The following is a 115,343-nucleotide window of genomic DNA, read 5'->3' as shown; positions in this document are numbered from 1 at the left end:
TTCGCCCTCCGGCGGTGGGTTCCGTGGCTCTGTGCCTATACCGGGGCGCGGGTCGGGGAGATGGTCCAGCTACGCAAGCAGGATGTCCGGCAGGAAGCTGGGCAATGGGTGATCTCCATCACGCCTGAGGCCGTCACGGTGAAGGGCGGTCAAATGCGAACCGTCCCGCTGCATCCGCACCTCGTGGAGCTTGGTTTCGTGGAGTTCGTCCAGTCGGCGCCGGCCGGCTTCCTGTTCATGTGGTCCGGCACCGAGCGAGCTTCGTGGCGCTACGCCAAAAAGATCATCACCGAGGAAGTGCGCAAGGTCGTGACAGACCCGAACGTCCAGCCCAATCACGGCTGGCGCCACACCTTCAAGGCGCTGGGTGGCGATGCCGGCATTGAGCAGCGGACGCTGGACGCCATACAGGGCCACGCACCCCGCACGGAAGGCGAGACCTATGGCGGCGTGACGATCAAGGCCATGGCGGCGGCGCTGGAGCGGTTCCCCTGGTTCGTCACCAAACTGCCGGAGCGTCACTCCCGCTTGACGGAATAGTATTCCCCGCGAACGCGCCCTGCTGGCGCCTCTTCGAATTCGCAGCAGCTTACCGCTTCATAAATTGCTATAGTGGGCAAAGCGGAATTCATTCCGTCGACTGACCGCGTCCAACGGGCCTGCCTGTGGGGATATCCATGCGTCTAATATAAAATATTATAGCACGATAGTTTTATAAATAAAAATATTCATCAATATTTACAATATAATTCACCACGAATCTTAAATATTTGACGCAACATCAAACTCATGACATCAAAAATGATCAAAAAACCGGTAAACATTTCCGATCATTTCGAGCAGTTGCGACCTGCAATAATACGGTCTACCGGATCCACTCCGTCGGAGCGTTACCTAGCAAAATTATCAGATAGAACCTTCTTGAATCTATGGTCTTATCCAAATCCATTTCGAGCGCAAAAACTATCTGGAAATGGCGAAGGTAAAGAGCTGTGCGATCTTCTTGTTGTATGTGAACCACACATTATTGTGTTTTCCGAGAAAAATATAACTTGGCCAAATGCAAATCTCAATGTTGCGTGGCCACGGTGGTTTCGAAAGGCTGTATTAGCGGCAGCATCTCAGCTAAAGGGCGCCGAACGATGGATCAAAGATTTTCCAGATCGTATATTTCTTGATCGTGAGTGCAAAGAAAAATTTCCACTTAATCTTCCATCTCTGGAAAATCGCCGCTTTCACCGAGTCGTCGTTGCACGAGGAGCTGCCGAAGCCTGTCGTGGCTTTTTTGAAGGCGGCCTTGGGACGCTTATTATTGATCCGTCCATCAAAGGAGAGGATCATTGTCGACCCGAGTCACAGACCTACTCTCCCTTTACCGTGGGAGATATTGACCCTAGTGGCGATTTTGTGCATGTTTTTGACGAAACTGCACTTGATATTGTAATGAATGAACTTGATACAATTTCCGACTTCACTGAATATTTAGATAAGCGATCAGCTTTCATACGATCCGGGCACCTTGGATTGGCTCATGGAGAAGAAGACTTACTCGCCTATTATGCAGTTCGAATGAACGAAAATGGCGAGCACGACTTCACCCCACCAAATGGCCCCATATGGAAAGACGGTGACATTCTAGCCATAGGGCCAGGGCACTATCAGTCCTACATATCGAGCCCCGAGTACTCGGCACGATCTAAAGCAAATGAAAATTCATATGTTTGGGATCGTTTGATTGAGACCTTCACAAATCATATGTTGGGAGGAACATCTATTGTTCTTCCTGGATTTGAATACTCTCTAACCGAAAGCGAGATTGCTGTCAGACATATGGCTTTACAGAATCGCTTTCTCCGGCGAAGCCATAGTGAAGCGATACTTGGTGCCTTAGAGAGAGGCCGTCATGGCGACTCATTCTTTCGAGCTATGATATCCCCGGAAGGCTCGCCCCGCCACGAGACGGGGTTCTTCTTCCTTACACTTAAATACAAAGACTGGATGGATGAGACAGGCGGGTATGAAAAATATAGGCTGATGCGGACGCATTACCTTAAGACATATGCCCAGTCATTTCTGATGAAGTACCCAAGCATGCAGAGAATTATCGGCATAGCAATGGAACCTCCAGGTCAAGGGCGGGGAGCTTCGGAGGACATAATATATGGAATACAATCGGAATGGACGGAAATTGACCGCCAGAACGCCCAAAGAGACTGCGAGGAACTTGGCATTATGAGAAATGTCCAAGAAAAGAACCATCACAGCGCGGAATTCCCCCTAACCTCGCCCACCAAAACACGAGCTAATCAAGGATTTTATGGGAATCGCAAGCAGCGCAGGGCACAGGCAGCACGTGAACGAAAGAATCGCTAGTTTCTCCGTGAGTGCATTCTTCTAAGCGCAGAATATCATAGCGCACTAGACCGTTCCAGCACCCGCTTAACCTGCATGGCCGTCCATTGGCCGCCGCGCGATGTCGCCACCTGCATGTCATTGAGCGTCCCGGCGATGCTGGCGAGGGTCTGGCCTGACTGGCGCAGGGGACCAACGATCTGCATGACCTTCCGGGCCTCCGCCGCCGCCTTCTCCTGAATGGCCGCGTTGCGCTTCATGGTGGCGTCCCGGAGACCTCCAAGCTGCCTCCCCTTCTCCTTAGCGATGGCGAGAGCGGCCTTGGTGCGCTTGGAGATGAAGTCGCGCTCCTGTTCCGCCAGCGCCGCGTAGATATGAAGCTGGAAGTTATCCGCGAAAGGCATGGAGGCCACCCGGAGCCGCACCCGCTTGTCGTCCATGATGCTGGCGATGAAGGAGACCTTGCGGCTCAAGCGGTCCAGCTTGGCGATGAGAAGCTCCGCGCCAGTCTCCCGCACCAGCTTCAGGGCAGTGGCCAATTGCGGGCGGTCATCGCTCTTGCCTGAGAGTATGTCCTGAAATTCCCCGATGACCTCCCAAGGCTCCTCCGAGAAGTTGGCGAGGAAGATGTCTATGTCTCTACGTTGCGCCTCCAGCCCGAGGCCGCTCTTTCCTTGATCCTCGGTGCTCACTCGCGTGTAGATGACATAGCGTTTCACGTCGCGGCTTCCCTTCATGTGCCCTGCCGATGATTCTCCTTCGTCAATTATCTAATGTCAACGTTGGTTGTGGGTGTTATTTCGCGCCAAGGAAACGCCGAGGGGGCCCCGGCAGGCAGGCCAGCGGGCGGAAGCCTCACGCAAAGACCACGGGCACCCTCCACCCACCCACCTGGGGGAAAGCTGCCAATTGCCACGTATGTTCGAGAATTCGCTTGAGGCACCCGTGGGGCAATCCGGGATGCCGAAATGCGCGGCTCTGGAGGCGGCTGGGTCAGTAGTCGAGCTGCACCACGATCCGAATGGGTGGCTCCTCGCCCTCGACAACATCGCGACCGTGGTTCGGGTGATAGCCGGCGGCGATCTCCGCCACCTCACGCGCCCTGACAGCCTCCTCCTCGGTGTCGAACCGACCAAGGTGCAGCCTTACGCCCTCCACGGTGATCCCTGCCCGAAAGCGGCCTCTGGCGCGGGGCCGGTCAACTCCCAACGGCAGAAGGCGACCATTGCGGCGACGCCCCAAGTTCTGCCGGTTTTCCGAGGACGTGACAGGACGAAGGTTTTTCCATCGGTTGTCATCGCGGCGGTGGTTGATGTGGTCCAGTTCTGTCGTGGGCCATGCCCCCTTCTGGATCAGCCACGCGAGGCGGTGCTCGGGGTAGCGGCGCCCGAATATGCGAACTCCCCGGTAACCCGTGTCCGATTTCAGCGTACCGGCCTGCCTCCCGGCGTACCTGCTGTTCCAACTCCGATGCTCGGCGTCAGACGTGAACCACTTTCGGGCTCGCACCTGCCAAAGCATGACGCCCGTCTCCGGGTTATACGCAAGGAACTCACGGGCAATCTCGGCGGTAACCTCGTGGGAGACCTGAGGGTTTCTTTCGTTCATTGATCCTTGATCCTTCATAGGAGACCGGAGGAGCTTCATGGCTTCCTTCCGGGTTGTGTGCGGTTTCGGCATCTCTTCCGGAGACCGCCGGGCTGCGTGATGCTGACGGCACGCGCGGCCCCGATGCTCCACCGCATGGGCGCACTTACAGGCACCGCGAGGCGGGCGCCTGAGGCGGAGACCCATTGGCGGCGATGGGAGAATGCGGCGGGAGAGCGCGAGGCCGGCATGGTGGCGGTGCTGGAGGGGGCCGAAGGCGGGGCGGCGATGGCGGGGAGCCCGATGGGATGGGCCGGCCTGTAGTCGAGAGGGTGACTGAGAGGAGGAACTTGGGGTGGAGGGGGATATTCATCCGCTCTCCCTCCCGCTCAAGGAGGACACACAGAGTTATCCGGTATCTACTCAGTGACCTTGAGCACTATAGGCCGGGACACCTCTCGCCCCCTCTAGGTGCAATAAGAGGTCGATGATGGTCGAAGACCAGACCTCCACCTTGTTACCTAAAGCCCCCACCTAGAGCCTCCTTCCCCCATTAGTGGCCGGTTAGCAGAAAAATCCCGAGGCGATGGCATTTTAACTTGTAGGTCTGCGATTCTGTCGAGTATAATGCTTCACGCCTGATGATTGCAGCCGCGATGGTCCGGCCTTCAAGCTACAGCCAAATGGGAAGGGTCAGACGGGGCAAACGTCTGGCCCTTTTCCATGTCCTCCATCACGCCGCGCCAACAGCGGGCCGCCTTACGGCCTTCTCCCGCACGGGGAGCGCCTGCCCAAGTTCCCGCGCCGATACGACCTGCATGACCTCCATGGCCTCCTCTCGATCGGATATGCGGACCTGAAGGCCATCGTGGAGCCCTTGGGCCGAAACGCCCCGCCGCTCCAATTCGAGGAGCACCGCCATAAGCAGCCGGCTCTCATCGGCCATAAGCTCCACCCCGATATCCGTCCCAAAGCAGCCCGCAATGGCAGGATGCCGCCGGGCCATCGCCTCATGCAAACGCTGGGCATTCCACCCCTCAGGCAGCGCGGCCTTAAGCTCCGGCGCCAGCCGGCGCATCTCGGTGGAGCGCGAGAGGAGCGAGAGGAGCCCCAGCTTGGCGCCTTGGCGGTGCTCCTCCAGTCCGGGGATGTCATAGGCGTCGCTATTGGGGATGCTGCCAGTGACCCTGAGATACGCCAGCATGGCAAAGCAGGAGCTATAATCGAGGTCCGCGATGGGCTCCCCCGCGATGGCGATGCGGTGCCGCTCGGTAGACTTCAGGTTCTGCCACCAGCCTCCAACCAAGCGGCCATTGAGGTTGAACGCGGGGGCGTCTTGAGGAGAGCGGAGGAGGAACGTCCGCCGGAGGGCCACCGGCACTTGAGGCTCCCCGTCGAACGTCATGGCGGAGTCGTTGAGGAAGGCATTGAGCCGCTGGACCTCGGAGCGGAGGCGCATGGTCTCCTCCGTGTCGCTGTACGGCATCAGCGCCTTGGGCATGGGGTTGCTCCCAAAGGGAGCCTCCCCGGTGCGGGCATTGAGCCATACCGCCTCGCCACCCAGTTCCCGGCCGATGTCCCGGAGGCGGACACCATGACGCTCCAAGTCTGCCTTGAACGCCTCCGTGGGCTCCACCGTGGTGGCGAACTGCTTGTAGAGATATGGGTACCGTTTCAGGACTCCCATCGTCTCCAATGCCGCGAGGGTCTCCGCAAGGATGCGCCTCGGGTAATCCGCGCGGTCATATCTCGTGGCCTTGATCTTGGCGGTGGATACTCCTAGGCGGGTGGAGGGCGCGGCGTGGGGGCTGAGAGCGACGGCGGCAAGATTCGCCACAAGGCTAGAGACGGCAAGCTCCTTCCGGGCCAGTGCATCGCGGCGGGCGGCGCGGGTGCCGGGAGAACGGGGCGCGGCGGCTGAGAGGCGGGACATGATGGTATCTGTGAGCGTCTTCAGCGTATCGCCCTGACAGGTGAGCCAAGGATCTATGAAGACCGACGTGAAGTCGCCTCGGCGCTCCTCCCCTGCCCCGCCAGCCGGTCGGCTTGGGGGGTAAATGGTCATGGGTGATCCTGCCTGAAAAATTGCATAGGGGTTGCTCCGGGTTGTCGGATTGGGAATGCGGAGGAGGCGCCGAACGGCTCCCCCCGGCATGGCCGCTAATTGGGCCGCAAGGCGTCCAGTATCTTTTGACCGCCGGGTTGCTGCGTCTGCCGCCGCTCCTGGTTCTTCTGATGGGCACCCATGGCAGGCAGAAAGGGGAGAAGCTTCGTGGTGATAGGGGTGCGGGCGGATGCGCCCCGCCGACGTCAACGGCCGCTAGTGAGCAGCCCGAAAGGACAAAGTTGGCAGCGGCTTAGCCATAGTGGCCGCTTCCGTATGGGTCTCGCACGGGTGCCGTGGATGGTCGACAGGGTGCCTTGGAGTGGCCGCGCGAGGTGCATCGGGGGACCGGGTGACGGCACTGATTCAGTGTCTCGCGGGCATCACCCAATGTCGCCGCATCGGGGCTCCTGCATGAGGCCAGCGTTATGCTGATTTCAAGAAGGAGGCTATTTATCTGCAACTGCGTTGTGTCATGCGAAAAAGTATTGCGCCGTAGAGACTTGAGGAGAGATCGACCTTCGGCAATGCGGGCGGCCATGGCGGACGGCCCGGCCTCCCCACATGGATACCGGAGGAGCACCACCATGGAGCAGAAGGAGCAGCCCCCCGTGGTCGCCGCAGGGAGCAGGGCCATGGAACAGCATCAGCCCTCCGCGCCACAGGTCATTGCTGAATCCCAGCCGAGGCGGTTTGGGCGCTTACTTCCTTTCAATACGTACCGGGCCACTTAAGTCCTTGATTTAATTTGATCAGACTTCGCCCGTGGCTTTAGGTTCGGTAGCGGGTTCGCCGTGTCCACAGCATTCAGCCGGGCAATGCAATCGTTCAACGGTGTGCCTATGGGTAGACGGCACAGGTCCGCCATTAGGCCAATCTGGGCCTCGCTCATGACCCCGCAGGGTATTTCATCGGCCCGAAAGGGGCGGCAAGTAATCCCCCTGCCGGCCCGCCCCGATTTCCGCCTTCGTAGGTAGAGAACGTGGGTGTCAAAGTGTGCCCGGCAGTATCCCCTCTTGAAGACCGCCTCCCCGCACAAGCCCCCTTCAGTCGCCGGAGTATCCCTATAGGGCGTGGATCGCCCCTCGGTCGGCATAATGAGCGCGGAGCAACGGCCCTCTTTTACTGCCCTTTTGATTGCAGGGGCGAGACGCTCCTCCAGTGCCTTCTCCTGCTGCCGCTTGGCAAAGAGGTGGCGTCGAGTCAGAGGGCTAATATCGCTACCTCGATGGCTGGCCCTGATTTTCTTGTAGTGCATATGATTCCATGCAGGTTCGCCCAGCAACTGCCGGCATAACGGTCGGCGCATCGCAACTGGAAAAAGCGGCTGGCCGGGTTCAAGAGGACGCCTAACTTCTAGCCGGTCCCGATTCCCCTACGCCTCGGCGTCTGCTTGCGGGAGCCATGCGGCCATGTTCCGGCGTTCGCGCCAATCGGCCAAGAAGGTGGCGACCTCCCATCCCTCCACATGTCGGAGCGCGAAGTCGATGGCCTCGGCGTCGTTCGTCGGGAGGGAGGGAGCAGCGGCGGCGCTGGGCGATGTGCTGGCGGTTTTCATGCGCAATCTCCTGTTCGCATTGCGCCCGCCATTATGGTGACGCCGGGTTGCGCCGCAACAGCTTTAAACTCTGCATATGCGTAGCGTCGGCAGAGAAGGCGAGAAGCCGCTGCGCTACAGATATGTGTAACAATCGCTGGACGGGCCTGCCTGAAAGCCTTATCCTTCAAAGCTTCTCGTGCGTCGCCGCTCGGTCCTCTCCTGGGCACCAATTGACCGTCCAAGACGGTCCTGAGACTACCGAAAAGCCGCTGAAACCAAAGGGTTTCGGCGTTTTTTCGTTTTGAAAGGTCCCGCGCTCTCTGCCGGATAGGACGGTTTGTCGGCATCGGGGTGCCTGCGCCAGCGGGCGACGGCGCAGGCGGAGAGCGACGCGGGCCGCCGCCCCCGGCCGGGCGCCGGGCTTCGGCTCAGTGGAAGGCGTTTTCGCGCGCCTGCTCGAACAGCTTCACGTTGTCGCGGTAATCCACATGCACGCCGATGATCACCGGGCCAGGGGTCTCGAACGCCTTGCGCAGAACGGGGAGGATGTCATCGGCCGAGGTGATCATCACCCCCGTCGCCCCGAAAGCCTCGGCATATCGGACATAGTCGACCGGCCCGAATTGGACGCCCGAGCCGCGCCCGTATTTCAGCTCTTCCTGCACCTTCACCATGTCGTAGGCGCCGTCGATCCAGACCATGTGGACGATGTTGGTGCCAAGACGCACCGCCGTCTCCAGTTCCATCGCCGAGAACAGGAAACCGCCATCGCCGGAAATGGAGAGCACCTTCTCGCTCGGCCGCACCAGCGAGGCGGCGATCGCCCAAGGCAGCGCGACGCCGAGCGTCTGCTGGCCGTTGGTGATCAGGATCTGGCGCGGGCGGAAACTGTACATGTAGCGCGCGATCCACAGATGGAACGAGCCCATGTCGAGGCAGACGGTGACGTCGTCGCTGAGGAACTGCTGCAGGTCATGCACAAGCCGCAGCGGATGGATCGGCACGCCGCCGCGCCTGGCGGCACCTTCCGCGAGCAGGCGCCGCTCAGTGTCGATCCGGTGCAGCATCGCCGCCGAGAGGGCCGGCTTGCCGTGACGGGCGAGGCCGGCGGTCAGCGCCTGCAACGTCAGCGCGATGTCACCGACAAGTTCGACATAAGGCTGGTAGTCGGCATCGAGCGTCGCAGGCAGCACGTCGACATGGACGATCCGGCGCGTCTTGCCGCGGTTCCATTCCGGCGGCCAGTATTCAACCGGATCATAGCCGATGGTGATGATGAGATCGGCGGCGTCGAGCAGTTCGTCGCCCGGCTGGTTGTGCAACTGGCCGACCCGGCCGCCGAAATTCTCGAACAGCGAGGCGCCGACCGCGCCGGCTGCCTGGAACGTGCCGACCACGGGCAGATTGCCCTTGGTCAGGAAAGGTTGCAGCGCGGCGGCGGCATCCGGCCGGCTGGCCAGCATACCGAGCAGGACCACCGGATTGGCGGCGGCATTGATCAGCCGCGCTGCCTCGGCGATGCCGGCCGGGTCAGCCGGGCCGGGGCCGGAAAAGCGCGGCGGCGCGACCGGCGACTGCGGAGCGGGGGCCCTCATCACATCCATCGGCAAATTCACATAGCTCGCCCCGGCCCGCCCGCTCTCCGCCGCGCGGAACGCATTGCCCATGACTTCGGCGATCTGCTCGGTGGCGCCGACGCTGATCGCGTATTTCGTCACCGGCTTCAGGATCGCGATGGCATCCATGGACTGGTGGATGTGCTTGTCCGCCTCCGCCACCGCCACTGCGCCGCCAAGAGCGATCACGGGGTCGCCCTCGCTATTGGCGGTGGCGAGCCCCGTCACCAGATTGGACACGCCGGGACCCGACGTGGCGATGCAGATGCCGGCCTTGCCGGTCATGCGGCCAATGCCGCCGGCGATGAAGGCTGCGTTCTGCTCGTGGCGGCAGACCACCGTCTCGATGCTGGAGGATTCCAGCGCGTTGAACACCGCGTCGATCTTCGCGCCGGGAATGCCGAACACATGCGTCACCCCCCGCTCTTCCAGCGCGCGCACGACGAGTTCGGCGCCGATCTGAGCCGGTTTCGTTTCATCGGACATGATATTCCCCGGAGTGTGTCAGTGGCCGCGCTCGGCGGCGTTGAGCTCCGCCGCGATGTCCCTGTGGAGATTAGCTTTCAGATAGGCCTCGGTTTCCGGCAGGACGAGGCGGTAGTCGGAGAGCGCCTCGATGGCGAAGGCGAGCGTGTCCGCCCGCACGTCGAGCACATGACCGCCATGCTGCCGGTCGTCGGAAATGAAGTGGAAATGGTAGCCCTCGACGCTGAAGGCACTGGCAAAGCTGGGCGACCAGATGCCGACCAGCGTGCCTTCGACATCCTCAAACACGAATTCGCTCTGCGATTTCGCCGCCTCGGCCAGCGCGGTACCCGGCGCCGGCGGGTTCACCACGCGGGCCTTGACGTAGGGGAAGTGGCCATGCAGGCGCAGCGCGTAGAAAATGTTGTCGGAGTTGCGAAGGGCGTCGCACTTGGCTTCGAGATCCGCGAAGCTGATGACACTGGGCAGGCTGCCCGTGGCGTCGGGGGAAAAAGCAGTGATGACGGCGAAGGGCGCGCCCGCCTCCGCGGTCGCCTCCGTCACCTTGCCGGAACCCTGCGCCTGATAGGCGCGCCCGTCCAGCACCACCATCTCGCCATCGAGACCGGCGAAAGTGCCGAGGCCGAAGTTGCCATGCTCGAGCAGCGTTGCGACGGTTACTTCCTTGTCATACACGCCGGCGACCAGAGCGCCGGAGGTGGAAACCTGAAACACGGTGTGGACGCTCAAATCCACATGGTCGGAGAGGATGGATAAAATCAACCAGTCGCGGCTGATCTTCTTGCGCGCGGCCTCTTCATCAAGCGCCTTCTTCAACGACACGGGGATATCCAAGGTTGTTCTGGCCATTAACCGATCCCTTGATGGTAAACCACTTCCCGTAACGACGTTTTCTGTACCATAGTGCGGAATGCCGCTCAACGCGCAGCTTGCCGAAACGCCGGCTCGGCACAGGCGCGTTGCAGGAAGTCGAGTACCGGCGGGGTCGTCTGGGTGACGTTGAACCGCAAGAAATCGGACGCCGCCAGGCTGACGCTGAAGACGTTGCCCGGCGCCAGCACGATACCCTGCTGCAGGGCGCGCTGCGCGACCTCGGAAGCGTCCCGCCCGTCCGGCAGCCGACACCAGAGATAAAAACCGCCACGCGGCAGCGTCCAGGCCTGCAGGCCGCAGCGGGCGAGTTCCGCACCAACCTCGCGCCGCCGCCGCGCCAGCCGGCCGCGCAGGGAGCCGAGGTGACGGTAATAGCCGCCCTCGCTCAGGGTGCGGAAGACGAGTTCCGCGGCGAGCGGGCTCGGGCCGCCGAAGCCGGTGGCGAGTTGCAGGTCCACCAGCGCCTCCGCCAGTTCCGGCCGCGCGGCGATGTAGCCGCAGCGAATCGACGCCGAGAGCGTCTTGGAGAAGCTGCCAATGCGGATCACCCGGTTCAGCCCGTCGAGCGCGGCGAGGCGCACAGAGCGTTCCGGCTCGAAATCGGCGAAGATCTCGTCCTCGACAATGATGAGATCCTGCGCCGCCGCAGCCGCCAGCAGGCGATGGGCGGTGTGGGGCGAAAGTGTCGCGCCGGTCGGATTATGCAGCGCGGAATTGGTGAGGTAGAGGCGCGGCCGGTGTGCCGCCAGTGCCGCCTCGAACGCCGCGACATCGGGGCCAGCGGGCGTATAGGGCACCCCGACGATCCGCACCGCATGCGCTTGCAGCAGCGCGCGGAAATTGAAATAGCAGGGATCGTCGACCAGCACCGTGTCGCCGGGACGCACAACATGGCGGCAGATCAGGTCGATCGCCTGGGTGCCGGAACTGGTCAGCAGCAGGTTCTCGGGGCCCGCCGCGATCCCCTCGCCGGCGAGGCCGCGCACCAGCAGCCGGCGCAGCGCCAGCGAGCCGCGGGTCGAGCCATATTCCAGCAGCGTCGCCTCATCGGTCTTCGCCGCCGCCCGCAGGGCGCGGCGGATAGCGGCGAGCGGCATCCAGTCCGGCGGCAGCCAGCCGCAGCCGGGCCGCAGCGTCCCGCGCGCAGCGTCGAGCGACTGGCGCGACACCCAGAAGGGATCGACGGCGCGCGTCGTCGGCGCCGAAACCTCGCTGACCGCCGGCGGAAGCGCCGCCGCGACATAGAAGCCCGCACCCGGCCGGGGGCGGATCAGCCCTTCGGCGGCGAGCCGATCATAGGCTTCCGCGACGGTCGAGGGTGAAACCGCCCGCTCGCGCGCCAGCTGACGGATGGACGGCAGCTTGTCGCCGGGCAGCAGCGCCTGGCTGGCGATGAGGCGTCGTATCGCCAGCCGCACGCCATCGGTGCGCCCCGGAGGCGGCGCTGGGTCAGGCTCGCGCGCGGTCAACTGTATGGCTCCGTATGGCCTCACTGTTCGGCGCCACCCTACGCAACCGTCCCTGTTCCCGCCAGTCCCAGGCGCCTAAGCCAAGGCGCAACAGGGGAGAATGCGATGGCAAAGGGCTGGTGGAGCGGCCTGATCGGCGTGATCATCTTCAGCGGCTCGCTGCCGGCGACACGGGTGGCGGTCGCCGGCTTCACGCCGCTGTTCCTCACCTCGGCGCGGGCGGTCATCGCCGCGCTTCTGGGAGCGGGGCTGCTGTTCCTGCTGCCGCAGCAACGCCCGGCGCGGGCGGATGCCGGTCCCCTCGCCGTGGTCGCGGGCGGGGTGGTGGTCGGCTTTCCCCTGCTCACGGCACTGGCGCTGCAGCACATCACAGCCGCGCGCTCCATCGTCTTCATCGGGTTGCTGCCGCTCGCCACCGCCCTGTTCGGCGTGCTGCACGGCGGCGAGCGGCCGAAGCCCGCCTTCTGGCTGTTCTCGGTGGTCGGCGCCGCCACCGTTGCCGGCTTCGCCGCCGGCAATGGCGTGCCGAGTTCGGTGACGGGTGATCTGCTGATGGTCGGCGCGGTGCTGCTCTGCGGGCTCGGCTATGCCGAGGGAGCGCGGCTGTCGCGCCACCTCGGTGGCTGGCAGGTGATTTCCTGGGCGCTGCTGCTCGCCCTGCCGCCGATGCTGGCTCTCGCGGTGGCGACGCGGCCGGACACGCTGGCGCCGGTCAGTGCCGGCGCCTGGGCCGGCCTCGCCTATGTCTCGGTGTTCAGCATGCTGGTCGGCTTCGTCTTCTGGTATCGCGGCCTCGCGCTGGGCGGCATCGCGGCGGTGGGCCAGCTACAATTGCTTCAGCCTTTCCTCGGGCTGGCATTGGCGGGGCTTCTGGTGGGCGAGCAGGTGTCGTGGACGATGATTGCCGCCACCGCTCTCGTCGTGCTGTGCGTGGCGGGCGCGCGGCGCTTCGCCTAAGGCGGCAATGCCTAACGCCTTGCCCCTACTCCAATTTCTCGCCGGGATAGACGCCCCAGAGGCGCACCTGCTCAATGAAACCGTCGAAGCCATTGTCGTAAAAGCGGCACCATTTGCCGTCGCAATGCTCGACTTTTCCGAGCACTCCCGCTTCCAGGCGGGCGCGCACCGCCGATGTGGTGGACGGTTCGGCGTATAGCGAGACTTCCTCGCCCGCCTTCCACGGGGTGACGAGGGCGGTGCGCCGGCCCGACAGCATGGAATGGTACACCCAGCCCTCGGCCCCGTCAGCGTCGCGAATGCGCCGCCAGTTCTCAAATTCAGCAGTGATTTCAACGGGAAGCCCAGCTCGGGTGAACACCCAGGCGACGCCATGGTCGCGGGTGGGGCCCGAGCGCACATTCACCTTGTCGGCCTTGAGGCTGACGAAGCGGGGCACGGGCAGGCCACTGGTACGCCCCACCGGCCCCGACGCATCGGCCGGCGCGGCTTCCTGGGCCATGGCCGGAGAGTGCAGTGAGGTGGACAGTGAGGCCAGTGACGCCAGACAGGCCAGCACGGCAGTCGTCATCCGCAGCTTCGTTCGGCCTCGAAGCTTGTTGTCACGCATCGTCTCAATAATCCTTCGCCATCGGGCGGTGCCGTCCGCAGCGCGGTGGGCCTCACACGCCTGCACCGCGAATCGGTGCCTTTTTGTGTTTCGCCAACCCGTCTGCTAAGGAACGCCTCGCCCGGTTTGGCGCGAGTGTGGGGCCCGTAGCGTTAACGGGAGCTTGACCGCACGGTGATTTGTACGGGGAGCAACATGGCCCGCAGGAAGCCGCTGGTCGTCGTGACGCGAAAGCTGCCCGACAAGATCGAAACCCGCATGCGCGAATTGTTCGATGCGCGGCTCAATGTCGACGACGTGCCGATGACCCCGGCCGCTCTGGCCGAGGCGGTGGCCACCGCCGATGTGCTGGTGCCGGCCATTTGCGACCGCATCGACGCCCGCGTCATCGAGGCGGCGGGGCCGAACCTCAAGCTGATCGCCAATTTCGGCAATGGCGTCGACCATATTGATGTCACCGCCGCCACGAATCGCGGCATCACCATCACCAACACGCCCGGCGTCCTCACCGAGGACACGGCCGACATGACCATGGCGCTGATTCTCGCCGTGCCGCGCCGGCTCACCGAAGGTGCGGCGCTCATCACCAGCGATGACGGCGCCTGGCCCGGCTGGTCGCCCACCTGGATGCTCGGCCACCGCATCTGGGGCAAGCGGCTCGGCATCATCGGCATGGGGCGCATCGGCCAGGCGGTGGCGCGCCGCGCCCGCGCCTTCGGCCTGCAGATCCATTATCACAACCGCCGGCCGCTCCCCGCGCAGATCGAGGAAGATCTGGAAGCCACCTATTGGGACAGCCTCGACCAGATGCTGGCGCGGATGGACATTCTCTCCATCAACTGCCCGCACACGCCGGCCACTTTCCACCTGCTCTCCGCCCGCCGGCTGAAGCTGGTGCGGCGCGACGCCTATATCGTCAACACCGCGCGCGGCGAGGTGATCGACGAGCATGCGCTGATCCGCATGATCGAACAGGGGGAGATCGCCGGCGCCGGGCTCGACGTGTTCGAGCGCGAGCCGGCGGTGAGCCCGAAGCTGCTCAAGCTCGCCCGCGCCGGCAAGGTGGTGCTGCTGCCGCATATGGGCTCGGCCACGGTGGAGGCCCGCGTGGACACCGGCGAGAAGGTGATCGTGAACATCAAGGCGTTCATGGACGGCCACCGCCCGCCCGACCGGGTTCTGCCGGCGATGCTCTGAAGCGGGCCGGCAGAAGACAGGCGCCTGCGCGCTTCAAGGCGCGCCGCGCGCGCATCTCGGCATGAGGTGGGCCTTTGTCCGGTGGCAGGACCCAGGCACGATGACAATCGGAGCGCGGGGCCTGCGGGCTCATTGGAGTGGATCGGTCGCGCCCAGTACCAGCGCGAGGCGGATGGGCTGGAGTGGGTTGGCTGCCGTGGCGTCGGACCCCATCGCCGATGGCAAACCTGCGCTGCCAGCCGTTCAGCGCGTCACGGTGCATTCTCGTTAACGCAATCGGTCAGGCGAATGATCGCCTTTTGCGTGTCGCGGAGGTTCCACTTGAGCTCGCGATTGCCGATCCAGACTTCGATGGTGCGGGCTGTCTCGAAAAGCTGCGACATGTCCCAGCTCATCGTCATCCAGGCGCGGTCCCGATCGGACGAGAAGCGGAAATATTCCGGCTGTTCGTCATTGAAGCCGACGGTCACGTCGTCGCCGTTCCTGTGACCCTGGGCCGGGACCGAGAGGCTGAAATCCGGCCCCTTGCCGTTATGGGCGACCCGCAGCACCTTGCCGTTCTGGTTGGTCTCGATGATGCAGCGGTTGAAACTGTTGTCATTGTTGCGGTTCAAAATCACGCGCCAGCCGCCGATTGTGGCCAGTACGCGCTCGCCCGCCAGGGATGGTGTGGGCGCCATGTGAAGACTGAAAGCGGCAAGCGCCAGCAGCAAAAGGGCAGGTCTGTTCATGATCTCTCCCGCAGGAAGGGGCGCGCGTAAAAAGGGCGGTCGTTCAAAATAGCTTTTCTCAACTATTGACTACTATATTACCGCAGACAAGGCCATGGTCAAGCGGTTCCGGGCGCCCGGAGCCTCACGGGAACAGCGCATCGCCGCCCTATCGCCGACCCCACGCTCCTGCGTCGACATGTGGCGTGGATTCCCAGCAGAACCGCCCTTGAACGGTATCAGGGAACGTGCATGATCGCGGCTCCGTGCCCCCGTAGCCGAAGCCGACGACAGATCCGTCCCCGTTCGGGTCGGCGACGTCGAGCGATGCCCAGGCCGCGTCGGAAGGCCGCCCACGCACGCTCCCTCTCTCCCCTTTGCCCGGTCGCTCCATGAACACTCGCCTGGTCAACATCCTTCTTGCTATGGTTGCTCTTGTGGCCGCTGCTGGATCAGCGCGGGCGGAAGGCGAACTTCTCTACAAATGCGGCGGCGATCTCGGCCTTGTCGTCGAGACCCATCCCGAGAACAGCAGTGGCAACTTTCATGGCACCTTCAGCGCGCCGCTCGTGCCCGATGGCAAGGGCGCCTGGGTGAATCCCGGCCGCGAACTGCAGTTCTGGCCGGAAGGCGACGGGCCGAAGCTTTTCATTGGCGTCGAGGAGTTCTCCTGCGAGCCCGTCGCCGACGAGCCCGGCATGAATGCCGGCGCCGAGCCGGCGGACCCTGCCTCCCAGACGACAGCCGATCTGGAGATGGTGCCCTATGGCTCCACGCGCGGATGGGAGGTCGTCTCGCTGATTGCGGGGCCGGATTTTGTCGGCTGCGCCGGGTCGATCAGCCATCCCGCCGGCTTCCTTATCCTTCAAAAGAAGACGCATGGCTGGGAACTGCGCGTCCCTGCGGACCAAACGGAAGGATTTGAGGGCGGCATCATCACGCTCGACGGACGCCGCGTGGATGCCCAGTTCGGCTTCACCCCTGAAGGCGCGGGCGAAGCGGGGCTGGACGATCGCTTCGTCGCGGCCCTCAGGAACGGCAAATTGCTGACCACCCAGATCAACGGCGCGAGGCCGGTCAAATGGCAGCTAACAGGTTCGGCGGCCGTGGTGACCAAGATCGAAGAATGCTTCAAGCGCCAGGGCCTGCTTCCCTGACCGCCATCAGCCTAGAGCGTTTTCGAGCGAAGTGGATACCGGTTCGCGTGAAGAAAACGCGACAAAAGAAAGAGTTAGAGCATTTCACTGTTTCCATGAAACAGTGAAATGCTCTAACTGATCTCGCTCATCGAACGCGATCGGGCGCTGCTTGCTCCGCGTTGAGTGCCTGCGTCGGGATTGTGGAACCTCATGCCGCTTCCCTCGCGAAGAGGGATGCGATCCCGGCTCTCGCTGCGCTCGGCCGGGATGACGCCCCTTGAGGCGACGCAGAAATAGCCGCCCGTCAGCCCGCGTGCCGCGACAGATCCGTGATCGTCGGGCTCTCGCCGGTCAGCGGGTTGTCCGGGTCCCAGCCATAGCTCAGCGTCTCGAAGCGCATGGTAAGGGTGTCGATCATCAGCAGCCGCCCGACCAGCCCCTCGCCGAAGCCGACCACGGCGCGCGCCGCTTCCAGCGCCACCAGCGTGCCGGCCACCCCGGCCACCGCGCCGAGAATGCCGGCCTCGGCGCAGCTTGGCACCAGCCCGGCCGGCGGCGGTTCCGGGAACAGGCAGCGATAGGTCGGGTTCGGGGTGCCGTCCGGCCCCTTCTCATGCGGGCGCAGCGTCGTCACCGTGGCATCAAACCGCCCCAGCGCGGCGGAGACGAGCGGCCGGCCCGCCAGCGCGCAGGCATCCGAGACGAGATAGCGGGTGGAAAAATTGTCCGAACCGTCGATCACCACATCGGCCCCGCCCACCAGCGCCAGCGCATTCGCCGCCGTCAGCCGCGCCGTGATCCCCTCAAATTCCACATGCGGGTTGAGCGCGGCGACGAAATCGCCCGCGCTCTCGGTCTTGCGCCGGCCGATGGCGGCGGTGGTGTGGATCACCTGCCGCTGCAAATTCGACAGCGACACCTCGTCATCGTCGATGACGGTGAGATGGCCGACCCCGGCGGCGGCGAGATACATCAGCGCCGGGGCGCCGAGCCCGCCCGCGCCCACCACCAGCATCCGCGCCTTTTTCAGCTTCTGCTGGCCCGGCCCACCGATTTCGGCGAGCACGAGATGGCGCGCATAGCGCTCCACCTCCTCGGGGGAGAACAGCGGCGCGCGCGGCGGCGGGGCAGAGGCGGCGGGTGTGTCTGTCATGGCTGAGCTATATAACAACCCGCCGCCGGCTCGCCACACTCCGCGTGGCAAGGCCGCATTGGCCGCGCGGCGATTAGCGGCTATCTCGGTGCCATGACCGGGGATCACGCAACGCTCTTCACCGCCGCTGCCCGCCATGCCGACACGCTGACGCGCGCGCGGCTGGTTCTCTATGCCGGTGCCAATCTTCCCTCCCCCGAGGTGCTCGCCGCCTATAGCCCCGGGCTCGGCGCCATGCCCTCGATGGGACCGAGCTTCGACAAGGAGCAGCCGGGCACGGAGCTGGTCTCGCAGTTCGAAGTGGCGGTGCGGCAGGAGGCCTGCGCCCTGTTCGGCGCCGCCTGGGCCGAGCCGCGCCTGCCGAGCGCGACCCTATGCAATCTCGCCGTGTTCCACGCCTTCGCCCGCCCCGGCGAGCTGATGCTGGCGCCGGACAAGGCGCAGGGCGGGCATCTGAGCCAGCGGCGCGGCGGCACGCCGGATCTCGCCGGGCTCGCCTGCGAGGAACTGCCTTTTGATGCCGCCGGCCTGTGCCTCGATGCGACCGGCGCCGCCCGGATGGTGGAACAGCGGCGCCCGCGCCTCGTCATGCTCGGGCGCAGTGTCATGGTCCGCGCGGACGACATCGCCCCCGTGGTGGCGGCGGCGCGGGCGGTGGACGCCACCACCGTGTTCGACGCCTCGCATGTCGCCGGGCTGATCGCGGGGGGCACCTACCCCAACCCGCTGGAGGCGGGGGTCGATGTGCTGGTCACCTCGACCTACAAGACCCTGCCCGGCCTGCCGCACGGGCTGATCCTCGGCCGCGATCCGGCGCAGGGCGAGGCGCTGGCGCGGCTGCTCGATGCGCGCTTTCTCGCCAATTACAATGCCGCCCTTCTGCCGCCGCTGCTGCGCCTGCTCACCGATATGCGCCGCGACGCCAGCCTTTATGCGGCGCGTATCGGGCGCAACACGGCGACGCTCGCCCGCGCCTGCCGCGCGCGCGGCCTGCCGGTGATCGCCCCCGAGCACGGCCATACGCATCAGATGCTGATCCCCATCGCCGACAGCGAGGCCCCGCGCGCGCTGGTCGCCGCGCTGGCGGAGAGCGGCGTGATCATCGGCCTCTGCCCCGATATCACCCGGGCGCAGGGCGCGGCGCTGCGGGTCGGCACGCAGTTTCTGGCCACGCTCGGCCTCGACGCGCCGGCGATGGAGCCGGTGGCCGACCTCCTCGCCGCTTTGCTGACCGGGCCCATGGGCGTCCGCCTGCGCCCCGACCGTCCGGCGGCCCTGCCCCCGGCGATCAGGACGCTGCTCGCCGACTGACCTGAGACGCGGATCCTCCCCCCGCTCGGGAGACCGAGGGTCGAATCCTTGGCTCGGCTCGATTGACAGCCCGGAACGCGCCGCCATTATTGCGCTGCGGTAGAGCCGGAGCCTGTCCGGGCGGGGAATGTCAGGTCGATGTCGGACGCGGAGAGTCGTTTCGCTCTGAGGCTGCGCTCCTGGCGCCGGCTGAACGGCATCAAGCAATCCGCCCTGGCGGATATGCTGGGCGTCTCCCAGGCGGCGGTATCCTATTGGGAGACCGGGCGCGACAAGCCCTCGCCTGAACTGATGAAACGGATCACCGACCTGCTCTCCGGCTCCGAGCTGGACGAGATCGTGCTGGAACGTGTGTTCACCGAACGCCAGCCGGGCGTCATGGCGCTCCATGATCTCGACGGCATCCGCTTGCTGGCGGTTTCGCGGGGCTACCGCGCCCTGTGGCCGGGCATGTCCCTCCTGCAGGGCAAGGCGTTCGAGAAACATCTCGTGAACGAGTCAGGGCAGCTTCAGGCGAGCGAGGCTCTCTGGCGCGACATCGAGTCCGGTCATCTGGCCCTCATCAGCGGCGTAAGCGAACGCCACACCGATATCATCATCGACGCCGCCGTCCGCCATGAGTGGACCTTCCGTATCCGGCGCTTTGGCGCCAAGATCCTGCTGTCCGCTTCCTATGATCCCTGCGCCGAGACGGTCCCGGTCGGCATCACCGAAGTGAAGCTGTTCTCCGATCTGAAATAGGCGCCTTCTCGCGGGCGGAATGATCTCGCGGCGCGCTTCCCTCTGCTGCCAGAGACTCCGGCGGCGGCTGCGATCCGCCATGCGCCGCGAACGATGATTCTTGCACCCTCTCAACATGTGCTCGAAGTTATAAAATATAACTTCCTCTCTTGGGACAAGAACACGTAAGAATACTTTGTTACCGCATTAATACGCCTCCGATCACCGCCCGCCCAGATCAATGCCGGCGATTATTTGATGATGAATACGTTCGACAGGGTGGCGAACTCCGTCGTGAGCCCACCTGCACGGCCCCTCCAGGTGCCCTTCGGGCAGGCCGGAATGTTGTCGCAGGGTTCCACGTTCAGGCGGCTGGCGATGCGGCGGGCCGCAGCCGGTGTGCGCCGATGACGGGGCGCCAAGAAACGTCGCCGGCCCGTCGCCATCGCCGCGGAGAGGTCGTGAACGCCCTGTTTAACCGCAACCGGCAGGCCCTCATCGGCGTCGGGGCGTTCAGCGGCGTCACCAATGTCCTGATGCTCACCGGCCCGCTGTTCATGCTGCAGGTCTATGACCGGGTGCTGGTCAGCCGGTCGCTGTCCACCCTGTGGGTGCTCGGCCTCATTGCGACGGCGCTGTACGTCGCCTTCGCCATGATCGACTATGCCCGCAACCGGGTTCTGGCGCGGCTCGGCGACCGGCTGGAGGCGCAGTTTTCCGGCCCCGCCTTTCGCAGCGAGATCGCCGATGCGTTCAGCGGGCGGGCCGAGGGGCGGGCTACCACCGATCTCGCCACGATCCGCCGCTTTCTCGGCGGCCCCGCGCCGCTGGCGCTGGTCGACCTGCCATGGGTTCCGCTCTATCTGGTGGTGCTGGGCCTTCTGCACTGGTCGCTCGGGCTCATCGGCGTCCTGGGCGTGGCGGTGGTGGTGGTTCTTGCCGTCCTCAACGATCACCTGACGCGCGCGCCCCTCGCCCGGGCGGCCAGCGAGGCGAGCCAGGCCAGCACGACGCTGGAAGCCGCCCGCCGTTCGGCCGAGGCGGTCACGGCTCTGGGCATGCGGCCCCATGTGGCCGGCCTGTGGGGCGGGACGCTCGCCAGCGCGCGGGCGACCGAACGCGGCGGCGGCGACGCGGCCGCCCGCATTGCCGCGATCTCCCGCGGCTTCCGCCTGTTCCTGCAGTCGGCGACGCTGGCAACCGGAGCCGTCCTCGTCATCGAGCAGGCGGCAACCGGCGGCATCATGATCGCCTCGTCGATCCTGCTGGGCCGGGCGCTCGCGCCCATTGATCAGATTGTCGCCCAGTGGAAGGCCATGGCCGGCGCCCGTGCCGCCCTTGCCCGGCTGGAGAACCGGCTTGCCCATGACGCCGGCGCCGCGCCGAAAATGGATCTGCCATCACCTGTTGGCCTCCTCTCCGTCGCCGGCCTGGTGGCCGCGCCGCCCGGCATTCGCCGCCCGGTAGTGGAGGGCATTGGCTTCCAGCTCGCACCCGGCGAGGGTCTTGGCATCCTCGGGCCCAGCGCCTCGGGCAAGTCCACCCTAGCCCGCGTCATCGTCGGCCTGTGGCGCCCGATGAGCGGCAGCGTCCGGCTGGACGGCGCCACGCTGGAGCAGTGGGACGCCGACAAGCTCGGCCGGCATATCGGCTATCTCCCGCAGGATGTGGAACTGATCGGCGGCACCGTGCGCGACGCCGTCAGCCGTCACCAGCCCGGCGCGAAGGACGAGGATATCCTTCGCGCCGCCCAGGCTGCGGCGGCCCATGCCATGATCCTGAAACTGCCCGACGGCTACATGACCCGCCTCGGGCCGGGCGGGGCGGCGCTTTCCGGCGGTCAGCGTCAGCGCATCGCCCTGGCGCGGGCGCTCTATGGCGACCCCTGCCTGATCGTGCTCGACGAACCGAATGCCAGCCTCGACCAGGAGGGCGATGCGGCGCTGACGGCCGCGCTTCTGGCCGCCCGCAAGCGCGGCGCGGCCGTGATCGTCATCACCCACCGGGCCAGCGGCCTTGCCGCCTGCGACCGGGCGCTGGTGCTGATGGAGGGGCGTATCGCCGCGCTCGGCCCCAAGGAGGTGGTGCTGCGCGACCTGATGAAGCCGGCCGCCGCCGCTCCGACAAGGCCGCCTGTGGCGGGGGGGGTCGCGACGTGAGCGCCACGCCCATGGGTCCAGGCCCCGGCCATGCGTCCGCAACCGCTTGCGCGACGCCGAAGCGCCGCTCCGGGCGTGCGCTCCTGCCGCGGTGGCAAGGGGTCACGGCCCGCCCTCGCGCGCCCCACGACCCGACCGATCCCGCCCGCCATCTGCGCTTCGGAACGATGGTGTGCGCCGGCATCGCCCTCAGCTTCGGCCTCTGGTCCGCCCTCGCCCCGCTGCAAAGCGCGGTGGTGTCCTCCGGCATCGTGGTCACGGAGGGAAAGACCCGTGCCGTCCAGCATCTCGATGGCGGCATCATCGGCGCGCTTGCGGTGCGTGACGGCGCCGAGGTGAAGGCCGGCGACCTGCTGATCCGCCTCGACGCCACCCGTCACGCCGCCGAGCGGGCGATCATCGAGAACCGGCTCTATGAAGCCCTCGCCCGGCAGGCCCGACTGAAGGCCGAGCGTGACGACGCCCCGGTGATGACTCGGCCGGCGATGCTCGATGCCATGGTGGCGGCAGACCGGCAATGGGCGAATGCCGTGCCGGCCGACGGCATCGCACCACCCGAGACGGGCGCGGAGATCGCCGACCGTGTGTTCACCGGGCAGGAGCGGCTGTTTCAGGCCCGACGCGAGACGCTGAAGGCCCAGGTGGCCCGCCTTGAGGCCGGCATTGCCCAAAGCCGGGAACAGATCGGCGGCCTGGAAGCCCAGCGGGCGGCAGCGCTACGCCAGCACGTCCTCATCGACAAGGAGTTGGAGGCGGCGCGCGCGCTCGCCGCCAAGGGCCTGATGCCGGCGACCCGCCTTCTCGCCCTGGAGCGCCAGCAAGCGGAGAAGGACGGCGCCATCGCCGGGCACATCGCCGACAAGGCCGCCATCGAGCAGGGCATCGGCCAGTTGCAATTGCAGATATTGGAACTCGAGCGCGACACCCGTGAAAAGGTCCTGACCGAGCTGCGCGAGGCGGACGCGAATGTGCAGGAACTGACCGAACAGCGCATCGAGGCCATGGACAAGCTGAACCGCACGGATATTCGCGCCCCGGTGAGCGGACGGGTGAACGGCCTCGCTTTCAACACCCTCGGCGGCGTCGTGAAACCGGGCGACATCGTGATGGAAATCGTGCCGGACAACGAGACCCTGGTCGTGGAAGCGCGGGCCGACCCCGCCTCGGTCGACCGGATCCGCGCCGGGCAGCCCGCCCGCATCCGCCTTGCCGCCTTCGACCAGCATTCCACACCGGAACTGGACGGCACGCTTCTCGTCGTCTCGCCCGACCGACTGGTCGATCCCCAGACGGGCGCGCCCTATTACGCGCTCAAGGTGGGGATTGATGCCGGCCAGTTGGCACGGCTGGGCCCGGACAAGACTCTCGTGCCCGGCATGCCGGCGGATGTGTTCGTCGTGACCGGCGTGCGCACGCCTCTCAGCTATCTGACGAAGCCACTGACAGACCAGATGGCGCGGGCGCTCCGGGAGGATTGAGATGTGCGGCGGGCCCGCCGCGCCGGCTTTGGCGCGATACGGGCTCAGGTCAACAGATGCTCTGAAGAATACACCACGCTTGCGCACCGGCGCTTAGCCGGCGCGTTCTTTCAATGACGCCGCGCTTATAAATTATAAGCCAGCAATGAATGGTCACAGTCACGTTAACTTGACAGAATAAATCAACAAACAAGAGACGTTGGACAGGATCGCCCGGAGTGATGAGGCGCGATAGCGCTCGAACTTGCCTGAGACTCAGTTTTTTGACCGATGAACTAAATTAAGGGGCTGACATGACTTCTTCCGGAACCACAACGGCGATCACCTGGAAGTGGGGTACCGATACGGTGCTTTCCTTCGACCCGGCCACGGACGTTCTCGACTTCGGCTGGTTTTCCTCGACCAATTTCACCATTTCGGAAGTGGGCGGCTCGGTCGTCATCTCCATTCCCTCCAATAACCAGACCTACCGGCTGGAGGGTGTCCAGCTTTCCGAGCTGAGCCTCGACAACATCACCGCCCGCGACGCCTCGGCCCTTGTGGCCTGGCAGACCGCGCTCGATGCCGTGGGCAGCGGCAATGGCGATACCGGCGGCAATGGCGACACCGGCGGCGATGGCGGCACGGATGATAGCGGCACGGATGATGGCGGCTCGCCCGGCTCCACCGATGGCGACACGGATAATGTCGCCTATGCGGCGGCCTGGTCGGCCAGCGACATCTATACCGGCGGCGACCGCGTCAGCATCGGCAATCTGGTGTATCAGGCCGGATGGTGGACGCAGGGCGACGACCCCTCCAGCGGCAATTCGGTCTGGACGTTCGTCGGCTACATGGACACCACGCCCGTCGTGCCCGACGCGCCCGAGGATCTTTATGCCGCCGGCACCTCCGCCACCACCACCGTGCTGGTGTGGGACGCGGCCGAGGTGAACGGCGTCGGCACCGTCAGCGGCTATCAGATCTATCAGGACGGCGTGCTGATCGCGACCACCTCCTCCGCCTATTACAAGGTCACGGGGCTGGAGCCTTCCACCGCCTACGCCTTCACCATCGTGGCCCTCGACGAGGCCGGGGCCTCCGCCGCCTCCGACGTGCTCAGCGTGAACACTGCCGTCGAGGGGACGGGCGGGGGCGACAAGACCTTCTCGCCCTATATCGACATGTCGCTGAGCAGCAGCCAGAACCTCGTCGAGATCGTCAATGCCGCCGGACTGAGCGCCGTCACTTTGGCCTTCGTCCTGTCCTCCGGCTCCGACACGCTCGGCTGGGGCGGCACTGGCACGATCGCCGAGGACACGCAGCCCAACGGCACCTCCATCCTGTCGCAGATCCAGACGCTGCAGGCGCAGGGCGTCGATGTCACCATCTCGCTCGGCGGCGCCAACGGCCAGGAGGGAGCGCTCACCTTCTCCAGCGCCGAGGCTCTCGCCGCCGCCTATCAGGAGATCATCGACCGCTATCACGTCACCAAGCTCGATTTCGACATCGAGGGATCGGCGATCGCCAATGACGCCGCGAACGCGCTGCGCAACGAGGCGCTCGTGCTGCTGCAGGAAGCGAACCCCGAACTCGAGGTGTCGTTCACCCTGCCGGTGCTGACCACCGGTCTGACCCAGGACGGCATCGACCTTCTGGCCGCGGCGATGGACGCCGGGGTGGACATTTCCACCGTCAACATCATGGCGATGGACTATGGCGCCTATTACGACACGGGCGACATGGGCAATGACGCCATTTCCGCCGCGCTGGCGACCCTCGCGCAGATGGAGGCGATCGGTCTCGACAGCCAGATCGTCATCACGGTGATGGTCGGCATCAACGATGTCACCACCGAGGTGTTCACGCTGGAGGATGCCCAGCAACTCGTCGATTTCGCGCAGGCGAACGACGCCGTGGCCGGCATCTCCATGTGGTCCCTGAGCCGCGACAATGGTTCGACCACCGGCTATGTCTCGCCGGTCGGCAGCGGCATTGATCAGGACACCTATGCCTTCTCGGAAATCTTCAAGACGGTGAGTGACGGCGACACCGACAGCGGCGGCGATACCGACAGCGGCGGCGACACCGATACCGGAGGCGACACCGATACCGGAGGCGACACCGACACCGGAGGCGACACCGATACCGGAGGCGACACCGACACCGGAGGCGGCACCGACACCGGAGGCGACACCGACACCGGAGGCGACACCGACACCGGAGGCGACACCGACACCGGAGGCGACACCGACACCGGAGGCGACACCGACACCGGAGGCGACACCGACACCGGAGGCGGCACCGACACCGGAGGCGACACCGACACCGGAGGCGACACCGACACCGGAGGCGACACGGGCACGACCACGGCGATTACCTGGGCATGGGGCAGCGACACCGTCCTGTCCTTCGACCCGGCCACGGACACGCTCGATTTCGGCTGGATGTCGGCCCAGAGCTTCTCGGTCGCGGAAGTCGGCGGCTCCGTCGTCATCGACATTGACGGCAACAACCAGAGCTACACGCTTGAGGGCGTGACGCTGGCCGACATGTCGATCGACGACATCACGGCCAAGGATGCGTCGGCGCTGGCCGAATGGCAGGCGCTGCTCGATGCCGCCGATGACGCCGCGGCAGAAACGCTGTCGGTCGCCAGCACCCTGCATGCATCGGACGGCCTCGTCTGAGCCGCCCATCGACCACGCCGCAGGCAGCCTTGCGCAGCCTGCGGCACGCCCGTCAGGCCGACCGAAAGCGGGCGGCTCCACGGCCTGTGAGCAGCGTCACTGGCGGCGCTGCGCGTTCAGCACATCCGCCCTCCCGCCTCGCGGCAGGGCGCGCAGGGGCGGCTGCGCCGGCAGCAGGGCGGGCCGTTGTCGCGATTCCAGCGGGGGCGCGCCTTCGCGCTGCCGGGTGGCACTGACATCGGCCTGTCCCGCGGCGAGGAGGCGCGCCGCCCGCTCCCGCTTGAATTGATCGACCGCACCGCTCGCGATCTCGATGGCGGCCCGTAACGCGGGATCGGCCATCGCGCGATCGGCGACACGCGTGATCACTTCGCGGATGCGAGCGGGAGGATCCGTGCCGAGATTGGCGAGGATGACGAGGTCGTGCCCGGCGAGGAGTGCGCGATGGACCACCTCGTCGAGCGGATAGCCGCCCATGGCCCCCATGGTGATGTCATCGCTCACAACCAGCCCCTTGAAGCCGAGCTGTCGGCGAAGCGTCGCGACAGTGCCGCCCGAAAAGGTCGCCGGCAGGGGGGAGGCCTGTCCCAGCGCAGGCGAGCGCACCACAATGTGGCTGGTCATCACCATAGCCGGCCGGTCGGCGGCGATCACCATGCGGAAGGGCTCCATCTCGCGCGGCGACCAGGAGCGGGAGGCGTCGACGGCCGTCTGATGTGGATCGACGCGGGTGGAGCCGTGACCGGGGAAGTGCTTGAGTACCGTCGCCACACCGTAGACGTCGTGCGCCCGTACGAAGGCTCCCGCATAGGCGGCGACAGTGGCGGGGTCATTGCCGTAGCTCCGGCGCGGACCGCCGACCACCGGATTGGCGCGCTCGAGATCGAGGTCCACCACCGGGCCGAAGTTCACGTCGAAGCCGAGCCGGGCGAGGCTGCCGGCCAATGTGGCATAGGTGTTGAAAGCGTTTTCCAGGCTGCCGGCGCTCACCGTGGCAGCCGCAGGGGTGGCGGGAACCTCGCGCAGCCGCCGCAGCCGGCGTACCGCGCCGCCCTCTTCGTCAACCGCCGCCAGTTGGCGCTCGGGAAGCGCGCGCTCGATCTGCCCGATCAGCCCGGACAGGCGCGCCGCGTCGCGCACGTTGCGGTCGAACACCACGATTCCGCCGAGGGGATAGCGCCCCAGCATCGTGATGAAGCGCAGCGTATCGGGCGTGTCCGGCGCGTCACCATTGAAGCCCACCAAGAGCGTCCGGGAGACCTTTTCCTCAATGTCGTAGCGGAGTTGTTCGGGCGTCCGCGCGGGGGCCGGCTGGGCCCGAGCGCCGCCGTTTGCGGCAGGCAACAGGCAGGAAGCGAGAAGGACGACCAGGACGGCGCTGCGCCACTTCATGTCCCTGTTCCGGAAAGCCATTCAATCCAAGAGTGCATTCGGCATCTCGCGGATGACACGCGGCTTGGTGCCAGGCTCGCCCCGCGTGGCGACCAGCGAGTGCCAGACGCCCAATAGGCGGAACAGCTCACGCAGGTGAATCGCCGCTATTACGCATTTACCATCTTGCTGACTGTAAATGTGTGCTGCATTCTACCTTGACGCGAATATTAACGCATTCATGTCGGGGCGGCCATGCGGAAACTCGCAGTGACTGGACTGTGCCTTTGTCTTTTGCTGCCAGTGATGGCAACAGGCGCCCGTGCCGATAGCCGCAGCGTGGCGGCAGGCATCGCCATAGGCATCGGCGTGGGCGCCATTACCGGCGCCATCATCCGGGAACAGCAACGGCAGCCGCGTTATCCCGCTCCGGCGCCGAAGAGCCGGGCGACCGCGCCGCGGGCGCCATCGGCAGAGGAGATCGCTGCCCGGCAGGCCGAGAGCGAAAGGATCGCGATGGAGCAGGCGAGGGTGAAGGACATTCAGGCCCGCCTGAACATGCTCAACTTCGATGCCGGCACTCCTGACGGCAAGGCCGGCGAGCGGACACGCGGTGCCGTACGCGCCTTCCAGGCCAGCATCGGCGTGCCGGCAACCGGCGATCTGTCCGCCGACCAGTACGCCATGCTAAGGTCGTCCACGAGCGGGCAGCCCCAGTCGCCATCGGTAGCAGAGGCGCAGCCGGCGCTGACACCGCTCCGGGAACAGCCGTCCGAAGCCATCCCGCCGCTCGTCGTGGCGCCCAACGCCGGACCGCCCGCGACAACTCCGCGCCCCGCGCTGCCCGATGTGGCGATCTTTGGCGTAAAGCCTCTCGACCGTCCCGATGACATCAAGGCCAAGCTCGCGGATGCCGGCCTTTCCGTCTGCCGCGAGAAGCGGTCCTCCATCGTCTGCTCGAACCACACCGACGCGCTCTCGGACATCGTCACGGTTGGCCTCTCAGACGCAACCGAGCAGCGCGCCTATGTGGTCCTGCGCGAGACGCGCTTCAAGGAACCGCGTCCGCGCGCGCAGGTCGAGGAGAGGCTGCGCGGCTCCTATGCCGCGCTGCTCGACCGCGACGGCTCAACGCTGTCCTCCGGCGAACTGTGCAGTCAGCAGTTTCAGGCATTGCAGGGGAACGACGGCCTGGAGGCCTTCCGCGCGGCCGTGGTGGATGGCCGGAACATGACACAGGTGTCGGCGCTGGGCATGGCCTGCGATTATTACTACGCGGTGAACCTGCCGGCTGGAGAGAACATCGGCAGCCTTTCGATCGGTCTCTTCGCCGGCGCTCCGTTGCGCACGGGTCCGAATGACGGCGTCGCGGCTGGCATGGCGGCGGCGGGTGATGACCTGCGGTTCTGACCGTGCGGCCGCCGCAAGCCCCGGAGCAGACGCTGTGCCGATATCCCAGGAAAGGCGCCCGCGCTCGTGGTTGGCGTTTGCCGATGCCGCTAGCTTGGAAGCGGCCGGCGGGCGAGCTGGGCGCACCATGCGAGACTATGCGCAGGGCTCGGACTACGAGGCCCGCCGAATCATGCGGGCCGCCGACCTGATCCGCATGCCGCTCGTCTCCCCCTACAGCGGGATCGGCGAGGCCTCCTGTCCGGCTTCGGCCCGACGGGAGGCTGTCGAGGCCCCCTCCTTCGTGGCCTGCAACAACAAGTCGAGCGCTGCGGCCCGCGAGACCGCCGCCGCCATCAGACGGCCGAAACCGGCAACCAGCGTGTCGGTTCGCGTCCTGGCAGCAACCACGTTGCGCCAGCGCGCCGAGGAGGTGCGGCGCCTGGGTCATGAAAACATCATGTCTTTCGCGCCGGACCTGATGGATCCGCAAGGCGACGAGCCTCCGCCTGCCGAGGTTTGGGGACATTTCGTGCCGGGCGGGTCATGATCGGCATAGGGGCAGGCGAAGGTCGCCGGGGGGCGGGGCGAAGATGAATGGCCGTCACGTCAACATACTGACCTCAACCGTCCTGGCCGAGGACGGCGCGGCCACTTATCACGGCCGGTTGGTGCTGGAGTCGTTCCCGCTTCTGTACCGCTCGGTCGAGAAGCAGGCGGGAACGGACGCCGCCGGCCTCTTCGCCATCCCGGAGGCAGCCTACAGCAAGACGCGGCAGGCCACCGTGGTCACCTGGTACAGTGACCGTCCAGGCTCGTTCCGCTCCCTCGACGCGCTGTCGCAGGAAGAACTGGCGGCTGCCGAAACCCAGCTTGCCGCGCGGCTGCACGACCTCGTCGTCCATGCGGATCCGGCCACTCGGGAACTCCTGGCCTGCGCGCTCAACGTGCCGGCACCGGAGGACATTCATTTCAACGGCGAGAACATCGTTCTCACCCGCTGGGGATGTCTTGACGGCGGGGATGTCGGCGGTGCGCTCAGGCCCTATCTGCCGGCCGACTTCCAACTGCTGCGCAATCTCAGCGAGCGAGTGGAGGCGCCGCCAGCGGCGGCGGGACTCTCGCCTTCCGCCCCCTCCTTGCTGGGCATGGAAGCGGAGCCGGCAGCGCCCACGGCTTCCGGGCAGGCAACGGTTCTGCCGGCGGCGCCGGTTCCCGCCGCGCCCGAGCCGCAGCCCGCGGCGTCGCGCGCCGACTGGCCGTTGCTGATGCCGCAGATCGCCGCCATCGCTGCGCTCGTCCTGTTCCTGGTCTATATCCTGTGGCCTGGCAACCTCGTCTATCCGCCCGCTCCGGCAGGCCCGGTCGGCGAGGCGGCGGCATTGGATGCGCTGCGGGCGTCCAACGACGCCACGGCCGAGAATATCCGTCGCCTGCAGACGGCGCTCCAGGCGGATATCTGTGCAGCGGAGGACACGGCGCTCGATCGCATTGTCGGGCTGCCGGACATGGCGGCCATCCCCGGCCCTGGCGGGAGGGCGGCGCCGGATGCGGCGGCGCCTCCCGGCCCGTTACCGGCCCTCGGCTCCCCAGAGCCGTCCAAGCCTGCGGCGCCGTCGACGGCGCCGGGGTCGGAGCGCTCCCTGCTGCACCGGCTCGATCAGGGCACTGTCTTCGTTATCGGCGAGACCCCGGACGGCGTGGCGATGGGCAGCGGCTTTCTGGTCACGCCCGAGCACGTGCTCACCAACTATCATGTGGTGGAGGAGGTGCAGGGCAACCTCAACATCACCAGCCAGTCCAGCGGCGGCCTGGTCGGGGCCCAGGTGGTGGCGCGCTCGCCCAACTCAGACGTCACCAACAGCGATTTCGCCCTGCTGCGCCTCTCACACCCGCTCGACCTTCCGCGCCTGCCGCTGAACACCGGGATAGAGCGGCTCGACAGCGTGGTCGCCTCCGGCTACCCGTCCTTTGTCATTTCCAGCGATCCGAGTTTCCTGGCTGCTTTCCGGGACGACGATTTCAGCCGTCTCGCCAATCTCCAGCTAGCCGTCACGCGAGGCGAGATCACCGCCAAGCAGCCTGGCCCGACCGGCACGACGCTGCTGGCCCATTCCGCGACCATCTCCTCCGGCAATAGCGGCGGGCCGCTGGTGGATGCCTGCGGCCGGGTCGTCGGCGTCAACACCTACACGCGGACCGATGCGGAGAACTCGCTGCGCCTTAACTTCGCCCTCAGCGCCCAGGACGCTATCGCGTTCCTCAGGCAGAACGGCGTCGAACCGTCGGTCGATCCCGCACCCTGCGCCGCCGGCTCGCCCGGGCCTCCGGTCGCCGCCAACACGCCGCCACCTGTCGAAGGCGCCCCCCCTGCGCCCGCCGCCTCGCCCGCGCCGCCTCCCGCGCAAGGCGCTGCGTCCCAGCCGGCTCCGCGCCCGCCCGCGGCTCCCGCCGTGCCGGGATCGGACACCGGCAGCCTGCCGGTTCCCACGCCGGGAAACAGCGTCCCATGAGCATCTTCATCACCAGCACTCCCCTTGCGCAGATGCGCCCGCTTGGCAGCGAGGGCGAGCGCTCCCATGCGCGTGTCACCTCGCTTCTGGTGCGCTATCTGTCGCCCGAGCACGCTGCCATCCTCGCCGACCCGGTGCTGCTGCGCGACGGCAGCGGCGTGGACTGGTATGTCGACGACGAAGGCGAGACGGTGCCGCTCGCGGTCCTGCCGTATGGCGAAGCGCAGGCGGTGCGCGTGCAACTCGCCACCCTGCTGCGTGACATCCGCGCCAAGGCCGACGAAATAGAGGCCGGACCCGGCAATCGGCAGTCGGCTGCCGCCGCGCTGCGCAACGCGACGTTATTCCCGGGGGAGGACTGCATCTATGCGCTGCGCAGCGCCAGCGGCCTGCGGCCGCTGATCGTCGGCTGGGGCTATGAAGGGCATGAGCAGGCCGCCCGCCAGCCCTTCGACGTCTCGACCTTCGCCGCGCCCCGCGGCGGCGGCGGCGGGGTGCGCGCCGCGCCGCCGCCGCCCTCCATCGGTGCGGCGGCGATCGGCCCATCTCCAGCGACAGCCACGCTTGACGGGAGCGCCGGCGCGGCCGGCGCGGCGCCGGCTGGACGTTTCCGCATGCTTCTGCCGCTGCTGCTGACCGGGCTTCTGTCGCTGCTGGTGTTCGGTCTCATCATCGCCTTCCTGCTGCCGGCCTGCGGGCTCCGCACGCCGTTCGGCGTGGTGCTCTTCGGCCTGCCCCCAGGAACCGGCTGCCTTGCAGCGGCGCCAGCCGGTGGCACCGCCAGTCTTCTGGATGATGCGCGCACGCTTGAGCGCGAACTCGCGGTGTTGCAGCAGCAGTACCGGGACCGGCGCCTTGCCTGCCGGCCCGCCGCCGCGCGCCCGCCTGCGCCGCCGCCGGCCCAGCCGGATCGCTTCGACGAGCGAATCGACCGGCGCGGCGCGACCCAGATCACGCTGATCTGGGACAGCAAGGACGATCTCGACCTGTCGATGACCTGCCCGAGCGGTCCCATCATCTACTTCGCCAGAGCCCATAGGAGCCATTGCGGAGGTCTGCTGGACGAGGACCGCAACGCCGATAGCGTCAGCCCCAGCCCGGTGGAGAACATCACCTTCGAGGGCGGCCTGCTGGAGAACGGCCCGCACCGTATTCGCGTCAACCTCTACAACAAGCGCGACGGCAACTACCCGATCCCCTTCACGGTGCGGATCCGCCAGGGCGACAGCACGCGCGAGATTCCCGGCGCGATCACCGGGCCGGGTCAACCCATAATCGTCGGCGAGGTCGCGCCGTAATTCGGCGGGTGCATGAAAGGTTTGGAATCGTGCTCAACAGACTGATGGATGTCGGCGATGCGATCACGCTTGTTCCGCAGAGCGGCATCCAGTTCGTGGAATATGGCTTCACGCTCGCCGGCACGAGCCAGTTTTCCCGCAGCTTCATCGAGCGCATGACGAGGAACGCGCCCGGCGAGCAGGCGGAATACCGGTTGATACCGAACTGGGACGACCAGAATCCCGGTGCCGAGCTGCCGCACGAGGCCGGGGTGGAGGACGACGAGTACCAGATATCGAAGACCCGTGCCCTGGATGTCTTCCTTGGTCGCTGGGTCCCCGTTCCCTTCCTGCGCATCAAGCCCGGCCGCGATGTCCTCGGCAACGAGATGTTCGAGGACGGTCCGACCGATTGGGTCCGCGTTCGTGTTTTCGAGACCCGCAACGCTCATGGCGACGAAGAGGCGAGCCACCGCGTGGTCTTCGCCTTCGACACCACCCTTGTGGAGGAGCGAGCCGGGCGGGCTTATCTCGGCATCAGCAAGTCGGATGCCGAGCAGCGGGAATCCTTCCGCTTTGTGCACCGTCTGCGCGATATTGCCAGCTTCATCTCCAACAAGATGGCGGCACCTGGCGGCGGCGCGCCTGTCGACAGCCAGGCCTGGCTTTCCGCCTGGCTGGAGGCGATGTTCCGCGACGCCAAGAAGAAGCAATACCCGAATCGGGACCTGCGGCCGGACGACTTCCAGCACAAGCTGGAGCACATCGCACTCTACATCACCTTCCTCGGCTTCCTTGCGCAGGTCATCCGCCCGGCCAAGGTCACGCTTATAGACACGGTCAGCAAGGAGCCGCGCGTCACGCCGATTGACGTCGACCTGATGCTGGACATCGGAAACAGCCGCACCTGTGGCCTGCTGATCCAGGCCTTTCCAAACGACCAGAGCGTCGACCTCAACCGCTCGCTGGTGCTGGAGTTGCGCGACCTCGGGAATCCCGTTCTCACCTATCGCGAACCGTTCGAAAGCCGCCTGGAGCTGGTGCATGCCGAATTCGGCCAGGAGGATTTCGCCAAGAAGTCCGGCCGTGGGCGTGCGTTCTTCTGGCCGAGCCTCGTCCGTCTCGGGCCGGAGGCTGCGCGTTACCGCAGCGAGTCGGAAGGCACCGAGGCGCTCACCGGGCTGTCATCGCCCAAGCGCTATCTCTGGGATGTCGAGCCGGTGCCGCAGAGCTGGCGCTTCCGCAATGCCGGCGGCGCGTCGTCCGACGTTCAGCCCTTGATCGAGCGATCCATATACAAGCACGTCAACAATCGCGGCGACGTTCTTGCCCAGCTCGCCGCCGACCGGAAGAATTTCGGTCTGAGGATCCAGCCCTCCGACCTCGAACCCGCGGAGACGCTGCGGTTCTCGCGCTCCTCCTTCTTCACCTTCATGCTGCTCGAAATCATCAGCCAGGCGATGATGATGATCAACAGTCCGGGCACCCGCCGGAAGGACCGGGAAAAGGATTCGCCGCGCCGCCTGCGCAGCATCGTCATGACCATCCCCTCGGCGACGCCGGTGCAGGAGCAGCGCATCATCCGCTCGCGAACGGAAGCGGCGATCAAGCTGCTCTGGTCGCTCATGGGCTGGGATGGCGGCGTGCCCGGCGCCCCGCCCGTGCCGAAGGTGCACACCTCCTGGGATGAGGCAAGCTCGGTCCATCTCGTCTATCTCTATGGTGAGATCACCCAGAAGCTCGGCGGCGACATACGCCGCCTATTCGAGTTCCTCGGCAAGGAGCGGCCGCTGCTCGACCATGAGGGCCGCGTCACCGACCCCGCGCCGCAGAAGAGCCTGCGCCTCGCCAGCGTCGATGTGGGCGGGGGAACGACCGATGTCATGGTCACCACCTACTACCAGTTGGACAACAGGGCGATCATTCCGGTCCAGACCTTCCGCGAGGGTTTCCGGCGCGCCGGCGACGACCTCGTCAAACTGGTGGTCGAGCGCGCCGTCATTCCCGCCATCGAAGCCCATTTGGAGGCATGCGGGTTGACCAATGCCCGCAACGTGCTCAGGGATCGCTTCTCGGACGACAGCCCCGGCATGTTTGAGGCCGAGAAGCATTTGCGCCGGCAGTTCGTGCTGAGTCTGCTGCGCCCCGTGGCGCTCGGCCTGCTCGAAGCCGCCGAGAGCCAGGTCGCCCACGGCAAGACCCCGACCGTGCGCAGCTTCGCCGAGTTCTTTCTACCCCGCGATTCCCGCTTCGACGACCGCAGCCCGATCCTGAACTATCTGCAGGCCTATGTCCGCACCCGCGGCGCCGGGTCCTTCGCGCTCGCCGAGGTGCCGGTCGCCGCCGATTTCAAGGTACTGGACGACTGCATTCGCGCCGCGTTCGAAAAGATCTTCGCCAACATCGCCGAGGCCATCTACAAGCTCGACGCCGACATCGTGCTGCTGACGGGGCGACCCTCCTGCCAGCCCGGCCTCATCAGCCTGTTCAAGAACCAGCACGCAGTGCCGGTCGACCGCGTCATCCCCATGCGCGAATACCGCGTCGGCAACTGGTATCCGTTCCGCCGGCCGGCCCAGAGCGTGATCGACGATCCCAAGACCACAGCGGTGGTCGGCGGCATGCTGTGCTCGCTCGCGTCCGGGCAACTGATGAACTTCACGCTTTACACCGCCGGCATGATGATGAGGTCAACCGCACGCTACATCGGCGAGATGCGCCAGGACGGCGTCATCACCGACGACAAGCTCTACTTCTCCGATGTCGAGCTCGACGAGGCGAAGCCTACCGCGCTCGACAAGGAAGTCACGTTCTATACGGCGGTGCGCATCGGCTACCGCCAGCTTGCGCGCGAGGACTGGGTGGCCGCACCGCTCTACCGCCTGCGCCTGACTCCAGGCGACCACCGCAAGGTCACGCTGCCGGTGCGCGTGCTGATCTCCCGCAACGACGTCGAACTGGAGGAGAATCCTAGCGAGTTCGCGCTGCTGAAGAGCGAGGCGACACGCGAGGAGTTCCGGGTGGCGGAGGCATGGGACGCTTCCGACAAGCCCGTCACATCCCTCATGGAACTCAAGCTCGACACGTCGCCGCCCAGCACGGACGGCACCTACTGGCTCGATTCCGGCATTCTCACCATCGCTTAGGGCAAATGATGCACGAGACGTGGCACACACAGTGTCGACAGCTTCTGGAAGCGACGCGCAAATCCCTTGCCTGGATCAACGATCCCGGCAACGAGGCGACCGTCGGCCTGGAACGCAAGGCGATCGACAAGCGGCTGCGCCGGCTGATCACCGAGACAGCAAAGCTCGATCGCTCGATCGAGAAGCCGATGTGCGTCGGCATCTTCGGCCCGAGCCAGGCAGGAAAATCCTATCTCGTCTCGGTGCTCGCCAGCGGGTCCGGTCGATCGCTACAGGCACGCTTCGCCGGCTTGCCGTCACCGCTCGACTTCCTGCAGGACATCAATCCGGGCGGCGAACGCGAATCCACCGGCGTCGTGACCCGCTTCTCGCGGCACGAGAAGGCGTCGCCGGAAGGCTTTCCGGTCTGCCTGCGGCTGCTCTCGGAGACCGACATCGTCAAGGTTCTCGGCAACACTTTCTTCCTCGATGGCGACCCCAAGACGTCGCCGCAGATCGAACCGGAGGAAGTGCGCCGGGCACTGGCCGGCGCCCGTGAACGCATGCAGGGTAGCCGGCCCGCCGACAACACGCTGACCGTCGACGACATCTGGGACGTGCAGGAATATTTCGAGCGCACCTTCGAAGGCTCACGCGCCCTGGAGGGGCTGCGCGGCTTCTGGGACGAGGCGTCGGAAATCGTACCGCAACTCGCCCTCGCCGACCGCGCGGAACTGTTCGCGCTGCTCTGGGGGCGCCTGCCGCAATTCACTGGCATCTACAGCGAACTGGTCGGCGCGCTGGCCCGGCTCGGCTTTGCCCAGGACGCCTTCTGCCCGATCGAGGCACTTGTACCGCGCTCGGAGAGCATCATCGACGTGCAAACACTCGCGGGCCTCGGCAAGCCGGGCCAGCCGGAACTGCTCATCCGCTCCGCCGCAGGCGCGCCGGTCGCTTTGCCAAGGCCTATCGTCACGGCTCTGGTGGCCGAACTGCACATCGCGATGGCGGCGCAGCCCTGGCCGTTCCTGTCGCATACGGATCTCCTCGACTTTCCCGGCGCGCGCTCGCGCCAGCGGCTCGCCCTGACGGAGTTCCTGAAGGACGAGGCGAAGAATCCGCTGAAAGAGACAGTTCTGCGCGGCAAGGTCGCCTATCTGTTCGAGCGCTACGTCGCCGAGCAGGAGCTGACCTGCATGCTGCTTTGCGTGAAACCGTCCAATCAGGACGTCACCGACCTGCCGGACATGATCAACCGCTGGGTTGGCATCACGCACGGATCGACCCCGGCGCAGCGTCTCGGCAAGTCGGTGGCGCTGTATCTCGTCCTCACCTGGTTCGACGAGCATTTCAAGGAAAAGGCCGGCGACGAGAAGGCGCATCCTGGCGAGCGGTTCAAGAACCGGCTTCTGTCGTCGATCGAGAGCTTCTTCGCCAAGACGCATGAATGGCCGACGCAATGGACGCCGGGACGCGCCTTCGACAATGTCTACTGGTTCCGCAACCCGACCGTCGCCGCGGAATCAATCATAGAATATGGCGAGACGCTCTCAGAACTGCGGTTTCGGCCGGACCGTATCGACTATATCGAGCGCCTCCGGCGGGGTTATCTCGACGTCCCCAGCGTGCAGCGCTTCTTCAGGGATCCTGGCCGGGCGTTCGACGAGGGGCTGAAGCTCAATGACGGCGGCGCCACCTATCTCGCTACCAATCTGGAGGGGCTCTGCAAGCCCGCGGTGAAGATCGAGCAGATCGCCGCGCGCCTCGCCGCGCTCGGCGAGCAGCTCTCCAGCGCGATCGACCATTTCTACATCAGCAACGATGTCGAGGTCCGGCTCGCCGAACGCCGCGCGGTTTCCTTCCTCATCCTCCAGCACGTCCAGCGGCTCTATGCCGAGGGACGCTTCGCCGACCTTCTCTCCGCTCTGCAGATCTCGCAGCACGGTTACTCCGAGCTGCTGTACGACTTTTACACGCGCCGCTCGCGGGAGAAGAAGAAGGAAGAGGGGATGTCGCCTCTGGCGGTTGCCGGCATCGGACGGCCCCTCCCGGGGCTTCCGCCTCTTCCCGGCATGCCACCTTTGCCCGGAACGCCACCCTTCCCCGGAACGCCGCCGCTGCCCGGCTCGACGGCACCCGCACCTTCCGGCTGGATGGGCGCGGGCAACGGCATTAACCTCGGGCTGGCGAGGGCCGCGGTCGAATACTGGATGAACCTGTTGCGCTCGTCCGGCGAATCCGAGGCGTTGTCAGGCTTTTTCCTCGGCGATGCCAAGATCGCCGCAGAGCTGGTGAATGAGCTTTCGCAGGCGGCGCGGCGCAGCGCGCTGGAGACGCAGGTGGCGGCCGCCATCGACAAACTCGCCGGCAATATCAGCGAAGAGATCGACGTGACGCTCGAGAAGGCGGCCTTTGCCTGTTCCGCCATCATCAACCGCTTCGTCACCCGTTTCTATTTCGAGGCGATGGCGCCCGCGCTGAGGCCGCTGGCGCCCACGGCCGACCGAGGCGAGAAAATCGTCTTCACCCGTCCGCCGGGGGCCAATAGCGCGCGCCAGATCGACCTCGAACCGAGCCACCACCAGTTCGACGCCCTCTCGCACTGGATGTATGGCTTCCACCGACTGGTAGAGGACAATGCAAGGTCGGTAGACGGGCTGACACTCGACGTGGAGCGCAACGCCGCTCTGGGCGCCATACTGAAGAGCATCCAGGTGCTCAGGGCGCAGGGATCGGAGGTCAACTGACGTGGCAGGGCGGCTGACCATCCGTGAGAGCGAGACCTCCCCGGCGGGGTGGGTCGTTATCACCGTCGCGCCTCCGCCCGAGGCCGAATGTCCCGGCCTTGTAGTCAGCCGGCGGCGGCAATCGGACCGCCCCCATCTCGGCGCGAGCGGATGGCAATCCGCCGTGCATGCCTTCGCGCCCCGGTCGGTGCGCCACTATCCTGACCGGCTCGAACTGGTGTTCGGCCCGGAGCTGACGGGATATCTCACTGTCGATCTCGATCTTACCGTCTCGTTGCCGGGCACCGGCATCGCAGAGCGCCATTTCTGGCCCGACATCAGCGCGCCGGCGGAGACGGCCTCGGTCGATGTCCAGACGCCGGCGCCGCCATCAGGAGATCCGGGGGCGGACGATATCTTCTCCCGTCCCGGTGCCCAGCCGGCGGCTCCACCGAAGCCGGTCGGGAACGGCGGGTCGACGGACACGTCGGAAATGTCGGAAACGTCGGAAACGACGAGCACGACGGACCCAGAGATGTCGATTGGGGACGGCGAGCGGGCCGACCTCCCGCCAAAGACGCCTCCTTCATCGCAGCGCTGGCTGCTCGCCGGCCTCGTGCCCCTGCTGCTGCTTGTCGCCGCTGGCGCGTACTGGTCGCTGCAGCCATCACCGCCGTTGCAGCCGTCGCCGCCGGCCCCCTCTCCGCCACCCGTCGATTTCCGTGCCCGCTATCGCGCCTTTCTGGAGGATGGCGGCCATGCCGGCGAATTGCTGGCGCTCGGGCGTGAGGCGCTCGGAGCCGGCGACGAGGGCGTGGGATTCGAGGCCGTGACACTCGCTGCCGATCGAGGCTCGATGGGCGCAAAACTCATGCTGGCTCGCTGGTACGATCCTCTGACCTCCGAGAACAGTCCGCTCGAGCCGAACGCCGCCGCAGCCGCCGCCTATTACCGCGAGGTGGCGACCGGCGGCGACGAGCAGGCAGCGCAGGGGCTTCGCCGGCTGTGCAGCAAGGCTGCCGAGAGCAGCAGTGCCACGAGCAGCGTGTTCGAGGCTTTCGACGCGGATACCTATTGCAGCAGTGAGGGGCAGTAAGATGCATGGCCGCCGATTCGTACGCCGAAGCCTCGCCTTGCGGTGTCTGGGTATCGCCGTCGGGCTTCTCCTCATCGGCGCCCTCCCGCAGCAGGCGGAGGCACGCGATCCACTGCTGATCCCCGGCAAAACGTCGCTCTACCAGCGCGCGCTCAGCCGCCCGGACACGCCTCTCACCCGCGAACCAGGCACCGGCGCGACGGTGGAGACCTTCCCGCCGTTCGAGATTTTCTACGTCTATGACCGCCGAAATGTCGGCGGCAAGGACTATGTTGAGGTCGGCCGGAGCCTGACGGGAGGCAGCGAGGGGTGGATCCCGGCCGACAAGGCGATCGACTGGCGGCAGACGATCGTTCTCGGCTTCAACAATCCGGCCAATCGCGGGCGCACGCTGATCTTCAAGTCACGCACCGACTTGGAATCCACGCTCTCAAGCGAGGATGTGACCGCGCGGATCGACCGCCTGCGTCGTGAGGCCGTCATGCAAAGGCTGCCGGCCGACAGCCCGGTGATCTCGATCGAGCCGGCGGAATTCGTCGACATCGAGCGGGAGTTCTACATCCTTCCGATACTGGAGGCGCAGCGGGTCCGGCTTCCCTCCAACGGGCCGGCGAAATTGCTGCGCATCGCATCGGTTGCCGAGAGGGCCGAAAGCACCCCGGCGCCGGCTAGCCAGGAGGACGCGCTCAAGAATTTCCGCATCGGCGTCACCTTCGTCATCGACACCACGCAGTCGATGCAGCCCTATATCGACGAGGTGCGCCGTGTGATTGCCCGGTTGCGCGACCGGATCGCCGGCAGTCCGCAGGCGGACCGCTTCCGCTTCGGCCTGGTGGCGTTTCGCGATAGCACGAGGCTGGTGCCGGAGCTGACATATGTGACGAAGGTCTTCCTGCCGCTCGATGAGGATGCCACGGCCGACAAGTTCATTGCCGCCATCGATCAGGTGGAGGCCGCCCGCATCAGCAGCGAAGGTTTCACCGAAGACTCGATCGGGGGGGTGTTCACGGCGGCCGACGAGATGAACTGGGAGCCGTTCGGCGGCCGCTTCATCATCCTGATCACCGACGCCGGACCGCGCCAGCCCGGCCCGGAGGCGATGATGGGCTCGCTCGCCGCGCCCGAACTGCACGCCCTGCTGGAGCAGCAGAAGGGCGTCGCCCTTTTCACCCTGCACCTCAAAACGGCGAATGGCCGGTTTGACCATGAGACGGCGGAGCAGTCCTACCGTATCATGTCCAGCTTCGCCGGTGCCCCGCTCTACTTTCCGATCGAGGGCGGCGACACGGGCGATTTCGGCCGCCAGATCAACGTCCTGTCGGGCGAACTGGAACGAATGGTGACCGACGCTGTCGGCGGCCGCCTGCGCGAAGCCCAGGGCGCCCGCAACGACATCTCCTCGTCGACCAGCCGCGCCGGGCGGGCCATGCAGCTCGCCTATCTCGGTAGCGTTTCGTCCACCCGCGCGCCCGATGTCTTCGAGGGCTGGCTCACTGACCGTGACCCGCTGGAGCGTAACGTCGTCCCCGTGACCCCTTATGTGCTGATGTCGAAGAATGAGCTGTCGACCTTGCGCGACGTCATCCGCAAGGCGATCGAACTCGGCACCGACCCGATGCGGTCGAACCGCGCGACCTTCTTCCAGCGACTGCGAGAATCGGTCGCGCTCATCACCCGCCGGCCCGAGGCGGTGCAGAATGCCGGCACGCTGGGCGACCTGCTCGGCGAATATCTTCAGGACCTGCCTTATAATAGCGAGATCGTGAACATCACCCCGGAGGACTTCCGGGACATGTCGCCCATCCGCGAGCGCCAACTGTTCGACGCGCTGCGTTCCAAGGTGACAGCTCTGGAACGCATCCATGGTGAAGCCGCCCGCTGGTATCCACTCAAGCCCGGCGCCCCGCCGGGCGAGAGCGTTTCCGTCGTCCCGCTGACCTTGATGCCCTGAGGCTGGCAATGGCGGGCACGAACCTTCTCCATGTCGAGCATGCCGAACGGCATCTGTCGGATGGGCAGCGGGAGTCCAATATCTGCCTGCGTGACATCGAGTTGCGCGCGGGCGCCGTCTACGGCCTGTGTGGGCCGAGCGGCATCGGCAAGACCACCGCGCTGGAAATGCTCTCGCTCGCAAGCGTTCCGGACGTGTTCGGCGCAATGAGTGTGAAGGATGGCGACCGCCGGATCGACATAGCCGCCCTGATGGCGCGCGGCCAGCAGGAGAAACTCGCGGCGCTGCGTGGGCGGTTGTTCGGCTATGTAGTGCAGACCAGCCGGCTGCTGCCCTTCCTCACAGTGCGTGACAACATCCGCCTCTCACAGAACATAGCGGCGCTGAGGGACGAGGCCTTCATCGACCAACTGATGGAGCGTCTGCTCATCACGCCACTCGCAGGGGCCTATCCGGCGGCGCTTTCAGGCGGCCAGCGCCAGCGGGTCAGCATCGCCCGCGCGCTGGCGCATCGTCCGGCCGTGGTACTGGCCGACGAGCCGACCAGCGCGGTCGACCAGGAGATCGCTGCGATGATCATACGGCTTCTGATCGACTATGCCGGGGCCCTGGGAGCGGCGGTGCTGGTGATCACCCACAATGTCGAGCTCGCGCAACGCTTCCAGCTCGTCCGGCTCGATGTGGAAAGCCGTAGTGCGGGCCGTGCCATGCACACGGTGATCGGGCGCGCCGGCGCCGAGCGGGCGCAGCGGGCGGGAGGCGGCGCACTATGAGCCATGTGGTGCCAATCGCGCTGAAAGCTGTGCGGCATGCCACGCATGCCAATCTGTTCAGCGCCGTGGCGCTTGCCGCTGTGCTCACCCCGTTGCTCGTGCTCTATGGCTTGAAGCTCGGCATCATCACCGGCATGTTTGCCGAGCTGCGTGCCGATCCCGGTATATTGCGCATAGGAGTGGCGGGGCATCGCCCGCTCACAGAGGACGACATCGCCGCCCTGCGCGCGCGGCCGGAGACCGGCTTCGTGGTCGGGGCGCCGCGCAGCATAGCTGCCAGCGCGGAGATGCGGCGCGATCGCTCGGCGCTGGACATCATCAGTGCCGACTGGCTTCCCACTGCGGCGGGCGATCCGCTCCTGCCGGACGGCTTTCCTCCCATCGCCGACGGACAGATCGTGCTTTCCGAGCGCCTCGCCGAGAAGCTCCTGGCGAAGCCGGGCGACAGGGTGGTGGGGAGCGTCTACCGCAACAGCCAGACCGAAAGCCTCGATATGGAGATGACGGTCGCCCTGATCCTGCCGCGGGGGGCGCTCGAGGGCGACCGCGCGCTGGTGTCGGTCGCGCGGCTCAACGCCATGGCCGCCTTCGCCGACGAGATCAATGCTGCGCCTGCCGGCGCCGCGCCGCGCGCGCCGGTCTATGACAGCCTACGCCTCTACGCCCGCTCGATCGAGGCCGTTGCCGATCTGGAACGGGCCGTCGCTGCCTACGGATTCCGCACCAGCAGCGAAGCCGCCAACATCGCCTGGGTGCAGCAGCTTGACCAGGTGATGGGAGGGGTCTTTACCATCATCTCGGTTTCGGGCGTGGCCGGCTACGGCATCTCTCTGTGGGCGATGATAACCGGCAGTGTGCGCCAGAGCCGGCCGCAGCTAAGCCTGCTCCGTCTGCTCGGCATGTCGCGGGCCAAGCTTCTGCTGTTTCCGCTGGTGCAATCCTTATCCATCACCTCGGCCGGCCTCGCCATCGCCTTCGTGCTGGCTTATGCCGCCTCGACCGTGATGAACCGGCTGTTCCTCGTCGAAGTGTTCCAAGGCCGCATCTGCCTGCTCCGGCCGGCCGACCTGCTGCTGGCGGCGGGCGCCTCCTACCTCTTCGCACTGCTGGTTGCCGCGCGGCAGGTGATCGAGATCCAGCACATATCGCCCACCGAGGCGCTTGCCGAGAATCTGGCATGACGGTGGGGCGAAGGAGTCAAGGGGAACCGGGTCAGGCGAGGCGCGCCGCGCCGCTGGTGGCGGTGCTGGCAGGGCTCCACCTTCTGGCGCAGGGGCGGGCGGCAGCGGCGGCGGATGCCTGGAACCCCTCGCCCATGGCCGATGATGTCGTGCTCGCCCTTCCCTGCAGCCAAAAAATCGCCTTCCGCCGGGTCGTCACCGACGATGCGGCGCGCCAGGGAGCGGTCGCGATCCTTGATGACCGGCGCATCCGCATCGGCTCGTCCAACCGGGAGCGGGCCTATGTCGATTATCTGCGTGCCGATTTCATTTCCGGCAATTTCCAGAAGGGCGATCGGCGCTTCTTCCTGATCGCCAAATACGAAGTGACGGCGGCCCAGTACAAGTCGCTGACGACCAGCGGCTGCAACCTCGCCGCCGCCGATGCCGACATGCCGGTCACGCGAATAAGCTGGTACGACGCGGCCAACTTCAACCGGCTGCTCACCTCTCATCTGCTGCGAACCGGCAAGAGCGTGATGCAGCGTGAGATTGGCGGCACCAAATTCTTCGCCCGCCTGCCAACGGAGACCGAGTGGGAGTACGCCGCGCGGGGCGGGCTCTCGGTCTCCATCGCCGATTTCCAGGCCGAGCGTTTCCCGATGCAGGGCGAACTGATCGACTATGCCTGGGTGAACCATCCCCAGAGCGCGGAAGACCTCAATCCGATCGGCCAGCTCAAGCCCAATCCTCTTGGCCTCTTTGATGTTTACGGCAACGCGGCCGAGATGATGTTCGAACCTTTCCGCATGAACAAGGCGGGCCGGCCACACGGCCTCTCCGGAGGGCTGATCCTTAAGGGTGGTTCGTTCCAGTCGAGCCCCTCCTTCGTCACGTCCGCTGCGCGCGAGGAGGATGCGTTCTTCATTGAAGAAACCGGTGAGGAAAAGCGTCCGCGCACCACCGGCTTCCGCCCGGTACTGGTCGGCCCGGCGCTTCCGACCAGCACCGACGTCACGGCGCTGGTGGACGAATGGAACCGGTCGAGCGAGTCGCGCCTGCCGGCGATCCAGGACCCTCTGGCTCTCGTCGAACGGGCGCGCGACGGCTTGTCCGATCTCCAATTGGCGAACGGCCTCAACTCCATCGAGCAAGCGATCCGCAACGGCATCGCCGAAACCACCGAGGAGAAGAAGGCGCTGCTGAGCGGCCTGATGATTGATCTCGGCCGGACGATCTACGAGATCCGCAAGACACGCACCAGCATCAACAACCGCGCCGTGCTGCTCAGGCCAGAAAACGCCAGCAGGCTCGGCGAGGCGCAAGTCAGCATGCTGAAGCGCTACAGCAGCGACGAGGAAGGCGAGATCCGCGACATGAACCATTTTGCCCACGACACCATCGTGCGGATCGGCAATGGTTTCCCCCCCGGCGAAATCGACGAGCAGGCGCAGTCCGTCGCGGCCGAGCTGCGCCAGCGCGCCCTTTCGGGCATTGCCGATGGCGTCATCATCGGTGCCTCCATCGCGCGCCGGCAGGCGGCAGGTGGGCAGGCACTCACGCGGCAGGACGTGCTCAACCTCGCGGTGAGCGGTCTGTGATGGGGGGGAGGCGCGCTCGAATGCACTTCGCTGGGCGGGCCGCTGCCCTCGCGCATGCGGTGGCGTGTCTTATTCTCGTCATCGGCGTGCAGGCGGCGCAGGCCCAGAGCTGCGCAGGCCTCACCGAGCCGACGCTGCGGGCTCGCGCCCTGGCCAGCCGGAATCTCGCCGACGTCCAGCGCTACCTCACATGTTTTCCCTATGGCGACGGTGCCGTCTCGGTACGCGAGCACAGCACGAAGCTGCGAGCCGAGGCCGAGTGCGAGGAGGTACTACGCTCCAGCGATCGCAACCGGATGCTTCAGTTCATCATGGACAATTCCGGCAGCGCTTGCGCGACGCGCGTGACGGAGCGGCTCGGCAGTCTCGCGGAAGTCAGTCGCCGCCAATACCACTCCTATGGCAATGCGATGCTCGACGGCGATCCGTTGCAGCGCGGCTCCGTGGCCGATCTCGACGAATGCAGCCGGGCCTGCGATGCTACCCCGAGTTGCGTCGGCTATTCGTTCGAGCGCGACAACCGCGCCTGCACATTGTGGGGCGCTGTCCGCGGGCGCCGGCCGCGCGGGCAGACCGATTCCGGGTCGCTGACAGAAGCCGCCATGGCGACTCTCCAGCCGCCGCCGGCCCCATCGCCCCCTCCGGGAGAAACTTTCTTCAACATCACGCAGGACCTCGACCTGCGTTATGGCGATTACGAGGACATACGCGACATAGATTTTGCCGGCTGTCAGCGCCGCTGTGCGGCTTCCCCGCAGTGTCGCGCCTTCACCTACAACATGCCGAAATCGGCCTGCTTCCTGAAGTCCGCAGTGGTGAGCGCCGTGCCGTTCGTCGGCGCCGTATCGGGTGTGAAGCAGAACAGCGCGTCGCCGCCTCCCGCCCCCGCTCCCGCCCGCATGAGTCAACCGCTATACGGCATAGACCTGCCCAATTACAATAACATGGCGGCAGATTACAGCATGCTGCGGAACATTACGCTAGGACCGTGCATCAATTACTGCCAGAGAGACCCACAATGTCGGGCTTATACATATAATTTGGACAGGATGTCCTGTATTTTGAAGAATTCGATCGGCTCACGAGCGCGGAACAACCGCGCCATCAGCGGCATCAAGATGTAGGGCGTTTCTGCGTTTGATCGAATCGGAAGGGATTCCGATTGGGGTTTGGATTGGGATTCAGGATGCTGCTGGGGGAAGCCAGCATCTCATGGTCCGGCCTTTTTTCGACGGATCCGCGTGAGCGCGTTGCTGCAGCGGTTCTTCCTGGCGCGACGAGCCGCACCATTGCGGTCCGGTTCGGGTGCCGGTTTCGGTGACGAAGACATGCCTCGTGCGTTTTGACGCCCAGGCGAATCCGCGCACGTAATGAGCCCCCTTGCAGAATGTCGATTTGTTGGCACGCAAGACGCCGCGCTCTCGGGCCGAGGGAGCGGCCGGAGTGGCGGAGCCGATCAGTGCGGCTGGCAAATACGGCGACGCCCGGCGTGGGGAACGCCGAGCGGCGGCTACCAATACGGATCTGTGCATGAGGCCCCCCAGCCGTCACGACGCGATCGATAAGCGGTACCCAAGTAAGATTTCACAGGTGCGAACCCGCAGCAACGCACAACCGGCGGCGGCAAAGGGTTGCCAATTGTAAACAGGCGTGTCGTGGTATTTCCGCAACGGCTCTGCCATTGGCCGACCGCCTCCTCGGCCCCGGCCATGCCGAGCAGCCGCCCTGGCGGGGCCGCCTGTTCATCCAGCCCCCACCGCCCGGCGTAAAGCCTGTCACGTCCGTGGCGTTCGGCGCGCCGAGCGTCACCTCGGTGACGGCGCCGCTCTTGAGCCCCCGGGACTGAACGGCTAGGCGATGAAATCGTCTTCTACCGGGCGCGGGGCGGTGACGATGTCCTCGATGCGATCGCCGTTCGGGTCCGCGTACGCGGCCTCGAACGCCGGGAGGGTGGCGCCGCCGCCTTCCGTCTGCGGTGCGGCGGCACCGCTAAAGGCCAGGAATTCCTCGTCCTCGGCGCCCGCGTCGTCGCCGATACCGGAGAAATCCAGCAGGCCGGACAATTCGCCTTCGTCAGCGGCGCCGGGGTGGAACACGAAGTCATCCGCGCCACCGCTTTCCGGCGACGAGGCCATGGCCGGCTTCGGCTCCGGCGGCTTGGCGAAGCTGAAGCCGATCCCCTCGGTCGGCCGGTCGCCGCCGTCAGTGCCGGTGTCCTGCACATGGCTGGTCTTGTCGTCGATCCTGCCGAAGTTGAGGCTGATATTCTCCGAGGGCCGGTCGTCGCCGCTGCTCTTGCCCTGCACATTGCTGGTCTTGTCGTCGATCCTGCCGAAATCGAGACAGATATTCTCCGAGGGCCGGTCGTCGCCGCCGCTCCCCATGCTGCTGACGTGGGAGGGCGCGGCCCCGGAGGTGGCGTCCTGGCTGGCGAGATCGAGGCTGACCGTCGGGCTCATCGGAGAACTCCCTTGATGAGAACGGATCAGAGGTAGCATATAGCGGGACGGTTGCGGAGAGGCTGGCGCGGCGGCGGGAGTGTCATCACGCCAAGGTGTTTCGTCCGCACATCGCTTTCCGTTCACTCGTCGCGAGCCGCCGTCTCATGAATGCGCGTCCAAGCCATGCCCCGGCCATCACCCCGACGCGATGGCCCCGGACGCCCGAGCCGGCCGGGAACCGATGGTGAGTGACGTTTCCGCCCGCGGCGGGCCCTCGGTGGCGCAGGCGCTGCGGCAGGTGCGCGGCGCCTTCCTGGGCGTCGGCGTGCTGAGCGGGGTGAGCAATTTGCTCATGCTCACCGGCCCGCTGTTCATGATCCTCATCTATGACCGGGTGCTGACCAGCGGCAGCGTGCCGACACTGGTGGCGCTGGGCGTGCTGGCGATGGGGCTCTATGCCTGTCTCGGCCTCATCGAAATCCTGCGCAGCCGGGTGCTCGCCCGGATCGGCGAGCGGATCGACGAGAGGCTCGGCTCCGCCAGCTTCCGGCTGGCGCTGGAACTGCCTTTGGCCACGCCACCGGGCGCGGCGGCCCGGCCGGTGGGCGATCTCGACCAGATCCGCGGCTTTCTCGCCGGGCCGGGGCCGGTGGCGCTGTGCGACCTGCCCTGGCTGCCGGTCTATCTCGCCCTGGTCTTCGCTTTTCACCCCTGGCTGGGCTGGCTGGCGGTGGTCGGCTCGCTGCTGCTGATGGCCAGCACGCTTGCCAGCGAGTGGGCGATGCGCGGGCCGGTGCGCGAAAGCGCCGGCCTCGCCATCCGCCGCCAGGACCGGCTGGAGGCGGGACGGCGCAATGCCGAGGTGCTGCGCGCCATGGGCATGGCCCCGGCCTATGCCGCGGGCTGGAACAGGATCAATGACGAGCATGCGCGGCTGCGCCTGCGCCTGGCCGACATTGCCGGGCTGCATGGCGGCCTCACCCGGGCGCTGCGGCTCGCGCTGCAATCGGCGGTGCTCGGTCTTGGCGCCTATCTGGTGATCCGCCAGCAGCTTTCGCCGGGCGTGATGATCGCGGCCTCCATCGTCACCGCGCGGGCGCTGGCCCCGGTCGAGCAGGTGATCGCCAATTGGCGCGGCTTCATCGCCGCACGGCAGGCCCGCGCCCGGCTGGAGACCCAGCTCGGCCGCACCCCCGAGACCGAGAGACTGGCCCTGCCGGCACCCGTGGCCAGCCTCGCGGTGGAGCACATCGCCGTCGCGACGCCGGGCGCGACACAGCCGGTGGTGCGGGAGGCGAGCTTCCGGCTGGAGGCGGGCCAGGGCCTCGGCATCGCCGGGCCGAGCGGCTCGGGAAAATCGAGCCTCGCCCGGGCGCTGGTGGGAAGCTGGCCCTGCCTGCGCGGCACCATCCGGCTCGACGGCGCCGAGTTCAAGCAGTGGCGGCCGGAGGTCCTTGGCCGCCATATCGGCTATCTCCCGCAGGATGTGGAGCTGTTCGACGGCACGGTGGCGGAGAACATCGCCCGCCTGGAGCCCGGGGCGCCGGCGGAGGAGGTGCTGGCGGCGGCCCGCAATGCCCATTGCCACGAGATGATCCTGCATTTTCCCGAAGGCTACGACACGCGGATCGGGCTGGACGGCATGGCGCTCTCGGCCGGGCAGCGCCAGCGCATCGGCCTCGCCCGCGCGCTCTACCGCAAGCCCTTCCTGATCGTGCTCGACGAGCCTAATGCCAATCTCGACAGGGAGGGCGAGACGGCGCTCGCCGCCGCCATCCGCGCCGCGCGCGAAGGCGGTGCCATCGTCATCGCCATCGCCCACCGCACGCAGCTACTCGGCACGCTCGACCAGTTGCTGATCCTGAAGGAGGGCCGGGTCGCCGATCTCGGGCCGCGGGACGAGGTCCTCGCCCGGCTGAAGCTTCCGGTGGAGTAGCCCATGTCCGCCTTCACCTCCCCCGATACACCGGCGCGGTCTGCCGTCTCGCCCGCTACCCGGGCGATCCGGCGCGACCTGGCGCTGGGCTTCGGCGTTATCGCGCTGCTCATCGGCGGCCTCGGCGGCTGGGCGGCGACGACGGAACTCGCCGGCGCGGTGATCGGCAATGGCACGCTGGAAGTGGACGGCCGGGTGAAGCGGGTGCAGACGCGCGATGGCGGCGTGGTCGGCGCCATCACTGTCCGCGACGGCGACCGGGTGGCCGCCGGGGAGGTGCTGGTCCGGTTCGATGACACGCTGACGCGCGCCAACCTCGCCATCGTCGACGACCAGATCCTGCATCTGGTCGCCCGGCGCATGCGGCTCATGGGGGAGCGGGATGGCGCGGCGCGCCTCGTCGTTCCCGAGGAATTGCAGTCCGCCGATGATCCCTCCAGCCGTGCCGCTGCCCTCGTCGCCGCCGAGCAGTCGCTGTTCAAGGCCCGCCGCGACCTCGGCGCCGGGCAGAAGCGCCAGCTTGAGGCGCGCATCGCCCAGATCCGCCGCGAGGTCGAGGGGCTGGCCGAGCGCCGCGACGCCAAGACCGAGGAACTTGCCTGGAACGCGCGCGAGCTGGAGAGCGTCACCACGCTGCACGGCAAGGAGCTTGCCACTCTCGGCCAGGTGGCGGAACTGAGCCGGCTGCGGGCCCAGCTCTCCGGCGAACATGGCCAGTTCGTCGCCGAGATTGCCCGCGCCGAGGCCCGCATCGCCGAGACCGAACTTGCGATCATCGCGATCGACCAGCAGCGGCAGGCCGAGGCGATGGCCAGCCTGAGCGAGATCGACTTCCGGCTGGCCCAGCTTGCCGAGCAGCGGATCGCCGCCGTCACGCGGCTGCAGGGAATGGAGGTACACGCCCCGCAGGCCGGCATCGTCCACGACCTCGCCGTGCACACGCTCGGCGGTGTCGTCGCGCCGGGCGAGACTCTGATGCAGATCGTGCCGAGTTCGGACGCGCTGGTGGCCGAGATGCGGCTGCGCCCGCGCGACATCGACCAGGTCCACACCGGCGAGCCGGCGGTGCTGCGGCTCACCGCCTTCAACCAGCGCACCACGCCCGAGCTGGCCGGCACGGTGGCGCAGGTCTCCGCCGATGTGCTGGTCGACGCGGCCAGCGGCGAAAGCTGGTACACGGCACGGATCGCCCTCGACCCGGCTTCGGTGGCGAAGCTCGACGGGCTGCAACTGGTGCCCGGCATGCCGGTGGAGGTGTTCATCCACACCGAGCCGAGGCTGGCGATCTCCTATTTCCTCAAGCCGCTGCAGGACCAGCTGATGCGCGCCTTCCGCGAGGAGTGAGGTCGCAAGGCCGGACGGGCGGCATGCAGGCGGCGCCGGCGCCGCATCGCCGCATCGCCGCGGCCCCACATGGGAACGGTGGGCTGTCATCTCCTCGCCGTCGAGGAACCGGACCCGCCCCGTTCCACCATCACGACGACGGCCCGCGCATCCGGCAAGAAGAGCAGGTGCAGTGTCGGATTGACGTGATGCCGCCACGGATCGCCGCTGCCCCGCGCGCCCAAGGTGCACGCGGGGAGCAAATGGCGCGCGCTGGCGGTTGAGCTGGGGCACTCACCGGCGGCGTCCGAGATGCCGTGGACGCATCCACACTGCAGGCGGCGCGTTGACGCCCTCACTCTCCCCTTCGCGGCTGCGGCTAGCCTTGGTCATAGTCTTGGGCATAGCCCTGGTCATAGTCTTGGTCATAGTCTTGGGCGAGGCGCGGCGCATCTCGCCGCGCGCCGCTGCCGCCGCCCACCATGGGCACGGGAAGTGGCGGCATGATCGGCGACCTCACAACAGGGTATAGGATCACCCCGGCCACCGCTGACGCCAGGGCACGCCTGGAAGCTGCGGCTCTGCGCTATCGCGTCCCGGTCGACGGTCGGTTGCGTTAAGCGCCGCCTAGCCGGCACGCGCCCGGCACGATTCGAACGCGCGACCTCTGTCGGAGGAAGCGGCGCGAGATCCAGCCCCCTCTCCCCACGAAACCACCCGCGCCCCCGTTGCCGGAGGCCGGCGCTTCGATTATGAAGACGCGGCACGGCGCATCTTCCGCGCCCAGGCACCCGTAGCTCAGCTGGATAGAGCGTTGCCCTCCGAAGGCAGACGTAAGTCAAGCGTGTTTGTTACGGGCGCAGGAAAAAGCGAGGAAAACCAAGCGATTGGCGGAACTCGAAGGAAGCAGAAGAATCGCTTCTGAGGTCGCGGAAGCACCACGGAAGCAAACCGAAAGGAGGTTGTAGAGAACGAACGGCGACGATCGGCAGGGTTCAGACCCACACCGCTTGAGCCGATTCGATTGTTGGATTTGGGATTGACCCTGTTCGATCTCGGTCACTATCTGAATATAGATGCGCCCGTAGCTCAGCTGGATAGAGCGCCACCCTCCGAAGGTGGAGGCCACACGTTCGAATCGTGTCGGGCGCGCCACCCCTCTAAGGGATGGCTTTGGGTCAGAGCGTTTGCTCCCCACCAAGTCATCATCAGACCTGACGCACAGTCGAGAACAGCCGGCGACGCCTTATAGGTGCTGGCGGGCATTTGCAGGCGCATTGTTGAGCAGGGCTTAAAATGACATGCGCTTTACGCCCACTAATCTAAATGGTCTTCGCCCTGTAAAAGCTATCGGATGGGAGGTCTGGCTTTGGTGGTCCGACCGAGTCGCGAATGTGGAGCGGGACGATGACGGCGATGTCGGATTGGCTTCAGGGGGACCAACGAACAAGTGGCCTTCCGCCGAATGGAGAATTCGTCCGGCGCGGAAGCGTCCAAGCTCAATAGCCGGAGATACCGGCTATGCGGCAGCGTATGTCCAGACCACCGGATTTTCGACAAGCGCTGCTGATGCGAGCCGTGCTGGACCGCCCGACGAGGCGGTGTGCGGGACATGGCGCACCTATCGCGCCGAACAAGGCTTGGTTGGGTGCGTGACGATGGCCGTGGAAAGGACCCATGCCATCGAGCTTCGACACCTACGCTATTTTGTGGCTGCGGCCGAGCATGGCAGCTTCCGTAAGGCCAGCGCCGATACCGGGATTCAACACTCCGCAATCAGCCGTCGCATCCGCGATCTCGAACATCGCCTGGGTACGCCTTTGTTTCTTCGTCATAGCGGTGGCGTCTGTTTGACGTTCGCGGGCCAGCGTTTCCTTCGGCGAGCGCGTCAGATTTTGCGAAACTTCGGGGATGGCACCGAAGAAATCGCGTCAATCCAGCGTTCGGATTTCGGCCGCGTTAGAATCGGGATCTATTCGTCAATCGCCTCGGGATTCCTCGCAGAGCTACTCGGCCTCTACGCTGATCGGCACCCGAAGGTTCAGATCGATCTGATCGAAGACAATCCTGCAGATCAAGCCGCGGCTATTCGTCGAATGCAACTGGACGCGGCGTTCTTGACGGGGGAGCGGAGTTGGCGCGACTGCGAAACGCTTCCGCTATGGTCGGAGCGCGTATTTGCCGTGCTTCCCGAAGATCACGTTCTGGCGGGTCGTGACGAGCTAGAGTGGCAGCACCTGGCGGAGGAGAATTTTATCATCAACGAGGCAGGTCCTGGCCAGGAGATTCATGACTATCTCGTTCAGCGTCTCGCCGCGTTCGGCTATCACCCTCAGATTCGCGTGCATCACATCGGCAGGGAAAACCTTCTACCGCTCGTGGCCTTGAAGCGGGGTTTGACGGTCGTCAGCGAGGCAATGACGGCCGCACACTTCCCAGGTATCGCCTACCGGCCGATCGTCGGTGAGGTTCTCCCGTTCAGCGCCGTGTGGTCTCCGAAGAACGACAATCCGGCTCTAAGACAGCTTCTTGATCTCGCCCGCTCAATGTCCAGCCTGCGTGAAGCAGCGGCTGTCACGCCCCCGGCGTTGCCGATTGATGTGAACGCCGGGCCTTCGCAAAGCCCCGATCGGTTGCAATGAAGCGCTCAAGCATCGGGACGATCAGCTTCGTCGGTTCGGTGACTGGCTGGCCCGTTTCACGGGCCAGCGCATCGGCATAGGCGACGAGGTCGCGGTGCAGCGCCGCCGGCAGCTCCACGGTCGTCTTTACCGGCTTCTCGTCAACGATCGGACCGAGCTTCAACTTACTCACATCAACCTCCATAAGGTTCGAGGAAGAGATCGCGGGTGACGATGACGCGCACCGGAAAGCCGGGCCGGATCGTCAGAGTCGGCGTCACTTGGAGTTGTCGACGGACGATCTGCTGGCCGGCATCGTTGATGGTGTCCTGGCCGCCATCACGAATTGCGCGCATGAGGCGGTCTTCGTCGCTGACCGCGAGTTCCGCGCCGACGGCCAGCAAGGTCGAGAGGCCGGCGGCCTTGGCGAGATCCCACCAGTGATAGTCCACGCCGTCCTGCAGACCGGCATAGCCCTGCGGATCAGCTCCTGGCTGGCGTTCGAGGACGATGGATCGTCCATTGGGGAAAATCAGGCGGCTCCAGACGAGCAGGACGCGCTTCTGGCCGAATTGAACGCTGTTGTCATACTGGCCGACGAGTCGTGTGCCTTGCGGCACGATGAGGATGCGACCAGTCGGGCTATCGTAGATATTCTCGGTCACTTGGGCAGTGATCTGCCCAGGGAGGTCGGACCGGATGCCGGTGATGAGCGCGGCCGAGATAACCGAGCCGGCTTGAAGGACATAGGGTGATGCCGGTGCCATGACCCGGTCGCCTGCTACCGTGCGCCGGTCAACGGGTGCGTTGAGGAAGGCCAGTTGACGATCCTGCGCGGTGGCGATGCCCGGCTGCGCGCCAGCGCCGAGGCCCGGCAGACCGGGTGTGCCGAGGCCTGCGGGGGTGGTCGCCGCGGTAGGACCATTCTGGAAGAAGACCCGGCTGGTGCGAGCCGCTTCGATCTCCGCGAGACGACGCTGCTCTTCCGGATCGACCTGCGGCGCGGCCATCGTGGGAGGAACGATCGGCTGGCCGCGATTCTGCGCGTCGAGGATTGGGCGTCCGAGGTCGCCAGGCAGCGCCGGCCCGAGAACGGGGCCGGTGTAGTCACGTGGCAGCCCGGCCAGACCGTCCGCCGTCGAACGGTTCTCAGTCGAGTAGAGTTCCTCGTTGTCGCCGCCGCCATCCCTGGTTTGAAGGGCATAGATGAGCGCGCCGCCAATGCCGATGCTGACGACGACGCTCGCGGTCGCCAGGACCTTGCGGGACAGGCGTGTGACGCGGGGCGGCTCGGCGCGCAGGCGCATAGGCGCGCCGGACTTGGCCGGCGCCGCCGCGAGATTCTCCGGCTGTTGGTTGTTGGTGTCGTTGTCGATCATGATGCGGGCCTCCCGTCAGTACGGACGATCCTGACGGTCTGCTGACGATCGCCGCTTCCAAGGCGCAGTTCGGCTGCGCCAAAGATGCGGTCGACGATCAGGATGTTCTGGTAGATGCGGCTGTTGACGATTTGCGGCTCGCCGTCGGAGCCGATGACGAAGATCGGTGGCATCTCGCCCTGGACGATCCCGCGCGGGAATTCTACGTAGACGCGTCGTCCATCGTCGTAGACCGAGACCGGACGCCAGGGAGGCGTGTCGCCTGTCAGGCCATAGCGATAGTTGCGCGCAGTCACGGCAGGAATGACGGGCGTCGCCGGCACGTTCGTGCGTTGGCTGGCTGGAGGCTCGGGATAGGCCCATGCCACGGCGGGCATGTAGGGGTTCGTGCCCGCGCGCAGCTCGATCATGTAGACGCGCCGATCGGTCGTGATGACCAGATTGGTCGTGATGTCGGTCCTGGTCGGCTTCACGAGCACATGGACGCGACGGGTCACACCCGAACCGCTCTCGGTGTCGCCAATAATCCAGCGGGCCGTATCACCGGCGGCGATGGGGCCTGCGCCGGTGAGGCTTTCACCCGGCTCGAGCGCGATGTTCGTGATCTGCCCGGGCGCGGCATAGACCTGATAGAGGGCCCCTTCACTCCACGGATAGATCTGGATGGAGTTGTAATAGCCGTCTCGCCGTGGCTCGACGCGCGCGGCGGCGTTGGCGTTCTCGACGCGGCCGGTCGGTGTGTTGGCGGAACTGCCACCCCTGGCAGGGGTCCAGGCCGGAGGCGTATGCAACGGACGTGGGCGCTGATCCGTGACGACGGCCGGCACGGCCGGAAGTGGCGGAACACTGCTGTCATAGCTGATCTGCGGCGGTCTCGGTGCCGTAGCGCAACCCGCGAGAACGGTTGCGGAAAGCAGGAGACCCGCAAAGGCGGATTTGCGTAAAGCAGGAAATCCGGACCTGCGGAAAGACGTATTCATGGAGTCATCTCCCGCGACCAGGAAATTGCGTTGACGTAAATCCCCAGCGGATTGGCGCGCAGGCGATCAGCGTCCCGCGGCGTCTGGATCACGATCGTCAGGATCGCGGTCCAGCGTTCGGTCACGGCAAGCTGGCCATTCTCGTAGTGCCTTTCCGTCCAGGCGACGCGGAACGAGTCCGGAGAGGCGCGGATGACGCTGGAGACCTCGACGGCGACCTGGCGTCGGCCGACTTTGCTGAAGGGGTCGTTGGCGCGGGCGTAGTCGTTGAGGGCCGCCGCGCCGCGATCGGTTGTCCATTCATAGGCTCGCAGCCAGTTCTGCCGGACGATGATCGCGTCGGCCGGAATGGAGCGGACCTGTTCGATGAAGCGACCAAGATGCCAGGCGATCTGGGGATCGGTAGGGCGATAGTCGGCAGTCGCGGGAGCGACGGATTGAGCCTGGCCCAGGCGGTCGACCTGAACGACCCACGGCACGACCGTTCCGCGTGCGGACTGCCAAACCAATGCGGCGGCAAAGCCGGCCGAGAGGATCAATGACCCGAAGGCCATATAGCGCCAGTTCTTGGCCTGGACACGGGCTGAGCCGATGCGCTCGTCCCAGACTTGCGCGGCCTTCTGATAGGGCGTGACGGGTTCGGGTGTCTTGCCATAGTGGGCGGCGGGTCGCTTGAAAAAGCTCATGAGCGGTCACTTTCAGAAAGATTGATGGAGGAGCCCCCGCCGTGGCTGTCGCCTGAGCGAACGGCATGTGCCGCGAGGGTGGCGCCGTGTCCGAGAGAGCGATGGCGCTGCATGCGCTTCGCCCAATCAGGCGGGCCGTCTCGAGACGCCGAGGCGGGAGAGGAACCGGATGCATCGGCGGAGCCACCGATGGTGCCCATCGTCGACGTGCCGCCGGTGGCGCCGAAGCCTGCCTTCGCGCCGTCCGAGAAGCTGGACTTCATGCTTTCGGCCGCGCGCGAGGTCGCACGCTTCAGCGGCGAGACCGTTGCAGCGCCGGCGGCGCGGGCGACACCGCCGAGACCCGAGGCGACTCCTGCGGCGCCAGACTGACCGAGCGAGCCGAGGCTGTAGGCGGCGGCGGCGCCACCGGCAGCCGATGCGCCGCCACGCATCGCGGCGGCCCCGCCCGACATGGCGGCCGCGCCTCCCTTCACGGCAAGACCAGCGGCGCCTCCGGCGGCGAGCGCCGCGCCGCCGACGGCAAGACCCGTTCCAACGGCAGCGCCGGCGCCGAGCTGGGGTCCTCCGCTGACGAGGCCAGCCGCTATCCCTGGGCCGAAGATGCCAAGGCCGAGAAGCGACAGAGCCGCGAGGACGACGGCCATGGCGTCGTCGATGGTCGGCGTCGCGCCGCCGAAACCTGCCGTAAAGCGGCTGAACAGGGTCGAGCCAATGCCGACGATGACTGCGAGAACGAGAACCTTGATGCCGCTCGATACGACGTTGCCGAGAACGCGTTCGGCCATGAATGCGGTCTTGCCAAAGAGACCAAAAGGAATGAGGACAAAACCAGCGAGCGTCGTCAGCTTGAATTCGATCAGGGTGACGAAGAGCTGGATGGCGAGGATGAAGAAGGCGAGGATGACCAGCGCCCAGGCGAAGAGCAAACAGGCGATCTGGATGAAGTTCTCGAAGAAGCTGATCCAACCCATCAGGTCGGAGATGGATTCCAGGAGCGGCCGCGCCGCATCGAGACCGGTCTGAGCGACTTTGCCGGGCCGCATGAGATCCTGCGCGGTGAAGCCGGTGCCGGAGGCTTTGAGGCCGAGCCCTGCGAAGGAGTCGAAGATGATCTTGGCGAGATTGTTCCAGTTGCCGATGAGGTAAGCGAAGATCCCGACGAACAGCGTCTTCTTGACCAGTCGCGCGATGATGTCGTCGTCGGCGCTCCAGCTCCAGAACAGCGCCGCGAGCGTGACATCGATGACGATCAGCGTCGTGGCGATAAACGCCACTTCGCCGCCGAGCAGTCCGAAGCCGCTGTTGATGTAGGAGGTGAAAACCTCGAGGAAATTGTCGATGACGCCGGCGCCGCCCATGGTTCAGCGTCCTTCTGCTGGCGGAGAGGCAGGAGTTGCCGGTCGGCCGAGGAAACGATCGCGGGTTTCGGCCCAGACGCGCATGCAGTCGGGATCGCTGGCCGCGGCCTGACCGAGCTGCTGGCATCGACGTTGGCCGTCGCGAAGGGGATCACGCACAGGTTCGACTAGGCGCACCGGATCGGGCTCCGGCGTGCGCTCCTTCCTGGTCATCTCGATCGCCGTCGCCGTGATGGCGACGGCGACGAAGACGACGGCGCCCAACCGGGCCAGCATCTTGCCGTCCATGGGAGTCCTCAGTTGCTGTTGCCGAACATCTGGGCGTTGCCCGGCTGGTAGCCGGAGCCAGGCGTTAGGAACCGCCGACGCTGTTCACGGCCCTGCTCCGCCGCCGCCGCGCGTTCGGCCTCGGTGAGGGCTTGGGCGCGGCCGTTGGCGGCGCCGACCGCGGTGAGATCGGCGAGCTGCTGAGCGAGGAGCGCGAGAAGCTGGTTGCCGGCCTGCGTCGCCTGGAGCGCGCCGGTCGCGCCTTGGCTCTGATCGACCAACGCCGACATCTGCGCTCGGTTGGTGTCGATGTTGGCAACCACGCCTGCCTGCACGCGCATGGCATCCTGAAGACCGCCCACCGTGTTTTGCCAGCGGGACCGCGCGCCATTGACGAGTTCGGCGTCGGACGCGGTGAGCGAGGCCTTCCCGTATTGTTGCTGAAACATCTGGTCGATGTTCTGGACGTCGTAGGCGATGTTCTGTGCCTGCCGCAGGAGCTGCTGCGTGCGCTGGACGTTCTGCTGGAGTTGCTGGAGCGACGAATACGGCAGGCTGGCGAGATTGCGCGCCTGGTTGATGAGGCCCTGCGCTTCGTTTTGCAGCGAACGAATCTGATTGTTGATCTGCTCGAGCGACCGTGCTGCCGTCAGGACATTCTGGGCGTAGTTGGTGGGGTCATAGACCACCCACTGCGCGGCGGCAGGGGTCGAGAGCATGGGCGAGACCGCGAGCGGCGTCGCCAGAATGGTCGCCGCGAGCATGAGCGCGCGCCGGGGGGAACGATAGGTCTTCATAGTCAAGCCTCCTTCTCGGGCTGCTGGGGGATGAGGTTGGTGAGATCGGGGATGAGGTCCGCAGCCCATTCGGCGCCGCGCAGGCGCAGCCAGGCGGCAAGGAAGCCGTCGTGGCCGTGCTCGGCGACGGTGCGGGCGATCAGCGCCTGATCGGTCTTGGAAGAAGCGGCCGCGAGCGCGAGGCCGACTTCGGAAAGGCCCAACTCGAAGAGGCGGTTTCCCCTGCGGCTCTGGCAGTAGTAGTCGCGCTTGGGCGCCGCCCTGGCCAAGATCTCAATCTGTCTGTCATTCAAGCCAAAGCGGCGGTAGATCGCCGTGATCTGCGGTTCGATCGCGCGCTCGTTCGGCAACAGCAGCCGTGTCGGGCAGCTCTCGATGATCGCTGGCGCGATACCGCTGTTGTCGATGTCCGACAGCGACTGCGTGGCGAAGACGACGCTGGCGTTCTTCTTGCGCAGCGTCTTCAGCCATTCGCGGAGCTGGCCAGCGAAGGCGTCGTCGTCGAGCGCCAGCCAGCCCTCATCGATGATGAGCATGGTCGGCGAGCCGTCGAGGCGGTCTCCGATACGATGGAAGAGATAGGACAGGACAGCGGGGGCCGCCCCAGTCCCGACCAAGCCCTCGATCTCGAAGGCCTGCACCGAGGCCGAGCCGAGATGCTCGGATTCGGCGTCCAGCAATCGGCCGTAGGGACCGCCGACGCAGTAGGGTCGCAGCGCCTGCTTCAGGTCGTTGGACTGCAAAAGGACCGTGAGGCCGGTGATCGTCCGCTCCTCGATAGGAGCCGAGGCGAGCGAGGTCAGCGCCGACCAGATGTGCTCCTTGACGTCGGGTGTGATCGGGACACCCTCGCGGGTCAGGATGGAGACAAGCCAGTCGGCAGCCCAAGCGCGTTCGGGCGTGTCGTGAACGCGGGAAAGCGGCTGCAGCGAGACCGAGGAGTCGAGGCCTTCGGACAGGTTGCCGCCCAGATCGTGCCAGTCACCGCCCATCGCGAGGGCGGCGGTCCGGATGGAGCCGCCGAAGTCGAAGGCGAAGACCTGGGAGCCAGCGTAGCGGCGGAACTGCAAGGCCATGATAGCCAGCAGGACGGACTTTCCGGCGCCGGTCGGGCCAACGACAAGGGTGTGGCCGACGTCGCCGACATGAAGGGAAAACCGGAACGGGGTCGAGCCTTCGGTCTTGCCGAAGAGCAGTGGGGGCCCTGCAAAGTGCTCGTCCCGTTCCGGCCCCGCCCACACCGCCGAGAGCGGAATGATGTGAGCGAGATTGAGCGTCGATATCGGAGGCTGACGCACATTGGCGTAGACATGGCCCGGCAGTGTGCCGAGCCAGGCATCGACGGCGTTGATGGTTTCGGTCATGCAGGTGAAGTCGCGGCCCTGGATGACCTTCTCCACAAGCCGCAGCTTTTCGCTGGCGAGGCGCGGATCGTCGTCCCAGACGGTGATGGTCGCGGTCACATAGGTCTGACCGGCGAAGTCGGCGCCCAACTCCTGCAAGGCCAGATCGGCATCTGCCGCCTTGTTGGCGGCATCGGTATCAACGAGCGCGGAGGCTTCGTTGGTCATCACTTCCTTGAGGATCGCCGCGATCGACTTGCGCTTAGCGAACCACTGCCGGCGGATCTTGGTCAGCAGCTTGGTGGCGTCGGTCTTGTCGAGCAGGATCGCGCGGGTCGACCAGCGATAAGGAAAGGCGAGCCGATTGAGATCATCGAGAATGCCGGGCGTGGTCGCGGTCGGAAATCCCACGATGGTCAGGACGCGCAGGTGAGACACGCCGAGGCGTGGTTCGAGCCCGCCGGTCAGGGATTGATCGGCGAGCAGCGCGTCGAGGTAGATCGGGGTTTCGGGGACACGGACGCGATGGCGCTTCGTCGAGACCGTTGAATGCAGGTAGGTCAGCGTCTCCGCACTATCGAGCCACGCGCACTCGGGCATAAAGCCGTCAAGCAGCCCCACGACGCGATCGGTGCGGTCCATGAAAGTCTTGAGGACTTCATGCGGATCGACGCCGCTGTGCTCGCGCCCCTCGTAAAGCCATGCTTCGGTACGTGCTGCGTCCTCGGCCGGTGGCAGATATGCGATGGTCAGGAAGTAGCCCGATACGAAATGGCTGCCCGCTTCTTCGAAATCGGCCTTGCGTTCAGCGTCGAGGAGCGCGGACGCCGCGTCCGGAAAGAAATCCGATGGATAGTGGGAGGCCTCGTAGCGTTGCGCCTCCACGAAGATCGCCCAGCCGGAACCAAGGCGACGAAAGGCGTTGTTGAGGCGGCCGGCGACGGCCACCAGCTCGGCGGCGACGGCGGAATCGAGATCAGGTCCGCGGAAGCGTGCGGTGCGTTGGAACGAACCGTCCTTGTTGAGGACGACGCCCTCTTCGACGAGGGCCACCCAGGGCAGATAGTCGGCAAGGCGTGTGCCGGTGCGGCGGTATTCGGCGAGGTTCATCATGGCGATGACTCCGTCAGACGGACAGATGACCGGGGATGCGCAGGTGCCTGCGTCCCACCTCGACGAAGAGCGGGTCGCGCTTGGCCGCCCAGACCGCCGCGAAGTGGCCGATCGCCCAGATGGCGAGGCCGACAAGCCAGAGGCGCAAGCCGAGGCCTACAGCCCCGGCCAGCGTGCCGTTCATGATCGCGATCGAACGCGGAGCGCCGCCGAGCATGATGTGCTCAGTCAGCGCCCTGTGGACCGGAACCGTGAAGCCCGGCACCTCGGCGAGCTGTTCGAGGCCAGCGGTCATCAGATCACCGCCCCGCCGCCGAACGAGAAGAAGGACAGGAAGAAGCTCGACGCCGCGAACGCGATCGACAGGCCGAAGACGATCTGGATCAGGCGGCGGAATCCGCCGGAGGTGTCGCCGAATGCCAGCGTCAAACCGGTGACGATGATGATGATCACAGCGATGATCTTCGCCACCGGCCCCTCGATCGATTGGAGGATGGATTGCAGCGGCGCTTCCCACGGCATCGAGGAGCCGGAGGCGTGAGCGGCCTGGGTGAAAAGCACGCTGATGGAAACAGCGGCAGCGGCGGTCGCCATCGTGTGGCAGCCGCGCGCGAGGGTGCGGATCATGTGTTGTCTCCTATGGTTGAGGCGGCGGGGGCGATGCGGTAGTCGCCGTCGGGGCCGAGGCCTTCGACACGGGCGAGTTCGGCGAGCCGGCGCGCGGAACCGCGGCCGGAGAGGACGGCGACAAGGTCGATCGTCTCGGCGATCAGAGCGCGTGGGACGGTGACGACGGCTTCCTGAATGAGCTGCTCTAGGCGGCGCAGCGCGCCGATGCCCGTGCCGGCATGAATGGTGCCGATGCCGCCGGGGTGGCCGGTGCCCCAGGCCTTGAGGAGATCGAGGGCCTCGGACCCGCGCACCTCGCCGATCGGGATGCGGTCGGGGCGCAGGCGCAGGCTGGATCGGACCAGGTCGGAAAGCGTGGCGACGCCATCCTTCGTCCGCATCGCGACAAGGTTGGGCGCGGCGCATTGCAGCTCGCGCGTGTCCTCAATGATGACGACGCGATCCGCGCCCTTGGCCACTTCGGCGAGCAGCGCGTTGGTCAGCGTGGTCTTGCCGGTGCTGGTGCCGCCCGCGACGAGGATGTTGGCGCGGGATACGACGGCCTCCCGCAGCGTCACGGCCTGGCCGGCGGTCATGATGCCCGCCCCTACGTAGTCCTCCAGGGTGAACACCGCGACGGCCGGCTTGCGGATGGCGAAGGCTGGCCCAGCCACGACGGGCGGCAACAAACCTTCAAACCGCTCCCCTGTTTCCGGCAGCTCGGCCGACACGCGCGGAGCGCGGGGATGAACTTCGACGCCGACATGGTGTGCGACGAGGCGAACGATGCGTTCGCCATCGGCCGGAGTGAGCGTTTCGCCGGTGTCGGCGAGACCTTCGGAGAGGCGATCAACCCAGACGCGGCCGTCCGGGTTCAGCATCACTTCGATGATGGAGGGGTCGTCCAGGAACCGCGTGATGGCGGCGCCGAGGGCTGTTCGCAGCATGCGCGAGCTGCGCGTGCGCCCTTCCGTATTGTCATGTATCGCCGCCATCTTGTCCCCGCTCTGGATGGGAACAATTCAGACGGTCCCCGGACGGGGATGATTAAAAGAGCCCGAAATCGGGCCCCTTCAACAATATTCGGGAGTAGTAGTAGCGTGGCGCGCAAATACAGGAGATCGGCGGGATTGCAGGCGCAATGGCCTCGCCATCTTACCCGCCGCGAGTGAGCCCGATTCGGTCCGGGTTGATCGCGACCGGCAAACTATCGTAGTCGGATGCACAGAATCTGTGGAGCATCATTGAGGAGCCTTCCAGAGGCGTATCGGCCGGACCGGCCACGGTCGTTCTGCGAACCATCCTGCCCGTAATTATTAAGCAGCGCTTAAAGACCCATCCGGATATGGGCCTCTAATCACGGAATGAGTTCTGCTCTATCTTCCTCGACAAAGCAAAATGTCGAGAAGGATAGGCGTCTTGTGTTCACGCAAACGGTTCGTAGCACCAATGTTAGCGGCGGTGGCAATGCTTGCCTCCGCGACCGCAATGGCTGATCCGATGGCAAAATCAGAGCCTCTGGTCATTCAGGAGCAAGGAAGCTTCGCGGTCGGCGGCACCGTTGTGAGGACGCCCGGCACCTACAACAACAACAACCCGACCTCCGAGGGCCAGAGTTTCCACGGGGATCATCTCTACGCCTTCTATCAAATCCCGCAGAACCCCAAGCCGCTGCCCATCGTCATGCTGCATGGCGCGTATCAATCGGGGCGCAGTTGGGAAACCACCCCGGACGGCCGAGAGGGATTTCAGACGATCTTCCTGCGTCGTGGCTTCCCCGTCTATGTCGTCGATCAGCCAAGGCGGGGGCGGGCTGGCAATAGCACCGTCGCCATGACGGTCGAGCCGACGCCGTTTGATCAGCTCTTCTTCGATCAATTCCGGATCGGCAAGTGGCCGAACTACTTCGACAACGTCCAGTTCGACCGGAAGCCGGAGACGCTTGACCAATTCCTCCGTTCGGTCACGCCGAATACCGGCGCTTACGATGCCGGCGTGATCTCGGACGCCATGGCGGCGCTGTTCGACAAGACCGGCCCCGGTATCCTGTTCTCGCATTCGCAGGCTGGCGGACCCGGCTGGCTGACGGCGATCAAGAGCCAGAATGTCAGGGGGATCGTAGCCCTCGAACCAGGCAGCGGGTTCATCTTCCCCGAAGGCGAACTGCCTGCGGCGATGCCAAGCGCTGCCGGCACGCTGACGCCGGAGGCGGTGCCGCTGGCGGATTTCGAGAAGCTCACCCGCATCCCGATCATCATTTACTACGGCGACAATTTCCCGACCGAGCCGACCGCAGAGCGCGGCCAGGACAATTGGCGAGTGCGGCTGGCGATGGCCAGGCTGTGGGTGGACGCCATCAACAAGCACGGCGGCGACGCCCAGCTCGTGCATCTGCCGGAGATCGGTATCCGTGGCGGCACGCACTTCCTGATGTCTGACCTGAACAATGTGGAGATCGCGGATCAGGTGTCGAAGTTTTTGGCTGAGAAGAAACTGGACTGACGAAGCAACATGCGAAGGAGCGCAACATGACGACAGATCGTGCCGGCCATATGCATCGCCGCCAGCTTCTGGCCGCCGCCGCCACACTGGCTATCGGTTCGTGGCTGCCGCCTGCTCATGCTCAGACGCCCAACGCTCCGGGTGCTGCGGCAAACAATCCCTCGGCCGCGACGAGGCGACGCCTCGGGCCCTTGGAGGTCTATCCCATCGGCCTGGGGGTTCAGTGGCATCCCAGTGGCCCGCAAGGGGTCGTCGACCTGTACTCGAGCCGCACCACCCGACAAGACGGCGTCGCGCTCATTCGCCGTGCGGTGGATCTGGGTGTCACGCTGTTCGACACCGCAGAGGTCTATGGTCCTCTCATGTCGGAGGAACTGCTGGGCGAAGCGCTGCAAGGCAGCCTGCGCAATCGCGCCGTGGTGTCCACCAAGTTCGGCTTCGATGTCGATCCCACGACAGGTGAGCGACGCGGTGGCCTGAACAGTCGCCCCGATCATATCCGGCAGGTTGTCGAGGCCCAGTTGCGGCGTCTGCGCACCGACCGCATCGACCTGCTGTATCAGCATCGCGTCGATCCTCAGGTGCCGATCGAGGACGTGGCCGGCACGCTCAAGGATCTGATTAAGCAAGGCAAGGTGCTTCATTATGGCTTGTCCGAGCCGGGCTTGCAGACGGTCCGTCGTGCCCATCGGGAGCACCCTGTCGCGGTGATCCAGAACGAATACTCGATGCTGTATCGCGGCCCCGAAGCCCAGGTCTTGCCGCTGTGCGAGGAGTTGGGAATCGGCTTCGTGCCATGGAGCCCGCTCGGCATGGGTTTCCTCGCTGGCAGGATCGACGCCGCGAGCCGGTTCGAAAAGCAGGACTTCCGCGCCAGTGTTCCGCGCTTCGCACCCGATGCGTTGCCAGCCAACATGGCACTCGTGGAACTGGTCAGGACCTGGGCGGCGCGCAAGAACGCCACGCCGGCTCAGCTTTCACTGGCGTGGCTGACGGCACAGAGGCCCTGGATCGTGCCCATACCCGGCACCACCAACGCAGCCCATCTGGAAGAGAACGTCGCCGCGGCTTCGATTTCCTTCAGCCCCGCCGAGTTGGCGGAGTTGAACGCAGCACTCGGGGGCATTTCCATCCGAGGCGCTCGCCTTTCGGATGCCGTTCTGTCGGCAACGGGCGTGGAAGCACCGCCGAAGCAGTGACGCGCGCCAATCGATCTCTGCAACGTCCTGACACCCGTTCGCAGACGGCCGGCACAACGGAGCCTGGCTCCTTCGCATATCAAAGATGGAGTTCGAAATGTCCGACAACGTCGTCAATAGAAGTAGGCGCGAGTTCCTCGGGACAACCGCGCTCGTTCTCTCAAGTGCAATGATAGGAGTTCCAGCGATGGCCAGTGCAACAGAGACCAAGATCAATGGGTTCACCCCCGTCTATCGGGGCGCGATCACGCAAAATGAGCCGGGCAAAGTCAACGTCCACCCGGTCACGTACAAGCTCCATGGCCTGGACATCGCCGCCAATGTCTACACCCCGGCGAACTACGATCCGCAGAAGAAGTATCCCGCGATTGTCGTGGCGCACCCGAATGGCGGCGTGAAGGAACAGACCGCGGGTCTCTATTCCCAGCATCTGGCGGAACAGGGCTTTATCACGATCGCAATGGATGCCTCGTATCAGGGGGCGAGCGGGGGCGAGCCGCGCAGTGTGGACAAGCCTCAATTCCGCATCGAGGACATCCACGGCGCGGCGGACTTCATTACGCAATATCCCGGCGTCGATACTGCGCGTCTGGGCCTGTTCGGCATTTGCGGCGGCGGCGGATACTCGCTGGCGGCGGCGAAGTCTGACAAGCGCTTCAAGTCGATCGCGACGCTCAGCATGTTCAATTCAGGGCGCGTTCGTCGGAACGGCTTTGAGGATTCGCAGCTCGGTACGATTCAGGAGCGCTTGCGGCAGGCGTCCGCCGCGCGCGCCCAAGAAGTCGCCGGGGGGACGATTCTCTATTCCGGCGATGCCGACATGACGGATGCGCAGATCGCTGCGCTGCCGTTTGAGATGTATCGGGAGGGATACGAATATTATTGGCGCACGCACGCGCACGAAGGCTCGACGTTCAAATATACGACGAGCAGCTTGCTCGACCTGATGCGCTGGGACGCCACTGACGAGATCGCGCTGATCGACCAGCCGCTGCTGATGATCGCCGGCAGCAAGGCCGACAGCCTTTACATGACCGAGGACGCCTTCTCCAAGGCCACGGGAACGACGGACAAGGAACTGTTCAAGATCGAGGGCGCAAGCCACATCCGGACCTATTGGGTTCCCGAATATGTCGAAGCGGCGATGGGCAAGCTCGCGCCGTTCTTCTCTCGGACCCTCGTTTCCTGACCACTCGCACAGGGCGCTCAGGTTTCGTCCTGGGTGCCATGCCTTTTCCGCCACGTCGAGGAGTCACGCATTGAAAAAGCTCACCAGAAACCTGTTCGTTGCTGCAAGCCTCGTCCTTGCCGGAGGAGTTTCCACCATGGCCAACGCTCAAAGCGAGACCCCCGCCGCGTCCGAAGCGGCTCCGGACCAGTCGCGTGCGCGCCCATCAGGCCCGCTTCAGCAAAAACTTGTTCCTGGGATGGCTAGGTACACCGACGAGGTGCTCTTTGGCGAGATATGGCCCGGCGAGGGCCTTTCGCCGCGTGACCGCAGTCTGGCCGTTATCTCGGTCCTGATCGCGACCAACAAGCCGGCGCAGCTTCGAGGCCATCTCGGTCGCGCGTTGAACAATGGCGTCACGCCCATGGAAGCATCGGGCGTTCTTACCCACCTTGCCATCTACTCGGGCTGGCCGAACGCGGTCTCGGCGCTCGAAGTGTATGATGGGGTCTATACTGAACGGAATATCGACTTCGCTGCACTTCAAGCCGAGCTTCAACGGCTTTCTCCTGCCTCTTCGGATGCCCAGGCGGCAGAGGCAGTAACCGCTCAATTCGGAGCTGTGGCGCCGAAGTTCGCCGATCTTACCAATCGGGTTGTTTTCGGCGACCTTTGGACCAGGTCCGACCTCAGCGTCCGTGACCGTAGCCTTGTCACAATCGCCGCCCTTACCGCCACGGGCGACATCGACCTGCTGGAGCCGTATCTGCGCCGCGGCGTGCAAGCCGGGCTCACCCGCGATGAGATCGCGGAGGCCCTGACGCACATCGCCTTCTATGCGGGCTGGGGGAAGGCCACCAGGGCTCTGACAGTCGTAACCCAGACCTTGGGCGGCTGACCGATCTCAGCCTTCAGAAACCACGCCAGCCCGAAAGGACCAGAGATCGTGACGAAAACCCTTGCCGGAGTTGCACTGCTTATGACCCTTGCCACGACAGCCTATGCAGATACCGAAGTCGTCGTCACCCGCGCTGGTTCACAGCCCTCCTCCACGGGGGCGGCCGAGAACTTCACCGGCGCAGTCCGGGTTGACGACCGCTTCAAGGGAAGCGGCGAGGCTCGGATCAGCGGTGCGACCGTCACCTTCGAACCGGGCGCGCGCACGGCTTGGCACACGCATCCGCTGGGCCAAACGCTCATCGTGACGGCGGGTGTGGGTCGCGTTCAGCATTGGGGCGGCCCGGTACAGGAGATCCGACCTGGCGATACCGTCTGGATTCCGCCCGGCGTGAAGCACTGGCATGGCGCGAGCCCTACTGTCGGCATGAGCCATATCGCCTTCTCCGAAGCGCTGGACGGCAAGACCGTCGACTGGATGGAGCAGGTGTCCGACGAGCAGTACGGACGCTGATCTCGACGCGAACCGAAACACACGTCAGGGCGCTCGCCTCGCGGCCTGCCGAACCCAACCGAAAAAGCGAGCATGTCCTTGAAGCGAATTGCAACGACCCTTGCGTTAAGTGCCTTGGCCGCCTTCACCGTCTCCCTGATCGGATGGCAGGTGCGGGCCGAAACGAACCGCGTCCAGTTTCCCAATCTCGAGGAGATGGTTCACTACACGACCGTTAGGCGCGGCAATGTGATGGAGCACATCATGACCACGCCTGCGGCCATGGAGGCAGTCAAGAACGGGCAACCGATCCCGGCAGGCACCCATTTCGTGTTGGTCGACCATCGCGACGGCGAACTCTATCGCTACTTCGTCATGCAGAAGGGCGAGAATTGGGGCGCTGACTATGACGCAAGCCGTCGAACCGCCGATTGGCAATTCCAATGGTTCTGGCCGGACAAGTCGATCAACATGAGTGAGAACACGGCGCGCTGTCAGTCGTGCCATCGCAGCCAGCAGGGCAGCGACTTCTTGTTCACGGCCTATCGCATTCCCCGCTTCAGCGGCACGCCGGTCGAGTGAGTGGGGAGGTCTGACGTTTGAGCCCGATTTTCCTGTCTCGGCTGGTGTTCGACCTCATCGCAGCCGGTCTCTTGCTGTTCGGCTTTTCCTATTGGTGGCTCGGCAACGTCGCTCATGAGGTGGCGGGGACCGCTATGTTCCTGCTCCTCATCATGCACAACGTCTTCAATCGGCGATGGTACGGCACGATCGCAAAAGGCGCCCGCGAGCCGCGCAGCCTGTTCAACATCGTGGTGACGTTCCTGCTGATGCTGGCGATGCTGGCGCTTCTCGTCACCAGTGTGCTCATTTCGAATGCGCTGTCGGGGGTCATGTCCCCCTATGCCGGCTTCACCGTCCGGCAGATTCATACGCTCGCGGCCTACTGGGTGCTGGTGATCGTTTCCGTCCATCTCGGCCTACGCTGGCCCATGATCATGGGCGTGGCGCGCAAGCTAATGGGGATCACACAGCCCAACGCCCTGAGGACGCTCGTGCTCCGCGCCGTCACGGTCGCCATCGCGATACATGGCGTATGGAGTTCGTTCGAGCTGGCGATCGGCACGAAGCTGTCCATGCAGATGACGCTTGACTGGTGGAACTTCGAAGAATCCGTCGCGGGCTTTTTCATCCACTGTCTTGCGATTGCTGGGCTCTATATGTGCCTGACCTACTACGCGATGAAGTGGCTGCAAGCGCGGAAGCGCAGACCCAGATCAGCCGCCGCGGTAGCGGAGAATGTCCACCAGTAGGGCCAGCGCCGGCGACTGTTGCCGTCTGCTCGGATAGTAAAGGTGATAGCCGGGAAAATAGGGACACCAATCTTCCAGAACCCGCACCAGCCGACCTTTGGCAATATGCGGGAGCGCTTGATCTTCAGGCATATAGGCAACACCGAGGCCGTCCAGCGCCGAGGAGAGGCGCATGCTCAGACTGTTGAAGACGAGCTGTCCTTCGCCCCGAACCTTGACCTCCCGCCCTTCTTTCGTGAGGCCCCAGGAGAACACCCCGCCATAGGTCGGCAGACGGATGTTGATACATTTGTGCGCGGTGAGATCCTGAGGCGTTTCCGGGCGGGGGTGTCGCTTGAAATAGTTTGGCGAGGCGACAACCGCCATGCGCATTTCGGGTCCGATGGGCACGGCGATCATGTCTTTGGCGACCTGCTCACCCATGCGAACGCCTGCGTCATAACCCTCAGCAACGATGTCCGTCAGGCCATAGTCGATGATGATTTCGACGTTGATATCGGGATGATCTGGAAGAAACCGCTTGAGAGCGGGTTGCAGCACGGAGATAGCGGGATGCTCCCCAGCCGTGATCCTGACGGTTCCGGCGGGTTTGTCGCGCAACTCGCTCAATGCGGCGAGTTCGGCTGCGATCTCGTCGAAGTGCGGCGTGATCGTCCGCAAGAGGCGTTCGCCGGCTTCGGTCGGCGCGACGCTGCGCGTGGTGCGGGTCAGAAGCCTTATCCCCAGCCGCTCCTCGAGATTGCGGACGGTTTGGCTCAGTGCCGATGGCGACACGCGTAGCTTCGCGGCGGCGCGCGTAAAGCTCCGTTCACGGGCGACGGCCCCGAATGCGGCAAGGTCGTTGAGATTTTCCATTTCGATTTGTTAGCCCATCTGAAAAGCTCATACGAATTATAGCATCTTATCGCATGCTTCGTGACGTTGCCCCTCATCTCTAATCCAGTTTGAAGTTCGTTCTGGCCCATTGAGAGGACCAGGACATGAGGCGCAGCCGCTTCACGGAAGAGCAGATCATCGGCATCCTGAAGGAGCACGAGGCCGGGGTGCCGGTCTCGGACCTGTGTCGCAAGCACGGGGTCAGCGACGCCAGCATCTACAAATGGAAGGCCCGTTTCGGCGGGATGGACGTGTCGGAGGCCAAACGGCTGCGAGCGCTCGAGGACGAGAACGCCAAGCTGAAGCGCATGCTCGCCGACGCCATGCTGGATAACGTCGCGCTGAAGGATCTCCTGGGAAAGAAGTGGTGACGTCCGCTGCCAGGCGCAGAGCTGTCTCCCACCTCATGGAAGCCCATGGGATGAGCGAACGGCGGGCGTGTAAAGCCACCGGCTTCTGCCGCATGACCATGAGATACAGAGCCACGCGCGGGAATGACGCCTCGCTGCGTGAGCGCATGAAGGCCATCGCCCAGGAGCGACGGCGGTTCGGGTACCGGCGTCTCCACGTCCTGCTCAGGCGGGAGGGCTTCCGGGTCAACCACAAGCGGCTGTTCCGGCTCTACCGTGAGGAACGGCTGATGGTCCGCCGGCGAGGCGGTCGCAAGCGGGCGATCGGGACACGGGCGCCGATGATGATCCCGATGCGACCGAACGAGCGCTGGTCGCTCGACTTCGTTGCCGACCAGATGACCGATGGCCGGCGCTTCCGGATGCTGGCCATCGTGGACGACTGTACCCGCGAATGCCTGGCACTGGTGGCGGACACGTCGCTGTCCGGGGTCCGGGTCGCTCGCGAACTCGATCGGCTGCTGGCAGAGCGCGGCCGGCCGAAGATGATCGTCAGTGACAATGGCAGCGAGTTCACCTCCAATGCCATTCTGGGCTGGGCCGACACAGCTCGGGTCGAGTGGCACTACATCGCGCCGGGTAAGCCGATGCAGAACGGCTTCATCGAGAGCTTCAACGGGCGCCTTCGGGACGAGCTGTTGAACGAGACGCTGTTCTCCAGCCTGTCTCACGCCAGAGCCGCTCTCGCCCGGTGGCAGCTCGACTATAACACCGCCCGGCCGCACTCGAAGCTCGGATGGCAGACGCCAACGGCCTTCGCCTCAACATTCCATCCGCGGCGGGATCAGACGCTCCGCATCATGAACGGCTCCGCGTCTGCCCCCGCCGCTCCCCACGCCCGAGAGGGCAAATCCAACCGCCAGAACGAACTCACAGTTGGATAGAAGTTGGGGGCAACGTCAATGCGCGATCAATGATCGCCTGGTCGGGATCGGGTGACCTTATAGAGAATGCGCTCTGCGGCGCGGATGCCTCCAGCCTGCCGCGCGGCTTCCGCCCATACGGAGATCGGGAAATCTCCGGTGAAGAGGATGTCTCGTTCGATCCCCATGCCGAATGGCAATCGGAGCGATGTCAATTCTTCCAGCGAAAAGGAGCCAAGCTCGGGATGACCGAGATCGGCCAAGCCGAAGAGTGTGTCGCCGTCCTCCTCCAGTTCGGTGGCGAGCCAGACACCTTCGCCCAGAGGGTTGAAGAATTTCACGACCGGCAGATGGTCGGCATCGCGCTGACGGCCATTGGCGAGAAGCTGCTCACGCAGTTCGTCGGTCAGAAGGATCATGCCGCCCTCCTGTCGCAATCGGGAGTGCTCGCCTCGGGGCGATCTGCGGCGTCCGCTTCAGAAAGATGTGCGAGCAGCCAGTCCGCGGCCTTGCTCGCCTGGCTGGCGGCCCGCACGATGGCGCGATTGTCCTCGCGCAGGACCTCGAGCCAGGAACCGATATAGTCGGCGTGACGGACGGTCGGGACGATGCCGAGCGAGGCGCAGCAGAAGGCGGCGTTCATCTCGGCGACCAGTTCCTCGAACGCATATTTCTTCGTGCCGAAGGAGCCGGAGAAATCGCGGCCGAGGCGAGAGGCATGGCCGGTGGCGTGGCCCAGCTCATGCAGCGCGGTCCGATGCCAATTGATCGGCTCGAAATAGGCCTGGGGCGGCGGCACCTGCACATAGTCGAGGGCGGGGACATAGAAGGCCCGATCGCCGCCGATGCGGAAGTCGATTCCCGTCGCCCGGATCAGCGCCTCGACCCTCGGCTCGATCATGCCCGGCGGCGGGGGCGGCGCTTCGACGGCAAGATCTTCGGGCAGGCCCTCGCACTGCGCCGCATTGAAGACCGTGAAGCGCTTCAGAAATGGAATGGCGGCAGCCTCTTCGCCGGCCTCGCGCGCGCGGCGCTGTTCGTCCTCGGGCACAAAGCGGTCGGCGTAGACGACGGTCGTGCCATGCTCGCCCTTCCGGACGTTCCCGCCGAGCGAGAGCGCCTGGCGAAACGTCAGCCACTGCTGGGAAGGAAAACCGTGCTGGATGACGGCGCCCCAGAGGATCAGGACGTTGATGCCGGAATACTGGCGCGAGGTCGCCGCGTTCCTCGGTATGGCGAGCGGCGCCTTGGCCGCGGCCGTGCCCCAAGGCTGGACCCAGGGAAGCCGGCCATCCTCCAGCTCGGCGATGATCTTGCTGGTGATGTCGTCATAGAGATTGGTGCGGTCGCCGGTACGACGCGCGGCGCGATGCGTTCTGGCCATCGGTATAACTCCGCGACGGGCGCCGGGAGCCTCTCTCCCAGTCCTCAACCCGTCACGGAAAACCCCTCCGCACTCTCGCTCTCGGGGCGTTGCGGGGTGTCCCCGCAGAAGGGGTCGGCCGAGACGTGGCTCGGCCGCAGGGGAAAGCTTTCCCCTCAATCGCTCGATCGTAGCGGCACAGCCAGGTAGGACGGTTGAGTTGCCGTCGAACGGTTGGCCCGCTTGAAAAGTGTCAGAAATCCGCATATATTTCTGACAGGAGAATGATGGTGCAACGTCTGAGCGAACAGATTCTGGCGCATGCAGAGCGGCTTCCGGAGGGAACGCCGCTGGCGGCAAAGAGCCTTCTCCATCTCGGCAGCCGCGCTGGGGTGGACCAGGCTTTGTCGCGTCTTGCGGAGCGCGGGCAGCTGATCCGTGCGGGGCGCGGCGTGTATCTGCGTCCGATCACCAGCCGGTTCGGCGCGCGCGCGCCTTCGGTGGAACAGGCGGTCGAGGCGCTGGCGGTGCAGCGCGGGGAAGTGATCGTTCCGAACGGTGCGGCCGCCGCAAACGCGCTGGGGCTGACGACGCAGGTGCCGGTTCGCTCTGTTTATCTGACGTCGGGCCGGAGCCGCACGATGACATTGGGCAAGCAGCTCGTGGAATTGCGCCATGCGCCACGCTGGCAGCTCACCTTGGCCAATCGTCCCGCAGGCCAAGCGGTTCGCGCCCTGGCCTGGCTCGGGCCGGAGAAAGCGGAATCGGCGCTGAAGGCTCTGAAACGAAAGCTCCCACCGACGGCGTTCGGCGAACTGGTGGCCGCCGCGCCGCAGTTTCCGACCTGGCTTGCCCGAAGCGTCGGCAAGGCGGCCCATGGCTGATCCCTTTCTGTCCCTGTCGGCGGCGGACCGTCGTGACGCGCTGGGCGTGGCTGCCGATCGTTCGGGGCGGCCCGCTCATCTGCTCGAGAAGGACGTTTGGGTCGTCTGGGCCCTTCAAACCGTTTTCGGCTCCGCGCTCGGCGACCATCTCGTTTTCAAGGGCGGGACATCGCTTTCAAAAGCCTACGGCGTCATTCAGCGCTTCTCGGAAGATGTCGATCTGACCTACGACATCCGAGCGTTCGCGCCCGATCTGGTGGGCGGCAATGGCGAGGCCCTGCCGGCAACGCGCAGCGAAGAGAAGCGCTGGTCGAAAGCGGTGCGCCACCGCCTTCCGGAGTGGATTTCGGGCACGGTGCAGCCCCTGCTCATCGACGCCATTGGAGCGCAGGGCGTGTCGGCCGCGACGCGGGTCGAGGGCGAGAAGCTCTTCATCGACTATGAAGCGACCTCAACCGGCTCCGGTTATGTCGCGCCGAGCGTCATGCTGGAATTCGGCGCCCGCTCGACCGGCGAACCGGCCAGCGTGCGTGATGTGGTCTGCGATGCGGCGGGCCTGGTCGAGGGCTTGGCGTTCCCGGCTGCGTCGCCGCGGGTAATGCACGCCGAGCGAACCTTTTGGGAGAAAGCGACCGCAATCCACGTCTTCTGCTTGCAGGAGCGGCTGCGCGGGGAGCGGTTCGCTCGCCATTGGCACGACGTCGTCCGCCTCGATGATGCGGGCATTGCCGCTACGGCGGCGGCAGACCGAGATCTCGCCCAGGCCGTAGCGCGGCACAAAAGCATGTTCTTCGCGGAGAAGGCGGCAGACGGCGCGCCTGTCGACTATGCGGCCGCCGTCAATGGGTTGCTGCAGCTCGTGCCGAGCGGAGAAGCGCGTGCCGCCCTGGCCTCCGACTACGAGCAAATGGTGGAAGACGGATTGCTGCTTGAGGACGCCGAGCCTTTCGAGGTGCTGATCGAGCGATGCACAGACATCGCCGGACGGACGAACCGCGCGGCGAAATAATAGGAACTGGGGGAAAGCGTGGGGCTATACGAGAGGTGGTGTGAAGCCACCAAAGAGAAGGACAAGCGCAAGCACTATTGGACCTATGTCGAGAAGGACGGCGGGCGCGACGAGATCAGCGTTGATCTCGCGAAGACCATCCGCTCGCACTATGACCGGCTTGAGCGCATCGCCGAGGATGTGGAGCGGCTCGGATATAAGATCGCCGCAAAAATTCTGAGCGAGGCGATGCCACAGACGGACAAGGGGCGCTCTGGTGACCTTGGCGAAATCCTGGCGACGGAGCTGGTGGAGGAAGAAATCGGCCTGCGCGTCCCCGTGCGCCGGCTCCGCTACAAGGACGGTCGCAACATGGCCATGCGCGGCGATGACTTCATCGGCGCCGGCTATGGCGGCCAGGACGAGAGGCTTTGGCTCCTGAAGGGGGAAGCCAAAAGCAACAAAAAGCTCGGCAAATCGACCGTGACAAGCGCTCGCAAAGTGCTCGATCGCGACAATGGCCGCTGCACGCCGGACTCGCTGCTGTTCGTCGCCAACCGTCTCCTGGAGAGCAACGATCCCGACGAAAATGCGCTGGGCCGCGACCTCCGCGATGAGGTGGGCGTGAAGTCGCTGCGCGCCGATCGCATCGACCACATGCTTTTCACCGTTTCCGGCAACGGCGCCCATGCGTCGCTGAAGGAAGATCTCGACGCCGCCGGAACCAATCGCGACCACTACGTCGTGAACATCCACGTCGAAGACCATCAGGACTTCATCGCGGCCATGTACGAAGGGGCGCAAGACCTTGGAGACGCCTGATGAGCTGACCGTCTTCCTGGCCACCGCGACCGTCGACGGCATCCTCGGCCGATTGCTCTATCGTGGCGCTGCGTGGTCGCTGATGCGGCAAGCGGGCGTATTGCCGCAGACCGCCCCGCCCTTGGGCGCCACAATCGAAACAGACCTTGCGGAACACGGCTTCGCCTTGCTTCGGGGCGCCATGGCCTTGCGCGCCCAGACCGGCGCGTCAGACTTGACGAACAAGGCTTTCGAACGGGCGGCTAACGCCTTCGAAGCGCTGGTAAGAAACGGTGATCCCGAGGCGTCCGATCGGGGCTTTCGCCGCACCATCGCGGCTGCCGCCTATCACCTGGCCGGCTTCTCAGCCGTCGCCTATTCGCTGTTCAACGAGACGGCTGAAGACCTCAACGCATCGCCCGGCGAAACGGCGATACGCCATCTCATCCTGCGCGATCTCGATCAGTTGCGCGGCTTCGTTCGCGACTGGCTCGGCGATGAGGCCCACGGCGACGAGCAGATGGGCGAAGCGCTGGGCGGCGATGAGCCCGATATCGACGACGTATTGTCGACCATTCTGAATACGACGATTTGCCGGGCTCTGGCATTCTTCGACTTTGCCCTGGAAACAGGCGAAGAGGAGCCGATCGACGCCGCGCGCGATCTGCTGGCCACTGCCGTGAGCCTCGCCGGCAATGCCGGGAACGTCCCGCTATGGTGGATTTCGAATCTCTGCCGCCACCTGATCGACGACCTCTGGCAGCATTCGCTGCACCGGAACCTGCCGACAGAGCCACCCGTTGGAACGGAGGAGAAATATCCGGACCTCCGGCGGCTGTTCATCGGTTCGCTGTACGCCCGCAAAACGTCTGAGGTGGAGCTTTGGCCGTCCCAACGCGAGGCCGCCCGGCGATCTACCGACGTCACTGATGACCTGGTCGTGGCGCTTCCTACCAGTGCAGGGAAGACGCGGGTTGCGGAAATCGCCGCGTTGATGACCTTGTCCTCGGCGCGTCGGGTGTTGATCGTCACGCCGCTACGCGCGTTGTCGGCCCAAACCGAACGCTCCTTCCGCAAGACCTTCGCGCCCCTCGGGTTCAGCGTCTCCTCGCTTTACGGCGCCAGCGGCCTTTCGGCAGGCGACGAGGATGCCCTGCGCACCCGCGAGATCATCATCGCCACACCAGAGAAGCTCGACTTCGCGCTTCGAAGCGACGCTTCCCTGATCGATGATGTCGGGCTGATCGTTCTCGACGAAGGGCATATGATCGGGCCCAGCGAGCGTGAGATCCGCTACGAGACGCTAGTGCAGCGTCTGTTGCGCCGCGCCGACGCGGCCGACCGCCGGATCGTCTGCCTCTCCGCGATCCTGCCGAGCGGCGACGAGTTGGATGACCTCACCGCCTGGATACGCTCCGACGAACCCGGCGAGCCCGTGCGTTCCGACTGGCGCCCCACGCGTCAGAGGTTCGGCGCCCTAACTTGGCGCGGCAAGGATGCGCTCCTGCGGCTTGACCTCGACGATGGCGGTCCCTTCCTCGACAAGTTCGTCGAGGAGAAGCCGGCAAGAGGCCGGGAGAAGAATCCGTATCCTCGGAAGAACTCACACCTCGCCCTCTTTGCGGCGTGGGAATTCGCAGGTCAGGGGAAGCGCACCCTTATTTTCTCCACCCAGGCCAACTGGGTCGAGAGCTATGGCAAGCAGGTCGTTGACCTGTGTAAGCGCGGCTATCTCGACTCCCTGCTGGAGGACGAGGCGCCGATCGCGCGCGCGCTGGAAGTCGGCAAGGAGTGGCTGGGCGAAAACCACCCGGCCGTTGCCAGCCTCAAGGCCGGCGTCGCCATTCACCACGGACGTCTGCCGAGTCCATTCCTGCGCGAGTTGGAAGTCCTTCTGTCCGAGGGCGTAGTGAAAGTGATCGTCGCCTCGCCGACGCTCTCCCAAGGGCTCAACCTCAACGCCGCTGTCCTGCTCGTGCCCGCGCTCTATCGTGCCGGCGAGAAGATCAAGGGCGAGGAGTTCGCAAACGTCGCAGGCCGGGCCGGGCGTGCCTTCGTCGATGTCGAGGGCCTGATCGTCCATGTCATGTTCGACAAGACCGATTGGCGAAAGAAGGAGTGGAGGAAGCTGGTTGCCTCCGCCAAGGCCCGCACGTTGAAAAGCGGCCTCATCCAGATCGTCGCCGAGATCCTCGAGCGCCTGTCGCGAGAGGGTGTGCTCGATCGCGATGACGCCTGGGAGTATCTCGCCAATTCCCGGGAGGCGTGGCGATCGCCCGACGAGGAGGCCGAAGTGGCTGAACGCCTTGCCGCCGCCGTGGAATACGACGCCGACGGCGACGAGAACGATGACGAGGACGAGAGCGAGGCTGACGAAGAGGAAACGATCGACGAAGAGCCGTTGTCGCAGATTGTCGAGCGCCTCGATGCGACCGTGTTCGGCCTGATCGAAGCGCTGGATGCGGATCGCGCCGATCTCCCGAAGTTGCTGGACGAGGCCCTCAAGGGATCACTCTGGGCTCGTCAGATTGCGCGCGAGGAAGAGGACGTCGCACCCCTGCACAAGAAGGTCTTCGAAGCACGCGCCGACCTTATTTGGAAGACCACGACCGAGCAGGCGCGCCGCGGTCATTTCGCAATGGGCGTTGGGCTCGAAGCGGGGCTCTCCATCGACGCGATGGCCGACGTGCTGGCCGAGCTGGTCGACCGGGCCGATGGCGCTGCCCTGAGCGGCGACGTCGACGAACTCGCCGACGCTCTCGGCGGTCTGGGCGAACGTCTGCTGTTCATGCGCCCCTTCATCCCCGACAAGAAGAACGCGCTGCCAGCCAATTGGAAAGCCATCCTGCGCGCCTGGATTTCCGGGGAGGAAGTCTCCAAGATCGGGCCACAGAATATGCGGGCGGTCGAAGAGGCCTTCACTTATCGCCTGGTTTGGGCGCTCGAAGCCATTCGCACCCGGCGAATGTCTCTCGGCTGGTCGCCGGAGACGGTGGCGGGCGGCGCGGCGGCAGTAGTCGAAACGGGCGTACCGCAATTCATGATGGCGATGCTAATTCGCGCCGGTCTACCTTCGAGGACAGCAGCCATGGCCTCCATCAACGAAACCAAGCCAATGTTTGTGACTCCGGCGGAAATGCGCGCATGGCTTGAATCCGATGAAATCACAGCCTTCACGGATTTGGGCGATTGGCCAACGCCCGAAACGGCGGCATTGTGGGCCCGTTTCAGGACTGAGGCGCTCAGTGGTGGGATTCAGAAATGGTCAATCTATCGCAACCGACGTTTGCTCGATGTTCCCGTTGAATCAGCACCTCGCGCAGGGCTTTACCGAATTATCACTGATGAAGGAGATGGGAGGACTTGGCTAGCGACGCCCGACTATCAGCGGCTCGCTGCGTTTAGGAAGCATGCTGTTGATCCGAAGCCTAGCTTGCTTTCAGGTAGGCTTCCAGAGGGCGTCAATCTTGTCGACGTCTTGCGCGTTGGCCGGGGTAAAATGCGATGGCCACCCGCGAATGCTTGAGGTGGTGAATTGCTCTGGTGCAAACAGGCAAGAGAAAAATGCGGGATCTGTGGGTCAGTAGCCAAAGAAACGCCCGCCGCAACAGAAGAGTAGCAAGACATTCCGGACGCATTCGATAAAAAATAGTCTAGAGGACGCCGGAATGTGAAGGCATTATAAAAGTGGGGGCGGCATGATGAAACATTGGGAGGAAGCCGTCGATGCGCAGGAAACGACAGCTTCGAACCGATCAGGAGTAGTAATAAATGGACTGCGCAAACGACGCCTTAGCGGCGAACTTTACGAACGCGACCCAAAGATAGAAGCGCTCATCGCCGAATTGGCGGTCCTGCCGCGCGACGAGTTGATCGCCAGGGCAGGAATCATGAAGCGCTCGGACCCGACCTACGTCCCTAGCGAATGTCTCGTGTACTTCATTCGCGCGAGCCGTCGCGACAACAACGAGGCGTGGTTCGAGCGCCTCTATCGGATTCTGATTGAACGGGTGCTACGCTGTTTACCCAGGTCGGAAAGCTCCGACGGCAAAACTGAATCGCTGACGCGCGGGGTTGTGCGAGACAAGGTTTTCAGCAGGTTCGTCGAGCTCCTTTCAGCGGATCGCGCCACCTATATCGACAAGCTCGACTACTTCGAGGTGCGCTTTGACGGCGCGGTTGCCAGCCTGCGGCGCGACGCGCAGGAGCAGGCTTGGCGCGACGAGAACCGTTCTCAGGCCCTCGAATATGACGACAGCGGTGAGCTATCCCCCGAAGTCGAGGCGGCCGCAGGGGCACACGACCCCTTCGCCGCGTCGGATTTGGACGATGCGGCTTACCGGTTGCGCCTGGATGCAGCGATTGAGGCTCTACCGACAGAACAAAGCAGGATCATTCAGATGATGAGACAGGGCTTCCCCATCGACTCCAAGGAGCCGGACGTCATGACCATCTCCAAAGTCTTAGGCCGCTCCGAAAAGACCGTCCGAACCTACCGCGACAAGGCCTTCGCCGCCCTTCGCGCCGCCATGGGCGACGGAGAAGAACGGTGAGCCCCGCCGGCGAACGTCCATCACGCGAGTCCGTGCTCGACGCGTTTGCGGTCGAGAACGACCCTGGCCGGTCGACCCTTGAACGCTATTTAGGACTTTACCCGGAATATGCCGGGGAGCTCATAGACCTGTCGCGCGAACTCAGCCGCGAAGTATTTGACGACACAGCTCCGCTTTCCGATGCCGATCAGGCCTTGATCGATGCTGCTTGGTTGCAACACTCAAAGGCGGTGCCGGGAGCGACAGCCGACCCTTTCGCGGCACTGACGGTCGATGACTGGCGCACCGTCGCCCAGCGTCTGGACCTGCCCCGGCAGGTTGTGACTGCGCTGCGCGAGAGACGGATTTCTCTCGCTAGTATCCCGCGACGCTTCCTGGCGATGTTGGCAGAGGCGATGCGCAGCTCTGTCGCGCAGTTGGAGTCGTCCTGGGGCTCGGCCCAGTTGGCCGGGGCGCGCAGCTATAAGGCTGACGATAAGCCGACCGCCGGCGAGCAGGTCACCTTCGAGGAAGTGTTAATCGACGCCGGCGTCCCGGCCGACAAGCGCGCCCGGCTGTTGGCGGAGGCAGACTGACATGGACGGGGTGGAGCTCGCCAGGCAGGTCGCCGCCGAGCTTCATGCTCGTCTCGTCGCCTCGGGTGCCGATCCTTGGTCGCCCTATGACTTTGCTGTCGCCGAAGCCAAGCGGCGTGGGATCGATGTCGAACCGACGGCCGTCGGCGCGGCCGTCCTCAACGGCGGCCGCGCGACCTTCGTCGCCGCCGACGATCTGATCCTTCACGAGAGTGCGGGGTCTCGCTTCGAGCAGGCCTTCCTCGTGGCGCACGAGATCGGACATGTCGAGCTCGGCGACGATCCCGATAGCGAGGCGGCGCCAATGATCGATCTGGCCCGCGCGGCCGAGCCATCGCCGGTTGGCATGGATCGGGTGGTCGATTACGGACGCCGGCAGCGTCGCGAGGTCCAGATGGACCTGTTCGCGCGCGAGCTCTTGCTTCCCCGCAACGTCGCGCGAGCGCTGCATGTCGACCAAGGGTTATCCGCCTCGGCGATCGCCGCGAAGCTCGGCGCGCCGTTCGAGGTTGTCGCCCAGCAGATGTTTGACGCCCTGCTCCTCCCAATCGTGCCGCCCGTCACGGCCGCGACGCATGCAGAGCGGCCGCTCAACCCACTCCAAGCCGCGGCCGCGGCGCACCGCGGCGAAGCCTATCTGCTCGAGGCGGGCCCCGGCACCGGCAAGACGCAGACGCTGATCGCGCGTGTCGAAGGCCTTCTGGAGGAGGGTGTCGACCCGCGGCGCATCCTGCTGTTGACTTTCTCGAACAAGGCGGCGGGTGAGATGGCTGAGCGGATTGCGCGCAAGCGGCCCGAGGCCGCGGCTGCAATGTGGATCGGCACCTTCCACGCCTTCGGCCTCGACATTATCCGTCGTTTCCATGCGGAGCTCGGCTTGCCGAAAGACCCGCGGATGATGGATCGAACCGAGGCCGTCGAGCTCCTCGAGGAGGAGTTCCCGCGCCTGAGGCTCGCCCACTACCGTAATCTCTACGATCCGACTCAGATCATCGCCGAGATGCTGGCCGCCGTCTCGCGGGCGAAGGACGAGGTGGTCAACGCCGAAACCTACGCAGCGCTTGCCGACGCCATGCTTGCCAAGGGGGCGGACTCCGGTACACGCGAGGCCGCCGAACGTGCCGGAGAGGTGTCCCGCGTCTATGCCGCCTATGAACAGCTCAAGCGCAACGCGCATTGCGTCGACTTCGGAGATCTTGTCGCCTTGCCCGTCAAGCTGCTTGAGGCTGAGGCGGCCATCCGCGCAACGCTGCAGGCGCAGTATGACCACGTCCTGGTCGATGAGTACCAGGACGTGAACCGCAGCAGCGTGCGCTTGCTGAGCGCGCTGCGGCCAGACGGGCGCAATCTCTGGATGGTCGGCGACGCCAAGCAGTCGATCTATCGGTTTCGGGGTGCGTCATCTTTTAATATGACCCGGTTCGGGAAGGAGGACTTTCCCGGCGGTAAGCGTGGGCGATTGAAGCGCAACTATCGCTCGGTGCCGGAGATCGTCGCCAACTTTTCCAGTTTCGCGACCACGATGCGCGCGGGCGACGCGGACAGCGGTCTTGAAGCCGATCGCAACGGCAATGGCCAGAAGCCCGAGCTGCGCACGGTGCAGCGCGCCGAGCAGCAGCAAGTGGCCCTGGCCGACGCGATCGAGGCGCTTCGCCGCGAGGGACATGCCTATCGTGACCAGGCGGTGCTCTGCACCGGCAATGAGAAGCTTTCGACCATCGGGCAGGACCTCGAACGGCTCGGCGTGCCCGTGCTGTTTCTGGGCAGCCTGTTTGAGCGGGCTGAGGTCAAGGATCTCCTGGCGTTGCTCTCCGTCCTTGTCGATCGGCGCGCCATGGGCCTAGTGCGCATCGCCTGCTGGCCCGATTTCAGGATGTCCTTCGCGGACGTAGCGACGATCTTCGAGTATCTGCGGGCGGCCGACCAACCTTCAGGCGGTTGGCTCCAGCACATCGAGTCGATCCCCGGCGTCAGCGACGCCGGGCGCCAGGCCCTCGTCAAGCTCGCGGCCGCACTCAGCGGCTTCGACCAAACGGCGTCGCCCTGGACCGTGCTCGCGACACTGCTGCTTGATCGCACCCGTGTCGCAGCGCGCCTTGGCGTGTCGGAGGATCTCGCCGATCGCACGCGCGGCATCGCGATCTGGCAGTTCCTCAACTTCCTGCGGGTCCAGCCGGCCGGCCGCGGCCTGCCGATCACGCGTGTGCTCGATCGCGTGCGCAGGCTTGTCCGTCTCGGCGATGATCGCGACCTGCGCCAGTTGCCCGCGGCCGCCCAGCATCTCGACGCCGTGCGTTTGATGACGATCCATGGCGCCAAGGGCCTGGAGTTCGGCGGCGTCCATCTTCCAGGGCTCAACAGCGACACCATCCCGCGCACGCCGCCGGCGCCACCCTGTCCGGCGCCCGATGGCATGATCGCGGGCGCCGAAGGCAGTGCGCTGGAGGCCTTTCGCGCGGGCCAAGCCGAGGAGCAGGAGTGCCTGTTCTATGTGGCTCAGTCTCGCGCCCGCGACCGCCTGATCCTTTATGCGCCGACCGAGAAGAGCAACGGCCACAATCGACCGCTATCGCCCTTCCTCGATCGTCTCGGGACCAGCTTGACGCGCCGTTCGGCCGTGCCGGCGCGACTGCTTCCGACGGCGGCGGAAGCCCAGGGAATCGAGTTGATCGTCGATGGACGGCTGCAGTTCGGGGCCGCGCAAATCGCCCTTTATGAGTCCTGCCCGCGCCGCTTCTTCTACACGCATATCTTGCAGGTGGGCGGGCGGCGGACCGCGACCGCCTTCATGCACCTGCACGAGGCAGTGCGCGTGGTGGTCGAGGAGGTGATCACTTCGGATAGCCCTATGACCGAGCGCGACCTGGAGGACCGCACCGACTCGGCGCTTGCTGGCCAGGGGCTCGCCGATCATGGCTATCGTGCGGAATTCCGCGACTTGGCCCTAGCGATGCTGCGCTTTCTCCTTGCCGATCGCGCCGATGCAGTCGCCGAGGTTCCGGCCGCGCTCAGCCTCAATTTCGGCGGCGAGCAGATCATCGTTCGGCCGGACGAGGTGCTGGTGCGGCCTGACGGCGTTCGCGCCGTGCGCCGCATCCGAACCGGCCACAGGCGGTCGGCCGAGAGCAAGGATGTCGGCGCGGCGGCGCTGATGCTGGCGGTCCAGCAGGCCTTCCCTGGCGCTGTCGCCGAGCTTGTCCATCTCTCCGACGGCGAGGCGCATGCGCTCGCCTTGTCAGATCGGGAGCTGAAAGGTCGCAAGGATAAGCTTGCCAAGTTTCTCGGCGACATCCGCGCTGGGCGGTTTCCGGCCGAGGTCTCGTCGCGCACCTGCCCGAATTGCCCCGCCTTCTTCATCTGCGGGCAGACCCCCGACGGCCCCCTGCAAAAAAAATTCGCCTGACCTTACCGGTCGGCGGATCCCGCCCCGATTGGAGCCTTAGAGCCGCGGCGTCGCCTCGGCCAAACCTAAGGACCCAATCTCATGAACACCGAAGAACTTCTTGATTACGACGACCTCGGCGACGCCCTGCGCGAAGGCCGGGCGCTGCGTCCGGCGCGGGGGTATCGCTTTCTCCTCGCGCAGGGCGATCTCAACTTCCAGTCCCGTCAGGTGAGCGATCCGGTGCCGCTCGGCCGTCAGTTGCTCGAGGCCGGCACCCTGGACCCGCGGGACGGCTACAGCCTGTTCGCGATTCTGCCCTCGGGCGACTTCGAGGACGTGCGGCTGAACGAACCCTTCGACCTGCGCGAGCACGGCGCTGAGCGGTTCGTCGCCTTCCTGACGGACCGCGATTTCAAGCTCACTCTCAAGGGCGACGAGCTGCGTTGGGGTAAGCCGATCATCAGCGGCGCGGTGCTCTACGGCCTCGCCAAGCCCGGCGAGGGAGAGGCCGTCTTCCTCGAGGTCCCCGGCGGCGAAGATCGCCTGATCGAGCATGGCGAGCTGATTGATCTAGCCGAGCCCGGCATCGAGCGGTTCATCACCGCGCGGGTGACGTTTGAGATCATCGTCAATTCGCGGCCGCGGACGGTGAACGCCCGTACGGTCACGTTCGAGCAGATCGTCCAGCTCGCTTTCCCGGGCCAGCACGAGCCGAACGTCGTCTTCTCGATGACCTACCGGCACGCGGCGTCGACGCCGCACGCGGGCGAACTCGGGGCTGGCGGCTCGGTCGACGTCAAGAAGAAAGGCACGGTGTTCAATGTCACGCGAACTGTTCAGTCGTAATCCCGACCTCAAGCGGCTGCGGGACGAAGGCTATTTCGTCCTGCGGCAGGGCGGGCATCTCGTCATGCGGGAGGTGCCCTATGTCGATGCGCGTCGCGAGGTGCGCATCGGCACCCTCATCTCGAGCCTCACGCTGGCCGGCGATGCGACGCGCAGGCCCGACACCCATGTTGTCCATTGGGACGGCGACTTTCCGTGCCGCGCCGATGGGACGCCTATCCAGGGGATCTCGCATCAGGCCGGAGCCTTCGACCTCGGTCACGGTTTGAAAGCCACGCACAGCTTCTCGAGCAAGCCGGATGGCGGCTACACGGACTACCACCACAAGATGACGAGCTACGCGAACATCATCGCGGGCCCGGCCGCGGTGCTGAAGCCCGGCATGACCCCCCGCACCTTCCGCGAGCCGGAAGAGGAGGAGGACAGCGTCTTCAACTATGTTGAGACCGCCTCCGACCGTGTCGGTATCGGCATCCTGACCGAGCGGCTCGTCAACGAGCGGGTCGCCATCATCGGCTGTGGTGGCACCGGCGGTTACATCCTGGACTTCGTCGCCAAGACGCCGGTCCGCGAGATTCGGCTCTTCGACAGCGACGAGTTCCTGACCCACAACGCCTTTCGGGCGCCGGGCGCGCCGACCCTGGAGGGGCTGCGCGAGGCACCGAAGAAGGTTGACTATCTGAAGCGCATCTACAGCCGGATGCACCGCAACATCGTGGCGCACGATGTCGAGCTCGGGGCCGACAACCTGCACCTTCTCGAGGGCGTCACCTTCGCGTTCCTGTCGCTCGACGCCGGCGAAGCGAAGCGGTTGATCGTCGAGAAGCTCGAGGCGAGCGGCGCCGCATTCGTCGATGTCGGCATGGGCCTCGAACTCGACGAGGGATCGCTCGGCGGTATCCTGCGGGTGACCGGCAGCACGCCGGAGAAACGGGATCATGCGCGCCAGCGCATCTCCTTCGTCGGCGGTGGCGCCAAGGACATTTACGCATCCAACATACAGGTCGCGGATCTCAACGCTTTGAATGCTGTCCTCGCGGTCGTGAAGTGGAAGAAGATTCGTGGCTTCTACCGTGACCTCGAGCGCGAGCATCACTGCACCTACACCACCGACGGCAACATGCTCATCAATGGGGACCTCGCGTGATGAGGCACAAGCGACTCGATCATCGTTTCGTCGAACACATCCCTGAGCGCCTGGACCCAGGCATTCTCTATGTTTCGATGGAATATGCGACATCAGCCCATAGCTGCTGCTGTGGTTGCGGCGAGGAGGTTGTCGCGCCCTTCACGCCGACGGATTGGAAGATGACGTTCGATGGCGAAACTATCTCGCTTCGGCCGTCGATCGGCAATTGGACCTTGCAGTGCCGGTCACACTACGTGATCGACCGCGGCAAGGTGATCGAAGCCGGCCCTTGGAGCGACGAGCAGGTTGAAGCTGAGCGTCGTCGTGATCGCGTTGCCAAAGCGCGATATTATGGACAGTCGCCGACGGTCGAGCCTCCTATTCAGGCCGCTCCGACCAGCGCAACACCAAACTTCTGGCGCCGTGTCCGGGGCTGGTTGTCTCGTAAGTTATAGCGCCAAGCCCGGCGGCGGACATGCCGTCGGGCTTAGCGCGTTTCTGGTGTTAAGCTTGCCCCGGCCGATGGCACGAGCCGGAAAAGTAACTAGGGTTTGGAGGTCGGATGCGGTGATTGCGAACGCTAGGCAGCTAAGGGAATGTCCTCTCGTTGCATTTCCGCGCCCTTGGCCGCATTGTTCAGGAAGCGCGCAAGTGCTTGCTTCCGAGAATCTCGATCAAGAGCGTACGCGGTCTGCTTGAACTCGACTCCATCAAGCAAGCCTTGAATGTAGCCGGAGATCGTATCAGCTGCCATGATCAGAGCCGTGTCGAGCGTATGTATGTACTTGCTCGTGACCGAGCCTTTCGCGTGTCCGACGAGTGCCGCGATGGTCACCTCGGTGAAGCCCAGATCGTTGGCGATGCTCGCGAAGCTATGGCGCAGGACATGCGGCGTAACGTCGGCGAGCGGCGAGTCCTTGAATAGCTGCTCCCAATGGTTCGGAAAGCTGCCGAAGGCATTGTCCTCGCCTTGGCCGGGGAAGACGTAGGTGCCCTTCGCATTCTCGCGGCGCTGCTCCAGATACTCGACCACGGGAAGACCGATGGGTCGGATGGATTCACCCTCTTTGCTATCCTCCAGTCGCAGGCAACTCGCCTCAGTATCGGCCTCGGACCACATAAGCGAGATCATCTCCGACCGGCGACAGCCGGTCAGGGCGATCTGGCGAACGATCTCGACGGTCATCGCATATTTCTCGTTCTCTGCCGCCTCGCGCAGCATGTTGCCAAGAGTGTGATACTCCGCCTCGGAAAGCCTGCGCTTGCGGACATTGTCCTTCGGTTTCTTGATGCCGTGCGCCGGGTTGCGATCGATGATGCCGGCATCGACGGCGTAGGTGAGGATGCCGCCGAGGAGGCCTACCGTGCGTGTCGCCGTGCCGGCGCCGCCGCGCACGATGGCTTTGCCCCTTAGCTTCTTCGTCTTGACCGACACTCGCGTCTTGCCGGCCATGATGTCCTTGAGCACCTTGTTGATGTCGGCTTTTGTCAGGTCCTTCACCCGCCGCGCGCCGATCAACGGAATGATATGGCGTTCGATGCGGCCAGTGTCGGTAACGATGGTGGTCGCCTTCTTGGGGCGACCGCCTTTGCCGAGGATCAGGCCTGCCTTGAGGTCTTTGAGATAGAGCGTGCATAGCTCCTTGACCGTCATGGCCTGGTGATCGAGCTGGCGTTCCTCAGACGGGTTGTCGCCGCGAGCGACGCGCCCGAGCTGGGCCTTCGCTTCCTGTCGTGCGGTTTCTGGCGTCCGGATTCCGTGCAGGCCGATGGTGTAGCGACGGGTTCGACCGAGCGCGCGATATTGGATGAGATAGCTGCGCTTGCCTGATGCGAAGACGCGGAGGCCGAAGCCGGGAAGCTCATCGTCCCAGATAAAGTAGTCCTTTTCCCGGACGTCGGCGGCGTCGACCACTCGTTTCGTGAGCTTTGTCATCAGGCGATCCCCCCGTGATGGAGGGGCTGTTTCCGCGGAAGCACCACGGAAGCAGCCGGGCGAATATTGGAGCGAACTTGCGGATATGGATTTCGGCGGAAAAATCCGAATAGTCTAGCGGTTTCAGTAGGTTGTGGTGTCATGGCGTGCCCTAGCGTGCTTTTAGGACGGGGTGCCTAAATTGCTCCGAAGGCAAAGGTCGCACGTTCGAATCGTGCCGGGTGCGCCACTTAACTCCCTGAAAAATAAAACGAATTTTCGAGCCTGCGGCTCACACGGCGCTTTACTGTTGCTCGAATAGCCACCGAATAGCCACCGGAACGAATTTCGGGGCTTCGCGCGCTCATGCATGTGGGGCGCTGCCGGCATCCGCTCCGTTTGATGAAGGCGCGCACGCCATCAGGATCGCTGGCGTGCCACGAAATCAGCAGATCGAGGTAACCCGCCAGCGCGACACTGCCGGCCAGCAGCGCTCTTGAGCAGGTGACAAGCGTGATCGTTTGCCGCTCAGGCCGCGCTGCGTATCTGCCGGCGTAGCTCGTCCGCAAGCGGATGCAGCCGGTCCGGGGCCACCGCGCCGACGAGGCTGTAGCCGAGGCCGTCATCGGCCCAGGCGAAGCCGTTGAGTGCGCCCTCAGTATGTGGCGACATCGGCAGGGCCGGATCGGCCTTCATCGGCCGCGCCAGCATCACGAGGCGCGTTCCGCGATCATCGTCAAACATGAACAGCGCGGCAGGGCCGTGCTCGGTCGGCACCACGCGCCCGCCCATCAGCCGATAGCCCGCCGCCGTCAGGTCCGGAATGCCGATCGGACGGCCGATGCGCTTGGCGGTCCAGGCCGCGAGCACGTCGCGATCGCTGGCACGGATCTCGACAGGCCGCACCTGGTCCGGCACATAGGTCGCATAGCTCGCGGCCGCCTCGCGGGCGAGCGCCTGGACACCTTCGGAGGTCGTGGGCCTCAGGTCGCGCAGCGACCAGCCGCCGGCGGCGCCCACCGACAGCAGCAGCACCGCCGCCGCCGCGATCGCCCAGCGTGGCATCTGCCATGGCAGGCGGCGTTCCTCGATCATGCGCGAGAGGTCGAGTTCCGTTGGCACCGGCTCGTCCATGACAGGCGCGAAGGCCTCGCGCAGCATGTCGCGCTGCTCGCCATAGACCGCGATGCGTCGGCCAATATGCGGGTGTGCGTCGAGATAGGCGCTCACCTCGGCGTGGCGTTCGGGCGTGAGCGTGCCGTCGACAAAACCGTTCAGGTCGTCTTCGGTGATCGGGAGAGGGGTCATTTCACGCTCCGGAGATGGGGCGACAGGCGGGCTGTCCGCGGCTCGACGGACATCAGCCTGGCAAGGCGTTCGCGGGCACGCGACAGGCGCGACATGACCGTGCCGATCGGCACGCCCAGCACCTGCGCCGCATCGGCATAGGAGAGTTCCTCGACCGTGACCAGCAGAAGCACGGTGCGCTGTTCATCCGGCAGCTGCGCCAGCGCATTGACGAGGTCTCGATGGCGCAGACCGTCCTCCTGTCGGGCCGCCGAGGCGAAGCTCGCCGGATCGGCGTCGTCGAGCCCGATATGGATCGGGCGCTGCGTCGTCCGGCGCAGCCGCGTCATGGCGAGATTGTGCAGGATGGTGAAGATCCAGGCCCGTGGGTCCTCGCCCGGCCGCCGCTGGTGCCAGCGGCTGATCGTACGCTCCAGACAATCCTGCACCAGATCGTCCGCCGCCGTCCGCTCACGCATCAGCGCCCGCGCATAACGCCGCAATGCCGGGATCAGCGGCTCGATGAGGCGCACCATCTCGTGGTTCACGGTGTCTCCTTTCGAGGAGAGGCGCGCCTCCCCCATGAGCGACTGTCCTGGCGCAGGCGTGGCGCGTCAATCCAGCGTCTGGCGCTGGACGACGGCGCCGGGCTGGGCGACCGTGCCCTGCGTGATGACGAGATAGCGGCGCTGGGCCTTGGCCTCGTTCTGCACGATCTGGCGGATGGGCCCGGCGGCGTTGACGATCGCCGAGCCGGCGGGATTGGACATGAAGGCCGAGAGCGGCTCGATCGCGCCCGTGCCGTCGGGCTGGCTGGCCAGCGCCAGTACATGCGGCTTCTTCGGCGCGAGGCCGGTCACCGACGCCTGCAGGACCTGGATCAGACCCTGGTCGAACAGCGCGACGCTGGTCGGGGGCGTGTCGGCGGCCTTGCCGTCCGTGGTCAGGCTGAGATGCGCCGCCTGCCCGGCGACGCCGAGCGGCTGGAGGTTCTGCGTGCCCTCGCCCTCCGGCACGGCGCCGGGCACGTAGTTGACCGCCTGCGGCGCCTGGCCGACGGGAATGGTGGCCACCACCGTATTGGTCAGCGTGTCGATGGCCGCGAGCGCATCGGCGTTCTCCAGCCCGACATAGACCCGCGAGCCATTACCCGACGGCCAGAGGCCGTGCGGCAGCTTGCCGACAGGAATCGTCGCCACAGGCGTAAAGTCGTCGGTGCGGAACACCTTGACCTCGTTGAGCCCGCCCACCGTCACATAGGCGAAGCTGCCCTTGGCATTGCGGGCGAAGTTGACGTGGTTGGTGATGGGGCCGGTGTCGATCGTCTTGATCACATCGAAGGGCGGGCGCGCATTGAACACCTGCACCTTGCCGATGTCCTTCAGCGTGAACCACACCTGCTTGCCGTCCGGCGTCGCCGCGATGTTGGGACAGAACGGGCTTTCCTGCTTCACACGGCCGACGATCCTGTGGTCGGCGACCGAGATCACCACGGTCTCGGGCATGAAGGAGGAGCAGACATAGCCGTATTTCCCGTCGGGCGAGAAGATCTGCATGCCCGGGCCGTTCGGCACCTTGATGCGCGTTTTCTCCTCATAGGTCGTCCCGTCCAGTACGGCGATGTAGTCCTCGCCGCGCACCGTCACCCAGACCTCCTTGCCGTCAGGCGTGAAGAACGCCTCGTGCGGCGAGCGGCCGAGATAGGTGGTGTGCTTCACCGCATTGGTCGCGGTGTCGATGAAGGTGACGGCGTTCGAGCCGATCGACACCACAGCGAGGGTCTTGGCGTCCGGCGAGAAGCCCATGCCGTGCACCAGCACCTGCCCCTTGTAGAGCGGGCTGAAGTTCGTCGGCTGCGGCTCGCCCAGCCGGATGATGCCGACCAGCTTGTTGGTCGCGGGATCGGTGACGGAGATGGTGTTGGAGAACTGTTCGGCGGCATAGACGCGGTCGCGGCTGCTCAGCGGAATGTCCGGGGCGGAGGCGGCGAACGGCGCCTGTCCGGCGAAGGCGGGCACCGCACAGGCGAGAAGAACGCTGGCGAGCACGCCGGTGAGGACGGATGTGTTCATGGGACGGTTCCTACTTCACCGGGGTCGACAGGGCCGGCATCGCCAGGGTGCTGGCGGGCATCGGGCGGGGCGACAGGGTGCCCGGGGGCATGGCGGAATGGTCATGGGCGGCGCCAGCCTCGGGCAGGGTCGGAGCCGGCGCGGAAGGCGGCAGGGGCTGGCCGAGCGCGAGCCGCATCGCGGCGATCTCCTGCTGCTGCTCGATGACGATCTCCTGCGCGAGCCGCCGCAATTGCGGGTTCGTGCCGTAGCGCAGATAGGCCACCGCCATGTCGATGGCGCCCTGATGGTGCGGGATCATCATCGCGGTGAAGTCGGCGTCGATGTCGCCGGTCGGCGTCACCTCCATGTCCGCCATCATCTTGTCCATGGCGGCGGCGTTCTCGGCGAGAAACGGCGATTCGGCGCGGGTTGTGGAAGCCGTGTCGGCGCCATGGCTGTGGTCGCCCGCCGCGGCCGCGCTCCCAGTCAGGCAGAGCGCGAGCAGCACGCCGACACGAGGCAGGTGTCGTTGTCGCATGGACTTTTCTCCTTCGGGCGATGACGCCTTCGGAAGGTTGGACTCGCAGCCGGCGCGATTATTCCGCCCGGGCGCGAATTTTCTCCGGCCCTTCGCCGAACCCGCCCGACGCCCCCCGTGCGACGCGAAAATCGGAACGCACGCCCCGTCAGGCGGAATAAAGCGGCGCGACGCGAGTCTCCCGATGCAGGCCACATTGGAGATCGAGTCACATGCGCCTTTCAACTCTCGCCGCCACGTTCGTCCTTATCGCCGCTTCCGGCTCGGCCGCGCTGGCGGGATCCGCCGAAGACCTCGCCAGGTCGCGCATCGCCGCCATAGCCGGCGGCGACCTCGCGGGCGTGTCGGCCGCCTATGGCCCCGGCGCGACCCTGCACTGGGTCGGCGGCCCGCTCGACGGCACCTATAGCCAGCCGGGCACGATCAAGGAGATCTGGTCGAAATTCTTCGCCGCCCAGGGCACCCAGACGGCGACCATCGCCATGGCGGTGGAGGCGGCCAATCCCAAGGGCGGCACGGTCACGGCCGATGTCACCTTCGCCGGCAAGAACACGGTCAAGGTGCGCTACGTGCTGCTGTATCGCGGCGACAGGCTGGTCGACGAAATCTGGCAGGTCAACCCGACCGCGACGTACTGAACGGACCGATCACCCGGGGGGGGGGGGCGTTCACGCCCCCCACGGACGGACGAGCCGGCGCGGCACAGGTCCGCACCGGACGGCCGACGCTTCCACCCCCATGCCGGCGTGAGCCGACCGGGCAACAGCCCGGGCGATCGACTGCGCATGGCTGGCGCGGTCAGGAGCGGGCCCCCGACGTCACGGCAACGAGGCCGTGCTGTCTCGCGTCGCGGCCCGCCGCCGCGATTTAGCATAAAGGCTATATTTGATTAATTTGATAAAAATGATACCACGTCGCCATTCAAAGGAGTTTGCGACATGAGCGAGATCGACAAGGACGACGCGCCGGACTTCGCCAGGCGGGTCGCCGAGAACCAGAACCGGCTGCGGGAGCGGCCCCCGGCGCAGTACAATTTCATCGTCTGCGGCGCCGGCTCTTCCGGTTCGGTCGTGGCGAGGCGCCTGGCCGAGAACCCCGATGTCGACGTGCTCCTCGTCGAGGCGGGGGAAGATGACGAAGCCGAGACGGTGCTCGACCCTTCGCAATGGCCGCAGAACCTTGGCAGCGCGCGTGACTGGGGCTTTCAGGCGACACCCAATCCGCACCTCGACGGCCGGACCCTCTCGATGTCGATGGGCAAGGGCCTCGGCGGCGGGTCCAGCATCAATGTGATGGTGTGGGCGCGCGGGCACCGCAGCGACTGGGACTTCTTTGCCAAGGAGAGCGGCGATCCCGCCTGGGGCTACCCGGCGGTGCTCGACATCTATCGTCGAATCGAGAACTGGCAGGGCACGCCCGATCCGCATTATCGCGGCACAGCGGGCCCGGTATGGGTGCAGCCGGCGCGCGATCCCAGCCCGGTCGCGCTCGCCCTGCTCGATGCCGCAACCGAAATAGGCATCCCGCGCTTCGATCATCCCAATGGCGCGATGATGGAAGGCGCGGGAGGCGTCGCCCTCTCCGACATGCTGGTGCGGGATGGGCGGCGCCACTCACTCTTCCGCGCCTATGCGCGGCCCTGGATGGACCGGCCCAACCTGACCGTGCTCACCGGAACGACGGTGCGCCGGGTGATCTTCGAGGGCCGGCGCGCCGTCGGCATTGAGGTGGTTCGCGACGGACAGGTCATGCGACTATGCGCCAGTGCGGAGGTGATCCTGTCGCTCGGCGCGATCCATACGCCGAAAGTCCTGATGTATTCGGGCATCGGTGATGCCTCGGAACTTGGCCGACACGGCATCCCCGTGCGCCAGCATCTGCCCGGCGTCGGCGCGAACCTGCAGGATCACACAGCCTTCTGCTGCATCTGGGAGTATCGCGACGCCATCGCGCCGCGCAATAACGGGAGCGAAGCGAAACTATACTGGAAGACCCGTCCCGAGCTTGAATCACCCGACCTGCTGTTCTGCCAGGCCGAGTTTCCGGTGCCGAGCGAGCGGACGGCGGCATGGGGCGTGCCCGCGCAGGGGTGGACGATGTTCGCCGGCCTGGCGCGGCCAAGCAGCCGTGGCCGGCTTCGCCTCACCGGCGCGGATCCGCTGTCCGCGATCGAGATCGACGCGAACATGCTGTCGGACCCCGCCGACATGGAGACGGCACTCGCCTGCATCGAGCTCTGCCGCGAGCTTGGAAATGCCCGGGCCTTCCAGCCTCTGGTGAAGGGTGAGGCGCTGCCGGGCCCGCTCAAGGGCGAGGCGATGAAGCAGTTCGTGCGCGAATCCGCCGTCACCTACTGGCATCAGAGCTGCACGGCGAAGATGGGACGCGACGCGATGTCGGTCGTGGACGCCTCTCTCAACGTCTATGGGGTCGAGGGTCTGCGCATCGCCGACGCCTCGATCATGCCGCGCGTCACCACCGGAAACACGCAGGCCCCCTGTGCCGTCATCGGCGAGCGTGCCGCCGCGATGATCCGCCAGACCTACGACCTCTGACACCCTCGCGCCGGGGCCGTCCATGAGGCCAGCGTCCTGGCGCCCATTGTGGGATTGCCCATGTATCACCCGACCTCCACCGACCGGACAGCGGCAGCGCCGTCCGGTCGGGCCGCTCCTGGGCTGAACGTGCTGGTCGTTACCAGCGATCGCGATCTGCGCGAGCGGTTCACCACCTATCTTCGCAGCCATGGGTGCGGTGCCATCGGCATGGACGCCATGCCCGCGACCTCCCGGTTACAGGCCGACGGTTTTAACCTCCTCGTGCTGGACGTGCAGCCTGAGTCCCTTGACGGCCTTGAGCTTCTGCGTCGGGTCCGCATGGAAACCGATATTCCCGTCATCCTGATCACGCGCGCCGGCCGCGACGACGTCGACTGTGTCGCCGGGCTTGAACTCGGCGCCGATGATTATCTGAGAGAACCGCTGGACCCGCGCGAACTTCTCGCGCGCGGCCGCGCCATCCTTCGGCGCCATGGCATGGCACCCGTTTTTCCCCTCGAATACCCGCGCGCCGGGTGGCGCTTCATGGGCTGGGAACTGCGGCGCCGGATACGCAGCTTGAAGGATCCCACCGGACAGATCGTCAAACTCTCCCGCAACGAATTCGCCCTGCTGAACCTGTTTCTGGAGTCGCCACGCCGCCCGCTCTCCAGGCTGCAGCTGATGCGCGCCAGCCGGCCGCACGACGACATTTCCGACCGGAGCATTGACGGCCAGATACTCAGGTTGAGGCGGAAGCTGCAGTCTCCGCTCTCGCCGCCGCAGATGATCAAGACCCATCGCGGCATCGGCTACGTCCTCGATGCCGATGTGGACCCGCTTTTCTGACGGGAATCGAGCAACTCACACAAAACGCTCCAGCGCGCTGGGCGAAACGAAAGTGAGACAATGAACGCCACGACTTTCGAGACCCACCTCCATAACCTGCCGATCGACGCGATAGATGTGGCGCAGCCCGAGCTGTTCAGATTGGGCTTGGCGCCGCGCTATTTCGAACGCCTCCGCCGAGAGGCCCCCGTGCATTACTGTGCGCAGGGACTGTTCGGCGCCTACTGGTCGATCACACAGCACCGCGACATCGAGGCCATCGAGCTCGATCCGGAGACGTTTTCATCCGACCACCTCAATGGCGGCATAACGATCACCTCCCGTCCTGACGATCCGCAGTTCTTCCCGTCCTTCATCGCCATGGACCCGCCACGGCATGCGGAGCAACGCAAAGTGGTGGCCCCGGCATTTTCTCACGATCGCCTGCGCTTTCTCGCAGGTCAGCTTCGCCTCTGGTCGGAGGAAACCCTTGATCAACTGCCGATCGGTGGGGAGTTCGACTGGGTTGACCGGGTCTCGGTCGAGCTCACGGCCCGCACGCTCGCCCTCCTGCTCGGCTACCCGCAGGAGCGCTGCCGCGATCTGATCCGATGGTCGGAAGCGATGGTCGCCCTTCCCGGCAGTCCCGCCTTCCCGACCGTCGCGGACAAGCTGCGCGTCATGCAGGAGTGCTTCGCCGCGTTTGACGCGATCTGGGACGAGCGGTTGAAAGACCCGTTTGGCGATGACCTGATTTCCATGCTTGCGTCCGGGCCGAAGACGCGGGGCATGTCGCGCGCCGAGCTTCACGGCACGATCCTGCTGCTGATTGTCGGCGGCAACGACACCAGCCGCAGCGCCATCAGCGGCAGCATCGTCGCCTTCGATCGGTTCCCCGAGGAACTGACGACACTGCGCAGGCACCCCGAGCTGATCGCCGGCCTGACGCCCGAAATATTGCGCTGGCAGACGCCGATCGCGCATATGCGCCGGACCGCCATGCGCGACGTGACCCTCGGCGACAGGACCATCAGGAAGGGCGACAAAGTGGTCTTGTGGTATCTCTCCGGCAACCGGGACGAGGGGGTTTTCGAGCACGCCGAGAAGTTCGATGTCAGCCGTCCGAACGCGCGCCGGCACCTCGCCTTTGGAGCCGGCATACATCGCTGCGTCGGCGCGCGCGTGGCCGATCTGCAGATAAGGATTCTCTGGGAAGAGCTTCTGCGGCGTTTCGAGAGAGTAGAGGTCTGCCATCCCCCGGTGAGATCGGCCTCGACCTTCACCCACGGCTATACCGAACTCGTGGTCAAGATACCGGGATGAGGCGGACAATGAACGAGACCATCATGCGACTTCTTGATCGACCGGCATCGAGCCTGCTCGCGCGCCTTTTGCTGACCGCGCCGTTCTGGCTGAGCGGGATCTCCAAATTCCTCGACTTCGAGGGCGGCGTCGCCGAGATGGCGCGGGCCGGCCTGGAGCCGGCTATCGGCTTCAACATCGCCACCATTGCCGTGCAACTGGCGGCCTCGCTGTTCATCATCAGCGGGCGCCATGTGTGGCTCGGCGCCGCCATGCTCGTCCTGTTCACCGGGCTGACGATCCCCCTGGTCCATCACTTCTGGGCCATGACCGCAGAGCCCTTCCGGACGATCGCCTTTCACACGGCGATCGAGCATATCGGGCTCATTGGCGGCCTGCTCGCGGTGGCGGTTCTGTCCTCGCGCAGTGGAGCGGAACTGCACGCGCGAACCTGACGCGGCGCGTCAGCCGCGCGCTTCCCCGGCGGGCACGGCCGGCACGCTGTGGCCCTGGCCAGCTCCATGCCGCTGCGCCTTGCCAAGCGCATCCCGCAGCTGCCGTTCGACGGCGCGCAGCCGCACCTCGTCGGATGCCAGCGCCGCCAACGCCATCAGGGTCCGCCGCTCGCCATCGTCCAGCTTGCGCGGCTTTCGGTCGATGATGCACAGCGACCCCACGGTGAAGCCCTCGCTGTCATGGACGGGGGCGCCGGCGTAGAAGCGGAAGCCGAGATCACCCGCGACGGCCGGATTGGCGGCAAAGCGCGGATCGCTCGGCAGGTTCTCCACTGAGAACACCGCCTTCTGCAGGATCGTATGATTGCAGAACGCCCAGCTTCGCGGGGTTTCCGGCGTGTCGAGACCGATGCGCGACTTGAACCATTGCCGGGTGGGGGTGAGCAGGGTCAGCAGCGCGATCGGCGCGTCGAGAGTGCGGGAGGCCAGCCAGGTCAAGCGGTCGAACGCTTCCTCGGGAAGCGTGTCCAACAGTCCCGAGCGCTCGAGCGCCACCAGCCTCTGGCTCTCATTGAGCGCGATTGGAAACAGCGCGTCGGTAGGCGGGGCCGGCGTGCCCGCGTCGATCAGGGACACACGTATCGCGGCGGCCGCCTGTTCGGCGGTCTCGACACACACGACGCGGCCGGGCAAATCGGCGCTGGCGATCGTGCCTGCGGTCGCGATCGCGAGAATCCGGCTGTGACCCAGCGACGGGTTGGCGCAGAGGCTGTGCAGCAGCCTCTCCCGCTCGGCATCGGGCGGTTCGAGATCGACGATGATGGCGTGCGGCCGGACGGAGCCGATGGCAAACAGGGCCCGGTGGACATTGTCGAAGGCTTCCACCGTGCATTCGGGAATGCCGGCAAACAGGCGATCATGGTGGGCAAGCCGTTCGGACGGAGCGACAAGGATGACGGTGGCGGACGGAAGCGGCGCGCCGGGCGCGCCCGGCGCGGGCCGTTCGATCAATCCCATGACGTCCGCGCGGTAGACCCGGCGGTGCCCGCCCGGTGTCTTCCACGACGGCACGGAGCCGCCTTCGATCAGTAACTGGGCTGTGCGAACCGACACGCCGAGTATTTTGGCGGTCTCGGCCGTGGTCAGTATGTCCTTGTCGGTCTTTCCCATCGCCTTCCCCACACGCGGAGATCGGCGCCTCGCCCCGGCAAAGAGGTCGGGAGGGGCACCGATCCCGCAATATAGGGCGCGCGGCGAAAAAATGGGAGAGTTGCTGGATTTGATTGAAACGATAACAGGCGCATCTGCGCGGTCGCTGCGCCGGGGGAACGGCCCGGCAAGGCGGCCTCAGCGACCGTTCACGGCTGCTTGGAAACCGTCCGCGCCGCCTTGTCGATCGTGTCGGCGACGACCTTTGGCTGGGTCATGAAGAGCGCATGACTGGCGGAGACCGTAGTGATGTCGGCACCGATCCGCTTGGCCATGTGCAGCAGCATCGCCTGGTCGAACGCCTTGTCCTCCGTCGCGATCACCGCCCAGCTCGGCTTGGAGCGCCAGGCCGCCGTCGTCAGCTTGGTGCCGAACGCGGAGAGGTTGATCGGCACCTGCGAGTCCCGCATGAAGGCGACGTCCTGATCGCTGGCATCATGAGCGAAGCCGGCCTTGAATTTCTCGCGGTCGACGAAGGCGAAGCCGTCCTCCGCCTTGTCGAGCACGAATTCGGTGGCCGGCGCAAAGCCTTCATATTGCTGGCCGGTCGTCTCCCCCGCGTCGGGCGAGAGCGCGGAGACATAGACGAGCCCCGCCACTTTCGGATTGTCGCCGGCCTCGGTAATCACCGTGCCGCCCCAGGAATGCCCGACGAGAATGGCCGGGCCGCTCTGCCGTTCCAGCACGCGCGTGGTGGCCGCGACATCGTCGGCGAGCGAGGTCAGCGGGTTCTGGACGATGGTGACGCGATAACCGCGCTTGGTCAGCTCGTCGTAGACACCGCGCCAGCCGGAGCCGTCGGCGAACGCCCCGTGCACAAGCACGACGTTCTTGACGGCCTGGCTCTGCGGGATGGGGTCGGCCGCGCGCGCCGGGTCCATGCCGAGGACGGCGGCGGCGGCCGCAGTCGCGGCAAGGATGTTTCTTGTCTTGGTGTTCATGAGGCTTTTCCTTCTCTTGACCGATACCATTATCGGAAAGTCTGTGTGATCCGCGGCTGTGACGGCCGCGCACAACTGCAATCGCGGAAACGACTTCCGCGGTTACGTGGCCATTACTTGGTGAGGTAGATGTCGAGATCGGCCCAGCGCTGCCGCTGGGGGTGGTCAGCCGATCAATCGCGCCTCGCGTGTTTTGCGGTGTCGCATGGCGTTCTCCTTCGGCGGCTTGGTGGCGTCTGAAGGATGGACTCCGTGCCGCGCCGCTTATTCCCGTCCGGTACGGATTTTCTCCAGGCGGCACGCGGTTTATTCGGCCCGGGCCTAGAGCCTCATCCGATCAGATTGAATCAACCTGATCGCTGAATCAGTCTCTGAACGGGATAGAGGACGTTTTACCGATCTGATTGCGAGGCAATCAGATCGGAACGTGCTCTAGCAGGTGGGAACCGTGCCGCCGTCAATGAGATATTCGCTGCCGGTGATCGCCGCCGCGCGGTCCGAGGCGAGAAAGGCGACGAGGCTGGCCACTTCGTCCGGCTTGGCGGGGCGGCCGAGCGGAATGCCGCCCAGACCGTCCATGATGATCTTCTTCCCGCCCGCATAATCCGTGCCGGCCTGCTCGGCCAAACGCTGGACGAGCCGTTCGGCGGCTTCCGTCTCGATCCATCCCGGCGCGACGCGCACCACGCGGACGCCTTTCGGGGATACTTCCTTCGATAGGGCCTTGCTGTAGGTCGAGAGCGCGGCCTTCGCGGCGGCATAGGCCGTTGTCGATTCCGGGAGCGGCAAGACGTGCTGGATCGACGAGACATGGATCACGACGCCGCTTCCGCGCTCGACCATGCCCGGAACCAGCTGCCGATCCAGCCGGACGGCCGGCAGCAGGCTGAGATCGAGTTCCTGCTGCCACAGGGCATCGGTGAGCGCGGCAAAGCCGCCCCCCGGCGCCGAGGACCCGCCGAGCATATGGACGATGATGTCCACGCCGCCCAGCCGCCGGCGGGTCGCCTCGGCCACGCGCGCGCAGCCCTCCCCGGTGGTGAGGTCCGCCGCAATGAAGAGCTCCGCGGGCAACTCTTCGGGGCGCGAGCGGGCCGTCGTCAGCACCCTGGCACCGAGCGCGCGGAACAGGTCGAGCGTCGCTGCGCCGGCCCCCTTCGTTCCCGCCGTGATCAGGGCGCGCTTGCCATCGAGATTAAGGAAGTCGGTCATCAGCCGATCTCCAGCGCGACGATCTTGCCCCGCTCGATGGTGAAGGCGAAATCGAGCGTGGCCGGGCTGTTGGGGAAATCGCCTGACACCAGCGCGCAGACGGAAACCTTGTCGCCCCCTCCGGACAACTCGATCGGGGCGGTGACGTGGTGGGTCTTCTCCTTGGCCGCGACCCACCAGCGGCGGATGGCGGGCAGCCCCTCATGGACGGCGCCCTCATCCCGCACGACCGCTCCGGCGGCAAAAGCCGCCACCAGCGCATCGGGGTCGTTGCGACGCTCGGCGTCGAAATAGGCCTTCACACTCTCGGGCATATCCATCGTTCGGCTCCTGACTGGGATGTCTGGTTGTCAGGATAGGTCTCGACGTTTACCCGCATAAGTGGGACAAAGCGGTATCTGGTATGGCGATTTTCGGGACAATGAACCGCGCTGGCTTGAGCGAACTGGATGCCATCCTCGCCATCGCCCGGCGCGGCACCTTCCGCGCCGCCGCGATCGATCTCGGCATGTCGACCACCGCGCTCAGCCACGCCGTCGGCAAGCTCGAAGCGAGCCTCGGCGTCCGCCTGTTCAACCGCACCACCCGCAGCGTGGCCTTGACCGAAGCGGGCAAGCTGTTTGTGGAGCAGGTGGGGCCGCCGCTGCAGGACATTCACGGCGCGCTGGAGGCGGTGCGTTCGCAGCGCGAGACCCTGTCCGGAACGATCCGGATCAACGCCGCGCCCTTTGCCGCCCGCGCCATTCTCTCGCCGCTGGTGCTGGAATTTGTGCGTCGCTACCCCGACATGAACGTGGATCTCGTCACCGAGGGGCGCTTGATCGACGTCGTCGCCGAGGGGTTCGACCTCGGCGTGCGTGTCGCCGGGCTGGTTCCCACCGACATGATCGCCTTGCCGCTCGGGCGGCCGCAGCGTCACGCCATCGTCGGCTCGGCCGATTATTTCGCCCGGCATGAGAGGCCGCGCGTTCCGCCTGACCTGTTCAACCACCGCTGCATCCGTGTGAGGCTGCCGGACGGTTCACTGTTCCGCTGGCGGGTCGAGAAGGATGGGGAGGCCGTCCAGATCGACGTGCAGGGTCCCCTCATCCTCGACGAAGCCAGCCTTGCCCGAACCGCTGTGCTGGAGAATATCGGCATTGGCTACTTCATGGAGCAGAGCGTTCTTGCCGATATCGAGGCGGGCCATCTGATCCGGGTATTGGAAGATTGGACTCCCCCCTATCCCGGACTTTGTCTGTATTACCCCGGCCGCCGGAATCTATCGGCGGGCGTCAAGGCGTTCCTCACAATGGCGCGGGAGATGGCGGGCCGTCAGGGCATCTGATCTGCCACTTGAAGATGTCGGCATGCGTCCTTCGGCTTCGAGCCAGCTCTGCACCCAGAGAGCCGCAGCGAAAACCTAGTTCTCACTTTCATCCACGTCAGTGCGCCATTTTCCAGCGCAGCGTCAGCCACATCTCGCTGTATCTCCGGCTTGCCAGGCGGGGAAACCGGCGCGGCGGCCGGCGCCAGTCGTTGCCGCAATAGCGCAGAGCGGTCTTGCGATAGAAATGGCGTACCATCGGAGAGCTAGAGCCGTTCCGCTGGATATGAATTCCCCGGAACGGCTCTAGGACCGGCTTGCCAGCGAAATCGGCGCCTCCGGCAGGGCCGGCGACGTTTGTTCCGGCTCAGCGAACACCCAGGCCTTCTTTGCCGCCAGATCCTGCGTCTGGCCATCGGAGAGCGCCTTTATATAGGGCTCGGGCGTCAGGAACTTGGTTCCCTGCACCTTGCGCAGCGGGGTTCCCTCCTCCAGCAGCCGCTTGCGGATGGTCAAGGCCCGCGTGACATCCTCGAAGATGTAGAGCACGATCGCCGCCGCATTGTGCTGGTGCGGGTGCCCGGCGGTCAGCGCGACGCGCAGCGTGTTGCAGAACACGAAGACCGGCACCTGATCCTCCTGCAGGATGGAATCATACAGGGCGACCGTGACCTCCGGCCGCACGAGTTCGCTCTCCAACGTGTGAACCTTGAGCGGCCGGCTCGTGTCGCTCTCCGGCATGTCCTTCAGTTCGAGCCAGTTCGCATAAAGATTGCGCAAGGTGGCGAGATAGCCGGTGATCCGGCGCACAGCATCGTCGCGCGTGCTGGCGGAATGGCTGTAGAGCACGCCGATATAGGTGAGCGCGCCGGCGGTGACGGTGGCGAGGGCGGCGAGGATCGCCCCGGTGAAGCCGAGCCAGTTCGAGATGTTGGCGTCATTGATCCCGACCAGCAGCCGATCCCAGAAACTGGCGGCGAGCGCAAAGCCGATGCAGATGCCGAGCAGCACATTGGCAAGGGCGATAATCACGATCCGCACGCTGTCCTTCATCGCTCATCCTCTCCGCGCCCGCCGCGCTGCCGAGATCACGGCCCTCTGCGCTTCCCCTTGCTGTTACCACGAGCCGAGGGACGGCCGGCAGTAGGCGCCGGCGCGGCGCACCTGCGAGCGCGCGCCGCGCGAAGGCTGAGCGCCGTATCACCGTGCCCACCTACAAAGGGCGCCACCGATTCGCCGGCGGCACGCCGCCCCCGGCCTCGCCGTGTCCAGCGCCTCGGCTCGGCGCGTGTGGGTGAGGCTCACGGCGGGCGCGCCAGGGCGGCGCGCTCCGCCGTCCGCTGCGTTGGGGTCCGCGCAAGCCTGCGGTCCCGGCCCGCGGACCCTTGCACGCGCGGCATTCCGAGCACCATCGTCGCACTACACTCGAATTAATATAATTCAATACGATGTCTCAGCTTGGAACGGAGGCAATCTGGCCATATTCTGGAATATCTATAATCCTTCAATCAGTTTTTAAGTTATAAAAATCAAATGAATACGTGATTTGACTCAATGATTTACTTACCTTAACCGTCCAGCCTCGAAATTAACTCTGCGTTCGGCGGCGCCGGACAGGGATGCGGACTCCCGGCGTCCGCTGGGGAAGTCGTGTCGTCCGGCGGACGCGCGATTGGGGATGGATAGAGATGCGCAAGACGAATCGGGGGCCCCGCCCCCTCTCGGCAATGGCACGGACGGCAGGCTGGAGTGTTTCCTGGCTCGCTTTGCTGGCGGCCGCACCGGCCGTGGCGCAGCAGGCGAGCGCGCAGGCCCCGGCCTCCACCGCCGCCGTGGTCGAGACGGAGGAATTCGTCGAGCTCGATCCCATCACCGTCGTCGCCACCCGCACCGCCGAGAGCTGGATCGACACGCTGGCCGGTGTCACCGTGCGGCGCTCCGAGCAGCTTGAAGCGCTGATGCCGGAGCGCACGGCGGATCTGTTCCAGGGCATGCCCGGTACCACCGCGATTCAGAACGCCAATACCAGCCAGACCCAGATCAATATTCGCGGCCTGCAGGATTTCGGCCGCGTGGCGGTGATCGTCGACGGGGCGCGGCAGAACTTCAACCAGCTCGGCCATGCCGGCGCCGGCGGCTTCTTTGTCGAGCCCGGCCTGATCGCCGATGTCGACGTCGTGCGCGGGCCGGTGTCGAACATCTACGGTTCCGGCGCCATTGGCGGCGTCGTCACCATGCGCACCAAGGACGCCGAGGACATCATCGCGCCGGGCAAGAGCTGGGGCGTCGAGGCCACCGGCGAGGCCGCCGGCAATGGCTTCATGGGCTATGGCTCGGTGCTCGGCGCGGCCAAGGTCGGCCAGAATGTCGACCTGTTCGTCGGCGGCACCTATCGCGACGCCGACAATTACCATGACGGCAATGGCGACGTGGTGCCCGACAGCGGCTACGAGACCTGGACCGGCATCGCCAAGGCGACCTTCCGCCCGGCCGATTTCCACGAGATCAAGCTCTCCGCGCTGAACTACGACACGCAGTTCACCACCAGCGCAGACGCCAATGCGGCCACGTCCTACTCGACGCAGGCGACCAACCGCACAGTAACGGCCGCCTGGAACTACCAGAATCCGGAAGACAACCTGTTCGACTGGCGCAGCTCGGTCTATTGGAACCAGGTCGACCAGGATCAGGTGAAGGTTTCCGGCTCCTCCAACCCGATCACCGGCGCGGTGGGCGATCCGCGCAGCTTCGTCATCGACACGGTGGGCTTCGACGCCAACAATACCAGCCGCTTCTCGGCCGCCGGCTGGAACAACGCCATCACCTTCGGCGGCGACTATTTCCAGGACCAGATCGACAACACCGACGATTACGGCTTCGGCGAGGGCTACAATCCCTCGGGCGATCGCGGGGTCGGCGGCGCCTTCGTGCAGTGGAAGGGCAATTATTCCACCTGGCTGGAGGCCATCGCCGCGCTGCGCTACGACGCCTATTCGCTCAATTCCGACGATGGCGGCACCAGCGGCGAGCGCCTCTCGCCGAAATTCACCCTCGGCGTCACACCGTGGTCGTGGCTGACCCTCTACGGCACCTATGCCGAGGGCTACCGCGCCCCGACCGTCACCGAAGCGCTGGTCTCCGGCCCGCATCCGCTGCCGTTCAACACCGGCGGCACGATGTTCTACTTCCTGCCCAACCCCGGCCTGCAGGCGGAAATCGGCAAGAACAAGGAAGTCGGCATCAACATCAAGAAGGACGACCTGTTCATCACCGGCGACAGGCTGCGCGCCAAGCTTAACTACTATCAGAACGATGTGGAGAACTATATCGAGCTGGTCGAGTTCGGCGACTCGACCGGAACGATCTGCCCCATTCCCGGCCAGCCCAACACCTGCTTCCCCTATAATTGGGGGGTGCCGGGCTATGCGCAGTATCAGAACGTTCAGGAAGCGCGGCTGAAGGGCTTCGAATTCGAGGCCACCTATGATGCGCGCAAATGGTTCCTCGGTCTCGCCGGCCAGATTTCGGAAGGCGAGGTGACATCCGGCATCTATGCCGGCCAGCCGCTGTCGAGCGTGCAGCCGGACCAGGTGACGACGACGCTGGGCTTCCGCTTCCTGGACGAAAAGCTCACCGTCGCCGTGCGCTGGACCGCCGTGGCCGCGGTCACCGCCTCCGATCTGCCGGCCAATTCGGTGTTCGAGCCGACCGACAGCTTCAACCTTGTCAGCGTCTATGCCGGCTATCAGCCCAACGAGAACATGCTGTGGCGGCTCTCGGTGGAGAACCTGCTCGACGAGCAGTACACCCAGTATGAGAACTTCCTGCCGAGCGCCGGCCTGACAGTGAAGGGAGCCCTGACGGTGCGGTTTGGCGGCGGCGAGGTCGCTTCCGTCGCCGACCCGCTCTATGTGAAGTGAAACGGTCCCGCCGCCGGGCGGGACGAGAGGAGCAGAGAATGTCCATTGCCACCGAAGTGGAGGCGCCCAGCCGCGCCAAGCGGCTCAAGGCCGTGTCCAATGCCGCGCATGAGCGGGTGGATAACGGCGTGATGCAGGCGGCTCCCTTCGCCAGCGCCGAGAACTATGCCCGCTTCCTGAAGTTCCAGTACCACCTGCACCGCCGGGTGGAGACGCTCTATGCCGACAGCGCCCTGCAGGAGCTGCTGCCGGACCTCGCCGAGCGCTCCCGCCTCGACGCGCTGGAACAGGACTTCGCCGATCTCGGCATGACCCCGCCCGAGGCGGACCTCGGCCCGGCGCTCGGCCTCGCCGAAGCGCTCGGCTGGCTCTATGTGGTGGAAGGCTCCAATATGGGCGCCGCCATCCTCGCCAAGGAAGCGGCGAAGCTCGGCTTCACCGCCGAGCACGGCGCGCGCCATCTCGCCGGCCACCCGGAAGGGCGGGCGCTGCACTGGCGCCGCTTCACCGCCGCGCTGAACGAGGTGGAACTGACGCCCGAGGAAGAAGCGCGGATCGAGGCCGCCGCCACCGACGCCTTCCTGCATGTGGAGACGCTGGTCGGGCGCGAACTCGCCGCCTGACCATCACTGGCACCGCCGCATCCCAGCCCCGCCCGGTCCCCGGGCGGGGTTTTTTGATGCGCGCCAATTCATGCCCGAGAGGCGGCCTGGGGCAGCAGGAAGGGTGTCGGCGGCGCCCAGCCGATGCGCACATCCACGCCATAGAGGTCGGCGATGCACGCCTGCGTCAGCACCTGCTCCGGCGTGCCGCGCGCGGCGACGCGGCCCCGCTTGAGCGCGACGATCTCGTCCGCCACCATGGCGGCGAGGTTGAGATCGTGCAGCACGGCGAGAACGCCGGCGCCCTCGGCCGCGAGATCGCGCATCAGCCGCAGCACCAGCAATTGCTGGCCCAGATCGAGGCTGGCGGTCGGCTCGTCGAGCAGCAGATAGCCCGCGCCTTGGGCATTCTCCAACTGCACCAGCGCCCGCGCCAACTGCACACGCTGCTTCTCCCCACCGGAGAGCAGCTCGTAATTCTGCCCGGCGAGAGAGGCGAGTTCGACCCGCGCCAGCGCCCGGCCGATGCGGGCCGGCAGGTCCCGCCCGCGGGCAGCCCCGATGCCGACCACTTCCGCCACCGTGAAGGGAAAGGCGACATGGACGCTCTGCGGCAGCACCGCCCGCAACTGCGCCAGCCGCGCCGGCTTCAGCCTGAGAAGATCGGCGCCGTCCAGCGTCACCCGGCCCTGCTGCGGCGCCCGCTCACCCGCCATCAGCTTGAAGACGGTGGATTTGCCCGCCCCGTTCGGCCCGATCAGCACCGTCACCCCGCCCGGGCGAATGTCGAGCGAGACGCCGTCGAGCAGGCGCCGGCCGCCGGCGGAGAATACGAGCCCCTGCGCCCTGTACATCGCCTCACCCCATCAGCGCGGCGCGGCGGCGCAGCAGCAGCCAGAGGAAGAACGGCGCGCCGACGCCGGCAGTGACGATGCCGAGCGGAAGTTCCGCCGGGCTGACGACGGTGCGCGCCACCACATCCGCCCCCAGCAGCAGCGCTCCGCCGAGAAGGGCGGCGCAGGGCAGCAGCAGCCGATGGCTGGGCCCGACGACCAGACGGATGAGATGGGGAACCACGAGGCCGACAAAGCCGATCACCCCCGCCACCGCCACCGAGGCCCCGGCCCCGGCGGCGATGCCGAGAATCGCCAGCCATTTCGCCCGCTGCACGTCGATGCCGACATGGAACGCCTCCGCCTCGCCCAGCGCCAGCGCGTCGAGCGCGCGGGCGAGCCGGGTGCAGATCAGCGCCAGCAGCGCCATGAAAGGCAGCGCCGCCACCACTTTCGGCCAGGTGGCGCCGCTGAGCGAACCAAAGGACCAGAAGGTGAAATCGCGCAATTGCTGGTCGGACGCGGCGAAGACCAGCAGGCCGGTGCCGGCGGCGGCCAGCGCCGCAATGGCGATGCCGGCGAACAGCATGGTGACGACGGAAGTCCGCCCCTCGCGGGTGGAGATGGCGTAGAGCGTCACCGTGCCGATCAGCGCACCGCCGAACGCCATCAGCGGCAGTCCCACATCGGCGAGGGCGGGCGGCAGATAAAGCGCGAGGTGGCTGCCGGCGACGATCCACGCCGCGGCCGCCAGCGCCGCGCCGTTGGAGATGCCGATCAGGCCGGGATCGGCGAGCGGGTTGCGGAAAATCCCCTGCGTCACCGCCCCCGCCAGCGCGATGCCGCCGCCGACCAGCAGGCCGAGCAAGGTGCGCGGCAGGCGCACATCGAGCACGATCACCGCCTCGCGCAGCGCTGCCCCGCTCGCCCGCTCGCCGGCCAGCGCGGCGACGAGAATGTCGATGATCCGGCCGGGGGCGATCGTCACCGGGCCGATGGCCAGCGAGGCGAGACAGGCGAGCACCACCAGCGAGGCGCAAAGCGCGAGCGCCAGGCTCGCCCGCCGCGACCGGGGGGCCCGCACCGGCGCGAGGGACGCGACGGCCATGCTCACGGCGTGGCGGGCGGGCGCGGCGTGGCGGCCGCGTTGGCGGCATGCGCCGGCAGCGGCGGCAGGGCCAGCTCGGGATAGAGCAGCGCGGCGAGATCGCGTGCCGCCTGCGGCGTGCGCGGCCCGAAGCTCAGGAGATAGCCGCCATCCATGCGGTAGAGACGGCCGGCCTGGATCGCCGAGGTGCCGGCGAAGGCGGGCATCGCCCTCACCGCCTCGTCGGAGACGGAATGGTTCTGGTCCTTCATCAGCACGATGGCATAGGGGTCGGCCCCCAGCACCGCCTCGCCCACCGCCGGCTTGTAGCCCTTGAGGCCGGCCATGGCGTTGGTGACGCCGGCGAGGTCGAACATCGCCTGCGCGCCGGTGCCGGCCCCGCCGACGACGGGGGCCGCGCCGGAGGCCGAGAGGACGAAGACGGCGCTGCGCGGCGCGGTGATACGGGCGCGGAGCGCGCTCAGGGCGGCGAAATCCGCCGCCACCTCACGCGCCAGCACCTCCCCACGCTCGGGCACTCCCGCCAGTTCCGCGATGCGCCGGATGGAGGCCAGCACCCCCGCTTCGTCCCGCGCCTCGGGCAGCGTCTCGAAGGGGATGGCGGCGCTCTTGAGCACCTTCACCGCATCCGGCGGGCCGGCGCCGTCGAGCGCGATGATGAGGTCCGGCCCGACGGACAGCACGCCTTCGGGCGACAGCGCCCGCAGATAGCCGACATTCGGCTTCTCCGCGAGCGCGCGCGGCGGATAGGTGCTCGACGTGTCGACGGCGACCACCCGATCCTCAAGCCCCAGCGCGTAAAGCGTCTCGGTGACGGCCCCGCCAATCGCCAGGATGCGCTGCGGCGACGGCGCAGACGCAGCATGGGCAGGGCGCACCGCCCCGACATGCGCCGCGACAAGCAGCAGGAGCGCGACCAGGGCCGCCGGAATCGACACATGCCGAACCATCATCCGTCTCTCTTCTGTTCGATCGGGGCGACAATAGGCAGGTGACAGACGCAATTCCACAGCAACGCAGCTCAATTGCAAATATAATATCAGATTATAACTGTACTAAATTTAACATCGACAGATGAGCCGGCGGCGGGAAGCGAGCCTCGCCGCCTCGCCCGGGCCGCCGGCAAACGGCGCGATCAACAGCGCGCTCGCCTGATGTCGCGGCGCGATGAGGATCGGACGCGCCTCTGCCCAGCGCCAGCCCCTCGGTTTGACCGACCCGATGGAGCAGCGCCCTAACTCCAACTGATCGAACGCCTTATTCCCCATCTTGCAGGGTCAGGCGGATCGGCATGCTCTAGGCATCCGCCCCCGGTTTCATATACTGGTTGCACAATGGGAGCATCGGGACGCGGGGCCGGTCAGGACGGCGCCGCGCGGTTCTGCATTTTCGGCGGTCGCGGGATGAGGCTTCATGCACGGACAGATTACCCGAGCGCCGGCGGCGGAGGACGATGATCGCATCGACCTGCATCAGATCGTCGACTTCCTCCTCCGTCGCCGCCTGCTGATCGGTTTCGTCGCCCTGCTGACCATGGCGCTGACGCTCGGCAGCGCTTTCCTTCTGACCCCGCGCTACACCAGCACCGCCGAAATCCTGCTCGATCCCTCCTCGCGCGCCGTGCTCGGCAACCAGCTCAGCGGTGTGGATGCCGCCTCGCTGGCCGCGAGCTCGAACATCGAGAACCAGATCTCCATCATCGAATCGCTCAACCTGCTGCGGCGGGTGGTGGAGAAGGAGAATCTGGTCGCCGATCCGGAATTCGGCAGCAATGCGCCGAGGCGTTCCTGGAGGACGCTGCTCTCGGGCCTGTTCGGCGGGAGCGGGGAGTCGGCGGAGCAGGAACAGCCGCCCGAGCCCGGCGCCGCCGCCATTCCCGACGATATCCGCGCGTCCATCTACCGGCTGCGCGGCGCGCTGCTGGTGGAGCGCGTGGGCCGCTCCTACATCCTTCAGGTGTCCGTCACCTCGACCGATCCCGGCCGCGCGGCACGGCTGGCCAATGCCGTCGCCGACGCCTTCATCGTCGATCAGTTGGAAACCCGCTTCGATGCCGCCCGCCGCGCCTCTGACTGGCTGAACGACCGGCTGCAGCGACTGCGCGAGGCGCTGCGACACTCGGAAGAGGCGGTGTCGCAGTTTCGCACCGAGCACAATCTCATTTCGGTCGGCGCCCGATCGCTCAATGAGCAGCAGCTCTCCGAAATCAGCGCCGAACTCGTTCAGGTGGAGACCGAGGCGGCGGAGAAGCAGGCCAAATACGAACAGGCCAAGAAAATCCTCGACGAAGGCGGCAATCTCGCCACCCTTCCCGATGTGATCCGCTCCGGCGTGGTGACGAATCTGCGCAGCCGGCTCGCCGAGGTGAGCGGGCGCGAGGCCGACCTCGTCACCCGCTATGGCGAGCGCCACCCCATGGTGGTCAATGTCCGCGCCGAGAGGCGGGAAATCGAGCGGCAGATTTCGGCCGAGATCAACCGTATCGTCGCCAATCTCGAAAACGATTACGACGTGGCCCGCACCCGGGCGACGGCCATGGCGGCCAATGTCGCCGCCGCCTCCGGCCAGAACACCAGCGACAACGCCCTCGCGGTGAAGCTGCGCGAGCTGGAGCGCGACGCGGCCGCCAACCGCACGCTCTACGAGACCTTCCTCAACCAGTCCAAGGTCACGTCCGAGCAATCGGAAATGGACATTCGCGACGCGCGGATCATCACGCCAGCGCTGCCCTCGGGAAGCCCTTCCTTCCCGAAGAAAACGCTGTTCCTCGCCGCCGGCACGGCGCTGGGGCTGGTGCTCGGCATCGGCCTGGCCGCGCTGCTCGATCTGTTCAATGCCGGCTTCAGCAGCCCGCGCCAACTGGAGGAGGCCACCGGCCTGCCGGTGCTCAGCTCGGTCGAATGGGTCAACTTCGCCGAGGCCGAGAAGGCCGCGGCCGCGATCCCCGTGCTCGACTTTCTCGCGGCCAAGCCGCTTTCGCGTTTCAGCGAATCCATCCGCAGCCTGCGGGCCGGGATACAGATGTCGGATGTGGACAGCCCGCCCCGCGTCGTCGAGGTGACCTCCGCCTCTCCGTCGGAAGGCAAAACCTCGATCGCGCTCGCCATTGCCGCTTCCGCCGCCAGCTCCGGCAAGCGGGTGGTGCTGATTGACTGCGACCTGCGTCGCCCCTCCATCACCGAGCAATTCGGCCTGCGCAACCAGCCGGGCCTGGTGGAATGGCTGGCGCAAACCGTCGCTTCGGAAGGCTTGCTGCACCGCCATGCTCCCTCCGGCATCTATGTGCTGGGCGCCGGCGGCACGTCGCAGAACCCGCCGGACCTTTTGGGCTCGGCGCGCATGCAGCACCTGGTCGAGCAGTTGCGGCAGAGTTTCGACCTGGTGGTGATGGATGCCCCGCCCATCGGTCCGGTGGTGGACGCCGCCATTCTGGCGCCTGTGGCGGACAAGGTGCTGTTCGTCGTCCGCTGGAACAGCACGGCGCGGGAATTCGTGCGGCACGCGATCGAGCGTATCCCGGGCGAGCGGAAGATCTGCGGCGTTGCGCTCAACATGATCGACCTGCGCGGCGCGCCTAAATATGGCCGCTACTCCTATCACTCCTCGGCCTATTACAAGAAATACTATGTCGGCTGAAGCGACGCGGCACCAGGGCGGGGGCCGCGCGCGGCAGGCGGCGTTCTCGCTGGTGCTGATCGCTCTCGCGGGCGGGGTCATGCTCAAGGGTCTCGCCTTTGCCCGGCTCGGCGCCATCGAATGGAACATGGAGCGCGACGCCGCCGCGGCGGCGCTCGGCGCTCCCGCCGGGGCCACGGCTCCTGCGCGCGCGGGGCTGACGCCCTGGCTGGACGAATGGGGCCTGCGCGACAGGGCAAGGCTGCTTTATTTCAGCCTCGGGCGCAGCCTCAGCCCTGCCCCGCCGGACGGACTTCAGGAACTCACCGCCGTGCTGGCGGTCGATCCGGTGCGCTCCGCCTCATGGATGGACCTGGCGGAGCTGACATGGCCGGACCTCGCCCTGCGCCCGACCGCGATGGCGGCGTGGGAGCTTTCCCGCCTCACCGGACCCTATGAATATAGCGACATGCTGCGCCGAACCCGGTTTCTGGCGCGGCGCTGGATTTTCGCACCCGCCGACCGTCAGAGGGATTTCCTCTACGAGGTGGCTGTGCTTCAGCGCCATCCGGACCCGTTCCAGCCCTTCTGGCAGCAATTGCTCGGCACGCTCCCCGCGCCCCAGCGCCGGCTGATAACGGAGGCCCTGCAAGAGAGCCCACCTTGATACCTTCGCTGCGGTGCGGCTGCGGATGACGGTAGGGAACTCCTTTGCTTGCCTATAAAATAAATTGGAAGACCCCCATTTCGCCCGCGCGCCGGTGGCAGTGCAGCACGCCTTCTGGTAGCATCGCCATGGGCTTCGGGATCGACGGATATGATCGGCAATTCGGCGCGCGTTCTTGTGGTGATCGCGGCACTGGCGGGTTGTTTGCCGGCAGTGGGCCTCGTCACGGCCACAGACGCCCGCGCCGCGCTATCCGCCGGGGAGCAGGCGGCGCTAACCGTAGTTGTGGAAGCGGAAGCGACAGGCAGCCCGGCCGAGCAAGTCGCCGCCATCATGAATTCCTCGCTGAGTGGCCCGCAAAAGGCGCTGGCGCTGCAGTGGCTGACAGAGGGTGCGGCGTCCGACGCGCAGGTGGCCGCCATCGCGGCGGCGATCATTGCCGCCGCCGTCGAGGCCGGCGCTGCCGGCAATGCGGGCGTCGTCGCCGTGCTCGGCACCGGGCTTGGCCAGGCCTATGCCGCGCTGAAGGGCGACGGGCGCAGCTCGGCCGCCAGCACTGTCCAGGCCACGGTGGAGAGCGCGACCGCGCAGCCGACCGCGCAGGGCGGCCTTTCAAGCCAGATGGCGACGGTACTGACGGCCTCCTTCGAGGCGGCCGCTGCCGGAACCCCGCGCAGCGCGGCCGGTGCGTCCGGAACCGACGCGCCGACGCCCGGGCAGACCGACACCCCGCAAGAGCCGCCGAGCCCATCATGAGGACAGCGCGCTCATGATGAGGTTCCCTCACACTGGACTGGTGCTCGGCATGATGACGCTGTTCGCGTCGCATGCGGTACGCGCGGACGATGTCGCGCCAAGCTACCGTCCGGCGGTGGAAGTCGACCCGGCACGGGCGGCGGTTCTCGACCGGCAGCCGGTCAATTATCTCCCGCTCGGCGTGCCGATCGGCTCCTTCGTGCTGTTTCCGACGCTGAAGCTGGAAACCGGCTACGACACCAACATCACAGCCGCCAACAGTAACGAGAAGGAAAGCTGGCTCTTCACCGTCCGCCCCGCTTTCGACCTGCAATCGGACTGGACCCGCCACTTCCTCGCCGTCGACGGCTATTTCGAGAGTACGAGCTACGCGCGCTACAGCAATGCGGACTATGAGAACTACGCCGCCGGCGCGCGCGGCCGCATTGATGTCACCAGCGATTTCACCATTGGCGGCTATGCGCGCTACGCCCATCTCAACGAATTGCCGGGCGACGACGAGACCAATGTGAACAATCTCGGCGACCCGCTGCCCTACGAGCAGGTGACGGCGGGCGCCAGCTTCGACAAGCAGTTCAACCGCCTGTGGACCACCGGCGGTTTCGACTTCCGCTACCGCGACTATGACGACTGGCTGAATGGCGCGCCGTCCGACCAGTCCTACCGCGACGGCAGCGACTACAAGTTTGCCGGGCGTGTCGGCTATGAGCTGAGCCCGCTCACCAGCGTGTTCGTCGGCGGATCCTATCACTGGTTCGACATGCAGGATTCCGACTACAACGCCTATGAGTACAAGGTCATCACCGGCCTCAAGATCGAGCCCTCGCGGCTGACGCGCGGCGAGGCGTTCATCGGCTATTACGACTGGACCTCGGACAGTGGCTATCTCTCCGGCAGTTCCGGCCTGACCTTCGGCGCAAACCTGCAATGGTTCCTGTCACCGCTGCTGACCGCGACCTTCACCGCCGGCCAGCAGGTGATCACCTCGAATTATGAATTTGCCGGCTTCACCGGCTCGGCGGTGGTGAGCTCCACCGCCAGCGTGCGGCTTGACTATGAGTTCCGCCGCAACATCGTCATTTCCGGCTGGATCGACTATCTCAACCAGGACTATGACGAGTTTCCGCGCGTCGACAACCAATATGAAATCGGCGCGGAACTGCGCTATTCGATCAACCGCTTCGCCACAGCCAAGATCAATTACTCCTATACGGACTTCGACACCAATTTCAACAACATCAACGGCGCCGAGAATTACATCCGCAACCTTGTTCTCGCGGGCGTCACGTTCGCTTACTGACGCCGCCCGACCGCGGCCGGCGCGACGCTTGTGTGGCTGCCCGGTGCTGTTACGGTGTCGCGCGCCGGCCGGCCTCCCGACGGCCTCATGAGTTCAAAGCTCGGCATGCTCTTCTCCCGCTTCCGCGCGGCCTCACCCCGGCGCAGCTCGGCTCTTGTCCCCGAGGGTGCGCGCGTCTACGCCATCGGCGACATTCACGGGCGGCGCGATCTGCTCACCGCCCTGCTCGCCGCCATCGACGCCGACCGGGCCGGCCATGCAGGCGCATGCCATCTGGTTTTCCTCGGCGACTATATCGACCGTGGCGAGGACAGCGCCGGCGTGGTCGCGCATCTCGCCGACCGCCACGCCGCTGCCGCTGCCGCTGCCGCTGCCGCTGCCGAGGATTCCTGTACGTGCCTTATGGGCAACCATGAAGCGACCTTTCTCGCCGCCCTCGCCGGGGACGCCGCCTGGGAGCCTTGGCTGCGGATGGGCGGGGCGGAAACGCTGTTTTCCTATGGCGTCTCGGCCCGCGACTTCACCGGGCCCGATGCCGATACGCGGCTGCGCGAAGCGACCCTTGCAGCGCTTCCCCCGGCACATCTCGCCTTTCTGCGCCAGCTTCCGGCCAGCACGACGATCGGCGATTATTTCTTCTGCCACGCCGGAATCCGGCCCGGCATCGCCCTCGACCGGCAGACACCCGACGATCTGATCTGGATCCGCGAGCCTTTCCTCCAGTCGACGCGCGAGCACGGCAAGC

Annotated in this window: 96 protein-coding genes and 1 tRNA gene (1 of these 97 running past the window's edge); 58 read left to right on the top strand and 39 right to left on the bottom strand. The window is 65.6% G+C overall.

Translation table 11 applies throughout. The features are described 5' to 3' along the window. Nucleotides 1-540, top strand: partial view of a tyrosine-type recombinase/integrase gene (locus tag AAC979_RS00485; RefSeq protein ID WP_371344833.1) — the 3' portion only. It extends 1,155 nt beyond the left edge of the window; only the last 540 of its 1,695 coding nucleotides appear in the window; the start codon falls outside the window, past its left edge; it ends in the stop codon at nt 538-540. A 261-nt stretch (nt 541-801) separates the two neighbouring features. Beyond that, nucleotides 802-2,373, top strand: a complete 1,572-nt coding sequence (locus AAC979_RS00480) for a hypothetical protein (protein WP_371344832.1) — start codon at nt 802-804, stop codon at nt 2,371-2,373. A gap of 35 nt (nt 2,374-2,408) precedes the next feature. Here AAC979_RS00480 and AAC979_RS00475 read toward each other — a convergent pair whose 3' ends face one another. Then, entirely contained in the window at nt 2,409-3,071 is a 663-nt protein-coding gene (locus AAC979_RS00475) for a recombinase family protein (RefSeq protein WP_371344831.1), read from the bottom strand. 274 nt (nt 3,072-3,345) lie between these two features. Next, on the bottom strand, nt 3,346-3,960 hold the full coding sequence (locus AAC979_RS00470; protein ID WP_371344829.1) for an HNH endonuclease: 615 nt from the start codon (nt 3,958-3,960) through the stop codon (nt 3,346-3,348). Nucleotides 3,961-4,056: 96 nt separating this feature from the next. On the opposite strand from AAC979_RS00470, the gene AAC979_RS00465 reads away from it, so the two are divergent. After that, nucleotides 4,057-4,263: a hypothetical protein gene (locus AAC979_RS00465; protein ID WP_371344826.1), complete on the top strand. Its 207-nt coding sequence runs from the start codon at nt 4,057-4,059 to the stop codon at nt 4,261-4,263. Between the two features lie 409 nt (nt 4,264-4,672). Here AAC979_RS00465 and AAC979_RS00460 read toward each other — a convergent pair whose 3' ends face one another. The 5 genes from AAC979_RS00460 to AAC979_RS00440 all read right to left on the bottom strand — a co-directional run bounded on the left by AAC979_RS00460 (nt 4,673) and on the right by AAC979_RS00440 (nt 12,027). Next, a complete protein-coding gene (locus AAC979_RS00460) occupies nt 4,673-6,004 on the bottom strand; it encodes a hypothetical protein (protein WP_371344825.1) in 1,332 nt (443 codons plus the stop codon). Between the two features lie 1,414 nt (nt 6,005-7,418). Next, the gene (locus AAC979_RS00455) at nt 7,419-7,601 is read right to left on the bottom strand and encodes a hypothetical protein (protein ID WP_371344823.1); all 183 of its coding nucleotides are present in this window, start codon (nt 7,599-7,601) and stop codon (nt 7,419-7,421) included. A 410-nt stretch (nt 7,602-8,011) separates the two neighbouring features. Then, nucleotides 8,012-9,685, bottom strand: a complete 1,674-nt coding sequence (gene alsS, locus AAC979_RS00450) for an acetolactate synthase AlsS (protein ID WP_371344822.1) — start codon at nt 9,683-9,685, stop codon at nt 8,012-8,014. 18 nt (nt 9,686-9,703) lie between these two features. Further along, a complete protein-coding gene (gene budA, locus AAC979_RS00445; RefSeq protein ID WP_371344821.1) occupies nt 9,704-10,507 on the bottom strand; it encodes an acetolactate decarboxylase in 804 nt (267 codons plus the stop codon). Nucleotides 10,508-10,602: 95 nt separating this feature from the next. Further along, a complete protein-coding gene (locus tag AAC979_RS00440; protein WP_371344820.1) occupies nt 10,603-12,027 on the bottom strand; it encodes a PLP-dependent aminotransferase family protein in 1,425 nt (474 codons plus the stop codon). A gap of 105 nt (nt 12,028-12,132) precedes the next feature. Here AAC979_RS00440 and AAC979_RS00435 point away from each other — a divergent pair, with 105 nt between their 5' ends. Further along, nucleotides 12,133-12,984, top strand: a complete 852-nt coding sequence (locus tag AAC979_RS00435; RefSeq protein WP_371344818.1) for a DMT family transporter — start codon at nt 12,133-12,135, stop codon at nt 12,982-12,984. A 25-nt stretch (nt 12,985-13,009) separates the two neighbouring features. On the opposite strand, the gene AAC979_RS00430 is transcribed toward AAC979_RS00435, so the two are convergent. Next, a complete protein-coding gene (locus AAC979_RS00430; protein ID WP_371344817.1) occupies nt 13,010-13,555 on the bottom strand; it encodes an SH3 domain-containing protein in 546 nt (181 codons plus the stop codon). Between the two features lie 234 nt (nt 13,556-13,789). On the opposite strand from AAC979_RS00430, the gene AAC979_RS00425 reads away from it, so the two are divergent. Beyond that, a complete protein-coding gene (locus AAC979_RS00425; protein WP_371344816.1) occupies nt 13,790-14,791 on the top strand; it encodes a 2-hydroxyacid dehydrogenase in 1,002 nt (333 codons plus the stop codon). A gap of 251 nt (nt 14,792-15,042) precedes the next feature. Here the strand turns inward: AAC979_RS00425 and AAC979_RS00420 are convergent, their stop codons facing one another. Continuing rightward, entirely contained in the window at nt 15,043-15,522 is a 480-nt protein-coding gene (locus AAC979_RS00420; protein ID WP_371344815.1) for a hypothetical protein, read from the bottom strand. 371 nt (nt 15,523-15,893) lie between these two features. On the opposite strand from AAC979_RS00420, the gene AAC979_RS00415 reads away from it, so the two are divergent. Then, on the top strand, nt 15,894-16,658 hold the full coding sequence (locus tag AAC979_RS00415; RefSeq protein ID WP_371344814.1) for a hypothetical protein: 765 nt from the start codon (nt 15,894-15,896) through the stop codon (nt 16,656-16,658). A gap of 286 nt (nt 16,659-16,944) precedes the next feature. Here AAC979_RS00415 and AAC979_RS00410 read toward each other — a convergent pair whose 3' ends face one another. Further along, the gene (locus tag AAC979_RS00410; protein ID WP_371348968.1) at nt 16,945-17,748 is read right to left on the bottom strand and encodes a ThiF family adenylyltransferase; all 804 of its coding nucleotides are present in this window, start codon (nt 17,746-17,748) and stop codon (nt 16,945-16,947) included. A 138-nt stretch (nt 17,749-17,886) separates the two neighbouring features. Here AAC979_RS00410 and AAC979_RS00405 point away from each other — a divergent pair, with 138 nt between their 5' ends. The 5 genes from AAC979_RS00405 to AAC979_RS00385 all read left to right on the top strand — a co-directional run bounded on the left by AAC979_RS00405 (nt 17,887) and on the right by AAC979_RS00385 (nt 26,130). After that, complete coding sequence (locus AAC979_RS00405) at nt 17,887-19,104, top strand: glycine hydroxymethyltransferase (protein WP_371344812.1); 1,218 nt, start codon at nt 17,887-17,889, stop codon at nt 19,102-19,104. Between the two features lie 138 nt (nt 19,105-19,242). Continuing rightward, nucleotides 19,243-19,845: a helix-turn-helix domain-containing protein gene (locus tag AAC979_RS00400; protein ID WP_371344811.1), complete on the top strand. Its 603-nt coding sequence runs from the start codon at nt 19,243-19,245 to the stop codon at nt 19,843-19,845. A 440-nt stretch (nt 19,846-20,285) separates the two neighbouring features. Continuing rightward, on the top strand, nt 20,286-21,983 hold the full coding sequence (locus AAC979_RS00395) for a type I secretion system permease/ATPase (protein ID WP_371344810.1): 1,698 nt from the start codon (nt 20,286-20,288) through the stop codon (nt 21,981-21,983). 11 nt (nt 21,984-21,994) lie between these two features. Continuing rightward, entirely contained in the window at nt 21,995-23,461 is a 1,467-nt protein-coding gene (locus tag AAC979_RS00390) for an HlyD family type I secretion periplasmic adaptor subunit (protein WP_371348967.1), read from the top strand. A gap of 293 nt (nt 23,462-23,754) precedes the next feature. Beyond that, nucleotides 23,755-26,130 carry a fibronectin type III domain-containing protein gene (locus AAC979_RS00385; protein ID WP_371344808.1) on the top strand — a complete coding sequence of 792 codons (2,376 nt, stop codon included), beginning with the start codon at nt 23,755-23,757 and terminating at the stop codon, nt 26,128-26,130. A gap of 96 nt (nt 26,131-26,226) precedes the next feature. Here AAC979_RS00385 and AAC979_RS00380 read toward each other — a convergent pair whose 3' ends face one another. After that, on the bottom strand, nt 26,227-27,522 hold the full coding sequence (locus AAC979_RS00380; RefSeq protein ID WP_371344807.1) for a glycoside hydrolase family 3 N-terminal domain-containing protein: 1,296 nt from the start codon (nt 27,520-27,522) through the stop codon (nt 26,227-26,229). Between the two features lie 318 nt (nt 27,523-27,840). Here AAC979_RS00380 and AAC979_RS00375 point away from each other — a divergent pair, with 318 nt between their 5' ends. From AAC979_RS00375 to AAC979_RS00320, 12 genes are all read left to right on the top strand, one after another. Then, the gene (locus tag AAC979_RS00375) at nt 27,841-28,911 is read left to right on the top strand and encodes a peptidoglycan-binding protein (RefSeq protein ID WP_371344806.1); all 1,071 of its coding nucleotides are present in this window, start codon (nt 27,841-27,843) and stop codon (nt 28,909-28,911) included. Nucleotides 28,912-29,083: 172 nt separating this feature from the next. Beyond that, on the top strand, nt 29,084-29,440 hold the full coding sequence (locus tag AAC979_RS00370) for a hypothetical protein (protein ID WP_371344805.1): 357 nt from the start codon (nt 29,084-29,086) through the stop codon (nt 29,438-29,440). Between the two features lie 43 nt (nt 29,441-29,483). After that, entirely contained in the window at nt 29,484-31,403 is a 1,920-nt protein-coding gene (locus tag AAC979_RS00365; RefSeq protein ID WP_371344803.1) for a S1C family serine protease, read from the top strand. Further along, complete coding sequence (locus AAC979_RS00360; RefSeq protein ID WP_371344802.1) at nt 31,400-32,701, top strand: hypothetical protein; 1,302 nt, start codon at nt 31,400-31,402, stop codon at nt 32,699-32,701. The genes AAC979_RS00365 and AAC979_RS00360 overlap by 4 nt, the downstream gene beginning before the upstream one ends. 29 nt (nt 32,702-32,730) lie before the next feature. Then, nucleotides 32,731-35,826 (top strand): virulence factor SrfB, encoded by a 3,096-nt coding sequence (locus AAC979_RS00355; RefSeq protein WP_371344801.1) that lies wholly within the window; start codon nt 32,731-32,733, stop codon nt 35,824-35,826. An 8-nt stretch (nt 35,827-35,834) separates the two neighbouring features. After that, complete coding sequence (locus tag AAC979_RS00350) at nt 35,835-38,552, top strand: virulence factor SrfC family protein (RefSeq protein ID WP_371344799.1); 2,718 nt, start codon at nt 35,835-35,837, stop codon at nt 38,550-38,552. Between the two features lie 163 nt (nt 38,553-38,715). Next, entirely contained in the window at nt 38,716-39,627 is a 912-nt protein-coding gene (locus AAC979_RS00345; protein WP_371344798.1) for a hypothetical protein, read from the top strand. Nucleotides 39,628-39,664: 37 nt separating this feature from the next. Next, nucleotides 39,665-41,578 carry a vWA domain-containing protein gene (locus AAC979_RS00340; protein WP_371344797.1) on the top strand — a complete coding sequence of 638 codons (1,914 nt, stop codon included), beginning with the start codon at nt 39,665-39,667 and terminating at the stop codon, nt 41,576-41,578. Nucleotides 41,579-41,586: 8 nt separating this feature from the next. Then, nucleotides 41,587-42,351: an ABC transporter ATP-binding protein gene (locus AAC979_RS00335; protein WP_371344796.1), complete on the top strand. Its 765-nt coding sequence runs from the start codon at nt 41,587-41,589 to the stop codon at nt 42,349-42,351. Continuing rightward, nucleotides 42,348-43,532: an ABC transporter permease gene (locus AAC979_RS00330; protein WP_371344795.1), complete on the top strand. Its 1,185-nt coding sequence runs from the start codon at nt 42,348-42,350 to the stop codon at nt 43,530-43,532. The genes AAC979_RS00335 and AAC979_RS00330 overlap by 4 nt, the downstream gene beginning before the upstream one ends. After that, entirely contained in the window at nt 43,529-45,112 is a 1,584-nt protein-coding gene (locus AAC979_RS00325) for a formylglycine-generating enzyme family protein (protein ID WP_371344794.1), read from the top strand. The genes AAC979_RS00330 and AAC979_RS00325 overlap by 4 nt, the downstream gene beginning before the upstream one ends. Before the next feature lie 20 nt (nt 45,113-45,132). After that, on the top strand, nt 45,133-46,236 hold the full coding sequence (locus AAC979_RS00320; protein ID WP_371344793.1) for a PAN domain-containing protein: 1,104 nt from the start codon (nt 45,133-45,135) through the stop codon (nt 46,234-46,236). Nucleotides 46,237-46,962: 726 nt separating this feature from the next. Here the strand turns inward: AAC979_RS00320 and AAC979_RS00315 are convergent. Then, nucleotides 46,963-47,571, bottom strand: a complete 609-nt coding sequence (locus AAC979_RS00315; RefSeq protein ID WP_371344791.1) for a hypothetical protein — start codon at nt 47,569-47,571, stop codon at nt 46,963-46,965. Nucleotides 47,572-47,797: 226 nt separating this feature from the next. On the opposite strand from AAC979_RS00315, the gene AAC979_RS00310 reads away from it, so the two are divergent. The 4 genes from AAC979_RS00310 to AAC979_RS00295 all read left to right on the top strand — a co-directional run bounded on the left by AAC979_RS00310 (nt 47,798) and on the right by AAC979_RS00295 (nt 53,454). Then, nucleotides 47,798-49,489, top strand: coding sequence for a type I secretion system permease/ATPase (locus tag AAC979_RS00310; RefSeq protein WP_371344790.1), 1,692 nt, complete (start codon nt 47,798-47,800; stop codon nt 49,487-49,489). A gap of 3 nt (nt 49,490-49,492) precedes the next feature. After that, entirely contained in the window at nt 49,493-50,833 is a 1,341-nt protein-coding gene (locus tag AAC979_RS00305; RefSeq protein ID WP_371344789.1) for an HlyD family type I secretion periplasmic adaptor subunit, read from the top strand. Nucleotides 50,834-51,890: 1,057 nt separating this feature from the next. Then, a tRNA-Arg gene (locus AAC979_RS00300) sits at nt 51,891-51,967 on the top strand. A gap of 239 nt (nt 51,968-52,206) precedes the next feature. Continuing rightward, nucleotides 52,207-53,454, top strand: coding sequence for a LysR family transcriptional regulator (locus AAC979_RS00295; protein ID WP_371344788.1), 1,248 nt, complete (start codon nt 52,207-52,209; stop codon nt 53,452-53,454). Here the strand turns inward: AAC979_RS00295 and AAC979_RS00290 are convergent. The 11 genes from AAC979_RS00290 to trbB are packed head-to-tail and all read right to left on the bottom strand — an operon-like array spanning nt 53,387 to nt 62,963. Beyond that, the gene (locus tag AAC979_RS00290; RefSeq protein WP_371344787.1) at nt 53,387-53,626 is read right to left on the bottom strand and encodes a DUF2274 domain-containing protein; all 240 of its coding nucleotides are present in this window, start codon (nt 53,624-53,626) and stop codon (nt 53,387-53,389) included. The genes AAC979_RS00295 and AAC979_RS00290 overlap by 68 nt on opposite strands. A gap of 1 nt (nt 53,627) precedes the next feature. Continuing rightward, nucleotides 53,628-54,812, bottom strand: a complete 1,185-nt coding sequence (locus AAC979_RS00285) for a TrbI/VirB10 family protein (protein WP_371344786.1) — start codon at nt 54,810-54,812, stop codon at nt 53,628-53,630. Beyond that, nucleotides 54,809-55,792, bottom strand: a complete 984-nt coding sequence (gene trbG / locus AAC979_RS00280) for a P-type conjugative transfer protein TrbG (protein WP_371344785.1) — start codon at nt 55,790-55,792, stop codon at nt 54,809-54,811. The genes AAC979_RS00285 and trbG overlap by 4 nt, the downstream gene beginning before the upstream one ends. After that, nucleotides 55,789-56,478 carry a conjugal transfer protein TrbF gene (trbF, locus tag AAC979_RS00275; RefSeq protein ID WP_371344784.1) on the bottom strand — a complete coding sequence of 230 codons (690 nt, stop codon included), beginning with the start codon at nt 56,476-56,478 and terminating at the stop codon, nt 55,789-55,791. Before trbF ends, trbG begins: the two co-directional genes overlap by 4 nt. Further along, the gene (gene trbL, locus AAC979_RS00270; RefSeq protein WP_067179906.1) at nt 56,475-57,839 is read right to left on the bottom strand and encodes a P-type conjugative transfer protein TrbL; all 1,365 of its coding nucleotides are present in this window, start codon (nt 57,837-57,839) and stop codon (nt 56,475-56,477) included. The genes trbF and trbL overlap by 4 nt, the downstream gene beginning before the upstream one ends. Nucleotides 57,840-57,842: 3 nt before the next feature. Continuing rightward, nucleotides 57,843-58,127 (bottom strand): putative entry exclusion protein TrbK-alt, encoded by a 285-nt coding sequence (trbK-alt, locus tag AAC979_RS00265; RefSeq protein WP_371344783.1) that lies wholly within the window; start codon nt 58,125-58,127, stop codon nt 57,843-57,845. An 8-nt stretch (nt 58,128-58,135) separates the two neighbouring features. Further along, the gene (gene trbJ / locus AAC979_RS00260) at nt 58,136-58,903 is read right to left on the bottom strand and encodes a P-type conjugative transfer protein TrbJ (RefSeq protein WP_371344782.1); all 768 of its coding nucleotides are present in this window, start codon (nt 58,901-58,903) and stop codon (nt 58,136-58,138) included. Between the two features lie 2 nt (nt 58,904-58,905). After that, nucleotides 58,906-61,359, bottom strand: a complete 2,454-nt coding sequence (gene trbE, locus AAC979_RS00255) for a conjugal transfer protein TrbE (protein ID WP_371344781.1) — start codon at nt 61,357-61,359, stop codon at nt 58,906-58,908. Between the two features lie 13 nt (nt 61,360-61,372). Then, nucleotides 61,373-61,654, bottom strand: coding sequence for a VirB3 family type IV secretion system protein (locus AAC979_RS00250; protein WP_012561370.1), 282 nt, complete (start codon nt 61,652-61,654; stop codon nt 61,373-61,375). Continuing rightward, nucleotides 61,654-61,986, bottom strand: a complete 333-nt coding sequence (locus tag AAC979_RS00245; RefSeq protein ID WP_371344780.1) for a TrbC/VirB2 family protein — start codon at nt 61,984-61,986, stop codon at nt 61,654-61,656. Before AAC979_RS00245 ends, AAC979_RS00250 begins: the two co-directional genes overlap by 1 nt. Beyond that, nucleotides 61,983-62,963, bottom strand: coding sequence for a P-type conjugative transfer ATPase TrbB (gene trbB / locus AAC979_RS00240; protein ID WP_371344779.1), 981 nt, complete (start codon nt 62,961-62,963; stop codon nt 61,983-61,985). Before trbB ends, AAC979_RS00245 begins: the two co-directional genes overlap by 4 nt. Before the next feature lie 493 nt (nt 62,964-63,456). Between trbB and AAC979_RS00235 the strand changes: the two genes are divergently transcribed. The 7 genes from AAC979_RS00235 (at nt 63,457) to AAC979_RS00205 (ending at nt 69,540) form a co-directional block, all read left to right on the top strand. Next, nucleotides 63,457-64,470, top strand: a complete 1,014-nt coding sequence (locus AAC979_RS00235; RefSeq protein ID WP_371344778.1) for an alpha/beta fold hydrolase — start codon at nt 63,457-63,459, stop codon at nt 64,468-64,470. A gap of 26 nt (nt 64,471-64,496) precedes the next feature. Beyond that, complete coding sequence (locus AAC979_RS00230; protein WP_371344777.1) at nt 64,497-65,669, top strand: aldo/keto reductase; 1,173 nt, start codon at nt 64,497-64,499, stop codon at nt 65,667-65,669. A 97-nt stretch (nt 65,670-65,766) separates the two neighbouring features. After that, nucleotides 65,767-66,858 (top strand): alpha/beta hydrolase, encoded by a 1,092-nt coding sequence (locus tag AAC979_RS00225; protein WP_371344776.1) that lies wholly within the window; start codon nt 65,767-65,769, stop codon nt 66,856-66,858. 70 nt (nt 66,859-66,928) lie between these two features. Further along, complete coding sequence (locus AAC979_RS00220) at nt 66,929-67,735, top strand: carboxymuconolactone decarboxylase family protein (protein WP_371344775.1); 807 nt, start codon at nt 66,929-66,931, stop codon at nt 67,733-67,735. 81 nt (nt 67,736-67,816) lie between these two features. Then, nucleotides 67,817-68,248, top strand: a complete 432-nt coding sequence (locus tag AAC979_RS00215) for a cupin domain-containing protein (protein WP_371348966.1) — start codon at nt 67,817-67,819, stop codon at nt 68,246-68,248. A gap of 72 nt (nt 68,249-68,320) precedes the next feature. Continuing rightward, nucleotides 68,321-68,809, top strand: coding sequence for a cytochrome P460 family protein (locus tag AAC979_RS00210; RefSeq protein ID WP_371344774.1), 489 nt, complete (start codon nt 68,321-68,323; stop codon nt 68,807-68,809). A gap of 17 nt (nt 68,810-68,826) precedes the next feature. Beyond that, nucleotides 68,827-69,540, top strand: coding sequence for a DUF4405 domain-containing protein (locus AAC979_RS00205; protein WP_371344773.1), 714 nt, complete (start codon nt 68,827-68,829; stop codon nt 69,538-69,540). On the opposite strand, the gene AAC979_RS00200 is transcribed toward AAC979_RS00205, so the two are convergent. Beyond that, on the bottom strand, nt 69,505-70,395 hold the full coding sequence (locus AAC979_RS00200) for a LysR family transcriptional regulator (protein WP_371344772.1): 891 nt from the start codon (nt 70,393-70,395) through the stop codon (nt 69,505-69,507). The genes AAC979_RS00205 and AAC979_RS00200 overlap by 36 nt on opposite strands. Nucleotides 70,396-70,520: 125 nt before the next feature. Here AAC979_RS00200 and AAC979_RS00195 point away from each other — a divergent pair. Beyond that, a protein-coding gene (locus AAC979_RS00195) for an IS3 family transposase (RefSeq protein ID WP_371344771.1) occupies nt 70,521-71,710 on the top strand; the annotation gives its coding sequence in 2 pieces (ribosomal slippage) (nt 70,521-70,770 and nt 70,770-71,710; 1,191 coding nt in all). Between the two features lie 26 nt (nt 71,711-71,736). On the opposite strand, the gene AAC979_RS00190 is transcribed toward AAC979_RS00195, so the two are convergent. Next, a complete protein-coding gene (locus AAC979_RS00190; RefSeq protein ID WP_371344770.1) occupies nt 71,737-72,108 on the bottom strand; it encodes a DUF2958 domain-containing protein in 372 nt (123 codons plus the stop codon). Continuing rightward, entirely contained in the window at nt 72,105-73,073 is a 969-nt protein-coding gene (locus AAC979_RS00185; protein ID WP_371344769.1) for an ArdC family protein, read from the bottom strand. The genes AAC979_RS00190 and AAC979_RS00185 overlap by 4 nt, the downstream gene beginning before the upstream one ends. A gap of 269 nt (nt 73,074-73,342) precedes the next feature. On the opposite strand from AAC979_RS00185, the gene AAC979_RS00180 reads away from it, so the two are divergent. The 10 genes from AAC979_RS00180 to AAC979_RS00135 all read left to right on the top strand — a co-directional run bounded on the left by AAC979_RS00180 (nt 73,343) and on the right by AAC979_RS00135 (nt 86,668). Beyond that, nucleotides 73,343-73,936 (top strand): DUF6088 family protein, encoded by a 594-nt coding sequence (locus tag AAC979_RS00180; protein WP_371348965.1) that lies wholly within the window; start codon nt 73,343-73,345, stop codon nt 73,934-73,936. Further along, nucleotides 73,929-74,945 carry a nucleotidyl transferase AbiEii/AbiGii toxin family protein gene (locus AAC979_RS00175; protein WP_371344768.1) on the top strand — a complete coding sequence of 339 codons (1,017 nt, stop codon included), beginning with the start codon at nt 73,929-73,931 and terminating at the stop codon, nt 74,943-74,945. Before AAC979_RS00180 ends, AAC979_RS00175 begins: the two co-directional genes overlap by 8 nt. 18 nt (nt 74,946-74,963) lie before the next feature. Then, entirely contained in the window at nt 74,964-75,746 is a 783-nt protein-coding gene (locus AAC979_RS00170) for a DUF1837 domain-containing protein (RefSeq protein WP_371344767.1), read from the top strand. Beyond that, nucleotides 75,733-79,251, top strand: coding sequence for a DEAD/DEAH box helicase (locus AAC979_RS00165; RefSeq protein WP_371344766.1), 3,519 nt, complete (start codon nt 75,733-75,735; stop codon nt 79,249-79,251). Before AAC979_RS00170 ends, AAC979_RS00165 begins: the two co-directional genes overlap by 14 nt. A 175-nt stretch (nt 79,252-79,426) precedes the next feature. Next, the gene (locus tag AAC979_RS00160; protein ID WP_043286153.1) at nt 79,427-80,278 is read left to right on the top strand and encodes an RNA polymerase sigma factor; all 852 of its coding nucleotides are present in this window, start codon (nt 79,427-79,429) and stop codon (nt 80,276-80,278) included. Continuing rightward, entirely contained in the window at nt 80,275-80,853 is a 579-nt protein-coding gene (locus tag AAC979_RS00155; RefSeq protein WP_020697694.1) for a hypothetical protein, read from the top strand. Before AAC979_RS00160 ends, AAC979_RS00155 begins: the two co-directional genes overlap by 4 nt. A 1-nt stretch (nt 80,854) precedes the next feature. Continuing rightward, on the top strand, nt 80,855-84,256 hold the full coding sequence (locus AAC979_RS00150; RefSeq protein WP_371344765.1) for a UvrD-helicase domain-containing protein: 3,402 nt from the start codon (nt 80,855-80,857) through the stop codon (nt 84,254-84,256). A gap of 81 nt (nt 84,257-84,337) precedes the next feature. Beyond that, nucleotides 84,338-85,084, top strand: coding sequence for a multiubiquitin domain-containing protein (locus AAC979_RS00145; protein WP_347270096.1), 747 nt, complete (start codon nt 84,338-84,340; stop codon nt 85,082-85,084). Further along, nucleotides 85,059-86,231 (top strand): ThiF family adenylyltransferase, encoded by a 1,173-nt coding sequence (locus AAC979_RS00140; protein ID WP_371344764.1) that lies wholly within the window; start codon nt 85,059-85,061, stop codon nt 86,229-86,231. Before AAC979_RS00145 ends, AAC979_RS00140 begins: the two co-directional genes overlap by 26 nt. After that, on the top strand, nt 86,228-86,668 hold the full coding sequence (locus AAC979_RS00135; protein ID WP_371344763.1) for a DUF6527 family protein: 441 nt from the start codon (nt 86,228-86,230) through the stop codon (nt 86,666-86,668). Before AAC979_RS00140 ends, AAC979_RS00135 begins: the two co-directional genes overlap by 4 nt. Before the next feature lie 125 nt (nt 86,669-86,793). Here AAC979_RS00135 and AAC979_RS00130 read toward each other — a convergent pair whose 3' ends face one another. From AAC979_RS00130 to AAC979_RS00110, 5 genes are all read right to left on the bottom strand, one after another. Further along, nucleotides 86,794-88,149, bottom strand: a complete 1,356-nt coding sequence (locus tag AAC979_RS00130; RefSeq protein ID WP_371344762.1) for a tyrosine-type recombinase/integrase — start codon at nt 88,147-88,149, stop codon at nt 86,794-86,796. Nucleotides 88,150-88,656: 507 nt separating this feature from the next. Continuing rightward, the gene (locus tag AAC979_RS00125) at nt 88,657-89,436 is read right to left on the bottom strand and encodes an anti-sigma factor (RefSeq protein ID WP_371344761.1); all 780 of its coding nucleotides are present in this window, start codon (nt 89,434-89,436) and stop codon (nt 88,657-88,659) included. Beyond that, the gene (locus tag AAC979_RS00120) at nt 89,433-89,951 is read right to left on the bottom strand and encodes a sigma-70 family RNA polymerase sigma factor (protein ID WP_371348964.1); all 519 of its coding nucleotides are present in this window, start codon (nt 89,949-89,951) and stop codon (nt 89,433-89,435) included. Before AAC979_RS00120 ends, AAC979_RS00125 begins: the two co-directional genes overlap by 4 nt. Nucleotides 89,952-90,029: 78 nt before the next feature. Next, nucleotides 90,030-91,487, bottom strand: coding sequence for a YncE family protein (locus tag AAC979_RS00115; protein WP_371344760.1), 1,458 nt, complete (start codon nt 91,485-91,487; stop codon nt 90,030-90,032). Nucleotides 91,488-91,497: 10 nt separating this feature from the next. After that, nucleotides 91,498-92,007 (bottom strand): DUF305 domain-containing protein, encoded by a 510-nt coding sequence (locus AAC979_RS00110; protein ID WP_371344759.1) that lies wholly within the window; start codon nt 92,005-92,007, stop codon nt 91,498-91,500. 212 nt (nt 92,008-92,219) lie between these two features. On the opposite strand from AAC979_RS00110, the gene AAC979_RS00105 reads away from it, so the two are divergent. From AAC979_RS00105 to AAC979_RS00085, 5 genes are all read left to right on the top strand, one after another. After that, a complete protein-coding gene (locus AAC979_RS00105) occupies nt 92,220-92,645 on the top strand; it encodes a nuclear transport factor 2 family protein (protein WP_371344758.1) in 426 nt (141 codons plus the stop codon). 300 nt (nt 92,646-92,945) lie between these two features. Beyond that, nucleotides 92,946-94,562, top strand: coding sequence for a GMC family oxidoreductase (locus tag AAC979_RS00100; RefSeq protein ID WP_371344757.1), 1,617 nt, complete (start codon nt 92,946-92,948; stop codon nt 94,560-94,562). A gap of 60 nt (nt 94,563-94,622) precedes the next feature. Then, on the top strand, nt 94,623-95,393 hold the full coding sequence (locus tag AAC979_RS00095; RefSeq protein WP_371344756.1) for a winged helix-turn-helix domain-containing protein: 771 nt from the start codon (nt 94,623-94,625) through the stop codon (nt 95,391-95,393). Nucleotides 95,394-95,453: 60 nt separating this feature from the next. Beyond that, a complete protein-coding gene (locus AAC979_RS00090; protein ID WP_371344755.1) occupies nt 95,454-96,695 on the top strand; it encodes a cytochrome P450 in 1,242 nt (413 codons plus the stop codon). 8 nt (nt 96,696-96,703) lie between these two features. After that, nucleotides 96,704-97,129 carry a DoxX family protein gene (locus AAC979_RS00085; RefSeq protein ID WP_371344754.1) on the top strand — a complete coding sequence of 142 codons (426 nt, stop codon included), beginning with the start codon at nt 96,704-96,706 and terminating at the stop codon, nt 97,127-97,129. 9 nt (nt 97,130-97,138) lie between these two features. Here the strand turns inward: AAC979_RS00085 and AAC979_RS00080 are convergent, their stop codons facing one another. The 4 genes from AAC979_RS00080 to AAC979_RS00065 all read right to left on the bottom strand — a co-directional run bounded on the left by AAC979_RS00080 (nt 97,139) and on the right by AAC979_RS00065 (nt 100,811). Next, nucleotides 97,139-98,299 (bottom strand): GAF domain-containing protein, encoded by a 1,161-nt coding sequence (locus AAC979_RS00080; RefSeq protein WP_371344753.1) that lies wholly within the window; start codon nt 98,297-98,299, stop codon nt 97,139-97,141. A gap of 188 nt (nt 98,300-98,487) precedes the next feature. Continuing rightward, nucleotides 98,488-99,219, bottom strand: a complete 732-nt coding sequence (locus AAC979_RS00075) for an alpha/beta fold hydrolase (protein ID WP_371348963.1) — start codon at nt 99,217-99,219, stop codon at nt 98,488-98,490. Nucleotides 99,220-99,711: 492 nt separating this feature from the next. Next, nucleotides 99,712-100,491: an SDR family oxidoreductase gene (locus tag AAC979_RS00070; protein WP_371344752.1), complete on the bottom strand. Its 780-nt coding sequence runs from the start codon at nt 100,489-100,491 to the stop codon at nt 99,712-99,714. After that, the gene (locus AAC979_RS00065) at nt 100,491-100,811 is read right to left on the bottom strand and encodes a nuclear transport factor 2 family protein (protein WP_371344751.1); all 321 of its coding nucleotides are present in this window, start codon (nt 100,809-100,811) and stop codon (nt 100,491-100,493) included. The genes AAC979_RS00070 and AAC979_RS00065 overlap by 1 nt, the downstream gene beginning before the upstream one ends. A 101-nt stretch (nt 100,812-100,912) precedes the next feature. Between AAC979_RS00065 and AAC979_RS00060 the strand changes: the two genes are divergently transcribed. Beyond that, the gene (locus AAC979_RS00060) at nt 100,913-101,818 is read left to right on the top strand and encodes a LysR family transcriptional regulator (protein ID WP_371344750.1); all 906 of its coding nucleotides are present in this window, start codon (nt 100,913-100,915) and stop codon (nt 101,816-101,818) included. 285 nt (nt 101,819-102,103) lie between these two features. Here AAC979_RS00060 and AAC979_RS00055 read toward each other — a convergent pair whose 3' ends face one another. After that, nucleotides 102,104-102,850 (bottom strand): hypothetical protein, encoded by a 747-nt coding sequence (locus AAC979_RS00055; RefSeq protein ID WP_371344749.1) that lies wholly within the window; start codon nt 102,848-102,850, stop codon nt 102,104-102,106. 635 nt (nt 102,851-103,485) lie between these two features. Between AAC979_RS00055 and AAC979_RS00050 the strand changes: the two genes are divergently transcribed. Continuing rightward, entirely contained in the window at nt 103,486-105,717 is a 2,232-nt protein-coding gene (locus AAC979_RS00050; RefSeq protein ID WP_371344748.1) for a TonB-dependent hemoglobin/transferrin/lactoferrin family receptor, read from the top strand. 38 nt (nt 105,718-105,755) lie between these two features. After that, nucleotides 105,756-106,340 carry a biliverdin-producing heme oxygenase gene (locus AAC979_RS00045; RefSeq protein WP_371344747.1) on the top strand — a complete coding sequence of 195 codons (585 nt, stop codon included), beginning with the start codon at nt 105,756-105,758 and terminating at the stop codon, nt 106,338-106,340. Between the two features lie 68 nt (nt 106,341-106,408). On the opposite strand, the gene AAC979_RS00040 is transcribed toward AAC979_RS00045, so the two are convergent. From AAC979_RS00040 to AAC979_RS00030, 3 genes are read right to left on the bottom strand one after another with little or no spacing between them, the layout of a single operon-like run. Further along, on the bottom strand, nt 106,409-107,173 hold the full coding sequence (locus AAC979_RS00040) for a heme ABC transporter ATP-binding protein (protein WP_371344746.1): 765 nt from the start codon (nt 107,171-107,173) through the stop codon (nt 106,409-106,411). 4 nt (nt 107,174-107,177) lie between these two features. Beyond that, nucleotides 107,178-108,260, bottom strand: coding sequence for a FecCD family ABC transporter permease (locus AAC979_RS00035; RefSeq protein WP_371344745.1), 1,083 nt, complete (start codon nt 108,258-108,260; stop codon nt 107,178-107,180). Between the two features lie 2 nt (nt 108,261-108,262). Beyond that, a complete protein-coding gene (locus AAC979_RS00030) occupies nt 108,263-109,213 on the bottom strand; it encodes a hemin ABC transporter substrate-binding protein (RefSeq protein ID WP_371344744.1) in 951 nt (316 codons plus the stop codon). Nucleotides 109,214-109,673: 460 nt separating this feature from the next. Between AAC979_RS00030 and AAC979_RS00025 the strand changes: the two genes are divergently transcribed. From AAC979_RS00025 to AAC979_RS00005, 5 genes are all read left to right on the top strand, one after another. Then, entirely contained in the window at nt 109,674-111,896 is a 2,223-nt protein-coding gene (locus AAC979_RS00025) for a GumC family protein (RefSeq protein ID WP_371344743.1), read from the top strand. Further along, complete coding sequence (locus AAC979_RS00020) at nt 111,886-112,542, top strand: hypothetical protein (RefSeq protein WP_371344742.1); 657 nt, start codon at nt 111,886-111,888, stop codon at nt 112,540-112,542. Before AAC979_RS00025 ends, AAC979_RS00020 begins: the two co-directional genes overlap by 11 nt. Nucleotides 112,543-112,692: 150 nt before the next feature. Next, a complete protein-coding gene (locus AAC979_RS00015; RefSeq protein ID WP_371344741.1) occupies nt 112,693-113,298 on the top strand; it encodes a hypothetical protein in 606 nt (201 codons plus the stop codon). 13 nt (nt 113,299-113,311) lie between these two features. Further along, nucleotides 113,312-114,598 (top strand): outer membrane beta-barrel protein, encoded by a 1,287-nt coding sequence (locus tag AAC979_RS00010; RefSeq protein WP_371344740.1) that lies wholly within the window; start codon nt 113,312-113,314, stop codon nt 114,596-114,598. Nucleotides 114,599-114,685: 87 nt separating this feature from the next. Then, nucleotides 114,686-115,343 (top strand): metallophosphoesterase family protein (locus tag AAC979_RS00005; protein WP_371344739.1); only part of this gene is annotated, 658 nt, incomplete at its 3' end.

This window comes from Ancylobacter sp. IITR112 (assembly GCF_041415945.1).
Classification (GTDB): Bacteria; Pseudomonadota; Alphaproteobacteria; order Rhizobiales; family Xanthobacteraceae; genus Ancylobacter.
The sequence above is the reverse complement of the archived record's forward strand: the minus strand, read 5'-3'. Positions and strand labels throughout refer to the sequence as shown.

Excerpts from the sequence above, each read along its gene's own strand:
- AAC979_RS00035 (WP_371344745.1), bottom strand. The coding sequence starts at position 108,260 with ATGGCCGTCGCGTCCCTCGCGCCGGTGCGGGCCCCCCGGTCGCGGCGG.
- AAC979_RS00020 (WP_371344742.1), top strand. The coding sequence starts at position 111,886 with ATGTCGGCTGAAGCGACGCGGCACCAGGGCGGGGGCCGCGCGCGGCAG.
- AAC979_RS00385 (WP_371344808.1), top strand. The coding sequence starts at position 23,755 with ATGACTTCTTCCGGAACCACAACGGCGATCACCTGGAAGTGGGGTACC.
- AAC979_RS00390 (WP_371348967.1), top strand. The coding sequence starts at position 21,995 with ATGGGTCCAGGCCCCGGCCATGCGTCCGCAACCGCTTGCGCGACGCCG.
- trbE (WP_371344781.1), bottom strand. The coding sequence starts at position 61,359 with ATGATGAACCTCGCCGAATACCGCCGCACCGGCACACGCCTTGCCGAC.
- AAC979_RS00480 (WP_371344832.1), top strand. The coding sequence starts at position 802 with ATGATCAAAAAACCGGTAAACATTTCCGATCATTTCGAGCAGTTGCGA.
- AAC979_RS00010 (WP_371344740.1), top strand. The coding sequence starts at position 113,312 with ATGATGAGGTTCCCTCACACTGGACTGGTGCTCGGCATGATGACGCTG.
- trbJ (WP_371344782.1), bottom strand. The coding sequence starts at position 58,903 with ATGAAGACCTATCGTTCCCCCCGGCGCGCGCTCATGCTCGCGGCGACC.
- AAC979_RS00025 (WP_371344743.1), top strand. The coding sequence starts at position 109,674 with ATGCACGGACAGATTACCCGAGCGCCGGCGGCGGAGGACGATGATCGC.
- AAC979_RS00075 (WP_371348963.1), bottom strand. The coding sequence starts at position 99,219 with ATGGACCCGGCGCGCGCGGCCGACCCCATCCCGCAGAGCCAGGCCGTC.
- AAC979_RS00460 (WP_371344825.1), bottom strand. The coding sequence starts at position 6,004 with ATGACCATTTACCCCCCAAGCCGACCGGCTGGCGGGGCAGGGGAGGAG.
- AAC979_RS00370 (WP_371344805.1), top strand. The coding sequence starts at position 29,084 with ATGCGGGCCGCCGACCTGATCCGCATGCCGCTCGTCTCCCCCTACAGC.
- trbL (WP_067179906.1), bottom strand. The coding sequence starts at position 57,839 with ATGGGCGGCGCCGGCGTCATCGACAATTTCCTCGAGGTTTTCACCTCC.
- AAC979_RS00325 (WP_371344794.1), top strand. The coding sequence starts at position 43,529 with ATGACGGTGGGGCGAAGGAGTCAAGGGGAACCGGGTCAGGCGAGGCGC.
- AAC979_RS00225 (WP_371344776.1), top strand. The coding sequence starts at position 65,767 with ATGTCCGACAACGTCGTCAATAGAAGTAGGCGCGAGTTCCTCGGGACA.
- AAC979_RS00140 (WP_371344764.1), top strand. The coding sequence starts at position 85,059 with ATGTCACGCGAACTGTTCAGTCGTAATCCCGACCTCAAGCGGCTGCGG.
- AAC979_RS00125 (WP_371344761.1), bottom strand. The coding sequence starts at position 89,436 with ATGACCCCTCTCCCGATCACCGAAGACGACCTGAACGGTTTTGTCGAC.
- AAC979_RS00320 (WP_371344793.1), top strand. The coding sequence starts at position 45,133 with ATGCACTTCGCTGGGCGGGCCGCTGCCCTCGCGCATGCGGTGGCGTGT.
- AAC979_RS00065 (WP_371344751.1), bottom strand. The coding sequence starts at position 100,811 with ATGGATATGCCCGAGAGTGTGAAGGCCTATTTCGACGCCGAGCGTCGC.
- AAC979_RS00210 (WP_371344774.1), top strand. The coding sequence starts at position 68,321 with ATGTCCTTGAAGCGAATTGCAACGACCCTTGCGTTAAGTGCCTTGGCC.
- alsS (WP_371344822.1), bottom strand. The coding sequence starts at position 9,685 with ATGTCCGATGAAACGAAACCGGCTCAGATCGGCGCCGAACTCGTCGTG.
- AAC979_RS00400 (WP_371344811.1), top strand. The coding sequence starts at position 19,243 with ATGTCGGACGCGGAGAGTCGTTTCGCTCTGAGGCTGCGCTCCTGGCGC.
- AAC979_RS00380 (WP_371344807.1), bottom strand. The coding sequence starts at position 27,522 with ATGAAGTGGCGCAGCGCCGTCCTGGTCGTCCTTCTCGCTTCCTGCCTG.
- AAC979_RS00070 (WP_371344752.1), bottom strand. The coding sequence starts at position 100,491 with ATGACCGACTTCCTTAATCTCGATGGCAAGCGCGCCCTGATCACGGCG.
- AAC979_RS00145 (WP_347270096.1), top strand. The coding sequence starts at position 84,338 with ATGAACACCGAAGAACTTCTTGATTACGACGACCTCGGCGACGCCCTG.
- AAC979_RS00470 (WP_371344829.1), bottom strand. The coding sequence starts at position 3,960 with ATGAACGAAAGAAACCCTCAGGTCTCCCACGAGGTTACCGCCGAGATT.
- AAC979_RS00250 (WP_012561370.1), bottom strand. The coding sequence starts at position 61,654 with ATGACCGCTGGCCTCGAACAGCTCGCCGAGGTGCCGGGCTTCACGGTT.
- AAC979_RS00430 (WP_371344817.1), bottom strand. The coding sequence starts at position 13,555 with ATGACGACTGCCGTGCTGGCCTGTCTGGCGTCACTGGCCTCACTGTCC.
- AAC979_RS00330 (WP_371344795.1), top strand. The coding sequence starts at position 42,348 with ATGAGCCATGTGGTGCCAATCGCGCTGAAAGCTGTGCGGCATGCCACG.
- AAC979_RS00420 (WP_371344815.1), bottom strand. The coding sequence starts at position 15,522 with ATGAACAGACCTGCCCTTTTGCTGCTGGCGCTTGCCGCTTTCAGTCTT.
- AAC979_RS00230 (WP_371344777.1), top strand. The coding sequence starts at position 64,497 with ATGACGACAGATCGTGCCGGCCATATGCATCGCCGCCAGCTTCTGGCC.
- AAC979_RS00235 (WP_371344778.1), top strand. The coding sequence starts at position 63,457 with ATGGCTGATCCGATGGCAAAATCAGAGCCTCTGGTCATTCAGGAGCAA.
- AAC979_RS00455 (WP_371344823.1), bottom strand. The coding sequence starts at position 7,601 with ATGAAAACCGCCAGCACATCGCCCAGCGCCGCCGCTGCTCCCTCCCTC.
- AAC979_RS00175 (WP_371344768.1), top strand. The coding sequence starts at position 73,929 with ATGGCTGATCCCTTTCTGTCCCTGTCGGCGGCGGACCGTCGTGACGCG.
- AAC979_RS00315 (WP_371344791.1), bottom strand. The coding sequence starts at position 47,571 with ATGAGCCCGACGGTCAGCCTCGATCTCGCCAGCCAGGACGCCACCTCC.
- AAC979_RS00115 (WP_371344760.1), bottom strand. The coding sequence starts at position 91,487 with ATGAACACATCCGTCCTCACCGGCGTGCTCGCCAGCGTTCTTCTCGCC.
- AAC979_RS00095 (WP_371344756.1), top strand. The coding sequence starts at position 94,623 with ATGTATCACCCGACCTCCACCGACCGGACAGCGGCAGCGCCGTCCGGT.
- AAC979_RS00030 (WP_371344744.1), bottom strand. The coding sequence starts at position 109,213 with ATGATGGTTCGGCATGTGTCGATTCCGGCGGCCCTGGTCGCGCTCCTG.
- AAC979_RS00350 (WP_371344799.1), top strand. The coding sequence starts at position 35,835 with ATGCACGAGACGTGGCACACACAGTGTCGACAGCTTCTGGAAGCGACG.
- AAC979_RS00055 (WP_371344749.1), bottom strand. The coding sequence starts at position 102,850 with ATGAAGGACAGCGTGCGGATCGTGATTATCGCCCTTGCCAATGTGCTG.
- AAC979_RS00405 (WP_371344812.1), top strand. The coding sequence starts at position 17,887 with ATGACCGGGGATCACGCAACGCTCTTCACCGCCGCTGCCCGCCATGCC.
- AAC979_RS00435 (WP_371344818.1), top strand. The coding sequence starts at position 12,133 with ATGGCAAAGGGCTGGTGGAGCGGCCTGATCGGCGTGATCATCTTCAGC.
- AAC979_RS00415 (WP_371344814.1), top strand. The coding sequence starts at position 15,894 with ATGAACACTCGCCTGGTCAACATCCTTCTTGCTATGGTTGCTCTTGTG.
- AAC979_RS00150 (WP_371344765.1), top strand. The coding sequence starts at position 80,855 with ATGGACGGGGTGGAGCTCGCCAGGCAGGTCGCCGCCGAGCTTCATGCT.
- AAC979_RS00120 (WP_371348964.1), bottom strand. The coding sequence starts at position 89,951 with ATGGTGCGCCTCATCGAGCCGCTGATCCCGGCATTGCGGCGTTATGCG.
- AAC979_RS00090 (WP_371344755.1), top strand. The coding sequence starts at position 95,454 with ATGAACGCCACGACTTTCGAGACCCACCTCCATAACCTGCCGATCGAC.
- AAC979_RS00040 (WP_371344746.1), bottom strand. The coding sequence starts at position 107,173 with ATGTACAGGGCGCAGGGGCTCGTATTCTCCGCCGGCGGCCGGCGCCTG.
- AAC979_RS00425 (WP_371344816.1), top strand. The coding sequence starts at position 13,790 with ATGGCCCGCAGGAAGCCGCTGGTCGTCGTGACGCGAAAGCTGCCCGAC.
- AAC979_RS00105 (WP_371344758.1), top strand. The coding sequence starts at position 92,220 with ATGCGCCTTTCAACTCTCGCCGCCACGTTCGTCCTTATCGCCGCTTCC.
- AAC979_RS00285 (WP_371344786.1), bottom strand. The coding sequence starts at position 54,812 with ATGATCGACAACGACACCAACAACCAACAGCCGGAGAATCTCGCGGCG.
- AAC979_RS00100 (WP_371344757.1), top strand. The coding sequence starts at position 92,946 with ATGAGCGAGATCGACAAGGACGACGCGCCGGACTTCGCCAGGCGGGTC.
- AAC979_RS00060 (WP_371344750.1), top strand. The coding sequence starts at position 100,913 with ATGAACCGCGCTGGCTTGAGCGAACTGGATGCCATCCTCGCCATCGCC.
- AAC979_RS00360 (WP_371344802.1), top strand. The coding sequence starts at position 31,400 with ATGAGCATCTTCATCACCAGCACTCCCCTTGCGCAGATGCGCCCGCTT.
- AAC979_RS00130 (WP_371344762.1), bottom strand. The coding sequence starts at position 88,149 with ATGACAAAGCTCACGAAACGAGTGGTCGACGCCGCCGACGTCCGGGAA.
- AAC979_RS00015 (WP_371344741.1), top strand. The coding sequence starts at position 112,693 with ATGATCGGCAATTCGGCGCGCGTTCTTGTGGTGATCGCGGCACTGGCG.
- AAC979_RS00050 (WP_371344748.1), top strand. The coding sequence starts at position 103,486 with ATGCGCAAGACGAATCGGGGGCCCCGCCCCCTCTCGGCAATGGCACGG.
- AAC979_RS00110 (WP_371344759.1), bottom strand. The coding sequence starts at position 92,007 with ATGCGACAACGACACCTGCCTCGTGTCGGCGTGCTGCTCGCGCTCTGC.
- trbF (WP_371344784.1), bottom strand. The coding sequence starts at position 56,478 with ATGAGCTTTTTCAAGCGACCCGCCGCCCACTATGGCAAGACACCCGAA.
- AAC979_RS00080 (WP_371344753.1), bottom strand. The coding sequence starts at position 98,299 with ATGGGAAAGACCGACAAGGACATACTGACCACGGCCGAGACCGCCAAA.
- AAC979_RS00085 (WP_371344754.1), top strand. The coding sequence starts at position 96,704 with ATGAACGAGACCATCATGCGACTTCTTGATCGACCGGCATCGAGCCTG.
- trbG (WP_371344785.1), bottom strand. The coding sequence starts at position 55,792 with ATGAATACGTCTTTCCGCAGGTCCGGATTTCCTGCTTTACGCAAATCC.
- AAC979_RS00160 (WP_043286153.1), top strand. The coding sequence starts at position 79,427 with ATGAAACATTGGGAGGAAGCCGTCGATGCGCAGGAAACGACAGCTTCG.
- AAC979_RS00200 (WP_371344772.1), bottom strand. The coding sequence starts at position 70,395 with ATGGAAAATCTCAACGACCTTGCCGCATTCGGGGCCGTCGCCCGTGAA.
- AAC979_RS00215 (WP_371348966.1), top strand. The coding sequence starts at position 67,817 with ATGACCCTTGCCACGACAGCCTATGCAGATACCGAAGTCGTCGTCACC.
- trbB (WP_371344779.1), bottom strand. The coding sequence starts at position 62,963 with ATGGCGGCGATACATGACAATACGGAAGGGCGCACGCGCAGCTCGCGC.
- AAC979_RS00045 (WP_371344747.1), top strand. The coding sequence starts at position 105,756 with ATGTCCATTGCCACCGAAGTGGAGGCGCCCAGCCGCGCCAAGCGGCTC.
- trbK-alt (WP_371344783.1), bottom strand. The coding sequence starts at position 58,127 with ATGGACGGCAAGATGCTGGCCCGGTTGGGCGCCGTCGTCTTCGTCGCC.
- AAC979_RS00365 (WP_371344803.1), top strand. The coding sequence starts at position 29,484 with ATGAATGGCCGTCACGTCAACATACTGACCTCAACCGTCCTGGCCGAG.
- AAC979_RS00305 (WP_371344789.1), top strand. The coding sequence starts at position 49,493 with ATGTCCGCCTTCACCTCCCCCGATACACCGGCGCGGTCTGCCGTCTCG.
- AAC979_RS00245 (WP_371344780.1), bottom strand. The coding sequence starts at position 61,986 with ATGATCCGCACCCTCGCGCGCGGCTGCCACACGATGGCGACCGCCGCT.
- AAC979_RS00185 (WP_371344769.1), bottom strand. The coding sequence starts at position 73,073 with ATGGCCAGAACGCATCGCGCCGCGCGTCGTACCGGCGACCGCACCAAT.
- AAC979_RS00190 (WP_371344770.1), bottom strand. The coding sequence starts at position 72,108 with ATGATCCTTCTGACCGACGAACTGCGTGAGCAGCTTCTCGCCAATGGC.
- AAC979_RS00335 (WP_371344796.1), top strand. The coding sequence starts at position 41,587 with ATGGCGGGCACGAACCTTCTCCATGTCGAGCATGCCGAACGGCATCTG.